This window comes from Comamonas sp., from assembly GCF_009360615.1.
In the GTDB taxonomy this organism is placed as follows: domain Bacteria; phylum Pseudomonadota; class Gammaproteobacteria; order Burkholderiales; family Burkholderiaceae_C; genus Comamonas.
Window position 1 is genome coordinate 1 of record NZ_SPEY01000011.1, and the last position, 115343, is coordinate 115343.

88 protein-coding genes, 1 tRNA gene and 1 pseudogene (1 of these 90 running past the window's edge) are annotated in these 115343 nt (G+C 61.3%); 50 read left to right on the forward strand and 40 right to left on the reverse strand.

Annotated features, from left to right (window positions below):
* From guaA to E2583_RS02185, 5 genes are all read left to right on the forward strand, one after another.
* A partial coding sequence (gene guaA, locus E2583_RS02165) for a glutamine-hydrolyzing GMP synthase (protein ID WP_291592812.1) occupies positions 1 to 848 on the forward strand: 848 nt, incomplete at its 5' end.
* Positions 849 to 1941: 1093 nt separating this feature from the next.
* Positions 1942 to 2529 (forward strand): adenylyl-sulfate kinase, encoded by a 588-nt coding sequence (gene cysC, locus E2583_RS02170; protein WP_291592814.1) that lies wholly within the window; start codon positions 1942 to 1944, stop codon positions 2527 to 2529.
* A 76-nt stretch (positions 2530 to 2605) separates the two neighbouring features.
* Positions 2606 to 4267: a ShlB/FhaC/HecB family hemolysin secretion/activation protein gene (locus E2583_RS02175; RefSeq protein ID WP_291592816.1), complete on the forward strand. Its 1662-nt coding sequence runs from the start codon at positions 2606 to 2608 to the stop codon at positions 4265 to 4267.
* A gap of 56 nt (positions 4268 to 4323) precedes the next feature.
* Positions 4324 to 9402, forward strand: a complete 5079-nt coding sequence (locus E2583_RS02180; protein WP_291592818.1) for a YDG domain-containing protein — start codon at positions 4324 to 4326, stop codon at positions 9400 to 9402.
* Positions 9403 to 9409: 7 nt separating this feature from the next.
* Positions 9410 to 10240 (forward strand): sulfotransferase, encoded by an 831-nt coding sequence (locus E2583_RS02185; RefSeq protein WP_291592820.1) that lies wholly within the window; start codon positions 9410 to 9412, stop codon positions 10238 to 10240.
* 692 nt (positions 10241 to 10932) lie between these two features.
* Here E2583_RS02185 and E2583_RS02190 read toward each other — a convergent pair.
* From E2583_RS02190 to E2583_RS02205, 4 genes are all read right to left on the reverse strand, one after another.
* Entirely contained in the window at positions 10933 to 11862 is a 930-nt protein-coding gene (locus E2583_RS02190; protein WP_291592822.1) for a fasciclin domain-containing protein, read from the reverse strand.
* 122 nt (positions 11863 to 11984) lie between these two features.
* Positions 11985 to 13535 carry an FAD-binding domain-containing protein gene (locus E2583_RS02195; protein WP_291592824.1) on the reverse strand — a complete coding sequence of 517 codons (1551 nt, stop codon included), beginning with the start codon at positions 13533 to 13535 and terminating at the stop codon, positions 11985 to 11987.
* An 883-nt stretch (positions 13536 to 14418) separates the two neighbouring features.
* Positions 14419 to 15207 (reverse strand): EAL domain-containing protein, encoded by a 789-nt coding sequence (locus E2583_RS02200; RefSeq protein ID WP_291592826.1) that lies wholly within the window; start codon positions 15205 to 15207, stop codon positions 14419 to 14421.
* A gap of 161 nt (positions 15208 to 15368) precedes the next feature.
* Positions 15369 to 17060 (reverse strand): methyl-accepting chemotaxis protein, encoded by a 1692-nt coding sequence (locus tag E2583_RS02205; protein WP_291593013.1) that lies wholly within the window; start codon positions 17058 to 17060, stop codon positions 15369 to 15371.
* Between the two features lie 516 nt (positions 17061 to 17576).
* Between E2583_RS02205 and E2583_RS02210 the strand changes: the two genes are divergently transcribed.
* Positions 17577 to 18521 (forward strand): MerR family transcriptional regulator, encoded by a 945-nt coding sequence (locus tag E2583_RS02210; RefSeq protein WP_291593015.1) that lies wholly within the window; start codon positions 17577 to 17579, stop codon positions 18519 to 18521.
* Positions 18522 to 19305: 784 nt separating this feature from the next.
* On the opposite strand, the gene E2583_RS02215 is transcribed toward E2583_RS02210, so the two are convergent.
* Positions 19306 to 20688, reverse strand: a complete 1383-nt coding sequence (locus tag E2583_RS02215; protein ID WP_291592828.1) for a heavy metal sensor histidine kinase — start codon at positions 20686 to 20688, stop codon at positions 19306 to 19308.
* On the reverse strand, positions 20685 to 21359 hold the full coding sequence (locus tag E2583_RS02220) for a heavy metal response regulator transcription factor (protein WP_291592829.1): 675 nt from the start codon (positions 21357 to 21359) through the stop codon (positions 20685 to 20687). Before E2583_RS02220 ends, E2583_RS02215 begins: the two co-directional genes overlap by 4 nt.
* An 87-nt stretch (positions 21360 to 21446) precedes the next feature.
* On the opposite strand from E2583_RS02220, the gene E2583_RS02225 reads away from it, so the two are divergent.
* The 3 genes from E2583_RS02225 (at position 21447) to E2583_RS02235 (ending at position 23986) form a co-directional block, all read left to right on the forward strand.
* Positions 21447 to 22013 carry a heme-binding protein gene (locus E2583_RS02225; RefSeq protein ID WP_291592831.1) on the forward strand — a complete coding sequence of 189 codons (567 nt, stop codon included), beginning with the start codon at positions 21447 to 21449 and terminating at the stop codon, positions 22011 to 22013.
* A 47-nt stretch (positions 22014 to 22060) separates the two neighbouring features.
* Positions 22061 to 22474, forward strand: a complete 414-nt coding sequence (uraH, locus tag E2583_RS02230; protein WP_291592833.1) for a hydroxyisourate hydrolase — start codon at positions 22061 to 22063, stop codon at positions 22472 to 22474.
* 1167 nt (positions 22475 to 23641) lie between these two features.
* The gene (locus E2583_RS02235) at positions 23642 to 23986 is read left to right on the forward strand and encodes an isoprenylcysteine carboxylmethyltransferase family protein (RefSeq protein ID WP_291592835.1); all 345 of its coding nucleotides are present in this window, start codon (positions 23642 to 23644) and stop codon (positions 23984 to 23986) included.
* 704 nt (positions 23987 to 24690) lie between these two features.
* Here the strand turns inward: E2583_RS02235 and E2583_RS02240 are convergent.
* On the reverse strand, positions 24691 to 24909 hold the full coding sequence (locus E2583_RS02240) for a hypothetical protein (protein ID WP_291592837.1): 219 nt from the start codon (positions 24907 to 24909) through the stop codon (positions 24691 to 24693).
* A gap of 580 nt (positions 24910 to 25489) precedes the next feature.
* Here E2583_RS02240 and E2583_RS02245 point away from each other — a divergent pair.
* Both E2583_RS02245 and E2583_RS02250 read left to right on the forward strand, forming a co-directional pair.
* Positions 25490 to 25672: a hypothetical protein gene (locus E2583_RS02245; RefSeq protein WP_291592839.1), complete on the forward strand. Its 183-nt coding sequence runs from the start codon at positions 25490 to 25492 to the stop codon at positions 25670 to 25672.
* A gap of 240 nt (positions 25673 to 25912) precedes the next feature.
* A pseudogene (locus tag E2583_RS02250) lies at positions 25913 to 26621 on the forward strand (SDR family NAD(P)-dependent oxidoreductase).
* A 248-nt stretch (positions 26622 to 26869) separates the two neighbouring features.
* On the opposite strand, the gene E2583_RS02255 reads toward E2583_RS02250, so the two are convergent.
* The 3 genes from E2583_RS02255 to E2583_RS02265 form a co-directional block, all read right to left on the reverse strand.
* A complete protein-coding gene (locus E2583_RS02255; protein ID WP_291592842.1) occupies positions 26870 to 27085 on the reverse strand; it encodes a hypothetical protein in 216 nt (71 codons plus the stop codon).
* 480 nt (positions 27086 to 27565) lie between these two features.
* On the reverse strand, positions 27566 to 28543 hold the full coding sequence (locus E2583_RS02260; protein WP_291592843.1) for a LysR family transcriptional regulator: 978 nt from the start codon (positions 28541 to 28543) through the stop codon (positions 27566 to 27568).
* 185 nt (positions 28544 to 28728) lie between these two features.
* Positions 28729 to 29124, reverse strand: coding sequence for a TIGR02444 family protein (locus tag E2583_RS02265; RefSeq protein WP_291592845.1), 396 nt, complete (start codon positions 29122 to 29124; stop codon positions 28729 to 28731).
* Between the two features lie 66 nt (positions 29125 to 29190).
* Here E2583_RS02265 and E2583_RS02270 point away from each other — a divergent pair, with 66 nt between their 5' ends.
* The 14 genes from E2583_RS02270 to E2583_RS02335 all read left to right on the forward strand — a co-directional run bounded on the left by E2583_RS02270 (position 29191) and on the right by E2583_RS02335 (position 45678).
* Complete coding sequence (locus E2583_RS02270) at positions 29191 to 29784, forward strand: UbiX family flavin prenyltransferase (RefSeq protein ID WP_291593017.1); 594 nt, start codon at positions 29191 to 29193, stop codon at positions 29782 to 29784.
* Positions 29785 to 29799: 15 nt separating this feature from the next.
* Positions 29800 to 30669 (forward strand): xanthine dehydrogenase family protein subunit M, encoded by an 870-nt coding sequence (locus E2583_RS02275; RefSeq protein ID WP_291592847.1) that lies wholly within the window; start codon positions 29800 to 29802, stop codon positions 30667 to 30669.
* Positions 30666 to 31154, forward strand: a complete 489-nt coding sequence (locus E2583_RS02280) for a (2Fe-2S)-binding protein (RefSeq protein WP_291592848.1) — start codon at positions 30666 to 30668, stop codon at positions 31152 to 31154. The genes E2583_RS02275 and E2583_RS02280 overlap by 4 nt, the downstream gene beginning before the upstream one ends.
* On the forward strand, positions 31151 to 33445 hold the full coding sequence (locus E2583_RS02285; RefSeq protein WP_291592850.1) for a xanthine dehydrogenase family protein molybdopterin-binding subunit: 2295 nt from the start codon (positions 31151 to 31153) through the stop codon (positions 33443 to 33445). The genes E2583_RS02280 and E2583_RS02285 overlap by 4 nt, the downstream gene beginning before the upstream one ends.
* Entirely contained in the window at positions 33442 to 34536 is a 1095-nt protein-coding gene (locus tag E2583_RS02290) for a GTP-binding protein (RefSeq protein WP_291592852.1), read from the forward strand. Before E2583_RS02285 ends, E2583_RS02290 begins: the two co-directional genes overlap by 4 nt.
* Before the next feature lie 36 nt (positions 34537 to 34572).
* Positions 34573 to 35508 (forward strand): amidohydrolase family protein, encoded by a 936-nt coding sequence (locus E2583_RS02295; protein WP_291592853.1) that lies wholly within the window; start codon positions 34573 to 34575, stop codon positions 35506 to 35508.
* Positions 35509 to 35528: 20 nt separating this feature from the next.
* Entirely contained in the window at positions 35529 to 36476 is a 948-nt protein-coding gene (locus E2583_RS02300) for an amidohydrolase family protein (protein WP_291592855.1), read from the forward strand.
* A gap of 140 nt (positions 36477 to 36616) precedes the next feature.
* Positions 36617 to 37990 (forward strand): UbiD family decarboxylase, encoded by a 1374-nt coding sequence (locus E2583_RS02305; RefSeq protein WP_291593018.1) that lies wholly within the window; start codon positions 36617 to 36619, stop codon positions 37988 to 37990.
* A gap of 88 nt (positions 37991 to 38078) precedes the next feature.
* A complete protein-coding gene (locus E2583_RS02310; protein ID WP_291592857.1) occupies positions 38079 to 39470 on the forward strand; it encodes a nucleobase:cation symporter-2 family protein in 1392 nt (463 codons plus the stop codon).
* Position 39471: 1 nt separating this feature from the next.
* Complete coding sequence (locus tag E2583_RS02315; protein ID WP_291592860.1) at positions 39472 to 41106, forward strand: ABC transporter ATP-binding protein; 1635 nt, start codon at positions 39472 to 39474, stop codon at positions 41104 to 41106.
* Positions 41107 to 41131: 25 nt separating this feature from the next.
* Positions 41132 to 42163, forward strand: a complete 1032-nt coding sequence (locus tag E2583_RS02320) for an ABC transporter permease (RefSeq protein WP_291592861.1) — start codon at positions 41132 to 41134, stop codon at positions 42161 to 42163.
* A gap of 2 nt (positions 42164 to 42165) precedes the next feature.
* Positions 42166 to 43098, forward strand: coding sequence for an ABC transporter permease (locus E2583_RS02325; protein ID WP_291592862.1), 933 nt, complete (start codon positions 42166 to 42168; stop codon positions 43096 to 43098).
* 50 nt (positions 43099 to 43148) lie between these two features.
* Entirely contained in the window at positions 43149 to 44255 is a 1107-nt protein-coding gene (locus tag E2583_RS02330) for a BMP family ABC transporter substrate-binding protein (protein ID WP_291592863.1), read from the forward strand.
* Between the two features lie 10 nt (positions 44256 to 44265).
* On the forward strand, positions 44266 to 45678 hold the full coding sequence (locus E2583_RS02335; RefSeq protein ID WP_367158576.1) for an amidohydrolase family protein: 1413 nt from the start codon (positions 44266 to 44268) through the stop codon (positions 45676 to 45678).
* A gap of 1916 nt (positions 45679 to 47594) precedes the next feature.
* Here the strand turns inward: E2583_RS02335 and E2583_RS02340 are convergent.
* Both E2583_RS02340 and E2583_RS02345 read right to left on the reverse strand, forming a co-directional pair.
* A complete protein-coding gene (locus E2583_RS02340; protein WP_291592867.1) occupies positions 47595 to 48029 on the reverse strand; it encodes a hypothetical protein in 435 nt (144 codons plus the stop codon).
* 139 nt (positions 48030 to 48168) lie between these two features.
* Positions 48169 to 48645: a GNAT family N-acetyltransferase gene (locus E2583_RS02345; protein WP_291593020.1), complete on the reverse strand. Its 477-nt coding sequence runs from the start codon at positions 48643 to 48645 to the stop codon at positions 48169 to 48171.
* A gap of 1648 nt (positions 48646 to 50293) precedes the next feature.
* On the opposite strand from E2583_RS02345, the gene E2583_RS02350 reads away from it, so the two are divergent.
* Complete coding sequence (locus tag E2583_RS02350) at positions 50294 to 50974, forward strand: hypothetical protein (RefSeq protein WP_291592869.1); 681 nt, start codon at positions 50294 to 50296, stop codon at positions 50972 to 50974.
* Positions 50975 to 51195: 221 nt separating this feature from the next.
* Here E2583_RS02350 and E2583_RS02355 read toward each other — a convergent pair whose 3' ends face one another.
* Positions 51196 to 51621, reverse strand: a complete 426-nt coding sequence (locus tag E2583_RS02355; protein WP_291592870.1) for a hypothetical protein — start codon at positions 51619 to 51621, stop codon at positions 51196 to 51198.
* Positions 51622 to 51947: 326 nt separating this feature from the next.
* Between E2583_RS02355 and E2583_RS02360 the strand changes: the two genes are divergently transcribed.
* A complete protein-coding gene (locus E2583_RS02360; protein WP_291592872.1) occupies positions 51948 to 52394 on the forward strand; it encodes a universal stress protein in 447 nt (148 codons plus the stop codon).
* A 725-nt stretch (positions 52395 to 53119) separates the two neighbouring features.
* On the opposite strand, the gene E2583_RS02365 is transcribed toward E2583_RS02360, so the two are convergent.
* Entirely contained in the window at positions 53120 to 53548 is a 429-nt protein-coding gene (locus E2583_RS02365) for an Hsp20/alpha crystallin family protein (protein ID WP_291592874.1), read from the reverse strand.
* A gap of 489 nt (positions 53549 to 54037) precedes the next feature.
* Between E2583_RS02365 and E2583_RS02370 the strand changes: the two genes are divergently transcribed.
* Entirely contained in the window at positions 54038 to 54598 is a 561-nt protein-coding gene (locus E2583_RS02370) for a site-specific integrase (protein WP_291592876.1), read from the forward strand.
* A gap of 25 nt (positions 54599 to 54623) precedes the next feature.
* On the opposite strand, the gene E2583_RS02375 is transcribed toward E2583_RS02370, so the two are convergent.
* Both E2583_RS02375 and E2583_RS02380 read right to left on the reverse strand, forming a co-directional pair.
* Positions 54624 to 54697: transfer RNA gene (locus tag E2583_RS02375), tRNA-Gly, on the reverse strand.
* A 673-nt stretch (positions 54698 to 55370) separates the two neighbouring features.
* Positions 55371 to 56264 carry a LysR family transcriptional regulator gene (locus E2583_RS02380; protein WP_291592878.1) on the reverse strand — a complete coding sequence of 298 codons (894 nt, stop codon included), beginning with the start codon at positions 56262 to 56264 and terminating at the stop codon, positions 55371 to 55373.
* A gap of 166 nt (positions 56265 to 56430) precedes the next feature.
* Between E2583_RS02380 and E2583_RS02385 the strand changes: the two genes are divergently transcribed.
* From E2583_RS02385 to E2583_RS02400, 4 genes are all read left to right on the forward strand, one after another.
* Positions 56431 to 57600 (forward strand): serine hydrolase, encoded by a 1170-nt coding sequence (locus tag E2583_RS02385; protein ID WP_291593022.1) that lies wholly within the window; start codon positions 56431 to 56433, stop codon positions 57598 to 57600.
* The gene (locus E2583_RS02390; protein ID WP_291592880.1) at positions 57597 to 58793 is read left to right on the forward strand and encodes an MFS transporter; all 1197 of its coding nucleotides are present in this window, start codon (positions 57597 to 57599) and stop codon (positions 58791 to 58793) included. Before E2583_RS02385 ends, E2583_RS02390 begins: the two co-directional genes overlap by 4 nt.
* 371 nt (positions 58794 to 59164) lie before the next feature.
* Positions 59165 to 59581: a VOC family protein gene (locus E2583_RS02395; protein WP_291593023.1), complete on the forward strand. Its 417-nt coding sequence runs from the start codon at positions 59165 to 59167 to the stop codon at positions 59579 to 59581.
* 291 nt (positions 59582 to 59872) lie between these two features.
* Entirely contained in the window at positions 59873 to 61414 is a 1542-nt protein-coding gene (locus E2583_RS02400) for a diguanylate cyclase (RefSeq protein ID WP_367158577.1), read from the forward strand.
* A gap of 286 nt (positions 61415 to 61700) precedes the next feature.
* Here E2583_RS02400 and E2583_RS02405 read toward each other — a convergent pair whose 3' ends face one another.
* Entirely contained in the window at positions 61701 to 62972 is a 1272-nt protein-coding gene (locus E2583_RS02405) for a beta-ketoacyl-ACP synthase (protein ID WP_291592881.1), read from the reverse strand.
* Positions 62973 to 63080: 108 nt separating this feature from the next.
* On the opposite strand from E2583_RS02405, the gene E2583_RS02410 reads away from it, so the two are divergent.
* The gene (locus tag E2583_RS02410; protein WP_291592883.1) at positions 63081 to 63659 is read left to right on the forward strand and encodes a TetR/AcrR family transcriptional regulator; all 579 of its coding nucleotides are present in this window, start codon (positions 63081 to 63083) and stop codon (positions 63657 to 63659) included.
* Positions 63660 to 64107: 448 nt separating this feature from the next.
* On the opposite strand, the gene E2583_RS02415 is transcribed toward E2583_RS02410, so the two are convergent.
* Entirely contained in the window at positions 64108 to 66111 is a 2004-nt protein-coding gene (locus tag E2583_RS02415; RefSeq protein ID WP_291592885.1) for an oleate hydratase, read from the reverse strand.
* 309 nt (positions 66112 to 66420) lie between these two features.
* Here E2583_RS02415 and E2583_RS02420 point away from each other — a divergent pair, with 309 nt between their 5' ends.
* The 4 genes from E2583_RS02420 to cyoE all read left to right on the forward strand — a co-directional run bounded on the left by E2583_RS02420 (position 66421) and on the right by cyoE (position 71017).
* Complete coding sequence (locus E2583_RS02420; protein ID WP_291592887.1) at positions 66421 to 67044, forward strand: glutathione S-transferase; 624 nt, start codon at positions 66421 to 66423, stop codon at positions 67042 to 67044.
* Positions 67045 to 67212: 168 nt separating this feature from the next.
* The gene (locus E2583_RS02425) at positions 67213 to 67713 is read left to right on the forward strand and encodes a RidA family protein (protein ID WP_291592888.1); all 501 of its coding nucleotides are present in this window, start codon (positions 67213 to 67215) and stop codon (positions 67711 to 67713) included.
* Positions 67714 to 68916: 1203 nt separating this feature from the next.
* Positions 68917 to 70107, forward strand: a complete 1191-nt coding sequence (locus E2583_RS02430) for a heme A synthase (RefSeq protein ID WP_291592889.1) — start codon at positions 68917 to 68919, stop codon at positions 70105 to 70107.
* Between the two features lie 4 nt (positions 70108 to 70111).
* The gene (gene cyoE / locus E2583_RS02435; RefSeq protein WP_291592891.1) at positions 70112 to 71017 is read left to right on the forward strand and encodes a heme o synthase; all 906 of its coding nucleotides are present in this window, start codon (positions 70112 to 70114) and stop codon (positions 71015 to 71017) included.
* A 283-nt stretch (positions 71018 to 71300) separates the two neighbouring features.
* Here cyoE and E2583_RS02440 read toward each other — a convergent pair whose 3' ends face one another.
* The 4 genes from E2583_RS02440 to E2583_RS02455 all read right to left on the reverse strand — a co-directional run bounded on the left by E2583_RS02440 (position 71301) and on the right by E2583_RS02455 (position 75642).
* Complete coding sequence (locus E2583_RS02440; protein ID WP_291592893.1) at positions 71301 to 72278, reverse strand: c-type cytochrome; 978 nt, start codon at positions 72276 to 72278, stop codon at positions 71301 to 71303.
* 17 nt (positions 72279 to 72295) lie between these two features.
* Positions 72296 to 73006 carry a c-type cytochrome gene (locus E2583_RS02445; RefSeq protein ID WP_291592894.1) on the reverse strand — a complete coding sequence of 237 codons (711 nt, stop codon included), beginning with the start codon at positions 73004 to 73006 and terminating at the stop codon, positions 72296 to 72298.
* Between the two features lie 183 nt (positions 73007 to 73189).
* Positions 73190 to 74968, reverse strand: coding sequence for an ATP-binding protein (locus tag E2583_RS02450; RefSeq protein ID WP_291592896.1), 1779 nt, complete (start codon positions 74966 to 74968; stop codon positions 73190 to 73192).
* Positions 74968 to 75642: a response regulator gene (locus tag E2583_RS02455; protein ID WP_291592898.1), complete on the reverse strand. Its 675-nt coding sequence runs from the start codon at positions 75640 to 75642 to the stop codon at positions 74968 to 74970. Before E2583_RS02455 ends, E2583_RS02450 begins: the two co-directional genes overlap by 1 nt.
* A 304-nt stretch (positions 75643 to 75946) precedes the next feature.
* Here E2583_RS02455 and E2583_RS02460 point away from each other — a divergent pair, with 304 nt between their 5' ends.
* The 3 genes from E2583_RS02460 to E2583_RS02470 are packed head-to-tail and all read left to right on the forward strand — an operon-like array spanning position 75947 to position 78585.
* Positions 75947 to 77242, forward strand: a complete 1296-nt coding sequence (locus E2583_RS02460) for a prolipoprotein diacylglyceryl transferase family protein (RefSeq protein ID WP_291592899.1) — start codon at positions 75947 to 75949, stop codon at positions 77240 to 77242.
* On the forward strand, positions 77239 to 78144 hold the full coding sequence (dsbG, locus tag E2583_RS02465; RefSeq protein WP_291592902.1) for a thiol:disulfide interchange protein DsbG: 906 nt from the start codon (positions 77239 to 77241) through the stop codon (positions 78142 to 78144). Before E2583_RS02460 ends, dsbG begins: the two co-directional genes overlap by 4 nt.
* 30 nt (positions 78145 to 78174) lie before the next feature.
* A complete protein-coding gene (locus E2583_RS02470; protein ID WP_291592903.1) occupies positions 78175 to 78585 on the forward strand; it encodes a hypothetical protein in 411 nt (136 codons plus the stop codon).
* A 23-nt stretch (positions 78586 to 78608) separates the two neighbouring features.
* Here the strand turns inward: E2583_RS02470 and E2583_RS02475 are convergent, their stop codons facing one another.
* The 6 genes from E2583_RS02475 to E2583_RS02500 all read right to left on the reverse strand — a co-directional run bounded on the left by E2583_RS02475 (position 78609) and on the right by E2583_RS02500 (position 90559).
* A complete protein-coding gene (locus E2583_RS02475; protein WP_291592904.1) occupies positions 78609 to 79655 on the reverse strand; it encodes a patatin-like phospholipase family protein in 1047 nt (348 codons plus the stop codon).
* A gap of 30 nt (positions 79656 to 79685) precedes the next feature.
* Positions 79686 to 81812, reverse strand: coding sequence for an NAD-dependent DNA ligase LigA (gene ligA / locus E2583_RS02480; protein WP_291592905.1), 2127 nt, complete (start codon positions 81810 to 81812; stop codon positions 79686 to 79688).
* A 64-nt stretch (positions 81813 to 81876) separates the two neighbouring features.
* Positions 81877 to 83232 (reverse strand): cell division protein FtsZ, encoded by a 1356-nt coding sequence (locus E2583_RS02485; RefSeq protein WP_291592906.1) that lies wholly within the window; start codon positions 83230 to 83232, stop codon positions 81877 to 81879.
* 36 nt (positions 83233 to 83268) lie between these two features.
* On the reverse strand, positions 83269 to 86796 hold the full coding sequence (gene smc, locus E2583_RS02490) for a chromosome segregation protein SMC (protein ID WP_291592908.1): 3528 nt from the start codon (positions 86794 to 86796) through the stop codon (positions 83269 to 83271).
* Between the two features lie 250 nt (positions 86797 to 87046).
* Positions 87047 to 87376 (reverse strand): YnfA family protein, encoded by a 330-nt coding sequence (locus E2583_RS02495; protein ID WP_291592909.1) that lies wholly within the window; start codon positions 87374 to 87376, stop codon positions 87047 to 87049.
* Between the two features lie 51 nt (positions 87377 to 87427).
* Positions 87428 to 90559 carry an EAL domain-containing protein gene (locus tag E2583_RS02500; RefSeq protein WP_291592910.1) on the reverse strand — a complete coding sequence of 1044 codons (3132 nt, stop codon included), beginning with the start codon at positions 90557 to 90559 and terminating at the stop codon, positions 87428 to 87430.
* 569 nt (positions 90560 to 91128) lie between these two features.
* On the opposite strand from E2583_RS02500, the gene E2583_RS02505 reads away from it, so the two are divergent.
* Entirely contained in the window at positions 91129 to 91629 is a 501-nt protein-coding gene (locus E2583_RS02505) for a flavodoxin family protein (protein ID WP_291592911.1), read from the forward strand.
* Positions 91630 to 91798: 169 nt separating this feature from the next.
* Entirely contained in the window at positions 91799 to 92437 is a 639-nt protein-coding gene (locus tag E2583_RS02510) for a TetR/AcrR family transcriptional regulator (RefSeq protein ID WP_291592913.1), read from the forward strand.
* Between the two features lie 81 nt (positions 92438 to 92518).
* On the opposite strand, the gene E2583_RS02515 is transcribed toward E2583_RS02510, so the two are convergent.
* The 5 genes from E2583_RS02515 to E2583_RS02535 form a co-directional block, all read right to left on the reverse strand.
* The gene (locus tag E2583_RS02515; RefSeq protein WP_291592915.1) at positions 92519 to 93958 is read right to left on the reverse strand and encodes an efflux transporter outer membrane subunit; all 1440 of its coding nucleotides are present in this window, start codon (positions 93956 to 93958) and stop codon (positions 92519 to 92521) included.
* Positions 93955 to 97122, reverse strand: coding sequence for an efflux RND transporter permease subunit (locus E2583_RS02520; protein ID WP_291592917.1), 3168 nt, complete (start codon positions 97120 to 97122; stop codon positions 93955 to 93957). The genes E2583_RS02515 and E2583_RS02520 overlap by 4 nt, the downstream gene beginning before the upstream one ends.
* 18 nt (positions 97123 to 97140) lie before the next feature.
* Complete coding sequence (locus E2583_RS02525; protein WP_291592919.1) at positions 97141 to 98439, reverse strand: efflux RND transporter periplasmic adaptor subunit; 1299 nt, start codon at positions 98437 to 98439, stop codon at positions 97141 to 97143.
* A 287-nt stretch (positions 98440 to 98726) separates the two neighbouring features.
* A complete protein-coding gene (locus E2583_RS02530; RefSeq protein WP_291592921.1) occupies positions 98727 to 100160 on the reverse strand; it encodes an MFS transporter in 1434 nt (477 codons plus the stop codon).
* Complete coding sequence (locus E2583_RS02535; protein ID WP_291592923.1) at positions 100153 to 101352, reverse strand: multidrug effflux MFS transporter; 1200 nt, start codon at positions 101350 to 101352, stop codon at positions 100153 to 100155. The genes E2583_RS02530 and E2583_RS02535 overlap by 8 nt, the downstream gene beginning before the upstream one ends.
* 338 nt (positions 101353 to 101690) lie before the next feature.
* Here E2583_RS02535 and E2583_RS02540 point away from each other — a divergent pair, with 338 nt between their 5' ends.
* Positions 101691 to 102176 (forward strand): DUF1566 domain-containing protein, encoded by a 486-nt coding sequence (locus E2583_RS02540; RefSeq protein ID WP_291592925.1) that lies wholly within the window; start codon positions 101691 to 101693, stop codon positions 102174 to 102176.
* A 46-nt stretch (positions 102177 to 102222) separates the two neighbouring features.
* Here E2583_RS02540 and E2583_RS02545 read toward each other — a convergent pair whose 3' ends face one another.
* From E2583_RS02545 to E2583_RS02565, 5 genes are all read right to left on the reverse strand, one after another.
* Complete coding sequence (locus E2583_RS02545) at positions 102223 to 103128, reverse strand: SDR family oxidoreductase (RefSeq protein WP_291592926.1); 906 nt, start codon at positions 103126 to 103128, stop codon at positions 102223 to 102225.
* Positions 103129 to 103313: 185 nt separating this feature from the next.
* Positions 103314 to 104330, reverse strand: coding sequence for an NADP-dependent oxidoreductase (locus tag E2583_RS02550; RefSeq protein ID WP_291592927.1), 1017 nt, complete (start codon positions 104328 to 104330; stop codon positions 103314 to 103316).
* Between the two features lie 135 nt (positions 104331 to 104465).
* Positions 104466 to 104888, reverse strand: coding sequence for a PaaI family thioesterase (locus E2583_RS02555; RefSeq protein ID WP_291592928.1), 423 nt, complete (start codon positions 104886 to 104888; stop codon positions 104466 to 104468).
* A 122-nt stretch (positions 104889 to 105010) separates the two neighbouring features.
* On the reverse strand, positions 105011 to 105802 hold the full coding sequence (locus E2583_RS02560; RefSeq protein ID WP_291592929.1) for an SDR family oxidoreductase: 792 nt from the start codon (positions 105800 to 105802) through the stop codon (positions 105011 to 105013).
* Positions 105803 to 106009: 207 nt separating this feature from the next.
* The gene (locus E2583_RS02565) at positions 106010 to 106726 is read right to left on the reverse strand and encodes a methylated-DNA--[protein]-cysteine S-methyltransferase (RefSeq protein WP_291592930.1); all 717 of its coding nucleotides are present in this window, start codon (positions 106724 to 106726) and stop codon (positions 106010 to 106012) included.
* A gap of 116 nt (positions 106727 to 106842) precedes the next feature.
* Here E2583_RS02565 and E2583_RS02570 point away from each other — a divergent pair, with 116 nt between their 5' ends.
* From E2583_RS02570 to E2583_RS02590, 5 genes are all read left to right on the forward strand, one after another.
* Entirely contained in the window at positions 106843 to 107148 is a 306-nt protein-coding gene (locus E2583_RS02570; protein ID WP_291592931.1) for a hypothetical protein, read from the forward strand.
* A 149-nt stretch (positions 107149 to 107297) separates the two neighbouring features.
* Positions 107298 to 108254: a class I SAM-dependent methyltransferase gene (locus E2583_RS02575; RefSeq protein ID WP_291592932.1), complete on the forward strand. Its 957-nt coding sequence runs from the start codon at positions 107298 to 107300 to the stop codon at positions 108252 to 108254.
* The gene (locus tag E2583_RS02580) at positions 108251 to 109252 is read left to right on the forward strand and encodes an alpha/beta hydrolase fold domain-containing protein (protein ID WP_291592934.1); all 1002 of its coding nucleotides are present in this window, start codon (positions 108251 to 108253) and stop codon (positions 109250 to 109252) included. Before E2583_RS02575 ends, E2583_RS02580 begins: the two co-directional genes overlap by 4 nt.
* 145 nt (positions 109253 to 109397) lie before the next feature.
* Positions 109398 to 109871 carry a nucleoside deaminase gene (locus tag E2583_RS02585; RefSeq protein WP_367158578.1) on the forward strand — a complete coding sequence of 158 codons (474 nt, stop codon included), beginning with the start codon at positions 109398 to 109400 and terminating at the stop codon, positions 109869 to 109871.
* Between the two features lie 89 nt (positions 109872 to 109960).
* Positions 109961 to 111193 carry a cyanate transporter gene (locus E2583_RS02590; RefSeq protein ID WP_291592935.1) on the forward strand — a complete coding sequence of 411 codons (1233 nt, stop codon included), beginning with the start codon at positions 109961 to 109963 and terminating at the stop codon, positions 111191 to 111193.
* A gap of 60 nt (positions 111194 to 111253) precedes the next feature.
* Here E2583_RS02590 and E2583_RS02595 read toward each other — a convergent pair whose 3' ends face one another.
* Both E2583_RS02595 and E2583_RS02600 read right to left on the reverse strand, forming a co-directional pair.
* Positions 111254 to 112399 (reverse strand): AAA family ATPase, encoded by a 1146-nt coding sequence (locus E2583_RS02595; protein WP_291592936.1) that lies wholly within the window; start codon positions 112397 to 112399, stop codon positions 111254 to 111256.
* A gap of 72 nt (positions 112400 to 112471) precedes the next feature.
* A complete protein-coding gene (locus E2583_RS02600; protein WP_291592938.1) occupies positions 112472 to 113308 on the reverse strand; it encodes an RNA ligase family protein in 837 nt (278 codons plus the stop codon).
* A 1050-nt stretch (positions 113309 to 114358) separates the two neighbouring features.
* Here E2583_RS02600 and E2583_RS02605 point away from each other — a divergent pair.
* Positions 114359 to 115240 (forward strand): putative selenate ABC transporter substrate-binding protein, encoded by an 882-nt coding sequence (locus tag E2583_RS02605; RefSeq protein WP_003054247.1) that lies wholly within the window; start codon positions 114359 to 114361, stop codon positions 115238 to 115240.
* Positions 115241 to 115315: 75 nt separating this feature from the next.
* Positions 115316 to 115343: the 5' portion of a phosphonate ABC transporter ATP-binding protein gene (locus E2583_RS02610; RefSeq protein ID WP_291592945.1), read on the forward strand. It continues 815 nt past the right edge of the window; the window shows 28 of its 843 coding nt (coding positions 1–28); it begins with the start codon at positions 115316 to 115318; its stop codon lies beyond the right edge, outside the window.

Here is a 115343-nt window from a genome sequence, read left to right on the forward strand (position 1 = left end):
TGTTCGTCGATCACGGCCTGCTGCGCCTGAACGAAGGCGATATGGTCATGGACATGTTCGAAGGCAAGCTGCACGCCAAGGTGGTGCGCGTCGATGCCTCCGAGCTGTTCCTGGGCGAGCTGGCCGGCGTGTCCGAGCCCGAGCAAAAGCGCAAGATCATCGGTCGCCTGTTCGTCGATGTCTTCAAGGCCGAAGCCGAGAAGCTCAAGGCGGCCAACGCAGGCTCCAAGGGTGCCACCTTCCTGGCCCAGGGCACCATCTATCCCGACGTGATCGAGTCGGGCGGCGCCAAGAGCAAGAAAGCCGTCACCATCAAGAGCCACCACAACGTCGGCGGTCTGCCCGAGCAACTGGGTCTGAAGCTGCTGGAACCCCTGCGCGACCTGTTCAAGGACGAGGTGCGCGAACTGGGCGTGGCCCTGGGTCTGCCTCGCGGCATGGTCTACCGCCACCCCTTCCCCGGCCCCGGCCTGGGCGTTCGCATTCTGGGAGAGGTGAAAAAGGAATATGCCGACCTCCTGCGCCGCGCCGACGCCATCTTCATCGAAGAGCTCAACAACTGGATCGACGAAAAGACCGGCAAGAGCTGGTACGACCTGACCAGCCAGGCCTTTACCGTGTTCCTGCCTGTCAAGAGCGTAGGCGTGATGGGCGATGGCCGCACCTATGACTACGTCGTGGCACTGCGCGCGGTGGTCACCAGCGACTTCATGACTGCCGACTGGGCCGAGCTGCCCTACGGCCTGCTCAAGAAGGCATCCGGCCGGATCATCAATGAAGTGCGCGGCATCAACCGCGTCACCTACGACGTGAGCACCAAGCCACCAGCAACCATCGAGTGGGAATAATCCACAGTGAATCCAAGACGCCGTGCTGCGTCTTGGATTTCCCATGATTCTTTGAAACTCAAGGATTTACGTGTTTTTCGCAAGCCTATAAGGTGCAACGGGAACCACATTTTTCGGCACATTTGACGGTCAATCCTTGATTTTCCGAGGCGCTGCATCCTTTACCGACATGCGTTGTGGCGGTAAAGCTCTTCAAGCAAGACGCCCATACTCACAGACACGGAACTGGGCAAACTACGCTCTGGAGACAAGGCATTCAAAATTGCCGCCAGAGACCGCCTGCACGCCCCGCCCCCCCTGCGGGAACCAGACCGTGCCGATACGACTACCGCCCCAATGGTGGACGTGAAACGCTGGCCATTGGCCGCCAAGACGAATCTCTCGGCGCCAAGTCCACTCCCGAGCCAAGCGAACTTGGGTTCGGTCTGTCCATTTCCCTTGCAGAAGCCAGAGCACTGCCGGCCATAGCGAGACGCAGTGTCGAAGTCAGAGAGCCGCCGCCCAGAAGAACGCTGAGAAGCAGCAGACGCACAGACTTTCTCAAGCCAGGCTGAGCACTATTGCGCCGACAGATCAGACCCAACAGCAGTACTGGAACGGGAGCATTGCAGTCGTCCGCACTGTGCGCCCTGCCCCCCCATTAGCCGCATTCCGGCTATGAGCCTCCTGAGAATCAACACCCAGATCGTGCTGGGTGCGTCGCGATCGCTCTCCGCAGGACAAACGCAATGCTGGCGATCAGAGCATCAATAACCGGAGGGCACTCCAAGCTCGAGTCGACCGCTTGGTGCCTCTGCATCCAGGTTGAGGATGCACTGGCAACTTGTACCAGCACGAACGGCAACTCCCGGCTTGGAGGAGCCCTCCGGACCGCTTGCAGATAACGTCTTCAGCCCGATAGTGATGCGACCAGGAATTGCGAATCACTGCCTATTCGATTCCTGCGGATTTCGATGCCAGACGCTCCCGTGAATCCGGATCGTCTGTACAACAGCATCATAAAAAAGTTTCTTTTTTTTTCATGAGTAGTAAAATTTAACAATTATTTGCAGAGCTATATGTGCGTCATACCTGCGCAAACATGGCTGATCTCATGTCTTCGTCATCCAGCCCTATCCAGATTTCGGCTCTGCCATACAGCATGTTCAAGCCGTCGACCATCTGGCTAACGGGGCTCAGCGGAGCAGGGAAATCTACGCTAGGCAAGGCCCTTGCCTCCTCACTAAAACACCAGGGCATTCCCTGCTGTTCGCTTGACGGCGATGAACTTCGCCATGGATTGAACAAAGACCTGGGGTTTTCAGAAGCTGACCGGCGAGAAAACATCCGACGAGTGGCCGAAGTGGCTCGGCTGATGAACCATGCAGGTTTGGTGGTAGTCGCGTCCTTTATATCGCCGTACCGGGCGGACCGCGAGAACGCCAGAAACATCATCGGTCCCTCAGCCTTCCATGAGGTCTACCTGAGCACCTCCCTGGAGGTATGTGAAGCCCGCGATCCCAAGAAACTGTATGCCCGTGCGCGTGCAGGCGAGATAGCCTATTTCACGGGACTTTCCGCACCCTACGAGCCGCCGCTTCAGGCGCAACTGACGCTAGACACTGCACATCTGGGTCTGTCGCAGTGCATTGACACGCTCTGCGAGTTCGCCAGCAGATGCATCGCGACGCCCGATCCCTAGCGCCAGCGACCTCCAATCGATTGCGTTAGTTTCGACCAGATGCCGCAAGCGGTAGGCTGGGCTGATAGGAAAAAAATTGAAAATACAACTCGCCCCGATAGCTGTTCTCGTTCTTTGCAGCAGCGCAATGGCAGCCGACTTTCCTGGTGCAGGCAGCCAACTACAGCAGGTTCCGCCTGCCCCGGCTCCCAAGCCCATCCCACCACAAATACGGATCGAGAAAGGCGCTCCCGTTGCGCAGCCTACAGAGGACAAGACCCGAATCACCGTCGAAAAGTTGCGAGTGATCGGCTCCACTGTGGTGCCTGAAGCCGAACTGATTGGGGCGAGCGGTTTTGTCTCAGGTAGTGATGTCACATTGACCGAGTTGCGGGGGATGGCGGCAAGGGTTGCAGCGCACCTTCAGCAACGTGGCTACTTTCTGGCCCAGGCCTATCTGCCAGCGCAAGAAAGCGAAGATGGAAGCATCACCATCGCGGTGCTGCTGGGTCAATATGGTCAGGTGACGCTGAATAACCAAAGCCCCGTCTCCGATACCCTGATCCATCAGATTGCGGATGGCCTCAGCGGCCAGCCTATCACGGCATCTACGCTGGAGCGCAAGCTGTTGCTGCTGTCCGACCTGCCGGGCAGCCAAGTCAGCTCTACCCTGGCGCCTGGTGCATCCGCCGGATACTCGGATCTGCTGATTGATGTAAAGCCTGGAGCACGCATCAGTGGCAGTGTCGATGCGGACAACACAGGCAATCGTTATACCGGGCGTAATCGTGTTGGTGCCACGGTCAACATTGCCGAACTTGCCGGTTGGGGAGATGTCGCCAGTGTGCGCGCCTTCACCTCGGCAGAAGGACTGAACTACGGGCGATTGGCCTATCAACTCCAGGTGGGTGAAGCGAAGATCGGTGCTGCCTACGCCAGTATGGACTATCGCCTTCGCAAGGATTTTGCGGCCCTGGATGCCAGCGGCAACGCCAAGATTGCGAGTCTGTACGGCAGTTATCCATTGATTCGTTCGCGTAGCGGCAACCTGTTTGTTCAACTGGGTTACGACAACAAGAAATTCAGCGACAGCGTCAACGCAACCGGCTCAGTTACCAAAAAGAACATCGATGCCTGGATGCTCAATTTCAATGGCGATCTGCGTGACCAGCTCGGGGGCGGCGGCATCAATGCATTCGCATTGGGGTGGACCTACGGCAAGGTGGATATTCGCTCTCCACTATCGCGCCAGATTGACGAGTTGGGTGTGCAGACCCAGGGCGGCTTCAACAAACTCAGCCTTTCGCTCAGCCGGTTGCAGAGTCTGAGCAGCAACACGATGTTGTATGCAGCATTGAATGCGCAATGGGCATCAAAGAACCTGGATATCTCCGAAAAGATGGGCTTGGGCGGCGTCGGCGGGGTGCGCGCCTATCCGGGTGGCGAGGCCTATGGTGACGCCGGCTACCAGTTCACGCTGGAGCTTCGCCATCAATTGAGAACGCCTGAATTCCTGCCTGCCGGACAGTTCCAACTGGTCGGTTTCGTCGATACAGGAACTGTCAAGCTCAACCGTCACCCATGGACTGGTGGCGATAACCACCGCACCTTGAGTGGCGCAGGCATTGGCGCCAACTGGAGCGGGAGCAATGGGCTGGTGCTCAAGCTGTCCTACGCACACAAGCTGGGCACTGAAAAAGCCACTTCCGTGCCTGACGCATCAAGCCGTGTCTGGTTGCAGGCTGTCAAATACTTCTGACCCGAGCGGGCGTGTAGTCGCCACCAAGAGCAATTATCTGAATACCGGAGACCGACATGAACCACATCTACCGCTCAGTATGGAACGCGCATACCAATACCTTCACTGCGGTGCCGGAGCACAGCAAGAGCGCGGGTAAGGCCTCCATGCCGGGGCGTAGCGGCGGCAGCCTTCAACCCCCCTGGTTTGCTATGACGTTGATCGCAGCGTCGCTGATGTTCATCGGTATGCCTGCGATTGCTGCACCTGCGGGAGGTGAGGTCGTCGCCGGACAGGCAACGGTTCAACAGACTCCAGGATCAACCGTTATCCAGCAAGGCAGTCAGAACGCTGTGATTAACTGGAACACGTTCAATATCGGTCGCGGCGAGTCGGTGGTTTTCCAGCAGCCCAATACCAGCTCCGTGGCCTTGAATCGGGTGCTGGGCACCGAGGGGTCGAGCATCCTCGGCAACCTGTCGGCCAATGGCAAGGTGTTCATCGTCAACCCCAACGGTATCTTGTTTGGCCAGGGCGCTTCCGTCAATACGGCCGGTTTGGTCGCCTCGACACTCGATATTTCCAACCGCGATTTCATGTCGGGCAAGTACCAGTTCAGCGGCAACGGTACGGGCAAGGTCTTGAACCAGGGCAGCATCAGCGCTCCGGGGGGATATGTGGCCTTGTTGGGCGCCCATGTGTCGAACGAGGGAACGATACAGGCACGCCTGGGCTCCGTTGCACTGGCGGCCGGCAATGCCATCACGCTAGACGTGGCGGGCGACGGCTTGCTCCATGTGGCGATCAACGAGGGTGCCGTCGGTGCGCTGGTCAAGAACGGTGGTCTGATCAAGGCCGACGGCGGCAGCGTACTGCTGAGTGCGCAGGCGGCGGGCGACCTGCTCAAGACGGTAGTCAACAACACGGGCATCATCGAGGCCCATAGCATTGATACACGCAGCGGCACGATCAAGCTGTTGGGTGACATGCAAAGTGGCACGGTCAACGCCGCCGGCACCCTGGACGCCAGTGCACCCACGGGTGGCCACGGCGGCTTTATCGATACTTCGGCCGCTCACGTGAAGATCGATGACGCGCTGAAAGTCACGACGGCGGCGGCCAAGGGCCTTGCTGGCACCTGGCTGATCGATCCAACCGACTACAACATTGCTGCGTCCGGTGGCGACCAGACGGGCGCCTTCTTTACGAATGCGCTCAAATCGAGCAATGTTCATATCCAGAGCGTGTCGGGCGGCAGCGGCACGCAAGGCAACATCAACGTCAACGATACGATCTCATGGTCGGCCAACAAGCTGACCCTGACCGCGCAAAACAATATCAACATCAACAAGTCGATGCGCGGTACTGGCTCGGCCAGCCTGGCGCTCGAATATGGGCAGAGCAACGTCGCAGCAGGCAATGCCAGTACCTATAACATCGCCTCTTCCGTCGCTGTGGATCTGCCGTCCGGGAACAATTTCAGTACCAAACTGGGCAGCGACGGTGTCACCAACACCTATCAGGTGATCAATAGCTTGGGCGCATTCAATAGCGCCACCGGAGCCGACCTGCAGGGTATGCAAGCTAACCTGTCCGGTAAGTACGTCTTGGGCAGCAATATTGATGCCCGTCCAACAGGTAGTTGGAACAGCGGCAAGGGTTTCATGCCGATCGGCAGTGCGGGATCGGCCTTCACCGGCACCCTGGACGGATTGGGCCATGAAATCGTCGGTTTGACGATCAATCGGCCGGATGTGGATGTCGGCCTGTTCGGGAACATCGGTGCCGGCGGCGTTGTACGCAACCTGGGCTTGAGCAGCCTCAGCGTTTCTGGTTCGCAAGCGAACTACGGCAGTACCTATGCCAGCATTGGCGCGCTGGCTGCCGTCAATAATGGCAAAGTCGCTAATGTTTATAGCAACGGCGCCGTGAGTGGCTCCGGCTACGTCAATCTGGGTGGCCTAGTCGGCACTAATGCAGGAACGATCATCAATAGCCGCGTTTCTGGTACGGTTGGAGCGGGCGGCTATGGCGCAGCAGGCGGCTTTGTGGGCCTCAATACTGAGGGCGGCTTGATCAAGAGCAGTTCCAGTTCCGCCACTACAAGCTCCACGCACTACGTCGCGGCCGGCCTGGTTGTCACCAATTCGGGCACGATCACCGATAGCTATGCAACGGGCACTGTTAACGCAGGCGGCAACTATGGCGGCGGCCTCGTCAGTATTAATAATGCCACGATTAGCAATAGCTATGCGACAGGCGCGATGAACGGCACAGGCAGTGCTGGCGGCTTGGTTGGTATCAATAACAGCCCCAGCGCGACCATCACCAATAGCTACGCGACAGGCAAGGTGACTTCCACCGGCGGCTATGTCGGCGGCCTGGTGGGGCTGTTGCGCGGCAGCTTGAGCAACAGCTATGCGACGGGTGATGTGCAGACCACCTCGCTGGCAGGTGGGATCGTCGGCTATAACGTGGGCGGCACCATCACTAATGTGTATACCACTGGCAAGGTCACGGGCGGCGGTGCCAGCGTCGGTGCCATCGTCGGTGAGCACAATTCCGGCTCCGTCAACCGCGCCTATTTTGACAGCACGATTAACTCTGGTCTGAATGGCGTCGGTCAAAGCTTCAATGGCGCTACCTCGAACGCCCAAGGACTGAGCACGGCTCAGATGCTGGTATCGAGTAATTATGTAGGGTTCAATTTCACGACCACGGGCGGCGCCACAGGCAACAACTGGGTGGCGGTGAGTGCCGACGGCACGCTCAATGGAGGTGCCGGCACGCGTCCGATGCTGGCATCCGAATGGTCGACGAACATCAACTCGGCGCACCAGTTGCAACTGATGACAATGAATCAATCGGCCAACTACACCCTGGGCAGCAGCTTCAGCGCTGCCACGACGGCGGCCAATGGTAAGGATATCTGGGGCACCACAGGCTTCATTCCCGTCGGCACGGTGGCTTCGGCCTTCACGGGCAGCCTCGATGGGGCCGGGCATATTATTTCCAGTCTGAATATTGCCAAGTCTGGTACTACGGGCGTGGGCCTGTTTGGCGTGCTCGGCGGCGGTGGTGTGATCGCGAATGTGGGTTTGTCTGGCGGCACGATCATCGGTGGTGACGCTACAGGCGCCCTGGTGGGCAGTAATGGTGGCAGCATCAGCGGCAGCTTTGCCACCAGCACTGTTACGGGCGTCAACAATGTTGGTGGCCTGGTCGGTACCAATATGAGCACGGGGACAGTCAAAGATAGCTATGCCAGTGGTTCCGTGACTGGCAGCAGCTCGGCGGGTGGCTTGGTAGGCAGCAATAGCGGTGGCGTCGCGACTAGCTATGCGAACGGGAGCGTGACGGGCGCCGGTGGTGGCTTGATCGGTACTGGCGTGGGTATCGTCACTGGCAGTTACTGGGATACCACGTCGAGCGGGAAAGCGGTCAGTGCAGGTGGCATTGGCTTGACTACGAGCCAACTCAAAAGCTTGTCCAATTACACCAGTAAGGGCTGGGACTTGGGCCAGATGTGGGTCGCTTATGATGGGCAGAGTTCGCCATTTCTGCGTTCGTTCATGAAGCAGATCGTTGTCAGTGTCTCGTACGATACCAAGGTATATGACGGCGTGGCCTATGCCGGAGGGGCCAGCAGTCTGAGCTATTCGAATGTCTATGACAACACGGTTTTGCTGGGTACACCCGTCCTTACCGGCAATGTCGTTGGCGCCGTCAATGCTGGCACATACACGGTATCTGCAAGCGGCCTCTACTCCACGGGTGGCCAGTCTGGCTACGCGATCAGCTATATCGACGGCGGCTTGGTAATCAAGCCGAAGACTGTGACCTTGAGTGGTGCGGCAGTAGCCGACAAAGTGTACGACGGCACGACCACGGCCACTATCAGTGGTACTTTAGATGGCGTGCTGGCCGCCGACCAAGCGAATGTGAGTCAGGCACTGAGCGGAACCTATGTCAGCAAGAATGCGGGCAATGGCATCTCGGTGATGGTCAACGCGAGCCTCGGCGGCAGCGCTGGAGGCAATTACGCATTGGCACCAGTGTCTGGTTTAACCGGCAATATCACCAAGGCCACCATTGCCAGCGTGGGCGGCATCACCGCCGTCAACAGGACGTACGACGGCACACTCACGGCGGGTCTGAACACCGCAGGCGCCTCGTTCAGCGGCATGGTCGCAGGCGACAGCCTGAGCGTGGCTACGGCCAGCGGCAGCTTCAGCGACAAGAACGCCGCCACCGGCAAGACCGTCTCGGTGAGCGGCATCAGCCTGGGCGGCGCCGATGCCGGCAACTACACCCTGGCCAGCAGCACGGCCACCACCACCGCCGATATCTCCAGGGCCACCATTGCCAGCGTGGGCGGCATCACCGCCATCAACAGGACGTACGACGGCACACTCACGGCAGGTCTGAACACCGCAGGCGCCTCGTTTACCGGCATGGTCGCAGGCGATAGCCTGAGCGTGGCTACGGCCAGAGGCAGCTTCAGCGACAAGAACGCCGCCACCGGCAAGACCGTCACGGTGAGCGGCATCAGCCTGGGCGGTGCCGATGCCGGCAACTACACCCTGGCCGATACCAATGCTATTGCCACGGGGACCATAACTCCCAAGGCTTTGACGGTCACTGTTGACAGCGTGTCCAAGAATGTTGGCCAGGTGAACCCCACTTTTAGCGCCACCTACGTGGGTCTTGCGGGAACAGATACTCCATCAGTTCTGGAAGGGGAACTGATCTTCGCGACCACCGCCAATACATCGTCACCAGCAGGCAGCTACCAAATTTCAGCAACAGGAAAAAAATCGCTCAACTACGATATTCATTTTGCTAACGGCCAGTTAGTAGTACGCGATGCGCCTAATAACGGGATCCAGAATGCTGTCGCGAACACTGCGGCACAGATCAATACAGTCCCCACACGAGGAGATGTATTCGTACAATCAGGCGAAAAGGTTGTAAGTCAAGAAAATGCTCAACCCTCCTCCACGGTAGGGGGAACAACACCGAGAGTTGGAAGCACAGAGATCACTTCCCTCGCAGGCTTAAACCTTTCGATACGGGAACTAGGCATTAACCTCCCTTCTGACTTTATTGAAAGTCCGGAATTTCCTGAGAAGAAACATCTGGATGCGAAAAGATAGCTTGAACATGGCCCCAAACTTCATCGGAGTCACTGGCCTGCCACGAGCGGGGTCAACATTGCTGTGCCAGCTGCTGGCGCAACATCCGGAGCTGGACTGCGAGAGTCATAGCTCACCTTTATGCAACACGCTGCTGGGGATACGTAGAACAATTAGCGATGATTCATTTTTTCTGTCTCAGCTCGATCACTCGTTCGCCAGTAGCTATGGGCATTTGCAAACAGCCATGCGAGGCTATTTGCGCGGCTGGTATCACGGTTCGTCCAAGAAGGGAGTCGTTGACAAGAATCGGGCATGGCTACATGCAATCGAACTTTTACTTGACTTAGCCCCAGAGGCGAAGCTCGTTATTTGCTTGCGAGAGCTGGGGCAGATATATGGATCGATCGAGGCTCAGCACCAGAAAACCGTGCTACTCGACTTTGCTGATCACTTGGCAGACTTCGATCGTTTGGGAAGAGCAGACATGCTTTTTGCAAAGGATCGGACGATCGGTGCGCCACTCCAGTCAATTAATGCTGTGCAGGATTTACCAGATGAGGTCAAGAAGCGTCTTTATTTTATGCGCTTTGAAGATCTGATATCTCAGCCAATTGCTTGCATGGCACATTTATATCAATGGCTTGGCGTTTCAGAGTTTAAGATCAATCCTGAAGAGATAGCGGTAGGCATTCAGGAAAGCGATAGCCACTACAGAATGAAATATTTGCACAAACAATCGAGCAAAATTTCAATGAGCTTACCTCATCACATTATTCCCGTGCGTATACAGTCGCACATCGAAAATGCCAACCGTTGGTATTACGAACTTTATTATCCTGGGAAAATTGGCGTCTGATTTCCAGTTTTCCTATTGATGAGCATGATGACTGCTAGAATCAAGATATCCCCGATTCAAATCGCAGAAAAAAATTGAATCTGACAATTAGAAATATTTTGTCATGCATACCATTCTGTAAATTCACGCGTAAGCTATCTTTCAGGTCGATTATTCAGCCCTGCTTTTCAACACACTCTTTGATAACAAAATTGCCGTTAGGGCAATGAAGCCGGTGATTCCGCGCTGCATCGCTCTTCACAGTGATGTGCGGCTTGAAGCCGAGATAGCCCCGCTACGTGGAGTTAGCGTTCATTTCCCGAACCTCCGGGGACCTGGAGCTGAGAAGCCAATCAATCTGGTCATATTCGCACGAATGCTCCAGCGTTGTCGGATGGAGACGGCCTGCACGTCTCGGCCTCCCTTGCCGGACCCATGTTGTTCCGATACGAATGCCTCAATGGCAGGCACGATTGACAGGTGTGACGAACCTCCCGGCTCCGGGGTATGCTGCAAGCCAAGCGAGCCAGAATTCGGTCCAACCGTTTCCCAGCTCCAAAGCAAGAGCACTGCATGCATTCGCGAGACACATGCTCGAAGCGGGCGAATCGCCCTCCAGAAGCGACATTGAAAAGCAACAGCCCGCACCGGAAACACCGACATTTTCAGCCTGGCCCGGGCAATGTTTCGCCGACCAGGCCAACCCAGAGCCCTCAAGGTAGCGGCAAAATGACCTTATCCAGCACATGAATGACACCGTTGGAAGCAAGCACGTCGGTGGCAACGATGTTTGCCCTGCGTGAGCGTTGATCGGTGATCGCCAGATCGGCACCTACTGTGAAAGATTCACCCTCGACAGTCTTGACCGGTGCATTCAATGGCACTTCAGCCTTGAGAATCAGCCCCGACACCACATGGTAGGTCAACACCTTGGACAACAACGGCTTGTCTTCCAGCAACTGTGCCTTGGTCAGACCCAGCTCGGCAAGCAATGATGAAAATGCCGCGTTTGTCGGAGCAAATACCGTGAATGGACCGGTCCCAGCCAGAGAATCGACCAACCCTGCGGCCGTGACAGCTTCCACAAGCACACTGAAATCCGGGTTTGCAATCGCTGTCTGCACAATGCTCTTGTCCGCCGGCAAAAGCACGCGGTCAACGGCATGGATGACACCGTTGGACGCTTGAATGTCTGCCTGCACAATTTTGCTGGTCCTGTTGCGCCCGTCCGTCACCACCAGGTTGCTCCCGGTTCTATCGATCTTGAAAAATCCGCCTCCCACCGGTTTGACCGCCTTGCCGAGTGGCAGTGCATTGACAGGCACTCTTCCGGACAAAACGTGATACTTGAGAACAGTCTGAAGAAGAGTCTTGTTGGAGATCAACTGATCTTTGCTGACACCAAGCTCGGCAAGCAGTGCAGCGAAGGCATCGTTGGTGGGGGCCAACACGGTCACCTGAGTGGAGCCGCTCAGCGTATCAGCCAGGCCCGCCGCCTGAACGGCCTCCACAAGGATGCTGAAACGACTGTCGCGCTGTGCCACTTCAACAACATTGCCTGACGGGCCGTCACCACCGCCACCACAGGCGACGGTCAAGGAAAGCAGAAGGACACTAAAAAATCCCGAGATCCAACGTAGCATGTTTGTTCTCCCGTGCAATGAAACCAGGCAATTTGCCAGTAGCGATGAGTCAATGTGGGCTGAGCGATGTCTAAAGTCGATGGCTTCTCCTTGGACTGAGGATGTAGAACAGTGGCATGGGCCTACCACTCCAGACTGCGCTGCAATGGCGCCGGAGATTGGTCCGGGCGATTTCTGCGTTGCGACAGGTGGTCGCGAGAGCCGTGCTTCTGAAGGATCGCGGCCTTGGCACTGCGCACGGAAGGCCGGGCTCGCACGGCGTAAACCCGCGACTTGGCAACCCTCGTGGCCTCGGCAAGGTCGACCAGCGGCGATGCAATATCCGTCCCCACGCGAACGCCACAGCGCGCCTGTAGCTGAAGTGGCATCTGCCAAGGTTCAAAAATCCAGGCATCGGGAACCTGCTGCAGGGCGGGAAGCCAGTGACGCACGAAGACGCCGCCTGGGTCGTGATCTTGCGCCTGCTTCAGGGGGTTGTAGACACGCAGGGCGTTGATGCCCGTTGTGCCAGCCTGCATTTGCATCTGGCTCCAGTGAATCCCTGGCTCATAGTCGAGGAACTGACGCGCCAGCCACAAGCCCACGGGACGCCAGTGCAGCCATAGGGGAAAGGAAGCCACGGACACGAGCATTGCGCGCATCCGGAAATTGAGCCACCCCGTTTCCCTAAGCATGGCTACACAGGCATCGACCAGTGGCCAACCGGTCCTGCCTGCCTGAAGGGCCTCAAAGTAGTCGGCGTTGTGAGCGCTCTCGCGCAGACCGTCATAGCCTTGGTGCAAGTTACGCCATTCAATTTCAGGCTCGGACTCCAGCTTCTGGATGAAGTGGCAATGCCAATGCAATCGGCTCATGAATGCAACCAGGCCCTGGTGGAGTCGCCGAGACTCCGGATCGCGCAAGCCTGTAAGCTGCCGTTGCTGCTGTCGGGTCGCCTGTACGACCTCACGCATGCTCAGACTTCCGCTTGAAAGATAGGGCGAAAGCCGCGAGCAGGCGTCTGCTGCAGAAAGCGGCGAGGAAATCCCACCGCGATAGTTCGCGCAGCGTACATTCAGGAAATCGTCCAGCACTTGCTGACCCGCGGTCCTGCCTCCGCGCTGACGAAGAGGAACCTGGTGATCGTCAAGCAGGCCGATGGCCGATGGCTCAGGCCAGGCGGTACGCCAGGGCAGGCACACAGAGCGGAGACTGGCAGGCAAAGGAGCCGCAACACGATCTGCCGCCATATGGCTTTGCCACATGCCCAGCCATCGGTCACGTGACGGCAGGCATCGCACCACGCCATGCTGGGGCCACTCCTGCCACGACACCCCTTGCGCACGACACCAGCGTGCCACCGCCAAATCGCGCGCATATGTCACGCTGTTGCCGGTCTCCTGGTGAGAGACCAGACGGGCGAACGGTTGCAGAGCGTGAAGACGCGACAGCACGTCGGTCAACTCGCCCACGGCAAGTTGCAGGCGAGCCCCCAAGACCCTCAGTTGCTGCGCCAAGTCGCGCAGAGACTCCCTGAGAAACTCGTAGTGCTGCAATGCGCAATCTGGCTGCCGCCAGATACCGGGCTCCAACACATACAGGCACAGCACGGGACCTCGCGCGGCAGCATGGGCCAGAGGCGCATGGTCAAAAATGCGCAGATCTCGCTTGAACCAGACAACGGTATAGGTCATGCCGAATCGTGCTCAGGAAGAAGGGCAGGCCGCCACAAACTGGCAAAGTCAGCGCAGATCCGGCGGTTGAGGTCTGAAAGAAACCAAGCGCATGTATCACCCCTTTCCGAAATGGCGAAGCACTGCACAACTGCCGTGGCAACCCCGCAGACGCAAGGCCTCTGTGCCAAGACCGCGTTTTTCAGCAGGAGCGACGCTCCAGGAGCCCAAAGATCGCGATCGAATCATCGCCAAGAGGCGCCTGGGTGGCCTGTCAGGGACGATGCGGTCTGGCAAAAATTACACTGGGGGTAAACAGTAATTTGTCTTAGACAAAATTGCAAGAAACATCAAAATTCACAGGTCAATGAAAGAGAAGATGCGACATCGGAAATCCGAATGCGCTGCAGGGGCCATCAACATGCACGCTCGCGATTGCAGCCCTCACCCAAAGGGCGTACCGACCAGGCAAGCCCCTCTAGAAAGCGGACTGCTTCGTCCGGACTCTCAGACCCCTCTTCCTGATCCAAGTTTCTCGGGACGCACCCAACAGCGCGGCGACCTCGACCCAAGAGGCATGAGAGGCACCAGCGAACCAGGATGGGAAGTTCGATTTGTACATCTATGTCTATGACAATATTGTGCAGACTACCGCCTGACTTGCAGAGCACGGCGATTGACACAGACCGCCAGACACCGGATTTCGGCTGAGCAGGATGAGAAATTGCCAAATCGATGGAGAACGGACATATGGAGATCAGAAGTCGATCGATGGAGCCAGGCATGGGTTGAAACGCCATGAACTCCCGCGATCCTCTTTCCCGCAGCCCGGGCACATCTGGAGAGCCGCTTGTCCTCAGCGACACATCCATCGCATCCGTATTGCGATGATGTGTAGGACGATCTATGGTGCCAAAGCGGAAGAAGAAAACCCGTTGATTGCGGGCAACTCTTCGAAAGCAGGCTTCGCAAAGAAATAGCCTTGAAACAAGTGCACTCCCATCGAGCGCAAAGCGAGAAATTCGGCCTCGCTCTCAACACCCTCTGCAATAATTTCAATACCCAGAACCTTGCAAACCCCGATAATTCCCTGAACGATTGCCTGACGTACGGGACTGCAATCAATATTACGCACCAACTCCATATCCAGCTTGATAATATCTGGCTGAAACTCCGCAAGCAAATTCAGGCCCGAGTATCCGGCTCCAAAATCATCGATTGCGGTCTTGAAACCACGTCTGCGATACTCATTCATAATCCGTTTCAAGTGTTCCTTGTCTACAATTCGTTCATTTTCTGTAATTTCGAAAATGATTTGACGAGCCGGAAAATGATGCTCACGAGCAGCCTCCAGGGTTTTTCTTATACACGCTGATGGTTCATATACTGCGTTAGGCAGAAAATTGATGCTGACATGACTGGAAATACCCAGACGCGCAGCCAGTTCTATGGCTTTGACGCGGCAGGCTTGGTCAAACTGGTAACGATTTCCATCATTGACCTGACCAAGAATCCTTGCTGCTCCGCATCCATCGGTGCCACGCACCAATGCCTCATAGGCAAACACAGCATTGCGGCTCACATCGACAATCGGCTGAAAAGCCATACTGAATTCAAAGCTCAATGGCCCACGATCATGGCATTTCGAACAAGGCACAAGTGCTGCTTTATCAATTACTGGAAATATCGACATTGGTTCTCGCTGACTGGAATGCCAAATGGATAAGCATCAGATTCAACAGAACATCGAGAACAGCCCCGGCTTGGCCGTTTGAAAGACCAAACCAGACGCTGATTGATTTGTATAGATCTGGTGAAGTACTGACCGCCACACATCAATGCCGATCTGAGCTGCTAGGCAGCCCCCATCAGCGCTGTTCGCTCAGCCGGGGCCGGCTGAAGTCGCGTCGAATCCGGTCCCGTTCGGATGGTATTGACGGAAACGGACGCGTTGTCATAGCCCTCGGGGGACGCGGTCGCTGTTCCAGCCAGACGGAACACTCCGACCGCAGCCGCCATCTCGGCGGCTTGCTGCCTCAGAGCCTGGGCTGCAGCAGCACTCTGCTCGACCATTGCTGCATTTTTCTGGGTCGCCTGATCCAGATGCGCGACGGCGTGACCCACTTGCGCAACCCCATGAGTCTGCTCCACTGTCGCATCACTGATCGCTGCAATCAGTTCTGCGACTCGCTGCGCTTGGCTGACGATGTCGGTCATGGTCGCCCCAGCCACATTGACCAACTGGGTGCCCTGCTCCACATTCATTACACTGGTCTCGATCAAGGCCTTGATCTGGTGCGCAGCCTCGGCACTCCGCTGCGCCAAAGCGCGCACCTCGGCGGCCACAACGGCAAATCCCCGGCCGTCTTCGCCCGCCCTGGCCGCTTCCACCGCAGCGTTCAATGCCAAGATATTGGTCTGAAAGGCAATGGAGTCAATGACGCCAATGATGTCGGCAATGCGATGGCTGCCGGCACTGATATCGTCCATCGTGTGCACCACCTGCAAGACGACCGCGCCACCTTTTTGTGCGGCCTCGCTGGCAGCGGCCGCAAGCAAGGCCGCTTGCCGCGCACTGTCGGCGTTGTGCTTGACCGATGCAGTCATCTGCTCCACGGAAGCCGCCGCCTGCTGGAGACTCCCGGCTTGCTCTTCGGTGCGACACAGGAGGCCATGATTGCCATCCGCAATTTCATCGGCACCCTGCGTCACGTTGTTCGACGCATCACGCACCTTGCGAACCACTTTTGCAAGGCTGGCCTGCATCGCCCCGAGCGAGAACAGGACGCTGTCAGGTCGCGCCTGCCCGCCCCGTGCCAGGGACTGCAGATCTCCCTGCGCCACCTGACGAGCAATCTCAGCAAGCGCAGCGGGCTCCGCCCCCAACTGACGGACGATGCTGCGCCCTGCACTCCATGCAATCGCGATACTGAGAAGAAGCGAGAGTATTAATGCCGTAAACATCACCCTCAGGAATCCACTGGCCTCATCGATGGCGCTTTGATTGGTCCTCTGAATATGGCGCTCCTTGAAATCAATCAGCCGATTGATTGTCGCAAGCCATTCCACATACTGCGGTTTGGCTTGACCCCACAGCATACTGACTGCCGATGTATCGCCTCCTCGAACCTTGTCGATGATGGCCTTTGTGGTTGCCACTGCAGGCACTTCAGCCTTTTTGATGTCATCAAACAATGGAAAAACCTCGGGACTCACCCCAGGCAATTGAAGCAGCGAATTCAAAGATTCTGTAGATTTTTCATAGAAATTGGCCAAGGCATCGATATTTCCAATCTCTATTTCACGCTCTGATTCCGTAGGGCTTAAAACCAGGTCTCTGACAGCGATGGCACGATCATGCGCTGACCCTCTGAAGTTGATTGCATTACGCTGTACCTGAGAATAAATTTCCGAGTTTGCTCGCAAAGCAGTTTCAATGTGATTGACTTTCACGACTGCGACGCCCGTGACAACTACAAGCATAAAAACTATCACACCGAAACCGAGATAAAGTCTGGCCGCAACCGGCATTCTTGAGAAAAACATGATTATCCCTGGGTAGTTATTTTCTACCACGAACATTTATACTGCCACCTATGGAAATACCACCGTATCATCGAATGAAAAAAAATTTCTTCATCTGAACCTCTTTCAAAGAGCAGGATTTTCATCAAATTGGAGAACTGCCTTCGATCCGGACCTTCAGCGAAGCGTCATGCACAGAGTGTCTGGAAACCGGCAGAACAAGAGAGTGGAATTCACAACCCCTGAGGCGGCTGAAGTCCACAAGGCGGATTGGGTGAGGGGAACCCCATGGGTATGCTGGAAACATTCTTGTGGGTGCCGGTTGGCCATGGGCTACAAGGGATGCACTGACTTGTGCAGAAGGTGTCGTCATTGGCTTGGCAAGAGGAATTGAGTGCACGGAAGCACTCTTTCCCTCAAAATCCAAGCTTCGCCCTCTAATGTACTAGACAAACCTCGATTTGTCTTAGACAATTTCTAACAAATTCAGGCAACGGCATGCGCTATCGCCCAACCGGACATCTGTCCACCCTGCCCATGAGTTCACCTGCGCCTCAAAGTCTTCAAGTAGCCATCCCCATCCTGGCCGTGGAGCGCGAAACGGGTCTTTCCAAAGACACACTCCGAGTGTGGGAGAAACGGTATGGCTTCCCACGCCCGCTGCGCAATGCAGCTGACGACCGCCTGTACCCCCCCGAACAGGTTCGCCGCCTGAAGCTCATCAAAAGGCTTATGGACGGAGGCTACAGACCGGGAAAGATTGCAGCCCTTGAAGAGGAGAAGCTCCAGGAATTGCTCGGACAAACAACAATTTTGTCCAAGACAAAAACAGAAAGTCCTCCGTATCTGGAGAATATTGAGCCGATGCTCAGTGCCATCACCGCTCACGATGGTGCAGCCTTGCGCGAAGCGCTTCTTCATGCACAGATGCGACTGGGCTTGGGCCGGTTTGTCCTTCAGGTGATCGCACCACTCACCCGCGCAGTGGGTGATCTTTGGGCAGCAGGACGGTTCGAGATCTTCGAGGAGCATCTGTACACTGAAGTGGTCAGCAACGTTCTGCGCACATGTCTGAGCACCTTGGGGAATTCCGGACTGAAGCAGAAGCCCAAGGTACTACTCACGACGATTCCTCAAGAGGCGCATGGATTGGGATTGCTGATGGTCGAGTCGCTGCTGATGCTGGAAGGATGTCAGTGTGTGTCGCTTGGGACTCAAACACCGATAAGCGACATCGTGCGTGCAGCGCAAGCACACAAGGCGGATGTCGTTGCACTGAGTTTTAGCAACCTCAACACACCGGCTTCTGTTCAGAGCAGCCTGCGAACTCTCCGAAGCGAACTACCCGTTGAAACCTCTTTGTGGGTTGGTGGCTCATGCGCCATCCTCTACCAGAAATCATGGGAAGGAGTCACCGCATTGAAAGAACTGAGTGGCATCGGTGCCTTGGTGGGTCACTGGCGTGAAGCGCACTTGCAATAGCCCGCCTCCTGCAGACCCTGCGCGGACGATAGACCCGGTCCGTCAGACGCGCACAGATCATCCCTGCCCACCTTCGGCAGCGCTTATGGATATCCAGTCCTCGTGCAGAGCGGATGTGCAGCGCGTGCCAATGCCTGCAAAGCATCCGAATCGCGCTCCCTGCACGGAGCCTTACCGCCTCCGTGCTTGACGGCAGACGCCGGCTTGGCGTTTGCACGCACACAGTTTCACGGGCCTTGTACAGCCCATCCTCGCAGGACTCGAATCGTGCCCGCCCCTGGGCCACCCCGCAGCCCCGACGGCTCGCACCACTGACACTCGTCAACGACCGAGTGATTCCGGCATCCACACGATGTGCCGCATGGAGCCGAGCCAGCCGACCTCTGTGAAACTGCCGTGTCGTGACGCCCCGGGGGCCTGGCGGCCAGGGCCCATGAATGCCGCCCGACGCCCATCGATCGCAACATGTCCACCCGAATGCATGACCTGGTACATCAATCAGCTGACAGACTTCAGCGACGTTCCTCTCGCATTTGCCCCGCCATCGCCCAACGCCACGACCCTAGCCGCAGGGTGGAGCGAAGTCCTGCGGTGGCATACCTGTCTGCCGCCCGGACAGGATGCGATGCAGAGGGCTTGCGCAGACGGCGCGCCTGCACGCACCGCCTCTGGAAAGAAGGATGATCACGCCAGCCACGGTCGATCCAGCAGATGCTGGCGGGCCATCGCGCCTGATGGCAGCGGTGGCCATGGCTGCTCTGCCGGAACCTCCCGACAAATGGGGCTAGCCATTCTGAACCCGCACCGGAAATCGCAGGGTGAATCGCGTCTCTTCGTTCTGGCTGCTGACCTTCACTTCGCCGCCATGCATTTGCATGATGGACTGGACAATCGCCAGACCCAGTCCGCCCGAATCATCGGGGTGGGAGCGCGAGGAGTCGCACCGGTAGAAGCGGTCAAATATCCGATCCAGATGCTGCGTTGGAATCTGTTTGCCTTGATTCATCACCTCGACATCCATCCACCGGCCTTCTGAAGCATTGCTACGCAACGCAATGACAGTGTGGGGATCACCATACCGAATGGCATTGACCAGAAGATTGGCCAAAGCGCGTCTCACCAAGCCACAGTCAGCAATCAGCTCACCACGGGCTGCGGCGTCGATCTGCATCCCGCGCTCCTGGGCCATGCCCTCGAAGTACTCCGAAAGCTGTTTTGACAATTGACCCAGATCGACGGACTCCAGCTGCAGCGCAGAATCATGCTTTTCTGCCCTCGCCAGGAACAGCATATTGTCAATCATTCGCGCCAACCGTTCGTATTCTTCTTGCTGAGAGTCAAGCAGCTGCTCATAGTCTTCGAACGTTCGTGACTGACCCAGCGCCAACTGACTCTGAAGCATGAGATTGTTCAACGGAGTACGCAGCTCATGCGCCAAGTCTTCCGAGAACTGCGAGAGCCTCGCATATCCCTCGTCAAGCCGTGTCAGCATCGCATTCAAAGCCGCCGTCAGACCTTGCAGCTCCTGCGGCTGCTTCTGCTCATCCAGGCGCACCCCCAGCGATTGCGGGCCAACGACGGACGCTTGTCGACTCAGCCGATGCAAGGGAAGCAGTCCGCGGCGCACCACCTCCCATCCCAACGCGAACGATAAAAGCACCCCGACCAGCCACGCAAAACCCAGGTTCAAGCGATAAGCGGCCATCATCTGCTCACGCTCGGCCAGGAGTTTGATCGCAACGATAAAAACAGTGGAATTTCCAGTGCTCACCCGCCTCCACGCCGTCCTGGTTGGCTGAGCCCCCTCGGAAGTGAACAAGGATGAAGACTTCAGTGCGGAAACACTGGGTGGCGGCAAGTTTTCAGGATTCACCTCGATTAATATATCACCTGATTCTCCGATAATCCACAAGGCATTATCTTTATTACCAAGCATGTTAGAGTACAATTTTGGCTGATTCTTCAAGTAATCTATATTCTTATTATCTTTTATAATATCCTCAATGCGTTCAATACGTCCCAGCAAGGCGATGTCGTCACGAAAGGCGACCTCTCTTTCGAGTGCTTGGAATACATAGCTGCCCATCAAGCCGAACAACAAGGCACTGGCCAATGAAAACAGCAATGCCAGCCGCATTCTAAGGCTGAGGTTCTTCTGATATTTCACGACAGCGGATCCTCGATGCGGTAACCCATGCCGCGCACTGTCTGGATCAGTTTCACGGAAAAGCCGTCATCAATCTTGGCTCTCAGACGTCGAATGGCGACGTCCACCACATTCGTATCACTGTCAAAGTTCATGTCCCATACCTGGGAGGCGATCTGGCTGCGTGACATGACCTCCCCTTGATGCTGGAGCAGCAACTGCAGCAACGCGAACTCCTTGTTCGTCAGTTCAATACGCCTTCCGCCACGCAGGGCGCGACGCTTGAGTATGTCGACCTCCAAGTCCCCGATTGCAAAGATATCGTGCTGCCGCATCGGTGTTCTGCGCAACAGGGTGCGCACGCGAGCCAGCAGTTCCGCGTATGAGAAAGGTTTGATCAGGTAGTCATCCGCTCCCAACTCCAGGCCCTTGACCCGATCTTCCACAGTATCCCTCGCCGTGAGGAAAAGCACTGGGGTCTGACTGCGCTCGCGAAACCGGCGAATGAAGCTCCAGCCATCGATGCCAGGCAACATCACATCCAGTATCAACAGATCAAAGTCGCCAGATTGAGCGATGAAAAGGCCATCTATTCCATCATGGGATACCTCAACCTGATAGCCGGAACTCGTGAGTCCCTTCTTGAGATATTCGGAAGACTTGACTTCATCTTCTATTATCAATATTCGCATAATTTCTTGACGGCAGTAGTCAAACAGTAAAAATCATATCGATGAACTACCAGTGCAACATTAAAAAAATGTAATGATCGTGCAATCTTGACGTTAAAAGAGCTGGGCAGAATTTCATCCGTCACCGAGAAAATCGAATACAGGATGATGAAAATGCGACTTTTATCTTTAAAGCCACTTTGCGGATGCCTTCTCATTACCTCAGCGCATGCATTTGCGATCCAACCTGCACCACTGCAGCAAAGCAATATGTCTCTGAACCTGGCAAATGCCTTGGTGCAAGCCACCATGACTGCGTGCCACTCGCAAGGCCGTGTCGCGGTTGCCGCAGCGATTGATCGTGGTGGCCATCTGCTCTCTTTGCAGCGAGACGACAGTGTGGGCCCCCACAACACAGACGCCGCAATCAAGAAGGCATTCACCGCTTTATCAACCAAGACACCCTCACGAATTTTTGCAGAAAACGCAAGGAAGAACCCCGAATCCGCCAATCTGAACACGATCGACAGCCTTTTGCTGATCGGTGGTGGAGTGCCCGTAAAAGTCGGTGACGAAGTCATCGGTGCAATCGGCGTTGGCGGAGCGGGCGGCTCCCTGATCGACGAAGGCTGCGCACTCGAGGCAGTCGACAAGGTTCTGGGTTCTGCCAAGTAACTCGATTGGATGCTGACCTTTTCACTGACCTCACTCTAGGAACTCTCATGCCAAAAACCAAACTGCTCATCGCCGGCCTGCTGTTGAACGCAGCCATCGCCACCTCCGCACTGGCGGCATCGAACCCTTTGAGCGTTCACGTCTTGAACCTGCAAGACGGCCTGCCTTCGGCCGGTGTGAACGTAAAACTGGAGAAAAAGATTGATAACGACTGGGTTCAAATCAGCGAGGGCGTGACTAACGCCCAGGGGCGAATCCCCGCGCTCTACCCTTCGGAAACCGTCATGGAAAAAGGAAGCTACCGCGTCACTTTTCAGACGGAAGAATGGTTCAAGAAGCACCAGACCACGACATTCTTCCCTGAGATACCGGTGATCTTCAAGGCAGACGGTTCCGTTCCGCACTACCACATCCCGTTGCTGCTCAGCCCTTACGGCTTCTCCAGCTATCGCGGGAACTGATCAGACCCAACGAACCGGCCCACCCACAGGAATATCGGAGTGGGGAACACCGGTGAGGCAAGGCGAGCCAGCGGTTGCGTCCGGGCGTGACCACGGCAGGGTGCAGCGCAAGCCATATCCCGCCGTCGCAATCACGGCCCTTGCGCCCCCGCTTCGGAATGCACGCGCCTGCCACGCATCACACCACACTGCCTGAGCCTGCACATCGGTCACTCGACCGTGCAGCGGGCCTCGACAGTGCCCAGGCGTAGCCGTTGGAGCAACGCCTGGTCGCGGTGCTGACCGGCCTGCCAGGCACTGTCATTCGCTCGCATCCGCCTCTCGTTGCGATGAGCCCTGACATGCCGCGTGGGGAGTTCGCGCAGTTGCACCGCATGTCCGTGACATGCCGACGAGAGGTCTCGCAAGACCCTGCACAGCGGCTCTACCCCGAAAGCGTCACGATGCCTGCCGACACAGTCCCTCAGGGCCAGGCCGCACGACTGGAGACCGCTGCTGCCCTCTTCACGGCATCCCCCGCTGGCAATCTCGGCAGACGGGGATCTCTTCCAGCAACGGACATCAGGGCTTGCCGCAGTGTGAGAAGCAAGGCCAGGCGGATCCGCCCAGCCAGCATCGACGGGCGGCCGCGCTTTGTCACGGTTGGGGCGAATGCAATCGTGCAGACTCCGGCGTTGCTGTCGAGGAGGCAAGAATCATTGCCATCGGCCTCCCGGAATCCCGACATGCCGAAATGACTGGATGCAGTTGGCAGGCCCCGGAGGGCAGACGGGAGACACGGCTTTTCACGGGGAAAGTCTTCAGCGCGCTTGGTCGCGCCCATCCGCAAACTGCCCCTGGTCCAACGATGCAATGCCATAGGGCAACAAGGCTACGCTTCACCATTTCCGGCCCAGCCGCACGGCTGCGCAAGAAAAGGCATGGGATGTATCAAAGACCGCCTGCCACTGCTCGCTATCACTGGGCAGGGCATGCAAGCGCTTGGTGCATGGAAGCCGGCTTGACCATGAAGTCACTTCATGCGTTAACCTGTTGCGCATGCGTTCTCCCTCCCGTCCATTGTCTGCCCTGAACCTGCGTGTACCACCATTGGCGTTGTTGGCCGTGTCTGCTGCGCTGACGTGGCTGATGCCCCGCATCCTCCCGATTTCGTTTACGGGATCACGGGTGACGGCCGCCCTACTGGCCATGTCGGGCGGGTTCTTTTGTGTCGCAGGTCTGCTGGCATTCCAGCGAGCCCAAACCACGGTCAACCCTTGCACGCCGGCAGCCTCGACATCACTGGTCGTCAGCGGGGTCTATCGCATGACGCGCAACCCCATGTATCTGGGCTTTGCACTGCTGCTTCTGGCCTTCGCCCTCTGGCTGGGCACGTTGTCCGGTTTGCTTCTGGTTCCCCTGTTCATGGCCTATCTGGACCATTTCCAGATTCGTCCAGAGGAAGAGGCGCTGCAGGCCCGATTTGGCGCAGCGTTCTCGACCTATCGTCAACAGGTAAGACGCTGGCTATAGATGGACCGCCATCTGCTCACGAACCAGGCGTGCCCTACAGCCGGTCCAAGGCTCCAACAAGGCAATACCGCCAGAGTCCGTCCGTTCTATGACCAGTCGTCCCTGACCTCGTAAATCACCCAGGCCACCAGCAACACGAGCAGTTGCAGGCCGATCAACTGGATCATGAGGGTAGACATCGCCGCTCTCCTTGAGTGCATCGATGCTTACATCATCCCACTTCGCCAGCCCTTGATCCAATGAAGTCAGCTCGCGCATCGCGGTTTTGCGAGTTAAACATTGGGCTGGTCTACGGGATTGCCAGGCAACTCCACCGGCGGCTGGTCATCGGGCGGATCAATCGGATCGGGCTTGGGCTCCGACTCCTTGAGCGGGTTCTTTTGCAAACTCATGACGGCCATCTCCTTTCTTTTCTTGACAAAGAGACCAACAGACAGGGGCTTCTAGAGGTCGGTCCTGATTGCCACAGGCGTGATTGGACATTGCAGCGGAGAAACCCTGCTCAATGGCAGCCCGTATAGGCGAAGCCGGACTGGTTCGGCACCGCGACGAGGCGGCAGCAGACCAAAGCGCCTTGAATGCCGGCCAGAACGGCTCCGGCAAAGTCAGGCCAGCGCCAGCCAATCGACGAAACGCGCACAAGCGACACCATGCCCGACGGAGGCCCACAGCAGACCACGGTTTGCCTCCAGAGTCGGAAAGACCTAAAGGATCTCGAAAATGTCGCCATCCGACAATGATGCCCCTTCGTGGAAGATGTCGTAGAGATACTGGGGCAACTCCTCATGCGAGACCTCGGAAGGAACCGCCAGATCCACGGGGCCGAGCTTTCCATCGGCACCCACGGCAAAGCAGCGCCAGGCCAGGTCCCTGCGCTCGATGAGCAGGATGTCGCCGAACACATTGAACCGATATTTCTCCATGTCTGTCCCTTGTTGCTGTCCTGCATCCTAGATGCTTTTGGCAGGCCGCTCTGGACCGTTTCCCTGAAAAGAGCGCTGCACCAGAGTAAACACCCTGCCCTCCGGCTGGCCCTGCAGGAGCCCGTGCCGCTCACAAGGACCTGCCCGGCCTGGCACCCGGCAGCGGCGGGCCAAAGCGGCGTGCGCCTTCACTGCCGCAGATTTCCTTCGCGGTGCACGGCGATCACATGGCTGCCCGCGGACTGAACCGCAGGGGACATACAGGCAATGGGACATCGGGGCATCGGAAAAAGGGCGCTGTCTTGATGCAGCAGCCCTTTGCCGGCAGGCCGTGTCTGGGCTGACCTACCCTCTCGGCTTTGCGCAGAGCACCACCTCCGCCGAGGATGAGGCTGCGGGAACCAGAAGCGGCACTCAAGAGTCGGTTCGGTGGCTGCACGCTTGCATGCACCCGATCGCGACCGCACGCTGTGCGCCAAAGCTGACGCCTTGCTGATCGGATACCGTGGAAGGTTATTAAAAGGAGTACCGTGGATTCCGATGATCGATCCTGATTCGCCATCCAGGAATGGAGGTCTGTATGCCAGATAGCCGTATTCCCCCGCCCCTCCGAAAGTTCTGGGAAACCACCAAGGAGCTGTTCTCCATGGACAGAGATTTCCCTGCCCCGACAGAGCCAGACCAGCACCAACCCACAGCGATGGAAGAGAAGCGGGAGCAGGAAAGGCTGCTGCGCATGCGCCACTACTACCGACATTGGTAGTCGGGTGCGTCACATGCGCGCCCGCCATGGCTCCTGTCCCTGGGCCCCTGGCTTGCGATCGCCCTGGAAAAAAGACAAGAGCACATGGAGCATATCTAGCCCGCGCCCCTGGGTGCAGGGCGGCGACAGGATGAATGCCAGGCCGTGAAGTCCATGGTCGGATGCGCGGCACATCCCTACAGACCGTCCACGAGCTCCATGAAAAACAAAGCCGTGCTCATTCCCTGAGACAACCGCAGCATCGGTGCAGCCACTGCACTGCAGACAGCGAGTGCTGGCGGGGAGGTACTCCTCAGCTGGCACACCAGGCCGGCGGCCGCCGACGCGGTGGCTTCGCAGATCACGGGATTGGGCCGGCATCCCATGGCGATTCAGGCGGATATGGCTGCTGAAGATCAGAGTCGGCGTCTTTTCGCGGTGGCCGATGTACAGTTCGGGCGCCTGGATGCCCTGGCCAACAACGCCGGCATCATGGACAAGGCCTAGGCGATGGCGAAGTTCAGCGTGGATCGCCTGGAGCGCATGATTCGCATCAATACCATCGAAGCTTTTCTCTGCACCCGAGAGGCGGTGCTGCGCATGAGCACTGCGCGTACCCCCCATGGAGGAGCGATCATGAATGCATCCAGCATCGCGGCCCGGTCCGGCGACCCACACCAGTATGTGGACTACGCGGCGTCCAAGGGGGCGATGGATGTGATGACTCTGGGACCGGCAAAGGAAGTGGCCGCTGAAGGTATACGCGTGAACGCTATGCGCCCCGTGTCATAGCGACGGAATTCATGCCAGCGGCAGACAAGCGGACCGGGTTCAGCGCCTGGCGCCGAGCGTTCCCATGCAAGGCGATGGAAGCCCCCTCGAAGTGGCCAATGCGATCACATGGTTGATGCCGTACGTATCTCCCTGCAACACCAGCAGTCTGATCGAGATTTCGGGCGTAAACCGGTGAAAGCATACCTCGGGCTCAAACGCCAGGCTCGCCGAACCGGGCTGCTCGGGCTGCACGGCGTCCGACAGCCCAGCAGGCAAGCTGCTTGGAAAGCATTGGACCGACGACGCTGGACCGAAGGGGTCCGGTATTGCGGCCCAGCCATCGGGCAAGCGCCGCTGCACCGCATGCGGCTGACGCTGCCCTTGCTTGCTCGTCTGCAAGACTGATTGCGTCCAGCAGGCGCAGGCAGGAGCTGCCCACCTCGGTCAGGGCAGCTGCAACTCAACGATGTCCGTGTCCATGACCGCTGCCCGGCCTGTGTCCGCCATGCGGCGGGCGATGATTCCCATGTCCTCCATGTCCGGGGTGTGGCCTGTGGGGGGGTGGACGATGGACATGATGGTGATGGTAGCCAGGCCCGTATGCAGGCCGCCCGTAGTAGTAGCTGCCGCCATACGGTTGATAGATGTAGGTATCGCCATACCCGTAGCTGTATCCTGGGCCAGTTGCATAGCAGCCCGACAAAAGCAAGACGAGTGCAGAGACTCCAAACAGTTTCTTCATGCACAAAGTCTAGCCGCCCGGAAATCATGCGGTTTTTCAATCTGTAAGCACATCGCTTCGCCAGCGTTTGCCGTCACCTCACCGGCCTTTCCTGCCATCGGCCGCACGGTCCGGCAACCCGCACAGACAGGGCGCAGCTCAGTCAAGCGGTGAAGGTGTCGTTCCCGCCACCACCGCCGCTTGCCTATCGCCCCGATTCTGAGGGCTGAGGGCGCCAGACAGACAGGTGCTCAATGCCGGACATCCGCAAACATGAGTGCAAAGGCTGGCGCCTGCATAGGTGGGCAATCACTGCCTGCGCAGCCGGAATGCCAATGGACCGCAGCCCGGGCAAACCTGGCTCGAGGACGGCGACGGACGCAGCCCTGGGAAGCCCTGCAAGCAGCGGAGCTGCGCATTTACAGCGCGTGGGTCAACGAACATCCGAACTGGTAGCAGACATTGCAGAAACGCTGTGCGTCATCCTCTTCGGAAAAACGTGATCTTTTGAGGCTCGTCCAGCCTATCAAAGCTTCGTTGAATTTCTTTGCCGCCGGAGACAGCGAACGGGCGGAATGCAGCACCAGCACGACCTCTCGCTCAAGCCTGGGTTGAGAAATCGGCTTGAGAAGCAACCCCAATGCTTCGGACAAACGGCGGGTGGAGCCCGTCAGAATGCCGACCCCCAGGCCTCCGGCCACCATCCCGATGATGGTCAAAGGCAGAGCGGCCTCATGCACGTATTTCAGCGCAATGCCCTCACTGGCCAGAGAGAACTCCAGGGCTGTCCGCACCGGATTTCCTTTGCGCGAGCCAATCAGCGAAAACTTCTGCAGCTCCTTCCAGGTCACGCTTTTCTTCTTTGCCAGGGCATGATCGGGCTGTAGCACTGCGAAAAAAGGCTCCGACCAGAGCGTTTTCATGGTCAGTTCGCCATGATCTCCAAAAGCCGTGCCCACGCCAAAATCCACAGCGCCGCCGATGACCATCTGAATCACTTCATCCTGTGTCACATCCATCAATTCAATGCGGATGCCGGGATGCATCTCGTTGAAGGCCTTGACCATCCGGGGCAGCACCAGGGCCGCCTGCATGGACGATGCCGCGATGGATACCCGACCCCGCTCCAACGTCTTGAGCTGGGCGGAGCCGTCCAGCATGGCACCCAGATCCGCCAGGGTCTTCTTGGCCAGCGGCAATATTTCCATGCCGCCCTCGGTCAGCCGCAGCATGCGTGTATGACGATCAAAGAGCTTGAGGCCCAACAGCTCTTCCAGCTCCTTCAGCTGTGTGCTGATGCTGGACTGCGGCAGGCCCAGCACCTCCCCGGCCCTGGTGAGACTGCCTTCCTCCGAGACCGCCACGAACACTTCCAGCTGACGTAGGCTTATCGACATATATTTATCGCAAAATCCTATGAATCAGCGATGAATATATAAGCTTGCGATAGTTTTTCAAAGCCGGAGGTTCTGCCAGCATTGACCCATCCCCGTGACGAAAAGGCTTCGTCGGGTTGGTGTTCCGAATGCAGGAGACCAAGATGCTGTGCTCCACCCTCATGTTCTCAAGGGGGGCTCCAGATCTAGCCGCCAAGGGCCTGGGCCGTGGCAGATCGGGCCTGGTACGCGTCAAGCCATTCGCAGAGCATCCGTATCTGCGCGCGCTCGGCCTGCAACTCGGCGGCTTGGATCTGCGCTCGAATGCCGGCGGCCTCGACCACCTTCGTCTGCAAAGGCTTCATGCGCCTGCGCAGCTGTCTCAATGGCTGCACCACTTCGGCACGCCAGTCGTCCACCAGGGCTGCTGCATCCTGCCTCGCCTGCTCGCTCAAGCGGATTCCACGGGCCAGCGCACATTCCCAGAAAAGCTCCAGCACCACATCCAGCCCCTGCTGATCCTGACGCTGCAAAAGCTCGGCCGCATAGGCGCGGTCGGCAAAGCGCTCTCCGATTTCCTTCCAGACCTGTTCAGGGTTCATGGTTTTGAGATGTGTTGTGTTGCAGGCAAGCGCCTGAAGCGGAGTGTCTGAATGCAGCTGCAGCCGATCCCTCACCCGCGCCTGATTGTGGCAATTTCCGGAGCTTCCGGCTTTGTCTACGGGCACAGGCTACTACAGCTGCTGCAAGGCAGCGACATCGAAGTGCATCTCATCCTGAGCCGCGCCGCACTGATCACCATGGGCGCGGAAACCGAGCTCAGGCTCAGCGATGTCACGGACCTGGCTGCCCGGGTCCATAAGAACGAGGACATTGGCGCCTGTGTGGCCAGCGGCTCATACAGGACGCTTGGCATGGTGATCGCGCCTTGCTCCATGAAGACACTGGCAGAGATCGCCAACGGCATCGGCTCCACCCTGATCTCCCGCGCCGCCGATGTGATGCTCAAGGAGCGTCGCCGCCTGGTGCTGATGGCGCGCGAGACCCCGCTGACGCTGACGCACATCAAGAACATGCTGGCCGTGACGGAGATGGGGGCCATCGTGGCACCACCCGTGCCCGCTTTCTACACACGACCCGCCGAACTCAACGAGATGGTGGACCACACGCTGGGCCGCGTACTCGACCTTTTCGATATTGAAGTGAATACGGTCAAACGCTGGCCCGGCCTCGCCGCCCAGCGCCGTGCAGAAGTCTCGTGACACAGGAGTCCCCGCATGAAGTTCTTTGAATATGCCGAACCCGCCAGCCTGGAGGAAGCCACGGAGCTGTTGCAGCAATGTGCAGGTGCGGCCAGCCTGATGGCCGGCGGCACCGACCTGATGGTCATGATGAAAGAGCATGTGCGCACGCCATCGCATGTGGTAAACATCAAAAAGATTCAGGGGCTCGATGACTTCCGCTTCAACGCAGAAGACGGCTTGCACATTGGCGCGCTGGTGACCACGCGCCAGATCGAGACCTCGGCCGTCACGCGCAGGCATTACGCCAGCCTGGCAAAAGCCTGTACCGACTTCGCCTCCATCCAGGTACGCAACCGTGCAACCCTCGTCGGCAATGTCTGCCACGCATCGCCGTCCGCGGACAGCCTGCCCGCACTGATCGCCGACCGGGCGCTGGTGCACATTCACGGCGCCCATGGCAAGCGACAGTGCAGGCTCGAAGAGTTCATCAAGGGCCCGGGCCGCACGACCCTGGGCACCGACGAGCTTGTCACCCACATAGAAATTCCCGCGCCTGCCGTGCGCACCGGCAAGGTCTATATCAAGCACGGCCGGCGCAGCCAGATGGAGCTGGCCACCGTGGGCGTGGCCGTCACTCTGACGCTGGATGCACAAGGCTGTATCAAGGCCGCCAGCATCATTCTGGCCGCTGTCGGCCCCACCCCCATTCGCGCGTCTGCAGCCGAGGCCTTGCTCCAGGGCCGGTCGCCCGACCAGGCCTTGATCGCAGCCGCCAGCCAGAGCGCCGCGACGGCTGCGACCCCCATCAGCGATGTACGTGCCAGCGCCGAGTACCGCAGCGACATGGTGGACGTGCTGACCGCCCGCGCACTGGCACTGGCCATCAAGGAGGCAAAGCAATGAAGAAGCTCCATGTTTCATGCAGGATCAATGGCGAAGAGCGGGACTTCGAGGTCGCGCCCAATCGCAGTCTGCTGGATGCATTGCGCAGCGAGATAGGGCTTACAGGCACCAAGAAAGGCTGCGATGTGGGCGAATGCGGCTCCTGCACCATCCTGCTCAACGGTCAGCCCACAAATGCCTGTCTGGTACTGGCAGCGGAAGCCCAGGGTGCCGAAATCACCACCGTCGAAGGCCTGCAGGGCCAGGATGGCCTGCTGCACCCGCTGCAGGAGTGCTTCATGCAGTGCGGCGCCGCGCAATGCGGCTTCTGCACCCCCGGCATCCTGATTGCGGCCAAGGCCTTGCTGGATGCCAACCCCAACCCGACGGAAGACGATATCCGCTTCGCAATCGCCGGCAACATCTGCCGTTGCACGGGCTACACCAAGATAGTGGACGCCATTGCCGCGGCCAGTCCGCTTGTACGGGAGGGCTCCGCATCATGAGCAAGAAATCCATCATCGGCACCAGCGTCAAGCGCAACGACCTGCTGGCCAAAGTGACGGGCAGGGCCAAATACGTGGCCGATATGCACCTGCCCGGTCTGCTCTACGCCAGAACCAAGCGCAGCAATATCGCCCACGCACGCATTGTGAAAATCGACACCCGCCGCGCTCTCGCCCTGCCGGGAGTGAAGGCGGTGCTGACGCATGAAAACGTGCCTCGCATTCTGCACGCCGGGTCGCCCCACCCACGCTCGGCCTCGGTCACTTGCGACCAGTACATCCTGGACAACAAGGTGCGCTTCTGGGGCGAGAGCGTAGCGGTGGTCGCGGCCACCAGCGAGGAAATTGCAGAGCAGGCACTGGATCTGATCGACGTCGAATATGAGCCACTGCCCGCCTTCTTCACCACCGAGGACGCGCTGACGGCGCCCGACACACAGCTGATTCACGAGCGCGAGCCGGGCCGCAACCTGGTGCTGCCACCCGTGAGAATCCAGCGCGGCGATATTGACAAAGGCTTTGCCGAGGCCGACTTCATCATCGAAGGCGAATACGAGGGCGGCCGCCCCACCCCAGCGTATATGGAGCCGAATGCCTGCATGTGCCAGTGGGATGGCAACGGCAATCTCACGGTATGGATCTCCACGCAGACTGCCTTCATGGTGCGCGGCATCATGGCCGAGGTGCTGGGCCTGCCGCTGCACAAGGTGCGGGTGCTGGTCGACCATATGGGCGGCGGCTTCGGAGCCAAGCAGGATTTGTTCCAAAGCGAATTCCTCTGCGCCCTGCTCGCCAAACAGACGCGCAGGCCGGTGCGCATGGAGTTTTCGCGCGAAGAGACCTTCCTCGGCGGCCGCACGCGCCACCCCGTCAAAATCTGGCTCAAGCAGGGCTTTCGCAAGGACGGCAGCATCACCGCACGCCAGGCCCGCGTTGTCTTCAACTCGGGGGCCTATGGTTCACATGGCCCCGGCGTGACCCATGTGGGAACCGCAGCAATGACTTCGCTGTACCGCTGCGAGAACGTGGATCTGGAAGGACTTTGTGTCTACACGAACAGCCCCGTTGCCGGCGCTTTCCGCGGCTATGGCGTGGTGCAGACCTACTTTGCCCTGGATTTGCAGCTGGACGAGGCGGCCCAGGCCCTGGGCATGAACCCCGCCGAGCTCAAGCTCAAAAATGCCGTGTGCGAAGGGGATCAGGCGCCTTCGGGGCATCCCATTGTCGGTCACGGACTGCCGGACTGCATACGTCGCGGCATGCAGGAGGTGCATTGGCCCCGCACTCGGGTTCAGGCCGAAGGTCCTCTGCGTCTGGGCTGGGGCATGGGCTGCGAGATGCACGGCAGCAGCGCCTACCCCGGGATCCAGGAGCAAGGCAATGCCATCGTCAAGATGAACGAGGACGGCACTGCCGTGCTGCTGACCGGGACGGCAGGACTGGGCACGGGCGCCCATACCGCTTTGGCGCAGATCGTGGCCGAAGAGCTGGGCCTGTGCTTCGAGGCCGTCAGCGTCACCCACGGCGACACCGATGTCGTGCCCTGGGACATAGGCGCTTTTGCGAGCCACACCACGTATCTGGGCGGTCGCGCCGCGCAGATGGCGGCGGCCAGCGTCAAGGAGCAGTTGCTGGAGAGAGCGGCCGGCTATCTGGATACAGAAGCCCGCACGCTCGAAATCTCGCAAGGGGTGATCCTCGCCCCGAATGGCAAAAGCATGAGGGTGCGCGATGCGGTCGCCGCCCGCAAAGGCATTCCCGCAGCGCAACTGGTGGGCACGGCCAGCTATCACCCCACCAAGTCCTACTCCTTTGCCGCCCACTTTGCCCAGGTCAGCGTGGACACCGAAACCGGCCAGATCAGCGTGCTGCAGGTGGTGCCCGTACATGAAATCGGCAAGGTCATCCATCCCATCGCGGCAGCCGGCCAGATCGAGGGCGGCATACAGCAGGGCCTGGGACACACGCTTTACGAGGACTACCAGATCGACATGCAGACAGGGCGATCCCTGAACGCCAACTTCGTCGACTACAAGATGCCTCTGTCCATGGACATGCCGCAGATCCGCACCGTTCTGCTGGAAACAGCACCCGACCCCGGCGGCCCGTTCGGTGCCAAAGGCGTGGGAGAGGATCCCATCATCGCCATCGGCCCGGCCATCGTGAATGCCGTCCACGACGCCATAGGCGTGCGCTTTCGTCACTATCCCATCCGCGCCGAGCAAGTGCTGCAAGCCCTCAAGGCCCGGGACGGCCAAAGCCAATCTGTCACCGAAGGAGCCCATGCATGACCTCGACCCGCCAGCGCCCCATACCCGTCACCATACTCACCGGCTTTCTCGGGGCCGGCAAGACCACCCTGCTCAACTATATCCTCACGCAAAAGCATGGCCACCGCATTGCCGTGATCGAAAACGAGTTCGGTGAAGTCGATGTGGATTCCGATCTGGTGATGGCCTCCGAGGAGGAGATTTTCCAGGTCGCCAATGGCTGCATCTGCTGCGTGGTCGATGTACGCAATGACCTGGTGCAGATTCTGCAGAAACTGCTCGATCGCAAGGACCAGTTCGACCACATTCTTGTGGAGACCAGCGGCCTTGCTGACCCCTCGCCTGTGGCTGCCACCTTCTTCATGGACAACGAAGTGGCCAGGAAAGTGGTGCTGGACAGCATTGTGACCCTGGTCGATGCCGTCCACGTGCAGCCTCACCTGGACGATCCGGCGCTTGCCGAATACGACAACCAGGCGGTGACGCAGATCGTGGTGGCCGACCGCATCCTGCTGAACAAGGCCGATCTGGTCAGCGAAAGCGAGCTGCAGGAAGTGGAGCGCCGCATCCGCACGCTCAACAGCAATGCACCACTCATTCGCAGCGTACAGGCGCAGGTGGACCTTTCCCAGATTCTGGGGCTGCAGACTTTCGAATCCGTGGCACTGTCCATGACCGATCCCGATTTTCTGCGGCAGGCGGCCATGGGCAGCCATGTCTGCGATGCGCATTGCTTGCACGACCACAAGCCGTTGCCGGAAATCGGGCAGTCCGGGGAGGCCCACACGCATGACCCCTCTGTAGCTTCGGTGTCGTTCGTCTTTGATCGCCCCTTCGAGATCGACGCACTGATGCACACCCTCAATGCCTTGCTGGCCGAGCAAGGTGCCGACATCTTCCGCCTCAAAGGCATCTTGCATGTGCAGGGCGACGACCGCCGCCATGTGCTGCAGGGCGTGCACCAGCTGCTGGAGCTCAAGCCCTCCATGCCCTGGTGGGACGAAACGCCCGTCAGCAAGCTGGTTTTCATTGGCCGCCATCTCGATGCCGCGCAGTTGCGAAGCGCGCTCAGCCGCCACCTGGTTTCCATCCAGGCTCAGGAAGCCGCCTGAAGCGCTTCAACCGTCAACCCCCAAGGAGACTCCCCAATGATCATCGACATCAGCTGCTACCCCACCGACCAGGTCGACCTGGCGTGGTGGCATGACGGTCAGCCCTACACGGTGGACAGGCTGCTCAAGACCATGGACGGCCCCTACTACGTCAACGGCAAGCCCCGCCGCATCGACAAGGCCTTCATCCAGCCGCCCCAGGGCAACACCATCTACACCTGGACCGACGGAGAGAAGTCGGGCCGCGAGTCCATAGACGACTACATGGCCTACACGCTCCAGTGCGTGCAGCAGCATCCGGACCGCTTCATGGGCTGCTTTGTCTACAACCCGCGCTGCGGCGTCAAGAACGGCGTCGAGGCGATCGAGCGCTATGTCAAGGAGCATGGCTTCCGGATGGTCCAGATGCAGGCCAACATGCATGCCTACCGGCCCGACCGGGCGCTCGACTGGGTGCGTCCCGCCTTCGAGAAATGTGCGGAGCTGGGCGTTCCCGTCAAGCTGCACACGGGCGACGGCCCCTACAGCATTCCATCGGAATGGATTCCCATGATCCAGGAGTTCCCGAATGTGAACTTCATCATGGCGCACTTCGGGGTGCAGACCGGCGGCGTCTACTGCTTCGAACCTTTCCAGGCAGCCATGGACCTGCCCAACGTGTACTGCGAGTCCGGCTGGTGCCTGCAGTCGCGCATCGTCGAGTTTGCCAAGGTCCTGCCCAAACACAAGATCCTCTTCGGCACGGACACCCCACCCAACGAGCCCGGCATGTGGCTGCGCCTGCTGGAAGTGCTGTGCACCAACCCGCCGCAGGGCATGAACCTCGACGAAGCAACGCTTGAGGACTACCTGGGCAACAACATCGCACGAATGATCGGTCTTGAGCCCACGCCTGCGCCCCGGACATTCGAGGAAGCCGAGCGGATGCTGGGTCGCAAGGCCGAGCGCCAGCCCGTGATTGAACTGTACTGATCCCAGCGAGGAGACAACACATGATCATCGATACCCACCTGCATCCCACCAATCTGGTGGACGAGGCATGGCGCCACACAGGCACCCCCTTCAACGGCGAGCGCATGCTCAAGCTCATGGACGGCCCCTACATGATCAACGGCAAGCCGCGCCGCATCGACATGGGCTTCATCCAGCCGCCGCCCGGCAACACGGGCTACCGCGATGGCAACCGTCGCGGACGCGATGGCATCCGCGACTACATGTCGTATATCGCCGAGCTCACGCAAAAATACCCGGACCGCTTCATCGGCAACTTTACCTACAACCCCCGCTGGGGACCGGAAAACGGCGCAGCCGAAATCGAATACCACCATCTGGCCTATGGCTTCAAGATGATCAAGCTGCACGCCAACATGCATGGCTACCGTCCCGATCGCGCCCTGGAATGGCTTCGGCCAGCGATGAAGGTCTGCGCCAAGTACAACATCGTGGTGCTCATCCACACGGGTGATGGTCCTTTCACCATCCCGACGATGTTCTACCCCATCATCCGCGAGTTCCCCATGGTGAACTTCGTGATTGCGCACTTCGGTATACAGACGGGCGGCAACTACTCGTTCGAAACCTTCTGGATGGCCATGGACACGCCCAATGTCTACGTGGAATCCGGCTGGTGCTTCCAGGCACGCATTGCGGAATTCGCCAAGGAGTTGCCGCGCAGCAAGCTGGTGTTCGGCACCGACAGCCCTCCCAACGAGCCCGGGATGTGGCTGCGAGAGCTGGAAATGCTGTGCCGCCCTGCACCCCACGGCATCGACCTGGACGAGGACACGCTGGAAGACTACCTGGGCAACAACATCGCACGACTGGTCGGCATTGAAACCACACCGCCGCCCAGGACCCTGGACGAGGCTCAGGCCCGTCTGAAGGACACCTATGCAGGTGTTCGCGAAAAAGAGGCCGTGACCTTCGCAGCCGCGAAGTAGTCCCCCTGGCTCACGGTCCAGCCCGCCGCCGCCCGAACGGCGGTGGGTTGCCGATCACCGAATACGCCGCATCCGTGCCGCAGACCGTCGGCACATCGCCCTTGCTTTGCCGGAGCCACTCGATGAACGCCAGAACCGCAATGACAGACACCGCTCAGGACCTGCACGACTTCTACGCGGCCTATGCCGACAGCTGGCCCGACGATGTCCTGACCATCGACCAGCCTGCAAGCCGCGACGAGGATGTCACGGCGACCGTCTGGTCTCTCGCCGCTCAGGGGCGCCACCCCCTGCTGCGTTTCAACCGGGTGCAGAACGTGCAACGCCCTCTGCTGACCAATCTGTTTGCCTCGCGCGAACGTGTGGGGCGCTTGCTGGGCGGCGTCGGCGCTGCGGGCATTCATGCCGAATACCAGGCGCGCAGCAGAAATTTGCTCAAGCCCGAGCTGGTAGGGGACGGCAAAGTGCTGCAGCAGGTCAGGAGCAGCGGAATCAATCTGTACCGGGACATCCCCAGCATCCGGCATTTCGCCAGCGACCGCTGCCCCTATATCACCAACTCGATTCTGATTTCGGAGTTCGACGGCATCAGCAATGTGAGCTATCACCGCTCCATGGTGCACTCCGACAGCGAGATCGCCACCAGCTTGCATTCGCGCGGCCACCTCTGGCGCATGCTGCGGACCGCCGAGGCGCAAGGCAAGCCACTGCCCGTGGCCATGGTGATCGGGGCCCATCCCCTGTTCATGCTGGCCGCCGCAGCACGCCTGCCCTATGGCGTCGATGAGCGCCATGTGGCGGGCGGTCTCATGGGGGCCGCGCTGCAAGTCGTCAGGACGCCCCAATACGGCATCTCGGTTCCTGCCAACGCCGAGTTTGTGCTTGAAGGAGTGATCGACCCCGCGCTGCGCGCCGAAGAAGGGCCGTTCGGTGAATTCACAGGCTATTCCTCGGACCGGTCGACCAACAATGTCTTCAGGGTCGAAACCCTGATGCAGCGCAGCGATGCCTGGCTGCTGGATGTGGTCGGCGGCAACTCGGCAGAGCATCTGAACCTGGGCCGCATCCCGCGAGAGTCCGAGATGGTGGAAAAGCTCAAGGAGCGCTTTCCGGGGGTCACCGCCGTGCACTACCCGAACTCCGGCACCCATTTTCATGCGTACATCGCACTCAGACAGTCGAGACCCGGCGAGGCAAGACAGGTCATGCTGGGGCTCCTGGGCTGGGACCCCTATCTGAAGACCGTGTTTGCCGTGGACGAGGACGTGGACATCACCCGGGACGAGGAAGTGCTCTGGGCCATGGCTACGCATTTCCAGCCTCATCAGGACCTGTTCGTGGTCGATGGACTGCCCGGCAGTCCGCTGGATCCCTCTTCCTCCGCAGACGGCACCACTTCGCGCCTGGGTATCGACGCGACGCGAGGCCCCCGGTTCGACGGCCTCCGGGCACGCATCAGCCCCGAGGCCATGCAACGCGCTCACACCCTGATCCATACCCCCCAACGCCAGTGACATGAGAGATCCCTAATACGCCAGCGAAGCACAGAGCCGCAAAGGCCGCGCATTCCTGGTCGCTCGAAACCCTGTTCAGGAGACAACCATGACGACGAGCACCGCGATCCACAGCCCTCCAGCCGTCCACCCCGTGGATGAAAAACTGCCACTGCCCCAGCTAGCAGCGCTCGGGCTGCAGCATGTGCTGGTCATGTATGCGGGGGCCATTGCAGTGCCGCTCATCATCGGCAGCGCGCTCAAGCTCACCAAGGAAGATACCGCCTTTCTGATTGCCGCAGACCTGTTCTGCTGCGGTCTGGTCACCATCATCCAGAGCATGGGTATTGGCAGGATTGGCATACGCCTGCCGATGATGATGGGAGTGACCTTCACGGCAGTGGCCCCCATCATCGCCGCCGGCAGCACGCCGGGGCTTGGGCTCAGGGCCGTCTTCGGCGGGGTGATCGTGGCCGGCATCTTCACCTTGCTCGTGGCGCCCTACGTGAGTCGCCTTCTGCGCTGGTTTCCTCCCGTGGTGACGGGCTCCGTCGTGCTCATCATCGGCATCTCGCTGATGCGCGTAGGCATCCACTGGGCCGCCGGTGGCAACCCCACCATTGCCGGCCCCAACGGCCCCATGAACAATCCCGACTACGGAATTCCGTCGCACATCGCCATCTCCGGCATCGTGCTGATGACGATTCTGTTCATCATTGCCTGGTGCAGGGGCTTTCTGTCGAATATCGCCGTGCTGCTGGGCATTGCCGTGGGCTTTCTGATCACGCTGCTTGCCGGCCAGGTCAACTTTGTGGGCCTGCAGTCCACACAATGGGTTCGCATCATCACCCCGTTTCACTTCGGTATCCCGACCATCGATGCGATGACCACCGTGACTCTGTGCGTGGTGATGGTCGTCATCATGATCGAAGGCGTGGGCCAGTTCCTGGCCCTGGCCGAAGTTGTGGAAAGGCCGCTGGAGAAGGACGATATCGCCCGGGGTCTGCGCGCTGACGGCGTGGGCGCCATCGTGGGCGGCATCTTCAACACCTTCACCTATACCTCATACGCCCAGAACATCGGGCTGGTCCAGGTCACGGGCGTGCGCAGCCGTTGGGTGTGCGTGACCGCAGGCGCGATGCTGATCATGATCAGCTGCTTTCCCAAACTGTCTTTCATCGCGGCGTCCATTCCGCAATACGTGCTGGGCGGCGCGGCCATGGTCATGTTCGGCATGGTGGCCGCGACGGGCGTACGCATTCTCAGTCACGTGGACTTCGTCGAGAACCGCAAGAATGCCTATATCGTGGCCATCAGCCTGGCCATGGGCATGATTCCCCTGGTGGCGGACCGCTTCTTCATGCGCCTGCCTGATTTGATGGCCAAGTTCTGCCAGAACGGCATCTTGCTCGGCACCTTCGCTGCCGTGCTGCTCAATGTGCTGTTCAACGCCAAGACCAGCGAGCTGCCTCATCTGCGCACTGTCGGAAAGGCGGCCTGACATGCCCAGCCTCATCCGAACCGGCGACAACCCTCTGCTGGAGCTTCGCGGCATCCGCAAGGTCTATGCATCCGTGGTCGCCAACGACGGCATCGACCTGATCCTCGCTCCCGGCGAGATTCGAGCCATTCTGGGAGAGAACGGCGCCGGCAAGTCCACCCTGATGAAAATCATCTACGGCGTGGCCGCACCCTGCGAGGGGGAAATCCTCTGGCAGGGCCAAAGCGTGCAGATGGGCAGCCCCAAACAGGCCAGGGCCCTCGGCATCGGCATGGTGTTCCAGCACTTCCAGCTGTTCGAAACCCTGACGGTGGTGCAAAACGTCGCGCTGGCGCTTCCGGGCCGTCCGGACCTGAATGACCTGAGCCAGCGCATCCATGCCGTGGGACAGCGCTACGGCCTGCCAGTGGACGCCCATCGCCTCGTCCACACGCTTTCGGTCGGAGAGCGCCAGCGTGTGGAGATCATTCGTTGCCTGCTTCAGAACCCTCGCCTGCTCATCATGGACGAGCCGACCTCGGTCCTCACGCCGCAGGCCGTGCGCAAGCTGTTTGAGACACTGCGCCAGCTGGCTGACGAGGGCTGCAGCATTCTCTATATCAGTCACAAACTCGACGAAGTTCAGCAACTGTGTCACAGCGCCACCATCCTGCGTGGCGGCAAGGTTGCCGGGCATTGCATCCCGTCCCGGGAAACGCCGGCCTCCATGGCGCGCATGATGATCGGCAAAGAGCTGGTGCCCTGCCGACGTTCCGAGGCTCCTGCCCCGGCCCCTGGAGTGCAGACTCCGCGACTGCAGGTACGGGCACTGTCCAGAGCGGCCAGCCACCCCTTTGGCACCGCCTTGAAAGACATAGGCTTTGATCTTCAGCCCGGGGAGATCCTCGGCATTGCGGGTGTCTCCGGCAACGGCCAGCAGGAGCTGATGCTTGCACTGTCGGGAGAGGCCCCCTTGGCGGCCTGCCATGCCCCCATGATCCGGCTCAATGGCCAGGCCGTGGCCCATCTGGACAGCGCAAGCCGTCACGCTCTGGGGCTGGGCTTTGTGCCTGAAGAGCGTCTGGGCCGTGGCACCGTGCCGGCCATGACTCTGGCCGACAACAGCCTGCTCACCGCCTATGACCATGGCCTTCTCAAGCTTGGCCTGATTCGCCGCGATGCGGTCAGCCAGTTCGCCCGCAGCTGCATCGAAGGCTTTCGCGTCAGATGCTCGGGGCCGCAGGCTCCCGCCAACTCCTTGTCCGGCGGGAATCTGCAGAAATTCATCGTCGGGCGCGAGCTGATGCAAAGGCCTCTGGTGCTGATTGCCGCCCAGCCGACCTGGGGCGTCGATGTGGGGGCTGCGGCCTTCATCCGGCAGTCTCTGATTGGACTGCGCGACAGCGGCGCCGGCCTGCTGGTGGTCTCCGAGGAGCTGGACGAGCTGTTCGAGATCTGCGACCGTATCGCCGTGATCGCCGATGGCAGGCTTTCCCCCGCAGTGCCCATCGAAGAAACCGATGTCGAGACCATAGGCCTGTGGATGAGCGGCATGTGGCCTCATGAGGGAACAGGCGCCGGCGAAGAGTCCGTCGCACGAGCCCGCCTTGCCGGGCATGAACTGCAAAGCGAGGTCCGCCGTGTTTCTCAAGCTTGAAAAACGCCCTGAGGCCTCGCGCCCAATGCGCTGGCTGTCTCCACTGATGGCGATTGCACTGACCATTCTTTGCGGCGCCATGCTGTTTGCCTCTCTGGGCCACAATCCCTGGCGAGGCATGCACGCCTTCTTCGTCCTGCCCGTCAGCGACCTTTACGGACTCAGCGAGTTGCTGCTCAAGGCCACGCCGCTGATGCTCGTCAGCATGGGTCTGGCTGTCGGCTTTCGTGCCGGCGTGTGGAATATAGGCGCCGAAGGGCAGTTCATACTCGGTGCGGTATCTGCCAGCGGCATTGCCCTGACGGCGGGCGACCACGATGCGTTCTGGGCCTTGCCCGCCATGGTGCTGGCCGGCGCTCTGGGAGGAGCCCTGTGGGCAGGCATTCCAGCGTGGCTGCGCACGCGTTTCGGCACCAGCGAGATCCTGGTGTCGCTGATGCTGGTCTATGTAGCCCAGTTGCTCGCATCCTGGCTCATCTACGGCCCCTGGAAAGACCCCGACGGCTACAACTTCCCCCAGACCCGCAACTTCGGCGACAGCGCATTGCTGCCGATGCTCATCGAAGGCACGCGTCTGCACGCGGGGTTCATGCTGGCCTTGCTGATGCTGATCGCAGGCTATGTGTTCCTGCAGCAGAGCATGCTGGGCTTTCGCATGCAGGTCGGCGGCCAGGCCCCCGATGCCGCGCGCTATGCCGGTTTTTCAAGCAAGCAAGCCATATGGCTGGGCATGCTGGCGGGCGGCGCACTGGCGGGGCTCGCAGGCATGACCGAGGTGGCCGGCCCGATGGGACAGCTGACCGGACAGATATCGGCGGGATATGGCTTTGCAGCCATCATCGTGGCCTTTGTGGGGCGGCTGCATCCGCTCGGCATTCTGGGCAGCAGCCTGGTCATGGCGCTGTTCTTTCTGGGCGGCGAGCAGGCCCAGCAGCAGCTGAACCTGCCCTCTTCCATCTCCAAGGTCTTCCAGGGAATGCTGCTGTTCTTCCTGCTGGCCTCGGACCTCTTCATTGCCTACCGCCTGCGCTGGCAAGCAGGCCTGAGAAGGGCTTGAGCATGGATGCCTCATTGATCTCCTCCGTTGTGGCGGCCACCCTGGTCGCAGGGACCCCGCTGATCATCGTGGCGCTGGGCGAGCTGATTGTCGAGCGCTCGGGCGTCCTGAATCTGGGCGCGGAAGGCATGATGTCGGTAGGCGCGGTTGCAGCATTTGCAGCGGCCTTCACCGGCGCGGGGCCGTGGACGGCGGCGGCCGTCGGAGTGCTCGCAGGCGCAGCACTGGCGCTGGTCTTTGCCTATCTGTGCCTGAGCATGCAGGCCAATCAAGTCGCCAGCGGGCTGGCCCTGGCCATCTTTGGCGTGGGACTGTCGGCCTTTCTGGGCAAGTCCTATGAATCGGCCTCGCTCCCTGCCGTGCCGGTGCCGGTGATCCCCTGGCTCGGCGAGCTCCCCTTCATAGGGCCCGCACTGTTTCATCAGCACTGGCTGGTCTACGGCTCCTGGCTGCTGGTGACGGGTACCGCCTGGTTTCTGGATCGCAGCCGAGGAGGACTGGTGCTGCGCGCTTTGGGCGAGTCGCCTGCAGCTGCCCATGCCATCGGTTACCCGGTGATCGCTATCCGCTACATGGCCGTGATCTATGGCGGAGCCATGGCCGGCCTGGGCGGTGCGTTTCTGTCCGTTTTCTACACCCCGCTGTGGGCAGACGGCATGGTGGCGGGCCGCGGCTGGATCGCCCTGGCGCTGGTGGTGTTCTCCACCTGGCGACCTCTGCGCATTCTGGTCGGTGCCTATTTGTTCGGCGGTGTCCTGATCTCCCAGCTCTTCGTGCAGGGCTCGGGTCTGGCCGTGGACATTCCCTCTCAATGGCTGTCCGCGCTGCCCTATATCGCCACCATCGTGGTCCTGGTTCTGATCTCGCGCAACAAGGCCACGATCAGGCTGAACTCGCCCGCCTCTCTGGGCCAGAGCTACCGGCCAGAGAGCTGAGTCCTGACGCTCACCCCGCCCCCCATCGACACAGCCACGGAGACATGAGTATGACCCCCCCTATTGCCCATCGTGCCGGCACCCTCTCTCGCCTCACCCTGTGCAGTGCGTCGTCGCTACTGCTGCTGGGCCTTGGCACTCCCGTGGCCGCCGAACCGCTCAAGGTCTGCTTTCTGTACTCCAATCCGATCGGCGAAAGCGGCTGGACCTATCAGCACGAGCTGGCGCGCAAGGAGCTGGTTGCAGCCATGGGCGACAGGATCAGTACCAAGTTTGTGGAGAACATCGCGGAAGGCCCGGATGCAGAGCGCGTCATACGCAATTTCGTGCAAGATGGCTGCAGGCTGATCTTCACGCCGTCCTTCGGCTTCATGGAGCCTACGCTCAAGGTTGCACGCACAGCCCCCAAGATCACCTTCATGAACGGCACCGGCTACAAGACGGCAGCCAATGTCGGCACATACAACGCACGCTGGTACGAGGGACGCTATCTGGAGGGCGTGATTGCAGGACATATGACCAGGAGCAATGTGGTCGGGTATGTGGGAGCGTTTCCCATTCCCGAAGTGCTGCAGGGCGTGAATGCCTTCGCCCTGGGCATGAGAAGCGCCAACCCCAAGGCGCAGTTGCGTCTGATCTGGGTGAACTCGTGGCATGACCCGGGCAGGGAGCGCGATGCCGCCAACGCCCTCATCAAGCTCGGGGCCGACACCATGGCCTATGCGACCTCGGGCGTGTCCATCGTCACCACCGGCGAGGAAAAAAAAGTCTACACCCTGGGCTACTACTCCGATATGACCAAGTTCGGCCCCGGCACCAATCTGACCTCCATCACGCAAAACTGGGGCCGTTTCTACATCAGGGTCGTCAACGAAGTGCTGGCAGGCCAATGGAAGCCCGAAAACACCATGGGCGGCCTCCATGACGGCATCGTCAAGCTGGCACCGCTGAACCCGGCGATACCCGCACCGGTGCGCGCGCAAGTCGAGACCATGGGCAGGGAAATCGCTTCAGGCCAGCGCCTGATCTTTGTCGGCCCCATCGTGGACCAGCAGGGCACGACACGGGTTCCTGCCGGTCAGAACATCTCTGCCAATGATCTGGCCAATATGAACTATCTGGTCCAGGGGGTGGATGGCCTGATGCCCAGAAACTGAGGACGCAATGATGAACCGCTATCTGATCCGCAATGCCACCGCCATCATGACCGGGCAGTCAGGAGACAAGGCCCGAAGCCCGGTCAGCGATATACGCATTGAAAATGGCGTCATCACCGAAATGGGCACAGGCCTGAGGCCTGCGCCTGCCGAGCAGCAACTCGACGCCGATGGCTGCGTCATCTATCCCGGCTTCGTCAATACCCACCATCATCTGTTCCAGTCCCTGCTCAAAGGCATTCCTTCGGGCATCCACCTGACGCTCAGCCCCTGGCTGCAGGCCGTTCCGTTCAGCTACCGACGCGGATTCGATGAAAAGCGGCTGCGCATTGCCGCGCGTATCGGCCTCGTGGAGTTGATGCGTTCTGGCTGCACCACGGTGGCCGACCATCACTATCTATTCCAGCCCGGCCAGGACTTTGATGCGGCAGCCATCCTGTTCGAGGAGGCCCGCACCTTGGGCATGCGCTTCATGCTGCTGCGCGGCGGAGCCACCGTCACACGCAAGCTGGAAGAGCATGAGAGATTGCAACAGGCCACGGAGACACTGGACCAGATGCTGGCCTCGGTACAAGCCACCGCCTCGCACTTTCACCAGAACGGGCCCTTGGCCATGAGCAAGGTCGCCGTAGCACCCACCTCGGTGCATGTGTCTCTGCCCACGCAGGAGCTCAAGGAGGTCGCCAGGGCCGCGCGCTCCATGGGCTTGCGACTGCACAGCCATATGTCCGAATCCGTGGCCTATATCGAGCATTGCCGTGAAAGATTCGACTGCCTGCCCATCGAATATCTGGCCCGGAACGAATGGCTGGGCCCTGACGTCTGGCTCGCGCACCTGGTCCATCTGAGCCCTGCGGAAATCAGGATGCTGAGCGAAACCCGCACCGGCCTTGCCCACTGCCCGCAAAGCAACGCCCGGCTGGCAGACGGCATTGCCCCCGCTACGATGCTGGCAAGGATGGGAGCACCGGTGGGCATGGGCGTGGACGGTGCTGCATCCAACGAAGCGGCCGACATGATCAGCGAGCTGCATTTCGCCTGGCTGCTGCATCGCGCCCAAGCCGGCACACTCGCACGAGCCCGACCTGAGGGCCATGGCGAGGAAGGCGGTGATGCCACCACCGTGGAACAGATCATTCACTGGGCCAGCCAGAGCGGTGCACAGATGCTGGGCTTTGACGGCGTAGGCCATCTGGCGCCCGGCATGGCAGCCGATCTGGCAGTCTACGCCCTGGATGATCCCAGATACTTTGGTCTGCATGACCTGGCCATCGGCCCCATCGTCAGCGGCGGCAGGCCCCCTATCAAGTGGCTGCTGTGCAATGGGAAAATCATTCTCGAAAACGACAAGCCCATGGGCCTCGATCTCAGGCTGCTGGGATTGCAAGCAAAGAACGAAGTCCAGGCGCTGCTGACCCTGTGACATTCATCCTCGGCCATGAACAGGCAGGTTCCGGGAGCGGTTCACCGCAGAAGCACAGGGGCAAGCCTTCCCCATCGCGGCTTGGCTCTGTCCGATCTGCAAGTGCCGTCGCAATCAGGCTGAAAGGCATGCTGGCAAGAAACAAGCCAACCAGTGGGGGGCGATTCTCTGCCGCGCGGCAGGTAGGAGCCTCCAACCTATTTCTTTCCAGAGAGCCATGCTGTCAGGCGATTGATAGGCCCCAGGCAACACATTGGGGCGATCGGAATCGAACCGATCAAGCCGGGGTTTAAGGGGGATGAACGGGGTCATCGCCCGCTGAGCGCCATCATTTCAATTCCCGTCGCGCCCCCTGAAAGTCCCAAAAAATCCCTAGGCAACTCAGTGCTTGCGGCCTCTGGTCTGCGTGGCCAGTGACACGGGAAGCAGCAACACCGAAGTCTGTAAACGACCCAATACGTCAACTGAGGCATCCATTTTACGAGGACGATTGGGAGCTGGGGATTACGGCATCTCAGTCTTGCCAATAGCATTTCGATGGCGTAAATGCTAAAAAATGCCAGCCGCGATTCCCATAGCTAGAATAACGGGACCAAAAGCTACAGAATATGGCATGTTTGCAGGAACAACATATTGCCAGATCGCAAGTGCGATAGCAGTGGGCAGCATGAATCTCCAAGCCCAGACCAAAGTGCGTAAAAGGCAAGGATGAACTGAATTGCAGTCGCATGACTCTTAAATGGCCCAACTGCGATAAATACTCCTTCCAGCAATACCGCCATGAGGACAGCTATCGCAATTTTCCGTCTACCAGCCTTTTGCTCATTTCAATTTCTTTGTCCGCTTCTGTCAGGATGCACAGGCAAGCGCAAACCGCAATACTTTGAGAGATTGACCTTCCTTAGGATCTAAGCGTAAGCCATCCGACTACTGCTGCGGTAAGGACTACCACGGCAAGATAGCCAAGCGCACGAGATAGCGCCTCCTGCCGTTTCACGCAATCAACGCAGTACATAAAGGTGTTGCCTTTGTAGTGAACTATCGGAATCAACGGGGTACGACTGCTTGCGCACGCATAGCAGCTGCCGCGTAGATTACGCCGCTTTCCGCGGACATCCCTGAACACTTGAACAACAAGCGCCACCAGGGGAAACACCCCAAGAGCTGCAATCACTAGCCCGCCAACCATCCAAAAAAATATCTCTTCCATTGGATCTATTCCTTGATGCAGAGGCTGAACGTGATGTCAGTGTTGATTGCCAACCCAATTTCAAACTATTGCCGCACCCGATGATGCCCTACTCTGCCTAAACGTCAATCTGGAGCTTGGCAAAAACCAAGTGCGTGATCGACTCTGGAGGTTCATTGACCATGTCAATGAAATGAAGTATAGCCGACAGTATTTTCCCTGATACTTCGTAGCTTTCTAATAAGCCGTTGCTGTAAAAACTTTGAAATATATACAACTCAACACAATAGGGAAACAATCCCAAAAATCAGAAGAGGAGGGTTTGATATCTCCGCATTTATCTTCAAAAATAAAAGAGCTGCCGCAATCGCGAAAATTCCAGCACAATGAGCCATTGGGGGCTGAGAGCAGTATGCCTCGTCCCCCGTATCATGGCATATCCAGCCCAGAACTCTGTTCGAGCGATTTGGCCTCATTGGGTCCGACAGCAAAGCAGTGACCGTCATCCCCTCAAAAATATGTGGCCACCCATCTATACACCACCATTGTAATTTTCCATCATCAGTCTTAAACGTCAAGTAAGCGAATTTTTGATATCTCGCCATCTCTTGAGTGGTTCTTTCCAAATTATTAATTGTGAGTGTGACTTGATGCATAGCTTGGTTTATGTCTGGTCTGCAACTCTTGGCCGATCTTCAACTGTCGCGGTCTCCTCCGCCGCAGTCGCTCAGAGCGGCTCTATCACCGATGTCTTCCATTTTCTGATCGACTCGAAGAATAGAGCGATAAGAAATGCCGATACAGCACCAGCCGCCGTCATGCTTAAGGCAACTTCGTCAAGCAGTCCTGAGCTTATAGGCAATAAGCCAGCTGCCATAAGACCAACAAGGCAAGTAACGCCAATAGCCATATAAAAAGGCCAATTTTTACGTATTCCGATCAGATAGCAGACACTCGCTGCTGCCGCTGGTAGGAGTCCTAAAAAATAACTATTTATCAAATAAATACTCAACAATTCTTTAGTGCTTAACCATGCTCGAGTGTCGATTGCTTCCGCCATGAAAAAAGGACCACCCACTGTCAATAGCCAAAAAACCATTGCACCTAGTGGAGGACCTACAACCAAAAAAGCTGGTACTACGATGTAGCCAGAGATACGCATATAAAAATCCCAAACGTTAGAGTTATTTCGTCCGCATCCTATATGAACTGCACTGCCAGCGCGCTACTGTCTGCTCCTGGCTATGCATTCACAACTCAACCCAAATTGCCACCTCATCGCGCCTGGATGACGCGGCAGACTACAGCTCATGGCTGTAAACGATAAACCCGGCATGTCTGGCCAACTTGTCATAGAGCGCGCGGCCGGCTTCATTGGCGGCCTGCGTTTGCCAGTACACCCGACTCGCGCCAGCCAGCGTGGCTTGCTCGTAGACCTTGTGAATGAGGGCCTTGCCAATTCCGAGCTTGCGCCGTGTGGGGGCCGTGAACAGATCCTGCAGGTAGCAGACCGGGCCAAGCCGGGTGGTGCTGCGATGAAACAGGTAATGGGCCAGGCCGACCACTTCTCCATCGTGCTCCGCAACCAACGCAAATACCGGCTCAATGGGATTGAAGAAGCGTTCCCAAGTGGTCTCGGTAATTTCTTTGGCCGGTGCACTAGCCCCCTTCCGTCCATAGAAAGTGTTGTAGCCGTCCCAAAGCGATAGCCACTGATCAAAGTCTTTGGGTTGAATGGCTCTTACCACGAAACCGGTTACCACGTTGTTTTCATCCATAGGACAGACCTTTTTGATTTTCATCGCGGTTGATATTCTTCTTCCAAAGAAAGAAGACTAAACATCATTTCACAATAATGAGAATATTGATTATTACATCCAATATTAATCCACAGATCAGTATCGGCCGCATAAATCCATCTTGAAATCGGATGGGGGTCGCCAAGATTGCAAAAAATGCAGCAATCAATGCAAGCAAGCCAATCTACATAGCACCTGCATAGTCTTGAAGCGTTACAAACGAACGCAGCAGGCTAAACATCAAGACCGCAAAGACTGCACTCAGTGCCACAAAAATGATGCGCGTCCACCATTGATACTCTTCCGGGACGACGGAATCCCCATCGAGCACATCAGATCGCGCTAGTTTTATGGGTGCAGAAGGAGTTCTGGGCATGGCTCGGGTCTTTACATCTCGGAACTGCGTGAGCTCTGGCGCTCCCACCAAAGACCCACACCCCCCGATAGAAGCACGACCAGCATCGCCGGCCATAACGGCAGCTCACTTGGCAACGCGAATAGGTAGATCAACGCGACGCTACAAAACCCGCCGATTACGCATGACATGCATGCGCCCATAGCTCCAATCATTGAAAAAACGAAGGCAGCGGCCAGCATGATTTGCAAGGATTTCCACATTTAGTCATGCTAACAGCGAAGGCATCGTCTTGGCCGGTAGAGCCGCCTCCGCTTGACCCACTGCGGCCTTTCAAGGCCGTACCCTTTGCCTGCCTCTCAGCACCAGGTAACCCACCAAAGCCAAGCACGAGCCCAATAGCAAGCAGATCGCTCCCGCCGAGGCGGCTCCAATCGCTGGTGTAAAAAGCTCGGCAAACAAGCGCGAGATCCCACAGATTGTCTTGCAGCTGGTTCCTTCGGCATGGATAGCACCGCGTATCAAAATGGCGCTTCCATTCGCAATACCGAACACACCAAGAGCCAAGATAAGCCCACCAAAGACCGTAGCCTCACGACGCATGTCTGACCTTCAAAAAGTGTGCTGTAAGACCTATCGCGTCCAAGTGTAACCACTCAGCCTGCGTGAGAAAATCCTGACCGACGACTGCGGCGCAATTTAAGGACACCGCCCTGCTTGCCCGGACATTTAGATTGGTCGATTCAAATATGCGTACAGCGCAAAAGTCGCTAACGATAAAAACAACAGCATCACTGCCTCCAACGCAATCAGCCCTACCCAAAAGCGGACGGGCTCATCTGCTCTGTAGGCCGTAGACGTTCGCGTCCATATAACGCCGTTCCTAATCGAAAACATCGGATAAATGATTGCAATGGCCAAAAAACATATCCAACCAAACACAGCGACACAAGTCGCAAGGGTTCCTCGGCCAAGGAAGCTAACGAGGATAGGTGAAAACAGTCCAAACGTAAGACAAGCTGCGAGTGGAGTAGTTTTTTTTTGAACGTCAGTGCGCATACACCTCACCAGATTTGGACGACAAATCAACCGCACTTGTCACCCGGATCGAAAGACTCTTGCAGGGCAATGATAGCGAGCGAACATGCAAAAGCTGCACTGTTGATCCAAGCAACGGCCATGGCGGTGGATTCAACTCACAGCCCCACCCATATTGCCGCTGACACCCCATTGCGCTAGCCTGCGGGCTCCACTATTGCTCAGGAGCCTGCCATGTCCCGTCGTTTGGTTCTTTCCGCCAGCACCGCCCTTGCGGCTGCCGCACTGATTGTGGGTTGCGGTGCCATGGGGTCGTCGGGCGGCAACCGCATGAGCTTCTTCATCACCAGCACCAACCCCGGCAAGGGCGGCGACCTGGGCGGGCTGGCCGGGGCAGACCGCTACTGCCAGTCGCTGGCCGCCAGCGTGGGCGCGGGCAACAAGACCTGGCGCGCTTACCTGAGCAATGCGGCGCTGAACGGACAGCCTGCCGTCAATGCGCGCGACCGCATCGGCAACGGCCCGTGGCGCAACGCCAAGGGCGTTGTCATTGCCACCAGCGTGGCCGACCTGCACAGCGCGAATGCCAAGGTCGGAAAAGACACCTCGCTGACCGAAAAGGGCGAAGTCGTCTCGGGCTTTGGTGACGAGGTCAACCGCCACGACATCCTCACCGGCTCGCGCCCTGACGGCACCGTAGCCGTGCCCGAGCCCGGCAAGGACACCACCTGCGGCAACTGGACCAGGAGCGACGGTGGCTCTGCCATCGTGGGCCACCACGACCACCAGGGCACCAACCCCGACCCTGTGGCCAATGCCTCATGGAACTCATCGCACGGCACGCGCGGCTGCAGCATCGAGCAGCTCCAGCAAAGCGGCAGCGCCGGGTTGATGTACTGCTTTGCGACCAATTGACCGGGGGACAGAGCCCTCCTCACGAACCTACGCCACGCGCACCCATCGGCTTTCGATGGTCGATGACACAGATGCCAATCGAGTGATGCAGAGGTCTTCCTTGCCCCGCTTGGCCGCAGACCAGCGCCAGCGCCGGGCATGCTGCGCATGACGCCCAGATCGTCTGCTTTGATCGCCTCGAGCGCCTGCCTCTACCAAAGCACTTTTGGGGGAGCTTTGGTTCAGGCCTCTTCCTTCGGGGGCCAGAACATCTCTCGCACTTCGGGTGCATAGTACGGCAATGCAAGCACTGCGCCAAACAGCGCAAAGCCCAAGCCCGATGTCGCGTTCCCCAAGCCGGACAGCACAATCGGCGGGCTGAAACATGCGACGACGGCAGTCGCAACAGAAGACCATAGGGTCAACCGAGGCGCCCATGCTCTGAACCGCAGCAGCCCGTAAAAGGAAATGAGGCCGAGCACCACGAGCACCGAGAGCGCCAGCAAGAAGATCCAGTCCGTGGGGCCGACCTCCGACTGCATCAAAAGGCTCTGGGATAGATCGGTCAGCTCTCGGGGCACCAGATCGAAGCCATATTCCGCCAGCATTCCGAGCAAGGGGATGCCCAGCGAAGCAATCACCAATGCGCGATACGTCGATTTGCCCATACCCACTCCAAGTTGCTACAGGCGAATCGTACTACCGCGCCGATCTGCACCACCGATGCGGAAGGCTGTGCGCCACCGGCAAGCGACGTCCGGCATCCCTCAGGCTGCACATACCGCCAGGTGTACTTTCGATAGCAGCCTGAGCTTGAAAGGTAATCGCCGAGGCCGGATTTCCCTGAATTTCAGGCCTTCGCTTGCCCATCAAACACCGCTTGAATACCCACTTAAGGGTGTTGCATCGGCGACCCCGGAGTGTGAGTATGGCTTGTGCAAGCGTTCGGCTGGATTGACAACCACCAAAGCGCACGCGCACAAGGAGGCTGAAAATGTTCAAGCACATTCTGATTCCGACAGACGGCTCGAAACTCTCCGAAGCCGCGCTACGCGCCGGCCTGCAGCTGGCAAAAGAGCAAGGCTCCGAAGTGACGGTGCTGTATGTGATGCCGGATTATTCGGCGCTGATGTACAGTGGCGAAGGAATGGTGGCCTACAACCCCAGCGAGCTGCGCAAAGATGCCGAACACACCGCCGACAGGGTGCTGCAGGCCGTGCTGGACATTGCCAGGACCGAGGGAGTGGGCTGCAAGACGGCAAGGACGATGAACTTCTCGGTGCACCAGGCCATCATCCAGCAGGCCGAGGACAGCCACTGTGACCTGATCTGCATGGCATCGCACGGCCGCAAGGGCATCGCCGGCATTCTGCTGGGCAGCGAAACCCAGCGCGTGCTGGTCAACAGCAGCATTCCGGTGCTGGTGCACAGACCGAAATAAAGACGTCGTCGTCCCTCCTCACCATGGCCTATCCGGGGCGCATGTGACGCGAGGGCAGTTGTCCGGGTCATGAAGCAGGTCGGCGGGCGCGGGCCGTTACCCGTCCCAGGTTCCTGCCACGTTCCGGAGCGCATGCCGGGATCGTTCATGTGCGAACCCAGTTGGAGAATCGTCGGCTGCGTCAGGACGCGGTAAACGCTGGACGCGGCCGAAGACCTGATCACCAAGTCGACAGCCGCGCAGAGCATCAGAGGTCCTCTGCACGGTACAAGGCCTTGCGCGAGGACATCGGGCACAAGCAGTCGTGGCAACCGCCGAAGGCGTGCCCTGCCCGGCCCTCCGTTCAGACAAAGCGGCCATCAAGGCCACGCGGCAGAGACGGGCCTACGCGTTCAGCGCGGCCGGGTTGCCTCAGTCGCAGGATCGTTTCTCGGCACCGTCGCCTGCCTTGCAGGATCTGGCGGTGGTTTCTGCCCCCCCTCGACAGCCGAGGGCATGGCCTCCAGCTGGGGCTTCGGGGTTTCGTACTTGCAGGCACTCAAGGCACTGACAACCACCAGCAATCCGATACCAAACAGAGATTTCATGATCGCACACGCCTGAACTGCGCCGATGAGCCATGCCAGGTTCACCGTGGCAAAAAGCGGGAAAGAAGCCCGCACCTGGCGGGCTTCTGCGCTTGCCAACCGCTCAGAAAGTTGACGACCTCCTGGCGGCCGACCCAGTTACTCGATGAGCAACCTCTGTGACGTAGTTTGCGCCTTCTTGGGAAGCGTCAGCCTCAATACGCCGTCGGTGTATTTGGCCTTGGCCTGGGCGGAATCCACCTCAGAAGGCAGCGTGAATCCGCGCGAGACCGCGCCGTAGTAGCGCTCGCTACGAATCAGGCGACCGTTGTCGCGCTGCTCGTCTTTTTGCTCAACTTCAGCACGGATCTGCACCGTAGACCCCTCCACGGACACGCTGATCTTGTCCTTGGACACTCCGGGCATCTCCGCATGCACCACGAAATCGGCATCATTTTCCTGGACGTCGATCTTGATGTCGGAGGCCGCTGGCAGGGACTCACCATGCAGCGGGCGCACAAAGAAGCCAGACGCCACATCTTTGAAAAGATCATCGAACAAACTTCCACGGGTGATCAGAGAGTTCATTTTTTGCTCCTTCGAAAAAAGTACATCCGGTCAAGTTCTTGCGATGTCGACCTTGCCGTACCGAGTACATAGGAGCTGCATGGAGCGTTTCAAGAGCGGAGATTGGGCCAACTTCGAAGTTGAAAAAGTTTGTCGATGCCTGGTTGATTCATCTCAAATATTCGATGCTTGAGCGCCACGGCAAGTCGCCATCATGCGCCGGTGCTTACAGCCGTGTGCACTCATCGAACCCACCCGGGCTTCACCATGCAGCCCATTCGCCGAGAGCTCGAGAGCGGTGTCCGGATCGAGCAACGCGAGTCTGTCAGTCCCTCGGAGTCACACCGCCCTGGCCAGAGCCCGGTTGCGGCGGCCCCCGTACCAGGGGGCAGCGGGATCCACCCGACCGTGCCGACGTCGACATCATTGCCGGCTGCGCGCGCCCACACCGCGCCCACGGTCACCCACCGGATCGCCGTCTGATTCCTCTCCGGCCTGTGAGCCAACGACATGGCGGCCCTGCGCTGGCACAACATCGACTGGCACAAGAAGCAGGTGCCGATCCACGAGGCGGTCGTCAAGGGCCTGCGTAAACAGACCAAGACCAATAAGGCACGCCTCGTCAGCCTGAACTGCCGGGCCCTGGATACATTGCAAAGGCAGAAGGAACAGACCCCGAGGTCGCATATCGGCAGCCTGGGCGGCGGCATCCTGAGCCCGGCTGCGCCCGGGGATGCACAAACGGTCTTTGCCAATCCGACGCATGGGGATTCCTGCGCAGACGAGAGGCGCTTTCACAATCCGATCTGCGTGCCCAAGGGCAAGGCGCGGGGAATTCGCTACCGCCCGCCCAATCCCATGCGCCCACACCCATGCGACGATGCTGCTCATGGCAGTAGCCTCGCCGGCCTATGCGGCCAATCAGATGGAGCATTTTTTGGAGATGTTTTTGAACGTCTATTCCAGGTGGCCGGACGACGGTCAGGGAATATCGAGCAGGCGAAGCTGAAGTCCTTGATCGGACAAAACTCGCCAGGAACTCCCCCCCAAAAAAAACAAAGATCGCGATAAGTCTTTGTTTTAAAAAAAGAAAATCTGGAGCGGGCGATGGGAATCGAACCCACGTTATTTGCTTGGGAAGCAAGAGTCCTGCCATTGAACGACGCCCGCACAATGCAAGCCGCATGATTTCGTGCAAGAAACCGCCGCAAGCCGAAGTCTTTGCAAAGAAAGACATTGTTGTGCTTCGAAAATTCTAGCACAACGAAACCCCGTGAAACCCACGTGCACTGAACGGTCCCATACAGGTTTTCGACAATACGAAGGTCCAGGGGAACGCTGCCCAAGCTCCATCGAGGACGCAAACAGGCCAGCTGTCTGCACGCCCGCGCCACAGCGGGGCCCGCCAGCTCGCTACGCCATCTCGAAATGTCCCGGCCGCTGCAGCGCTACTCGCTCTTCTCTCCAGCAGCAAACCATCAGGCACAAGTCCGCAGCACGACGCCCGGTCCGGGCTGCGAGCGCTTCTTCAGCCTTGAGGCCTGCACGCCAGTGATGCGTTGCAGACTGCTTCCTGTTCGACGGCATGGGTGTTGGCAGGGATGCTTCAGACCCTGCATCGCACCGGTTTGGACATCGCAACTCGCACCATCGCAGCACTGACGAAATTGACCAGACTGCGAGTCGCAGCCATTTGGCCATGATGGCTCAGGGTCCTGGTTTCCGTACACCTCCCCCCCGGAAAATGTGCCCTCGCCGGCATGCATTTCATCGTCGCCGATGAGCGCCTTGCCCACGAGAATTGTCCAACCTGGGCACGGCGGAGCCTTGCTGGACTGCCCGCCTATCGGTCGGAGGCAAACACCCGCAAACACAGAAAGTCCACCAAGGCTCTGACTTTGGGTGAGGCCTGTCGGCCAGCCGGCCACAAAATGTGAAAGACCCCCTCTCGTTGCACCTGTTCGGACATGACGCGCACCAGCCTGCCGTCAGCCAGTGCCTGCCGAACGGCGAAGTCCGGCAGGCAGGCGATGCCGCAGCCTTGCAGAGCGAAGCACGCACGCGTCTCGATGTTGTTGCAGACCATGGACACCGGTAGTCTAGGGGACTCTCCATCCACCTCTGGAGGAAGCGGCCAGGCCTCCAGCTTGCCACTGTGGGGCCAACGAAAATGCAGGCAGCGATGGGACTGCAGATCCTGCACGCTGCACGGCGTGCCATAGGTGGCGAGGTATTCGGGGGACGCGACCAACACCATTTGGAAGTGACCCAGCGTGCGAGCCACCAGCCGGGAATCGGCAGGCACACCCGTGCGGACCACGGCATCGAAGCCCTCCTCCACCACATCAACCAGACGGTCCGAAAAATCGAGGTCCAACTGGATATCGGGGTACTCGCGCATGAAATCGGCCAGCACCGGCAATACGAGGGTGCTGACCAGCGGCAGGCTGACACGCAAGCGTCCTTTCGGGGCCGCTGAGGCCTGAGACAGCTCCGCCTGCGCGGCCTCGACCTCCGCGAGAATCCTCCTGCTGCGCTCTAGCAGCAGCAGGCCTTCGGCAGTAGGCGTGATGCTTCGGGTGCTGCGATGAAACAGCCGCACTCCCAGTCTCTCCTCGAAGCGCGCCACGCTCTTTCCCACAGCAGAAGCCGAGACACCCAGCAGGCGGCCGGCCGCGACAAAGCTACGCGTTTCTGCGACCTGAACAAACACCGTCATTGCATTGAGGCTATCCATGCGTCGTTCGCCGAATTTCGGAGTGTGCCTCCTTTATTGCGGACATATTTGTCTTTAAACACCGGAACTCTATCCTACTTTTTCTTGGATCGCATGCCACATAAGGTCTGGGTCTCTCAGCAAAGAGGACCACAATCCCATGACTTCTCCCCCTTCTTGCCCTCCGATGAAAGAGGTGCAGCCTTCCATTTACGGGCTTCAGGTGCATGTCGAGCCGGTCGTGCACCGTGCCCTGGCCGAGCAGCGCCTGGTTGGCGCCGTGGTGCTGGCCTATCGGCACGGTCAGGCGCTGTGCCGATACGCCGCAGGCTGGGCCGACCGCGAGGGCGGCACCGCCATGGCCGAAGACACATTGTTCCGGTGGGCTTCGGCCAGCAAGCCTGTGATCACCGCTGCCGTGCTGCGGCTGGTGGCACAAGGCCGCATCTGCCTGGACCAGTCCGTCACGGCCTGGCTGCCGGCATTTCGACCCCGAATGCCCGATGGCTGCGAGGCCTGTGTCACGGTGCGCCAGTTGCTCAGCCATACCGCCGGTCTGGGCTACCGTTTTCTGGAACCCGACATGCACGGACCATATGCGCGGGCCGGTGTATCGGACGGCATGGATGCGAGCGGCATCAACCTGCAGGAAAATCTGCGCCGCATCGCCAGCGTGCCACTGCTATATGCGCCAGGCACTGGCTGGGGCTATTCCCTGGCGACGGATGTGCTCGGCGCGGTGGTGGAAGCAGCGAGCGGCATGGATCTGCCCCTGGCCATCGAGACGCTGGTGACGCGCGACCTGGGCATGGCCGATGCCGGCTTCGCCTGCCGGGATGCAGCGCGCATGGCGACCGCCTACGTCAATGGAGGTCCGCTGCCCCACCGCTTGCAGGAAGGCGAGGTCGTGGCGCCATTCGAAGGCACGGTGGGTATCACCTACAGCCCTTCACGCGCTTTTGATGAACACGCGTTTCCTTCCGGCGGTGCCGGCATGGTGGGCACGGCAGATGATTTGCTGCGCCTGCTGGAGGCGCTACGCACGGGTCGGGACGGCTGGATGCCGGACCATCTGATCGCCGAAATGGCGCGGGACCAGACTCAGGGGCAGGCGCTGGCAGCCGGCCCCGGCCTGGGCTTCGGCCTGGGCTTTTCCGTGCTGCGCGACCCGGCACTGGCCCAGTCGCCCGAGTCCATCGGCACCTGGCGCTGGGGCGGTGCCTACGGCCATGCCTGGTGGGTGGACCGCACTCTGGGTCTGACAGTGGTTGCCATGACCAACACCATGTACGAGGGGATGTCGGGTCAATTTGTGCCCGCATTGCGGGATGCAGTTTACCGGGGGCTGCAAGCATGACATCGTCTATCCCCCGACAAGGTCTGCCCTGGGCAAACTTGCTGGCCTTGTGCATGGCAGCGTTCATCACCATTCTCACCGAAGCCTTGCCCGCAGCGCTGCTACCGCAGATGGCCCTCGACCTGGGGGTCTCGCAAGCCTGGATCGGCCAGACCGTGACCACCTATGCTCTGGGTTCGCTGGCAGCCGCCATTCCCCTTGTGACATGGACAGGCAGCATGCGCCGCCGGCCGCTGCTGATGACCGCCGTGTCGATCTTTGCACTGGCCAACAGCGTGACCGCTTTCTCGGACCATTTCCCCATCATCTTGGCGGCACGCCTCGTGGCAGGGATGGCTGCCGGATTGCTGTGGGCGCTGCTGGCGGGCTATGCCGCCCGCTTGGTTGCGGCCCAGCACCGGGGACGTGCCATTACAGTGGCCATGGCTGGCACGCCGCTGGCATTGTCCCTGGGCATTCCCGCAGGAAGCTGGCTGGGACTGGCATGGGGCTGGCGCTGGTGCTTTGGCTTGACCAGCAGCCTGGCACTGCTGCTGTGGGCATGGATGTGGCTGCGGCTTCCCGACTTTCCGGGACAGGACCAGCGCCAACGCAGGTCCCTGGCCGCCGTGATTCGCACCCCCGGCGTGCGGACGGTATTGATGGTGGTGCTGTTCTACGTGCTTGCCCACAACATCCTCTACACCTACATCGCGCCTTTTTGGGCTGCCAGGGGAGTGCCTGTGCGCATTGACCTGGCGTTGCTGATCTTCGGTATTGCGGCCTTGCCGGGCATCGGGCTGACGGGACTGTTCGTGGACCAGCATTTGCACCGCCTGTCGATGGCGAGCATTTTGCTTTTCTGTGGCGCTGTTCTTATGCTGGGGTCAGGCTGGGGAGGTTCGCCGCTCGCCCTGGCCGCAATGGCCGCCTGGGGATTCGCCTTCGGTGGCTCTGCCACGCTGTTCCAAGCCTCCCTTGCACAGGTCGCCGCCGAGCAGGTCGACATGGCCCAGTCCCTGTTGGTGACGACGTGGAATTGCGCCATCGCAGGCGGAGGAGTGGCAGGGGGACTGCTGATTGCCGCATGGGGGACTCAAGCCTTCCAGCCAACACTCCTGGTACTGCTTGGCTTTTCCATCGGCTGCCAGCGGCTGCTTTCGGACACCCGCTTCAAATGCGCTGAAGCGATGCTGGCTGATGACAGAACGTGAGTCTGCTGCGGGCCCGGTCTGTTGACTCGCTGCGATGACCGACTCCGGCATCCCATTGGCAATCGCTGCCAAGCAATCCCGCGGCCTGTCTGAGAGCCTCGTTGCACGGCGATCAGCACGGGAACCAGGCCGGGCATGTACAAGATCCTGTCGACCAGCCATCAGGCGATCACGATAAGCGCCAGTGTCTGCCGACATGTCAGTCTCGACGGCCGCAGCGCGCTTCAAACAATCCTCTTCCAACGACCCCGGCAGAATTGCCGACGTCGAGGCCGGAGCCCCAGGGGGCCCGGCATTCTCCCCGGGAGCTTGCCTTGCCCTTTCTCATCGCGCCTATGATGACCCCTGCTATGTCTGTACGGGAGATCGCCATGAGCACTTTCCACATTCAACGCATCGATCACATCGTGTTGCGCGTCAGCGACCTGGAGCGAAGCATCCGCTTCTACCGGGACGTGCTCGGCTGCGAACTTGCAAAGCGTCGTGAAGATCTGGGCATGGTTCACCTTCGAGCCGGGGCCTCCATGATTGATCTGGTGGATGTCCAAGGCCCTCTTGGGCGCAAAGGCGGCCCTGCTGCCTCGGAAGAGCGCAGGAACGTGGATCTTTTCTGCCTGCGCATCGAACCCTTTGATGAAACAGCCATCCTCGCCCATTTGCACGGCCATGGCCTCAAGGCCGGCAAAGCCGAACGACGCTATGGAGCGGATGGCACCGGCCCCTCCATCTATTGCGACGATCCGGACGGCAATCAGCTGGAGCTGAAAGGACCTGCAGACACGCATTGATCATTCGGAGCGGAGAGGTCCTACCATTTTGCGATGGCAGCCAGCTCCACCCTGAGCCACAAAAACCCAGCCCGCTCCGAAGCGAGCCACCGCATTGCCATGGGAAGCACTATCCTGTGATGCTGGCAGAAGCGGTCGAAGTCAAGGGCCTATTGGTACAGATGGTCTGCGCCACGGATGCAGGCTGTACAGAACGGAGATACCGGGGATACCCTCAGACCGCCTTCACGTAGGTCATCCACACAGTCAAGCAGAGTTGATGAGATCGATTCGCTTCATCGAAGCAACAACATGAATGTATTTCGCAGGTCTGCATTTTTCGGTCACTCCAACTCCATCTTTGGTGCCCCATATGCAATGCCGCTGGTCGCAGGGATTGTTGCGCTATCGATGACGGCGATCTGTACCTTCATCCTCTATCAGAGCCGCCTGGATGCAATGGAACATGCGGTGGACACATCGCGAGATGTTGCCCTGCTCGCCGAACATGATCTGGTTCGGAACTTCGAGCTCTACGCGCTGTCGCTGCAAGCCGTGGTCGAGGGACTCGGCGATCCTGAATTGATGGCCGCGTCGCCACGCGTGCGCAAAGCAGCCTTGTTCGACAAGGCTGCAAGCGCGACGTATCTGGGTTCGATCCTGGTACTCGATGCGCACGGAAAAATCACCCTCACTGCCGGCGCAGAGAATCCGGTGGACGATAGCTATTCTGATCGTGATTTTTTCAAAGCCCACCAGGAAAGCGCCAACCTGGGTCTCTATGTCGGCGATCCCTATGTATCGCCACGGCATGGCGATTCCATGAGCATTCCTCTCAGCCGACGGATTTCCGGGGCCGACGGCTCATTCGCCGGCATCGTGCTGATTGACATCCAGCTGGAGTACTTCCAGAAATTATTTTCTGAACTGTCGCTGGGCACAGATGGATCGCTGGCACTGATCAGGAAGGACGGAACCATGGTGATGCGGCAGCCCTATGATGCCCAAGTCATAGGACGCAATATCCGCAGCGCCAGCACCTTCAAGCAGTTCATGACAGCGCCAGAAGGCAGCTTTTCGGACACCTCGTATATCGACGGTACGAGACGGCTCTATTTCTTCAAGAGTCTTCCGAACCTGCCTTTCATCATCATGGTGGCCAAGGCGCATTCCGATATTTATGCGGTCTGGCGACAAAGAACATTGCTCATTGCCTCTGTCATGGGGGCACTCACATTGGCATTCATTGGTCTGTCCTGCGCTTTTGGAGTGCAACTCAAGCGCAAAATGCGCGCAGAGTCGGAGCTGGCAATGTTGGCGCGCACCGACGGGCTGACCGGCTTGAGCAACCGACGCAAGCTCGACGAAATCCTTGACCAGGAATGGCGAAGAGCCAGGCGTCATCAGCGCGCCCTGTCGTTCTTATTCGTGGATATTGATTGTTTCAAGGCCTACAACGACAGCTACGGACACCAAGCTGGCGACACCGTTTTGGCGACAGTGGCGAAATGCATCGGCAACCACATTCGCCGCCCGGGAGATAGTGCGGCTCGCTATGGAGGCGAAGAGTTCCTCGTCGTTTTACCCGACACCCCCTTGGATGGAGCGCAGCTCATTGCGGAGACTATTCGTGATGCAGTGTGCAGGCTGGCCATTGAGCACAGAGAAAGCGCTTTCGGCCACATCACGGTCAGTATCGGATGCGCAACGTGGGAACCTCAGCAGGCGGATGCGGATATGGCAACGGTGATCCGTGCTGCCGACGAAGCGCTCTACAACGCCAAGATGACTGGCCGCAACAAGGTAGTCCTGTCGGCGCGACACCGTTGCGGTGACCGGCAGGCCCACGGCTGACCAGGACGGCTGTATCCGGCCAGCGCCGCAAGCACCAGCGCAACAGTTTCCAGCGCCAAATTCAGTGTGCTTGCGAGCTCAGGGGTTCTGTGCCACCGTCGCGGCGGGCCGCATTTGCAGCGCCATCCGCTCGCCGCCCTCGCTGGGCCCGGGCGCGAATCCGCAATCCGGGCACCTTGCTCTGCCTGTGCTGTGCACGCCGACAGTCGTTGCACTCAAAAGTCGAACGACTGCTCGGGAGCCGCATGTCTGGTGCAGACCGGCAAAGCATCTGCAGCGCTATGGCTCAAGGCACAAATCGCTTCAGGACCAGGGACGCATTCACACCGCCGAATCCAAATCCATTGAGCATGGCGTGCTCAATTGCATGGGCTCGCGCATTGCCGGCGATCAGGTCCAGACCGCCTGCCATGGGATCCGGGTGCTCCAGATTCAACACGGGTGGTGCAATCTGGTCACGCAAAGCCAGTACGGTGAAGATCGCGGCGGCTCCACCGGCTGCTCCCAGCATGTGACCCAAAGCGGATTTGGTAGCCGTGATGGAAGGGCCCGCGTCTGCGCCAAACACCCGGCGAATGGCCGCCAGCTCGCCCCGGTCACCGACGGGTGTGGAGGTCGCATGGGCGTTCAGATGTTGAATGTCGCCGGCCAGCAACCGCGCCTGACGCAGAGCGGCGCGCATGGAGCGCACAGCACCAGCACCGTCTTCGGGCCCGGAAGTGACATGGTGGGCATCGGCGGACGTTCCATAGCCCACGACCTCCGCCAGCGGCTTCGCACCGCGCCCCAGGGCATGATCCAGTGCCTCCAGCACCAGCAACCCCGCACCTTCGGCCATGACAAAGCCGTCCCGAGCCTGGTCGAAAGGACGGGAAGCCTTCGCCGGCTCCTCGCCGCAGAAGGTCGTCACTGCTTTTGCCGCCGCAAAGCTGCCGAGCGCAACACGGTCAATCGTGGCTTCGCTGCCACCGCAGAGCGCCATGTCCGCTTCGTCATTGCGAATCAGCCGCGCCGCATCGCCTATGGCTTGAATACTGGCTGCACAGGCCGTCACGGGAGCGCCCAACGGCCCCTTGAGCTGATGCCTGATCGACACCTGCCCAGCCGCCAGATTGGCCAGGAAAGCAGGCACCGTGAAGGGAGACAGGCGCTGGGGGCCCTTCCCGTCCGTGGTTCGCACGGCTTCTGCGATGGTGCTGAATCCGCCCACGCCGGAGCCGATGACGGTCGCAGCACGCTCCTGCTGTTCGGCAGTCGGGCAAGCCCACCGGGCGTGGGCCAAGGCCTGATCGGCAGCGCCCAAAGCAAACGCAATGAAGCGGTCCATGCGGCGCAGCTCTTTCGCTGCAATGACGGCTTCAGCGCTCCAGCCGGCTTCCGGATCCTCCAGGAGGCCAGGCACGCGTCCCGCGACACAGACGCCTGTTCCCTCGGCGGTGCCAGCGCTCAGGGTGCGTACCCCGGACTGACCGGCCAGCAGCCGTTGCCAGGCCAGCTCCACATTGCACCCTAGAGGCGATACCAGTCCCAAGCCGGTGATGACGACCCGACGATCCATGCTGCACCTTTCGCTGGTCCGTCTCAGTCTCTGTCAGGAACCGAGCCGAACGTTATTGATGATGATCGCAATCATAAATGAGTTTTGATGACGAGTATCATCTAACGCATGAAAGTGAGCAAAGCACAGGCTGCCGAGAACCGCGAAGCAATCGTGGATGCCGCTGCACGCCTCTATCGAGAAAAGGGCCTGGATGGCGTGGGCGTGGCGGAGATCACTCGCGATGCAGGATTGACCCATGGCGGCCTGTACCGGCACTTCGAGTCCAAGGATGCCCTCGCGCGCGAGGCATGCCTGCGCGCCTTCGATTGGACAATCACTCCACTGGACGGATTGGAACCTCCAGAGCCATGCACCACTGCACACCGCCTCCGTGCACTGGTGCACGGCTATCTTTCAGAGAGCCACCGCGATCACCCTGGAGAGGGCTGCCCTGCGGCAGCAATGGCCAACGATGCCGCAAGAGCAGGACCCGAAATGTCAGAGGTTTTCGCGCAGGGTGTGGAGCGCAACATTCAACGCTTCATGAGCGTGCTGGCAGGTGATGACGAGACCAGGCGCACCCAGACTTTGGTCACCCTCAGCAGCATGGTGGGGGCATTGGTTCTCGCTCGTGCCACGGCGGCGGGAAACGCGGCGCTTTCCGAAGAGATACTGACCACCGTGCGAGAGCAATTGGCACCCTAGTCGCCTGTTGGGGGCACTCTTTCCTGTCCTGCACGCGCATGGCCGGAGGTGTCTGGCTGCGGAAGCAGACATCGGACGGCGTCCCCTTCAGGGGTTGAAACCTCCGGCTCAGATGGCATGACAGCTGAGGGGCTCCCCGCACCGACCACAGAGACCTGCGCCCCTAGCCAATGACCGCTACAGCGACCTGCATGGCACGCCGTCGGTAACCGCATGCAGCAGGGAGCAGGATCGCGTTTGAAACTCTGGCGATCGGCAACGGGAATGCCAAGGACGGCTTGGCCCGCCTATCTCATGCCGCAGAACGCACCATCAGGCCTTCTCCAAAGCACAGCGACGCGGTGCTTTGGAGAAGGCCCAGGGACACGCCTGGGACATGGCTGGAATGTGCCCATGGCCCAGGGTGTTCAGCCGACGAGCGCCTGGACGGCCCTCACCCGCAATCCCGTCATCTGGATCTATCGCGCAGACCTTCGCTCCAGCGCGCCAGCCAGCCCGAGACGGTCACCAGCGCCCGGCTGCCTTTGCCCAGCAGCGAGGACAGCTCTGACTCGGCACGCCCGCGCAGCGTCTCCTCGCCTTCCGGAAGCGGCGGCAGCACATGGGCGTAATAGCTGTTGCCGAGAAGCCGATGCAGCAGGCGTTCTCCCGGAAATGGCTCGTTGTTGTTCAACGCCCGCGCGCCTTTGAGAATGTTGCGGATGTCGTACTGCGTTGGGCTGATATCGGCCACCTGCTTGGGCAGGCCCAGCAGCGTATAGACGCCGATACGCGCGGTCCGCACCGAACTCTCCATCGTGAAGATCACATCGTTGCTGGTCTCGACGAACTGACCCAGCAAGGCCAGGTTGGTGCACCCTGGCGGCACCACGCGGGGCCGGTCACCTGCGGCGCGCGGCATGAACTGCGCCGTGATGTAGGGCATCAGCGCCAGGCGCACCTTGGTGTTGGCGGCCACGGCATCGAGCTGATCGACGATGCCCAGGTGGTAGCACAGCTCGGCCAGGATCTCGCGCCCGGTGCACGCTGGCATGGGCTTCTTGATATGGTTGCCTTCCTTGTCCATCAGCAGCGCATAAACCCAGAGCACCAGCACGTCGTCAGGCTGATCGGGGAAATGCGGTTGACGGTTGCAGGTAAAGCTCATCACCCAGCTGGAATCCGTGAAGGTGATGATGCCGCCGGTGACCGTCCTGCCCGAATAGGGATCATTGACCGCCAGTTCCTTGAGCTTGTCGATCAGGGGAGAAGGCTTGCAGGTCAGCGTGGCCGACTCCCACATCGAACGAACAACATCACCGCAGAACTTCTCGGGCTTGCCGAAGACCGGAGATTTCTTCGCCAGGTTCTGCCACAGGGTCCAGTCGCTGTCCGCACCCAGCTCCTTGTTGCCGCGCGTCAGCACCGGCACGGTGTCCATGTCGCCATAGGCCGTGCCCTCGGTCATAGAGCCGGTGAGCGCAAACACCACATCGTCGGCCCCCATGACGAGGGTCTCCTCGCGTCCCGAGACCTTGCAGCGGATCGCGGTCACGCTGCGGCAGCCCCCCTCTTCACGCATATCCAGATCATGGGCCCGGGTGTCGAACTGCATCCGCACGCCCTGCTGCCGCAGCATGCGGGTCAGAGGCACGACAAAGCTGTCGTATTGGTTGTACTTGGGGAACACCAGGGCCGACATGTCGGCAAGACCGTCGATGGCATCGAGGAAGCGGTGCATGTACAGCTTCATCTCGAGCAGGCTTTGCCAGTTCTCGAAGGCGAACATCGAGCGCCACAGATACCAGAAGTTGGTCTCGAGGAAGCTCTTGCTGAAATACTCCTCGATCGTGATGTCGTCCAGCTCCTCCTTGCGCTTGAGCAGCAGCTTGACGATCTCCCACTGGTGGGACTTGCTCAAACCCAGCGTCGCGAAATCCCGGATCTGACCTTGCTTGTGCATCAGCCGGGCCTTGGACCAGTTGGGATCGTTGTCGTTGACCCAGCGGTACTCGTCCAGCACGCTGTAGCCTGCAGGCAGCTCCAGCGCCGGCACATCCTGGAACAGATCCCAGAAGTTGTCGTAGTTCCAGTTCATCTCTCGGCCACCGCGCACGAGGTAGCCTTCCTCGGGATTGCCAGAACCATCGAGGGAACCACCGGCAATGCGCAGACTGTCGAGGATGGTGATGTCCTCGCCCTTCATTCCCCCGTCGCGGATGAGATAGAAAGCGGCCGCCAGTCCGGCAATGCCGCTGCCGATGATCCATGCCTTTCGGCCCGGCACCGGTGGACCCTGTGGCGGGCGATTGCGCATGTAGGGGCCAACCATGTCCGGCGGCGGCAAGGCATCTTTTGCAGTCTTGCGCCAAAAGCTCTCGCCGGCATTCGCCTCCACGCGAACTGGAGCCTGGGACTGGCTACGGGTACTGGACTCTGCACGATTCATGGTCTTGCCTTTCATGGATGTCATGGATGGTGACGCTCGACGTTTAGCAGCAATGCACCGACTGCGATTTGATCTGTCATAAGCGCATGTCAACGCATCTGCGCAAGCCCCTGGGGCGATGACGATCATCCTTAGCGGCAAACGGCCCTGTGCAGGTACCGCGAGTGCTTTCATCCTTGCATTCTCTGACCGCCCATCCGCCGCAAGGGTACAAGCGAGATCACTGCTCCATTTTCTGGGTCAACGGCTCGGCGGGGCCCATAATGATGTGCATCTGAATAGCGGCTGGCTGTCGCTTCCTGAATCCGTTCCGTTTAATGACCCGGAGATGTAATGTTGCGCATTTTGGGCAAGGCTTCGTCGATCAATGTTCGCAAGGTACTCTGGGCCTGCGTCGAGCTGGACATTCCCTTCGAGAGGGAAGATTGGGGTAGCGGTTTCCAATCGACGCTCACCCCCGAATTCCTCGCGTTGAATCCCAATGCCATGGTTCCTGTCATCCGGGATGGCGATTTCACGCTGTGGGAGTCCAATACGATCATTCGCTATCTGGCCAACCGCTACAACGGGACCTGGCTCTACCCCAGCGATGCAAAAGCGAAGGCGCGTATCGATCAGTGGATTGACTGGCAGGCGTCGGACCTCAACAAGTCATGGAGCTATGCCTTCATGGGCCTCGTGAGGCAATCGCCCGAGCACCAGGACCGCCGTGCACTGGACCGGTCGTGCGACGACTGGACACGCCATATGAAAATCCTCGACCGGCAATTGGCCTCTGGCGGAGCCTACGTGGCCGGGACCGAGTTTTCCCTGGCAGACATACCGATAGGACTTTCGGTGAACCGTTGGTTTGAAACTCCGCTTGACCATCCGGACCTTCCGGCGTTGCGCGAATACTACGAACGCCTGAGCCTTCGGCCGGGATTCCGTCAGCATGGAAGAAACGGCACGCCATGAGCGCGCCCGCCACCGCTCAGGCATGGGCGCAGGCCATGCTGAGGCTGCATCTCGCCCAAGATGCGGTTGCCGCGCCCGGCCGGGTATGGCGGCCGATCAAGTCCGCTTCGCGGATTGGCGCCTGGGCCGCAGGTCCAGTTTCACTGTCCACCATGAAAGCAGAACAACATGTCGATGTCACGGGATGACCGCTTCGCCGCAATGGAAGCGGCACTTTCCCTGAGCTTTGGCGGCGAGATAAAGATCGGCGGAAACTATGTCTCCGTGATCCGCCACGACAATCAAGTCTATGTCAGCGGGCAGATTCCCCGTGTCGGCGACACCGTGATCGCCACTGGCAGAGTCGGCACTGAAGTGTCGCTGGAGCAAGCGCGCTATGCGGCCAAGGTTTGCGCCATGCGCGCACTGGCACTGCTGCGACACGAGCTGGGATCGCTGGACAGAGTTTCACGAATCTTGCGCATCACCGTCTTCGTCAAATGCTCGGAGGACTTCAGCCAGCACAGCGAAGTGGCAGACGGCGCTTCCGAACTGCTGCATTCCGTGCTGGGCGACGCGGGCATTCCTACGCGAACATCCGTCGGGGTCTACCAACTGCCCAAGAATGTCCCGGTCGAAATCGACCTGATCGCGGCAGTGGATGGATGCACTGACGCGAGCCCCCCATGAGTGGCTCGGCGTTGCATGGGCAACCTCCGGCAGACCTCGGCCCCAGGCGCACCGGCCATACTGCAGCACCTGGAAGCTGATTGCGTCTTGCAGGCAGAGACCATCCGACGAGCAGTACCGCCGATCGCGGCGTCCCGTCGGGCCAAGTCGCCACGACGATTCCGGTGAGGGACATGGCCAGAGCCCGCGACTTCGCTGCGAGGGCTCTCGGTGCCGCAGACTCAGACAACCGAGAACCTGTCGGGTTCATCTTCCTGGAACCCCATCATGGCGAACTGCACCGAAACCCACGGCCCGGCCACAATGCCGTGAGCCTCGACATCGCACATCTCCTGATCGCCAACAAGGACGCGTTGCACGCAACGCCTGCATCACTACGGCTTGAGATTCACCGGGGGCCTGGAGCAAGGACCATGCAATCACCTGCAGGCACTCGTGCGTGAAGCCCCTGATGATCGGGGACGGATCATCTGGCGCCTGCGTCAGGGGCGGGTCGAGGCGGTCTTGACGTGCTCACCGCCCCCTCGGTGGCAACCTGGGAGCAACTGGCCACGGGGTGCGACCATGCCTGAACAGCGCCTTGGCACGCCGCAGTCCGCGCCTGGCTGGCACCAGGGTCCGACCAGGGTTCACGACAAGCCGCATCTGACGGCCCATTGCCTCCGTGCGTCGTCACCTCAATGGCCAGGGATGACTGCCGCAGGTGCTGCGATGACCGTCCCAGCCCATACCCGAGGTCATCACGGTGACCTCAGAGGGACCGTCCGGCTGCGGACAGCCCCTGAGGTCCTGGTACCACGTCGATGGATTTGGCCCGTTCCAGGCTCCAGGCCGTCAAGGAAACAGGTCGGATGACAAACCTTTCTGCCACTTTGTTAGGGGCACTCCGGTCACGACTGCCTAGCCTCAAATCACATGGGTAAAATTGTGCGGGATCAAAAAGCCTGCATTCAACGCCTGCCCCTGGCGTCGCGCTGAGTCCTGGCCCTGGCGTGGACCGGTTTCGCCTGGGACTGCCTGGTCGCATCCCGTTCTGCGCTTGACCAAGATCTTCAATAATTTCTGTAAATACTGGCCATGCATTGGTCACTCCTGCCGAACCATGCCGCTCTGCTTTTGCGATTTTGCCCTGACTGCTGACCGCCCTGCCCTGTCCGGAGTGCAGGCTGGCGGGCGTTGGAAGACGGCGTCCGGAGCCATCGCATGACGGGCGAGCAACTGTATGACCTCGCTCCTGCACTGGAGCTGATGGCGCTGGGCCTGGTGCTGGCTTTGGGACCTTTATGCTGGGTCTGGTGGCGCAATCGCGGCACTGGCACCAGCAGGCGCCTTCAGGCGCTCTGCGTACTGACCCTGTTTCTCACCTTCGATCTGGTTCTTTTCGGTGCCTTCACCCGCCTGACGGACTCAGGGCTGGGTTGCCCGGACTGGCCCGGCTGCTATGGAACCGCCAGCCCCATTGCAGCACATGCCCAGATCGCCGAGGCACAAGCGGCCATGCCGACCGGCCCGGTCACCCATGGCAAGGCCTGGGTGGAGATGATTCACCGCTACCTGGCGACCACGGTCGGCGTACTCATCATTGCGATGACAGTCATGAGCTGGAAGCAGGCAGGTGCCGCCAGACGGGCAGGTCAACTCGCAGCTTTCCGTGGCGCTGCCAATCCCTGGTGGCCGACTCTGGCCCTGGCATGGGTCTGCATCCAGGGTGCATTCGGGGCGCTGACGGTCACCATGAAGCTGTTTCCGGCCATCGTCACATTGCATCTGCTCGGCGGCACCGGCTTGTTGGCGTTGCTGGCCATCCCCGCATCGGGTCTGAGCCTGCAGCAAGCCGGCAGTTCTCCGGCCCTGATCGACAGACACTTGCGCAGCACGCTGTGGCTCTGCCTGGTGCTGCTCGTCGCCCAGGTCAGCCTGGGAGGCTGGGTGAGCACCAATTACGCCGTCCTGGCCTGCACGACTTTCCCGGCCTGCCAGGGCAGCTGGTGGCCTGCCATGAACTTTGCCGAAGCGCTGCAGCTATGGCGCCCTTTGGGCATGCTCAAAGACGGCAGCCACATCAGCTTCGAAGCACTGACCGCCATTCACTATACCCACCGTATGGCGGCCTGTGTGGTGGTTCTGGCGCTGGCCGGCCTGTGGCGGGCATTGCGCCGTGCTCCTGCGCTCGCCAGACAGCGCCGGCTGCTGGCATTTTTTGCTGTGCTGCAAGTTTTGACGGGTCTGTCCAACGTCGTGCTGGACTGGCCCCTGGTTGCGGCCGTGCTTCACACCGGTGGAGCGGCGGCCCTGGTAACGATTGTGGTCTGGAGTCTGGCCGTGACGCGCACACATGCCGTCCCCGCCTCTGAAAAGGCGCCCCCCGGCCTGAGGCAAAGCGTAATAGAGTGATTGCATGAGTCAAAGTGAAGCCCTGTCGAACAACACCTCGCGAATCAGCCAGTTCTACGCGCTGACCAAGCCGCGTGTGGTGCAGCTCATCGTGTTCTGCGCCCTGATTGGCATGGTGCTGGCCATTCCCGGATGGCCCACGGCAAATCAGTGGATCCATATGGGCGTTGCCTGCGTCGGCATCTGGCTGGTCGCCGCTGCCGCTGCGGCCTTCAACTGCCTGGTCGAGCGTCACATCGATGCCAGAATGAAGCGCACATCCTGGCGCCCCACGGCGCGCGGCGAACTCTCCAGCCAACAGGCACTGGCCTTCTCGGCCATTCTCTGCATGATCGGTGCCACGATTTTGCTGGTCTGGACCAATGCGCTGACCATGTGGCTGACGCTGGCCACCTTTGTCGGTTATGCGGTGATCTACACCGTGGTGCTCAAGCCCGCCACGCCACAGAACATCGTGATCGGCGGAGCTTCGGGCGCCATGCCGCCCGTGCTGGGCTGGGCCGCCATGACCGGCAATGTCGGCCCCGAGGCTCTGATTCTGTTCCTCATCATCTTCCTGTGGACTCCGCCCCACTTCTGGGCGCTGGCCCTCTATCGTGTGGAAGACTACCGCCAGTCCGGCCTGCCCATGCTGCCCGTGACCCATGGCAGCGAATACACGCGCCTGCAGATTCTGCTCTACACCCTCGTGCTCTTCGCGGCCGGTCTGCTGCCTTTCATGTACGGCATGAGCAGCTGGCTGTATCTGTTGGCGGCCGTCGTGCTGGGTGCGGGCTTTATCGCCTATGCGGTGGCCCTGTATCGCAATTATTCCGACGAGCTGTCGCGCCGAACCTTCCGTTTCTCGCTGCTTCACCTGAGCCTGCTGTTTCTCGCCCTGCTCGTGGATCACTACCTGTTCATGGCCTGATCTTTGAGGTTTCGCTCATGCCAAAGCCCGGTTCGCCGGGCTTTTTTTCGACTCTTGAAAGTGAGCTATCAACGCTTTGTGATCCTGCGTTTGAGTGCAGATTCACGGACATTTTTCACCCCTGCGCCGCTTCGCAGCCCGCAGGCCGAGACCGCACGCAGTGCCGTTGCCCCGGCGAAGACCTGACCCAGCGTGCATTCCCATCAACGGGATCGAAAAAAGGCCAGTCCCTGCTGCAGGACTGGCCTTGCGCTTGCACACGGCAAGCCGATCCGTCAGCTGCCTACAGCCCCTTGAGCAGCTTGCCGTTCACTTCCTTGCCGTACATGGAGTATTGGCCATGGTGTTTTTCGGCCGTTGCCTGCAGATTGCCGTTGAAGCGCGGGTCCTGGCCGCGCTCCTGGCTGTTGATGAAGGTGGCCACATCCCAGGCCTCCTGATCGCTCAGCGTTGCATTGCCGTAAGGCATATTGTTCTTGATGAAGTTGGCGGCCTTGTCGATGTCGTGCATGCCGGCACCCCAGTTGTAGGAGTCCCTGCCCCATAGCGGCGGGAACACGGCCACCTCGCCGACAAACTGGCCCTTGCCGTCCGCCCCATGGCATAGCGCACACTTGGCTTCGTAGACCTTGGCACCGGCTTCGTATGTGGGGGTCGCTTCGGGCTGGCCCGCCTTCTTGAAGCCGGCTCCGGGCAGCTTCTCGCCCGTGGGTGCCTTCTGCGCCATCCAGTAGGCATAAGACTCCAGCGCCACCAGGATGTCATGACCGTCGTCCGGTGCCTTGCCATTCATGGAGTACATGAAGCAGCCGCGCACGCGCTCGGCAAATGTATCCACATGGTCGGTCTTCTTGCGATAAGCCGGGTACATGGGATAAGCCCCCCACATGGGGGCCGCGCCCTTCAGGCGACCTGCGTCCAGATGGCAGTTGGTGCAGCTGAGCGGGTTTCCCGAGAAGCCCACTGCATTGGTCGGCGTGCGCGTGAAGATGGCCTCGCCGCGTCGCACCCACTCACCCATGGGGCCTTCCGGGTAATCGCTCACGCCGGGTGGCGTGAATTCGCCGGGCTTGGCAGCCACGGCCACGCTCTTGGCCTCTGCGGCAGGTGCAGCCGTCGTGACCGGCTCCTCGGCTTTCGTGGGGCGGCTGATGCTCACGCCATACCAGAGCGCGCCGCCCAGACCTGCAAACAGGCAGGCCACCACGGCATATTCCGCGACATTGGAGCTTCTGGAGGCTGTTTGTGTTTTGTCCGACATAGTCAACTCCGAATCACTTAGGGCTTGGCCGCAGAAGCGGGGGCATGCAGGCGCTGGTAATACGCGGCCACTGCCTGGATGTCGTCCGCCGTGAGCTTCTTGGCCACTGCGCCCATCAGACCCAATGGGCCGGCTTCTCGCAGCCCCTTGTTCCAGGCGTCGATCTGGCTTTGCATGTAGTCGGCCGTCAGATGCCCGATGGCCGGAAAATCCTGCCCGACGCCCACGCCACCGGGGCCATGGCACTGCGCACAGGCGGGTATACCGTCGGCCCAGCGGCCGCGCTCGACCAGCCAGGCGCCGCTATCGTCGCTCTTGCCGGGCAGGGCTCCGCGTACGCCCTTGATGGGCAATTGCAGGCTGGCGTAATAGGCAGCCACATCGGCTCGCTCCTGCTCGCTCATGGCCTTGGCCATGGGAGCCATGACGACGGACTTGCGGGCCCCGGCCGCAAGCTGGGTCAGCTGGCGCTCCAGGTAGCCTGCATGCTGGCCCGCCAGGGCGGGGAAGCCGGCCTGGCCCTCGCCCTTGGCACCATGACAGCCGGCACAGGCAGCGGCACCGCCCGCCGAGCCGGACTGTGCGATTCTGGCCCCGGCAGCGACGTTGCCATTCAGCGGGGCCCTGGTGGCGGCAGGTTCTTGTGCCCAGGCGCTGGTCGCCATCAGCATGGAAATGCCGACAGCCACCCACGACCGGGGCAGAGTCTTTGTATTCAAGCGATTCATCTTGGGAATGAGGTTTAGGCGGCGCAGGTCGGCCGCACATGAGGCCTGTGCCGGACGCTGACGTCTGACCCGGGCACTCACGGCTGAAGCCGCCCGGGGCGGCAAGCACATGGCCCGAAGATACCGAAGGAAGATTAAGAGCCAATTAATGCCGCTGTCCGTTGGCTCTCCCTCCTCGCCCGTCTAGACGGACGATACGGGACAGGGCTTCACCGGCAGGCACAGGCGCACCACCAGCCCCGTGGCCCCCGGATCCGCTCTTCCATGCTCCTGCAGCCATTGCGCCCGGGGCAGCAACTCGAGTTCACCGCCGCTGCACTGCGCAATGCGCTGCACGATCGCCAGCCCCAGACCACTCCCGTGGGCCTGATGTTGCCTGCGCCAGAAGCGCTGGGTCGCCACGTGGCAATCCTCGCGGCTCAACCCGGGCCCGTGGTCGAGCACCGTGAATTCCACATAGCCTGCGGGATGGGCTGGCGTCGCCTCTGCCAGCTGCGAAACATGACGCAGGCCCAGCAGCACCGAAGAGTCGCCGGACAGTCCGTTTACCGGCTGCCCATGGCGCAGGGCGTTCTCGGTCAGGTTGCGCAAAGCCGATACCAGCAGGGGCTGAGGCAAGGCCACACGCAAATCCTGCAGCGAGGCATCTCCCAAGTCCTGCCCGGACAACCAGCCCATGTGCTGCGAGCCCGAGGGAATGGCTGTGGCAGCCAGCTCCCAGGCTTTTTCCAGAGACTCCCAGGCACAGGCCGGCTCGCTGCCGCAGGCCATGGCGAGGGATTTGCCATCTTCTTCGCCTGCCGGCTGGCAATCCAGCCTGGCCAGCAGCAGCAATTGCTCCAGCGTGTGCTGCAAATGCTCCACCCCCTGCCCTGCCTGCTCCAAGGCCTGCCGGGTCATCTGCCACTGCGTGGTCTCGGAAACCGGCGTGGGAGCCACATCCGGGTTGCCGGCCTGCGATGGTTCCGGCATGGTCACCATCTGTGAACCCGCGTGGGCCACCGCCATCTGCGCCACCTGCACATGGGTCTTGACGGCGGTCAGAGGGGTGCGAAGTTCATGGGCGGCATCGTCGCTCCAGCGCCGTTCGCGCTCAATGGCTCGGTGCACGCGTTGCAGCAGGTGATTGATGGTCAGCACCAGCGGCGCCAGCTCCCGGACCTGACGGCCTTGGACCACTGGAGAGTCGTCGCCGGGCGGACGCTGACTCAACTCCTGTCGCAGCGACTCCAGAGGCCGCAGGCCGCGCGTCACACCCCACCCCATCAACACCATGCTGGCCAACAGCGCAAGCACAAAGGGCAGGATGATGGTGTAGGCAAAGCCATGAATCAGGCCCTCGCGCACATCGATGCGATCGGCCGTGGCAATGCGCACCCCGTGCTCCTCCAGCACATAGGTACGCCAGGGCTTGCCGCCTTTGGTGATGCTGGAGAAGCCCAGCGGCAGCGCCCCCTGGAAGCTGGGGGCACCGGCGGTGCGGGCCAGCACCTGTGGGTCGTCAGGCTCGATCTCCTGACCGGGTGCCGCAGTCGCGCCAGGACCGGCATCGCCTGTCCTGGCGGCCCTGAAACGCGGCAACTCCAGAGGAGACGCAGGAATCAGGGCCTGGCGCACCGCCCCCTTGCCCGTCGCTTTGTCGCCCGCTGCCTGGGCAACGGCCGCGTCGACTCCAGGCGCAGGAGCCGTCTGCACCTCGCTGCGAATCATGCTCACCTCGCAGGCCACACCATCGCGCGCCACCACATTGAGCATGGGCCCCCAGTCCTCGGGACTGGCGTTCTGCGGCTTGAACTGGTGGACAATGCCCGCCACCATGCGGGCCGAGGCGATCAACCGGTCGTCAAGCACCGAGCGCAGCTCATGCCGCATGTCGGCAAACATCCAGGCCGCCACAGCGCCCCACAGCGTGCACAGCGCCAGACTCGGCCAGACCAGCAGACGCACCCGCAGGCTGCGCATCAGCGCACGCCCTCTTGCACGCGCCCCAATCGGAAGCCCACGCCGCGCACGGTCTCCACCATGTCCGGGCCCAGCTTGCGACGCAGATGGTGCACGTGCACGTTCACGGCATTGCTCTCCACGTCCAGGCTGTAGCCGTAGAGACTATCGCGCAGTTGCTCCAGACTCAGCACCCGCCCTGGAGACTGCAGCAGCGCACGCAGCAGCGCCCACTCCCGGCGCGACAAATCCACGGCACGGCCCTCGCGCATAGCCTGGCCGGCTGCCAGATCCACCGTGACATCGCCCAGCACGATCCAGTCCACGGTGCGACCTGCCGCACGTCGCAGCAGCGCATGCAGTCGCGCCGCCAGCTCGTGGAGGTCGAAGGGCTTGACCAGGTAGTCGTCGGCCCCGGTCTGCAAGCCTTCGATACGCTGGCCCACTGCATCACGGGCTGTCAGCACCAGCACGGGCAGCGCCAGTCCCTGGCTGCGCCAGCGCGCCAGAAGATGCAGACCATCCTCATCGGGCAGACCCAGATCCAGCACACACACGTCAAAGTGGGAGGATTTGAGCGCCGCATCGGCCTGTCTGGCGCAACCCACCACATCCACGCCAAACCCCTGCAACTGCAGGCCCGCCTTCACCCCGCTGGCGACCAACGCATTGTCTTCCACTAACAGCACATGCATTTTTTCTTTGCGCAACCGCCACGCGGACCATCGACCCCATGGAGCGAGCCCGTGTTGCGCACCTTTTCATCCGAACCGCCAGAGCATCGCAGATTTGTCTTTTCGCAGTGTTAACCCCTGCTTAATCCCTTGCATCCAAGATCGAGGCCAGCCCGTCCGGCACAGTCCGTCCCGCCCGCTCATGTCTCTTCGCCCCATCGCAGTCCTCGCTCTGCTTTCAGCCCCGCTGCTGGCGGGGACGGTTGCGTGGTCGCAGCCTCCGAGCGCGCCTGGCCTGAACACTGACAAGCCCGCAGCGCATTCCTTGATTCTGGAAGCGGAACAGGCCTTTGCACTGACCCCGCCGGAGCACACCGCCCGCGGGACGGAGGCTGATGGCCGTCGCCTGCTGGAGCTGCACTGGACGATTGCCCCCGGCCATTACCTCTACCGGGAACCGTTGCGCCTGCGCGATGCGCTGGGCCAGACGCTGCCGCTGCAGCTTCCTCATAGCCAGACACTGAGCAACGCTTTCTTCGGCAAGGTGCAGGTCTTTCGCGAGGAGTTGCGCGTCCAGGCCGTTCTGCCCGAGAGACCTGAGCAATGGCCGCTGGAGCTGCAATGGCAGGGCTGCGCCGATGCCGGCATCTGCTACCCGGTGCAGCAGCGAAGCATCCACGCCGCTCCAGTTGACATGGACCGGAAGGCGCAGGCAACGACCTCCGCCTCCGGCAACACCGAAGCCGCTTCGACCGGCCTGCTGCGGGCACTCGCCCTGCCGGCCAGCGTGCTGATCGGCCCTCTCGTGCTGCCCACCATGGCCGTGGCCGTTTTGCTCTCCATGCTTGCCAGCCAGTGGTGGGCACGGCGCAAGCAGCGCCAAGACGGTCAGCCCATGGAGGCCCTGCTGCTGCATGCCACGCTGGCAGGACTGCTGGCGGCTCGTGCGGCCTATGTGGCTCAATGGTGGTCCGAGTACCGGGCACCCATGAGCGCATCGCCCGCCTCCGCGTGGAAGATCCTGGATGTTCGCGATGGCGGCTGGAACCTCTGGGCCGGACTGGTGGCGGCAGCGATCTGGACGATCTGGGGCTCTCGCGCTCATGCGCCGCTCAGGCGGGGCGTGCTGCAGTCCCTCGGACTTGGAGCCTTCGTCCTCGTGGCGGCCTACGCACTGCGCAACTGGGTACCCGCACCCCGGCCCGCGCTCCCCGCACTGACGCTGGTCAGCGCCGCCGCTCAGCCCACGAACCTGCGCAGTTATCGGGGCCAGGCGCTGGTCGTCAACCTTTGGGCCAGCTGGTGTCCGCCCTGCAAGCGCGAAATGCCGGTACTGGCCCAGGCACAAAAAGAGCATCCCGAGGTACGTTTCGTCTGGATCAACCAGGCAGAGGATGCGGCCACCGTGCTGCGATATCTGCGATCCATGCCCTTGCCCGCCTCCCAGGTGTTGCTGGACCCGGAGCAGCTTGCAAGCCAGCACTGGCGCCAGCGTGGCTTGCCATCCACCTATTTCTATGACGCGCACGGTCAGCTGCAATCCCAGCGCATGGGAGAACTCTCGCGTGCCAGCCTGGCCGAACAGTTGCGCACTCTTGCCCCGGGAGTGCCTGTTTCATGATTCAAGACTGTCAAGGGTTGATCGTGCCCCGTTCTGTCCCGCTGTCGAGCCCTCTGCATGCACTGGTTCTGCCCCTGATTGCCGTCACCGCCGCCTCCGCAGTGGCCATGGCCCATGCCCGCGACACGCTCACCGCCAGCAAAGCCGCTGCAAGCCATGTCGGCGCCGGTGAACTGCCTTCGACCCAGTTTCTGGCCGAGCAGGGCCTACAGATCGTGGGCCCCATGCAGAGCACTGGCGGCCTCAAGGCCTGGGCGGCCTACCGCGACCAGCAACCAATTCCCATCTACCGCATGCCTGACGGCAAGCACTGGGTCATCGGCACCGTCATCGATGCCCAGGGCAAGGATGTGAACGCCAAGGCCCTGCACAGCGCGGTGCAAAAGCCCATGGGCCTGGAACTCTGGGACGACCTGGAAAGCGCCCGATGGATTGCCGATGGCAAGCCCGAAGCCCCCCGCATCGCCTATGTGTTCACCGACCCCAACTGCCCCTACTGCAACCAGCTCTGGCGCGAAACAAGGCCCCTGGTGCAGGCGGGCCAACTGCAGCTGCGCCATATTCTGGTGGGCATGCTGCGCCCCAGCAGTGAGGGCAAGGCCGCTGCCATTCTGGGTTCCAGGGTCCCGGAGCAGGCTCTGGCCAGTCACGCCGCGGCCTATGCCGATGCCCATGGCAAAAATCCCGATGCCCTTGGCATTGCCCCGCTGCAGCGCATCCCCGTGTCGACCCGGGATGCCCTGACCCGCAACGCCGCACTGATGAACCATGCAGGACTGCGCGCCACGCCCGTGACGATCTGGAAGAACGCCCAGGGTCTGCTGCGGATCCGAACCGGCATGCCGCCGGGACTGCTGGACGAGCTGATGGACAAGGCCCCTGGCAAGCCAGGGCCTCGATAAGAAGTGCACCGTCTCGTCAACAACGCACACATGACTGCGCAGCTATCATCCAGCTCGCAACACCAACCCTACACCGTGAGCCTGCCCGCCATGAGCCTGCCCGACTGGAACGCCCTGCTGCCTGCCCTGCGCCCTGCCACTCGCATCGTCCTGCATGCCCCCAGCCCGCAGGCGCTGATACGCGCTCGCGGCAATTTCAAGAACCTGAAGGCCACCCACCCCGGACTGGAGGTCTGGATCGTTGTCAACGCCCAGGCTGTGCAGGCCGTGCTGGACGAGCCGCACGAGATGGGGCCTGCGCTGACGCAAGTGCTGCTGTGTCCGAATACCCTCAGAAACAACGGCCTGCACGCACCGGCACACATTCAGGTGCTGCCCATGGGCGCCGTCGAAGCCATTGCCCGCATGCAGCAGGACGGCTGGATCTATATCCGCAGCTGAGCCGGCGGGCACTGCCTTGAGGACTACAGGCCCCAGTCCTTGAGCGCAGGCAGCGCAAGCTGGGTTGCGGCATAGCCTTCGTCGATGGATTCGCGCCCGCGGTAGAAGTCCATCAGTCCGACATGCGAGAGGCGCGGCGCTATCAGCACCTCGGCCGGGTCTCCCGCCATGCGGCTGCGCGTGATGCGCATCTGCATGATATTGACGCTGGCCATGAGCACATTGACCAGCGAGGGCACAGGCGTGGTGTCCTCCTCTCCGTCAAACCCCTCTCCCTTGCGCGCCCTGCGCATGACGGTTGAGGACAGCATCCTGACGCCGGTCATGCTGCGCTTAAAGGCCCCTGTCCAGCCGGCCGCCGATCCGTTCGCTGCCAGAACCTCGGGAATCTGTCCCAGCGGCAGAGGTGGCTCCTCGACATCCGCATGCAAGGGCGAAATCCTGGGGTCGCTCCCATGTACCCTGAGCTCGTTCTCGCTCATGTCTGCGGATCTCATATGCCTGCGCATGATGTCGGCATTCAGATCGACGGCAATGACGATGTCTGCGCCCATGGCACGCGCCAGCGATACGGGGACCGGATTGACCAGGCCGCCATCGACCAGCAGCCGCCCTTCGCGCATCACGGGGGTGAACAGACCGGGCAAGGCGATGGAGGCACGCACGGCTTCGGCGATCGAGCCCTTGCGCAGCCAGACTTCGGCGCCCGTCTGCAGGTCGGTAGCCACGCAGCCGAACGGCGTCCCCAGCTCCTCCACGGTTTCCTGCACAAAATTCTGGCGCCAGAACTCGATGATCTTCTCGCCCTTGAGCAGGCCACCTCCCAGATTGAAGTCCATGAAGCCGAAGACCTTGCGCTTGCCCAGGCCCAGCACCCAGCTCTCGAAGGCATCCATCTCGCCGGCCGCATAGGTGGCACCGACCAGTGAACCGATGGAAGTGCCGCAGATGATGTCGGGGCTGATGCCCGCCTCGCGCAGCGCGCGCAGCACGCCAAAGTGCGCCCAGCCTCTCGCAGAGCCGCTGCCCAGAGCCAGCCCCACCACGGGCTTGCGTCGCAATTTGTTCATTAGGCCTTCCCTGCCGCATTCACAGATGGTTCAACCGGGCTGCTCTCCGCGCAGCAAAGCCAGCATCCCGGCCTCGTCCAGTACGGGCACGCCCAGTTCCTCGGCCTTGGCCAGCTTGCTGCCCGCCTCGGCCCCCGCCACCACGTAGCTCGTCTTTTTGCTGACCGACCCCGAGACCTTGGCACCCGCAGCCTCCAGCATATCCTTGGCGGCGTCTCGACCCAGTGTCGGCAGGGTGCCGGTCAGCACCACGGTCATCCCGGCCAGGATCTGGGGCGCTTTCTCGGCGGGCTCGCCCTCCTCCCAGTGCACACCGCAGGCACGCAACTGCTCTACCACCTCGCGGTTGTGGGGCTGGGCAAAAAAGGTGTGGATGCTGTCGGCCACGACCGGCCCCACGTCCTTGACCTCCAGTAGCGCTTCCACGCTGGCATCCATGATGGCATCGAGCTTGCCGAAATGCTTGGCCAGATCCCGGGCGGTGGATTCGCCCACATTGCGGATGCCCAGGCCGAACAGAAAGCGCTGCAGGGTGGTGTTCTTGGATTTTTCCAGGGCAGCCAGCACGTTCTGGGCCGATTTCTCGGCCATTCGGTCCAGCGCTGCCAGCGAGCTCAGGCCCAGCCTGTAGAGGTCCGGCAGCACGCGCACCACCTGGGCATCCACGAGCTGATCGACCAGCTTGTCGCCCAGCCCTTCGATATCCATGGCCCGGCGATGCGCAAAGTGCAGGATGGCTTCCTTGCGCTGCGCGCCGCAGAACAGACCGCCCGTACAGCGGTGATTGGCCTCGCCTTTTTCACGCACCACCGCGCTGCCGCAGATGGGACAGTTCCTGGGCATGCGGAAGTTGGGCACGTAAACCGGCCGCTCGCCCGGCACGCGTCCGACCACTTCGGGAATCACATCGCCCGCACGGCGCACGATGACCTGGTCGCCCACGCGCACGCCCTTCTTGCGAATGTCGAACAGATTGGACAAGGTGGCATTGGTCACCACCACGCCGCCCACCTGCACGGGAGCCAGGCGCGCCACCGGCGTGAGCTTGCCCGTGCGTCCCACCTGTACGTCGATGGCCTCCATCAGCGTGGGCATCTCCTGCGCGGGATATTTGTGCGCCACCGCCCAGCGCGGCTCGCGCGACTTGAAACCCAACCGGCGCTGCAGGGCCAGACTGTTGACCTTGTAGACCACGCCGTCGATTTCATAGGGGAGATGGGCGCGCTCGGCACCGATGCGCTGGTGAAACGCAACCAGCTCGGAAGCCCCGTGTGCCAGGCTGACCTGCGGTGCCACCGGAAACCCCCAGGATTTCAGCGTCTGCAGCATGGCGTAGTGCGTGCCGAAGTCCGGCCCGCCAAGCTCGGGTGGCGTGATCTCGCCCAGGCCGTAGGCGAAGAACGACAGCGGACGCTGGGCCGCGATGTTCGAGTCAAGCTGACGCACCGACCCGGCCGCCGCATTGCGGGGATTGGCAAAAGTCTTGGCACCGGCAGCCTGCTGCCGGGCATTGAGCTTTTCCAGATCCGCCTTGGCCATGTGCACCTCTCCACGCACCTCCACCACGGGCGGCACATTGAGACCTGCAGGCAGGGACAGCGGAATCTGGCGAATGGTGCGGATATTGTGCGTGACATCTTCACCCACCTCGCCATCGCCGCGCGTGGTGGCCTGCACCAGGCGGCCGTTTTCATAACGCAGGTTCATGGCAAGGCCGTCGAACTTGGGTTCGGCCACATACTCGATGGCGGCAGCGGATTCATCCAGCCCCAGCTCCTTGCGCACGCGCTGGTCGAAAGCCATGGCGCCCGTGGCCTCGTTATCGGTCTCGGTCTGGATGCTGAGCATGGGCACGGCATGGCGCACCGGGGTCAAGCCTTCCAGCACCGCACCGATCACGCGTTGCGTGGGAGAGTCCGGGGTGACGAGGGCCGGATAAGCGCCCTCGAGCGCTTCCAGTTGCTGGTAGACGCGGTCGTATTCGCCGTCTGGCACCGTGGGCGCATCGAGCACATAGTACGCGTGCGCCCATTGCCGAAGCTGGGAGCGCAAGGCCGCCACTTTGCTCATCACGCTTTCCGGCACCCCCGCATTGATAGCAGCTGGCGCTTTCTGGCCCTGGGGTTCAGCGGAAAAAAGGTCTAAATTCTCGGTCATGCTCTGCCCGCAGGAGATTCACGGTCTGGGATAAAAAAGGCCAACATCGTTGGCCCTGTTTGTTTTAGCTGAAAAGCCTTCTGGCGAGAAGTGAGCCGGCCGACAGCTCTGCGCTGTCGAGCTTGTCGTAGAGCAGTTCCAGGTCATGCTGAATCGGGTCCAGCGCCGAGACCGGCAGCAGATAGCCATTCTGATCGCAGAGCACGCCGTCCATGGTCTGGCACAGTTGCTCGGCCACTTGACGCAGGCGCGCAAAAGGCTGCTGTCCGCGAGGCACCTGGGCCACGTCCAGACTGAGCAGGAATTCGCGCACGACCGACTGATCCAGATCGTCGCCCATGGCGGCCTGGGGGTCGTAGTTCAGCACCAGCACGGGTGGCAGTCCCTGGATGGGCGAAGCAAGCACCATGCGACCCGGCATGGGCGTGATGACAAAGCCCAGGCGCTGTGCATTCTGCTGCACATAACCGGCACTCCAGGATGCCTGACGCGCCCGCAGCATAAAGCTCAGCTGCGCATCGTGCTCGCTGGCGAACTGGTCGAGCTCGCGTGCCCGAGAGACCTCATTGAGCATATTGGGCACATCGGCCATGGCGCCCAGGGCATCGGCAAAGCGCTGCACCTTGGTGACGAACTCAGAGAACTCGATCTCGTTGAGTGCGCCGGTACGGTTGGCCAGTTGCACCCCGGCCTGAAAACCCAGATAGCGCTGGCCGGTCTGCAGCGGCTCCCACTGCTTGCTCTCCTGGTTCATGCCCTCGATGGCGAAAGGCTTGTTGCCGGCACGGCGGGTGCTCGGCTGGGCCTGCAGCGCCACTTCGCCGGGAACAATCTGCGCCACCGTGACGGGGGCGATCGCATCGATCAGCGCATCCAGATGACCACGCCGCTCCACGGACGAGGCAGGAGGAATCGAAACGGCCAGCGGCGCGTCCGTCAGCACGGGCTCCACGGCCTGCGCGGCCGGCTCGGTCACGGCTGCAACGGCGGCATCCGTGCGCTGAACGGTCGCCTCTTGCTTGGCACCGGGGTACGCGGCTTCGGCGAGCTCGGGTTTCTGCTGGGCGGCAGCCAGTGCCTCCTGGCGCTGCGCTTCTTCATGGGCTTCACGCGCCACGAGCCGGGCCAGCTCGGCATCGGCTTCGGCAAAGCGACCGGCGGACTCCGGCATCTGCAGGGGCTCGGTACCGGGAATCGCCTTGCCGAAATCGCCCAGAACGGGCTCGTGCTGATACTTGGTCAGATCCGCGCCATGGCCGACCGTGTTCATGCCGGGCTCGAGACGCTGAGGATCTGTGCTCTCTTCCTCAGGCTCTGCGCGCTTGGGCGCGTTGCGACGTGCCGTCCAGGAGTTGTAGGCAACGATCAGCGCCAACAGCACCACACCCAGGACGGCCAGACTGATTTGCAAGTTACTCATGTGAGAAAACGGTTCTTCAAAAGGGGAATGACCGGCTCAGGATAGCTCAGCCATGGAGAGGGCGGACTCCATGTCCACCGCAACAATTCGTGAAACGCCCTGCTCCTGCATGGTCACACCGATCAGCTGCTCCGCCATTTCCATGGCGATCTTGTTGTGACTGATGAACAGGAACTGGGTTCCCTTGCTCATGCTGTGTACCAGCTTGGCATAACGCTCGGTATTCGCGTCGTCCAATGGCGCATCCACTTCGTCGAGCAGACAGAAGGGCGCGGGGTTGAGCTGGAAGATGGCGAACACGAGCGCAATCGCGGTCAACGCCTTTTCACCGCCCGATAGCAGGTGAATCGTCTGGTTCTTCTTGCCGGGAGGCTGGGCAATCACCTGCACGCCGGCGTCAAGGATTTCGTCGCCAGTGATCACCAGCTTGGCCTGGCCGCCGCCGAACAGCTCGGGGAACATGCGGCCGAAGTGGCGATTGACGATATCGAAGGTGCCGGTCAACAGATCCCGCGTTTCCGCATCGATCTTGCGAATCGCCTCTTCCAGGGTGTTCATGGCCTTGGTGAGGTCGTCCATCTGCGCATCAAGGAAGGTCTTGCGCTCGCGCGCCAGGGTCAACTCGTCGAGCGCCGCCAGATTCACCGCCCCCAGGGCCTGAATTTCGCGGTGCAGACGATCGATTTCACCCTGAAGACCATGAAGACGCACATTGCCCTCGGCAATGGATTGCGACACTGCAGCCAGGTCGGCATGGGCCTCGCTCAGCAGATTGCTGTATTGCTCCAGGCCCAGGCGCGCGGCCTGCTCCTTGAGCTGGAACTCGGTGATGCGCTGACGCAGCGGATCCAGCGCCTTTTCCAGACTCTGGCGGCGCTCGTCACTGGCACGCAGCTTGTTCGTCAGATCCTCATAGGCGCTGCGGCGCTCGGCGACTTCCTTTTCACGCTGCATCTTCAGATCCAGCGCATCTTGCAGACCGCCCTGCGCCGCCGCGTCCGACAGCCTGGCAAGTTCATCCTGGGCCCGCTGCTGCTCATCGGCCAGGGATCGGGTTTGCTGGCTTGCGGTTTCGATGGTGCGGGACAGTTCTGCACGGCGCGCGTGCAGAGTGCGCTGCGAAAAGGTCGCTTCCTGGGCCTGACGCTCCAGGCTGCGCAACTGCTCGCGCGACTCGTTCAAGCGACGCTCGGCATCCAGCACCCGGTCGCCCAGCTGGGCATGGCGCTCCTGGCTGTCGGCCAGCTGCATGTCCAGCTCCTCGAAGCGCGCTTCGGCAGCCACCTTGCGCTCTTCAATATCGGAGAGCTGGGCTTCGACTTCGGACAGATCCGCCGTGATCTGTGCATTGCGGGCACGCGCCTGCTCGGCCAGCTGCGACAGACGCAGGGTTTCGACCTGCAGCTCATGGGCACGGCTTTGCGACTCACTCGCTTCGCGGCGCGCGGACACCAGACGCTGAGACGCATCGGCATAAGCGCTTTCGGCGCGCACCAGAGCCGAGCGCGACTCATCGGCAATCAGTGACTGGGCGCGGACTTCCTTCTCGAGATGCTCGATCTCCTGCGCCCGTGCCAGCAGACCCGATTGCTCGGAATCCTGGGCATAGAAAGTAACGCTGTGCACGGTCACCGCATGGCCTGTGGGCACATAGATGGTCTCGCCGGCCTGCAGATCGGCGCGCTTGGCCAGGGCCTCGTCAAGCGTGGGCGAGGTATAGCAGCCCGTCAGCCAGTCCACGAGGACGGAGCGCAGGCCGGCGTCACTGATCTTGAGGAGATCGCTGAGACGCGCAAAGCGCGCAGCTGCCGTGACACCGGGAGCCTGAGCCTGGCTGAAGAAGGCCAGCCTCGCTGGCGGAGCATCCTGCCCGCCCGAGCCCAGAAAACCGCGCACCATGTCGAGGCGACCGACTTCCAGCGCCCCCAGACGTTCGCGCAGCGCGGCTTCCAGCGCGTTTTCCCAGCCCGATTCGATGGCAATGCGGCTCCACAGCCCCTGCAAGCCGTCCAGCCCATGCTTGGCCAGCCAGGGCTGGAGCTTGCCATCGGTCTTGACCTTTTCCTGCAAGGCCTTCAGAGCCTCCAGCCGCGCCGACAGATCGGCATGCCGGCTGTTCTCCGCATTCAATGCCTGCTGGCGCGCGCGCCGATCCTCGTCGAGCTGCGGCACGCTGTCCTGCAGTTCGTTGAGCACGGCATCCGCCATCTCGGCCAGCTCCTGGGCCTCGGCCAGCTGTGCCTGCAAATTGTTCAGACGTGCCTCGTCCGGCGTCTCCAGCGCATTGCGGTCGGTCCGCAAACGCTCGTAACGGGTTTCGAACTGGCGACGCTGCTCGTCCAGGCTGCGCTGCTCGGCGGCCAGCACCTGAATCTGCTGCTGCACCTGCACCACGGAGTTGCGCTGCTCGGCGTCGGCCTTCTGCGCCTTGTGCAAAGCCTCTTCCAGATCGGGCAGACGACTGCTTTGCTCCTCGAGCTGCGCGGCCAGCATCTCGGCCTGCTCCTCGGCATCCATGCCCGCGCCTTCGATGTTCTCGATTTCGCCCTGGGCCTCTTCGCTGCGGCTGCTCCACAGCAGCAGTTGCTCCGCCAGCTGCTGCAGGCGCTGCTGCACACGCTGGCGTCCTTCGACCACGTAGCGTATCTCGGCTTCCAGCTTGCCGACCTCGGCCGTGGCTTCGTAGAGCTTGCTCTGCGCCTGATTGACCTGATCGCTGGCTTCGTAGTGCGACTGACGCAGGGTCTCGAGTCCGCTCTCGTTGTTGCGGATATCGGCCATGCGCTCCTCGAGCTCGTTGACGACCTTCAGGCCTTCGACACGCACGCGATCCTGCTCGGCCTCGGCCTCGGCGCGCTTCATGAACCACAGCTGATGCTGCTTGAGCGTGACCTGGGCGTTCAGGCCGTTGTACCTGGCCGCAACTTCGGCCTGCTTTTCCAGCTTGTCCAGATTGGCGTTGAGCTCGCGCAGAATGTCTTCCACACGGGTGAGGTTCTCGGTCGTGGCCGAGAGGCGGTTTTCCGTCTCACGACGACGCTCCTTGTACTTGGAAACTCCGGCCGCTTCTTCGAGAAACAGGCGCAACTCCTCGGGGCGCGACTCGATGATGCGGCTGATCGTGCCCTGGCCGATGATGGCGTAGGCACGCGGCCCCAGGCCCGTGCCCAGGAACACGTCCTGCACGTCGCGGCGACGCACAGGCTGGTTGTTGATGAAGTAGCTGCTATTGCCCTCGCGCGTGAGCACGCGCTTGACGGCAATTTCACCGAACTGTCCCCACTGCCCGCCTGCGCGATGGTCACTGTTGTCGAACGTCAGCTCCACACTGGCGCGGCTGGAAGGCTTGCGGTGCGTGGTGCCATTGAAGATCACGTCCTGCATGGACTCGCCACGCAGTTCGCTGGCCTTGCTCTCGCCAAGCACCCAGCGCACCGCATCCATGATGTTGGATTTGCCGCAACCGTTGGGTCCCACCACCCCCACCATCTGCCCCGGCAGAATGAAGTTGGTGGGCTCGGCAAAGGATTTGAAGCCCGAGAGCTTGATGGAATTCAGGCGCACAGTGTCAGTGTCGGTCTAGAAGCTGGCCTGCAAAGGCTTGTGATAGGGAAGACAAACGGCAACAGCAACGGCATCGACGCTGGCCCCTAAAGCCCCGCGCATGCTCGCAGCCATTCACACAAGGGAATCATAACGCGGCCTGCCCCTTCGTCAGCCGAGATTGCGGCATACACACAAACCATCGCTGCCTGTGCTTGTGCTCCAAGGGCTGACGACGGATTTCGATCGCGTGAAACAGTCGTTGGCGGCCTCAGACGCGGGGCTGAAAGGCGATCAGGCCGGCCCCCAGCAGGCAGACGGCAACTCCAGCCATATCCCAGGCGCTGGGCTGGATGCCATCGACCAGCCACAGCCATACAAGTGCCGTACTGATGTAGATACCGCCATAGGCTGCGTAGATGCGGCCGGAAGCCGATGGATGCAAAGTCAGCAGCCAGACGAACAATGCCAGACTGGCTGCTGCAGGCAACAGCAACCAGACACTGCCACCCTGCTTGAGCCAGAGCCAGGGCAGATAGCAGCCCACGATCTCCGCCACGGCGGTCAGGGCAAACAGCATCATGGTCTTGACTTCAGGCAATTCGAACTCTCATACAGCGAAGGTCAGGCATTGTAGAGTCCCGCCACCGCCTCAGCGCATGGACACCGGGCTCAGCGCCGGGGTCGAGGATCCCGGCACATTGCCATTCGTGACCAGGCTTTCGAATTCGCCGACCGGCACGGGCGGGCTCATCAGATAACCCTGCCATGCATAGCAGCGTATGCCTTCAAGAAAACGGGACTGCGCCTGCGTCTCCACGCCTTCGGCAATCACATGCAGACCCAGGCTCTTGGCCAGGGCCACGATGGTGCGGGCAATCGCTGCATCATTGGGATCGGTCAGCACATCACGCACGAAGCTGCGGTCGATCTTGAGCTGATCGAGCGGCAGCCGCTTCAGATAGGACAGCGACGAGTAACCGGTGCCAAAGTCGTCCAGCGAGAATCCGATGCCGTAGGACTTGAGACGCATCATCTTGGCGATGGTGTCATCCACATCGGCCACCAGCATGCCTTCCGTCAGCTCGAGCTTGAGCCGGCGCGCATCGGCCCCATGCTCGGCCAGCGCCTTGAGCACCTGCTCGACAAAGCCGCTCTGGTGAAACTGCTTGGGGCTGACGTTGACCGAGAGCACGAGTTGCGCATACCGGGGATGCTTGGCCCATTTCGCCAGCTGCTGACAGGCCGCCCGGAGCACCCAGTCCCCCAGAGGCAGGATGACGCCGGTTTCCTCGGCCAGCGGGATGAAGTGCGCAGGCGGAACAAAACCCTTTTCGGGGTGTTTCCAGCGCAGCAGGCCTTCGGCCCCGATCACCTTGCCCATTTCCACCTGGGGTTGATAGAACAGCTCGAACTCGCCGGCCTGCAGGCCGGCACGCATGTCCTGCTCCAGCGTGCGGCGCTCCTGCAGCGCCGATTGCAGCTGCGGATCAAAGAAGCAGCTGACATTGCGCCCCTGGCTCTTGGCCTGGTACATGGCCATTTCAGCGCGGCGCTGCACTTCCTCGCCCGTCAGCTCGGGCTCGCCAAACAGGCTCAGCCCCATGCTGACGGTAATGGAGCGCGGGACACCGCCGATCTCTATGGGTTCGCGCAAGCGGTTCAGCCATTGGTCGGCCTGCTGCTCCAGACGCGCGGCCGCCGCCACGGAATCGCTGCCGAGATCTTCGATCAACAACACGAAATCATCACCGCCCTGGCGGGCAATCGTGGCCCCCGAGGGCAGCAGGCCACGGATGCGCTGACTCAGCGACTGCAGCAGCAGGTCGCCCTGATCCAGACCGTAGGTCTCGTTGAAGGACTTGAAGTTGTCGATGTCCAGCAGCACCACGCCGCCAAAATGGGCCTTGCGCTGGGCCACCGCGAGGGCCTGCTGCAGCCGGTCGGCCAGCAGGCGCCGGTTGGGCAGTCCTGTCAGTGCGTCGTAGAAGGCCAGACGACGAACCTCCTGCTCGGCCGCCATGCGCTGGCTCTGATCCTGCAGCACCATCAGACATCCATCGGCCTGCAGCACGGCGCTGACCGCCACCGGGCGGCGCAGGCCGTCAAGACCCCTGAGCATCAATGTCTGCGCAGACACGGTGCAGGCCGAGGCTTCGGTCGAGAGCTCGTCCCACGGCGCATCCGTGCCATCGACGCGCTCGGAACGGCGCAGCTGCAAGATCCGGGCGGCCTGGGTTTTGGCCACTTGCCAGCGCTGGATCACCCGCTCGCGCTCTGCGGAATCGGGGAACATGCGCTCCCACCACTGCTGGGTGGACACGCTGGGCTTGCCACCATGGCCTGCCAGACGCAGAAACTCCTCGTTCCAGTACACCAGACGCCCGTCCAAATCCTCCATGACCAGGCCTACCGGCAGTCGTTGCATGAGGCTGCGCAACTGCTGATGCCCCAGCCTCTCCATCTGCTGAAGGCGCTTGCGCCCGCTGATGTCCTGCACCAGCACCTGCAATCGCCGGGACTCGTGACGTCCGGTCAGAAACGCATTGAGCTCCACCCAGATCGGCTCGCCGATCTTGGAGCGCAGACAGAACTCGCCCGCGTTGTGCTGAAACTGCTGCCGGTCCAGCCCTTCGAGCAGCTGCGCGCACTGCGCCTGGTCTTCAGGCATGATCAGCGCCAGCACGCTGCCCCCCTGGATTTCCTCCGCCTGATAGCCCAGCAGCCGGCAGAAATGCTGATTAACCTTGAGCACGCTGCGCGTGGCGATATCCAGCTCAAGCACTCCCATGGCGGCCTGCTCGCACATCGCATGAAAACGCGCATCGCTCTCCTGGCGGGCCTGGGCGCTGAATTTGAGGCGCCGGCTCCAGCTCCAGCGGCTTTGCCACCAACCCGAAACCCAGGCGGCCAGCGCCAGTCCCGCCAGCAAGCCGGCTCCCAGCACCATCCAGGGCAGGTAGCGCTCAAGCCTTCTCTGACTGCTGAGTGCAGGCTTGAACTGCAGCGACCAGATGCGGTCGTACACCTGTATCTGCCGCTCCAGAGGCTTGATCGAGGCAAATTCCGCCTGGGTTTCCGCTTCCGCCCACAGGGAGCCCGTGAACAGAATCTCCGTACCGCTGGCCGACAGCGACAGCGGCAAGGCCTGCTTCTTGTGGTCCTGCCCGACCTTGGGCAATGGGTCGGCAGGACTGAGGTCCACCAGCTTGAAAGCAACCTGCGGATAAAGGTTGGCCGGGACCAGCCCTCTGGCAAATTCACCGAGGCGGATCCGGGCATCGACCGTTCCGAGCAGCTTCTCGGAAACGCTGTTGAGTCCCTCCTGCGCTGCGGCGGGCCACAGCGGCGCACGCAACACAACGCCCTTGGGGCTATCGGGCAGCTGCAAGAAGCGAAATGGCGCCGACATCGACATCTGACGAGAGGTCCAGGCCTGCATCAAGCCGTGAAATGCCGCCGCAGGCTGACGGGCATTGCTGGCCGCCAGGGCCTCGTTGCCGATCATCGGCCAGACATAGGAAACCTCGAAGGCCTGGAAATCCCGCGCGAGATCGGTGTTCAGCTCTTCGGCCACCGCGCGCGTCAGACTCAGCGCCTGCAGCCCGACCAGGCTTTCCCGGCTGAGCAAGGCGTGGGCATGCTGCGAAAAAACCTGCTGACCCGCATCCGCATCATTGCCCATTTGCTCGGCCAGCTTGGCGAGCAGTCGGTCATAGCTTGCCAGGCGCTGCTCCAGCGACCGCGTGGCCATATCGGCACTGAGCTGCAAACGCTGTTGCATGCGCGACTCCAGCGTTTGATGGAGCAGCCAGCTCCCCAGACAGCCACAGGAGATGCCGAAACCCAATGCCAGCAGCGTCAACCAAGGTTTGCGCACTTTCATCAGTGGCTGAGTTGCGAATTGCGGCATGCAAAAAACACAAGATTCCTGAGTTGCGAAGTGACTCCGATCCGCAGCAGCGCCGTGAAGCGGAGGCTGCCATACCCAGAGCCAACATGAGGAGCGACATAGTTTGTAGGAACAAACCTACAACCAAAGAACATTCACGCCAAGTAGTTACCCTGAATGACTTGCCATGATTGCCTCTAGATTTAGATCAAATCATAGGCACAAGCTTGTATATCCAATACAAAGTGCTGCAAAATCAAGAGCACGCAGCGATCTCAAAATTGACAAATGTCAATATTTGTCGGAGCTTAGTCCTATTCCGACTTCCTCACAAACCGGGACAACGCGTATCTTTTTTGCAACAATCAGACAGAACCACAGTACAGCATCCGGTTATTTCTGCCAGAAAGAGACTGGATAACGATGGATAACGAGACTCTTCCACCGGCAACAGCGCAACCATGTCCCACGGACCGACCCTGCTGATCGTCTACCATTCCCTGACGGGCGGCACCCTGCAGATGGCCGAAGCAGCCCGCAGCGGCGCCCGGCAGGAAGCATCCGTCCAGGTCCGCCTGCTGCACGCGACCGCCGCAGGCCCTCAGGACCTGCTGCAGGCTCAGGGCTATCTGTTTGCCACGCCGGAGAATCTGGCGGCGATCAGCGGCCTGATGAAGGATTTCTTCGATCGAAGCTATTACGCCGTGCTCGACCGGATCCAGGGCCGCCCCTACGCCAGCCTGGTCTGTGCCGGCAGCGACGGCCGCAACGCAGCCCGGCAGATGGAACGCATTGCCACCGGCTGGCGCCTGAAGGCGGTGGCAGAGCCGATCATCATTTGCACCCACGCTCAGACACCTCAGGCCATACTGGCGCCCAAGCAGATCCCGACCGCCGATCTCCGGCGCTGCGAAGAATTGGGCCAGTCGCTGGCCGTCGGTCTGGCCTTGGGCATTTTTTAGGAAAACAAGGGATTACCCGCATCATTCCTCGCAGGACAGGCTCCAGACAGAGGCAAGAATGGGGCCTTCGGATCGGGTTGAATAAATGTGCCATGATTGCGCGCGCATGCCCTCACCCGATGCGCGCTCCCAAGCAGGCATAGTCTGCGACTCCACCAGCTCTTGCGTCATGATTGAACCAGACACCGCACGTCCCAAGCGCACGCCACGCGGCCCCAGTCCGCAGAAGACCCAGGCCACGCGCCGCTCCATTGTGGCGGCTGCGTTTGCAGAATTTCTGGAACACGGCTACGCACGTGGCACCACGGCGTCGGTGGCACAGCGCGCAGGACTGTCAAAGGTCACGCTGTTTCGCTATTTCGACAGCAAGGAAGCCCTGTTCGAGGCTGTGATCCAGACACATATCGCCTCCGCCGCCGTGGCCTTGCAATCCAGTCCGATGCAAGAGCATGAATCGGTGGGCGAGTATCTGCTGCGCACCGTGGGAGCCGCAGCGGAGGTCATTGACAGCAGCGGCCGCTCGGCCACGGCCAGACTGGTCGTCGCCGAAGGCCTGGAGTTTCCGCTGCTTGCGCAGATGTATCGCCGCTACGTGCACGATGCATTGCTCGAGCATTTCACACGGCTTGCACAGCTGGCTGCCACACGCGGCGAACTCAAGGCCCCTGAGCTGGTGCAGCACCCGGAATTGCTGCTTGCACCGCTGTGGCTGGCCATGATGAACAATACCGTCATCCACCCCGAGGTACCCATGAATGCTGAAAAGCTGTTCCGCCTTCAGGTGGCGCTGCTGTTCAAGATGCCTTGAGCGGCCACGCGTGCTGCTTTGGTCACCCCGCCTGCTCCACCACCTGCTGGATAGGCGCTACTTGCAGAACGCGTTCGCCCATCACCCCTGCTGGGCGACCTCTTCCCCACCCAGTGCCTTCCACAAGGTCACACGGTTGAGCTGCTCCGACAGGCGCAGACCTATCAAGGTCTGCTGCGCGGCATAGAGGCTGCGCTGCGCATCCAGCACCGTCAGATAATTGTCCACGCCAGCCTTGAAACGGGCGTTGGACAGATCGAAGGCTTTCTGCGTATTCGCCACCATGCTCGTCTGGGCGGCCAGCCGCTCCCCCCACTGGGCACGATCGGCCAGGACATCCGCCACCTCCTTGAAAGCTGTCTGCACGGCCTTCTCGTACTGACTCAGCGCAACACGCTGATTGCTCTCGGCCACCCGCACATTGGCGCGATTGCGGCCGCCATCGAAGATCGGCAGCTTGACCAGAGGAATGAAACTCCAGGTGCTGTTGTTGTTGCCAAACAGCCGATCAAGCTCGTTGCTGCCGGTACCGACACTGCCGGTGAGCGTGATGCTGGGAAACAGCGCTGCTCTTGCCGCGCCGATATTGGCATTCATGGCCTGCAGATTGCGTTCCGCAGACTGCACATCCGGGCGCTTGAGCAGTACCGATGAGGGCAGCGGTACGGGCACGACCTTGAGAGCCGCCGCGTCCGGCCCATCCGTCAGGGTACCGGCCGTCGGCAGCAGTCGTGCGGGAACCGCACCTGCGACCAGCAGTTGCAGGGCATTGCGATCCCTGTCGACCTGAGAGGTATAGCTGGCCACATCGCCGCGCGCGGTGTCGACGGTGGTCTGGTTCTGGGCCAGCACCAGGCCAGAGGTCGAACCCAGCTCGTACATGCGCCGTGTCAGCTCGAACGCCTTGATGCGGCTGTCCAGCGTGTCCTTGGCCAGTTGCAGGCGCGCCTGGTCGGCCGCCAGCGTCAGCCAGGCATTGGCGACATCGGCCACCAGACCGATCTGCACATTGCGCTGGTTGTCCTGGCTTTGCAGAAACTGCTGCAACGAGGCTTCGCTCAGATTGCGGATGCGTCCCCACAGGTCCAGTTCGTAACTGGCGAAACCCAGCTGGGCCGTGTATTGCTCGGTGATGCTGGAGCGCCCCGCCGTCGTCAGGTCCCCTGCGGTGCGGGTGCGATTGCCTTGCGCCTGAGCCGTGATGCCCGGAAGGAGATCGGCTCGGGTGATGCCGTACTGCGCCCGGGCCTTCTCGATGTTTTCCAGCGCAACGCGCAGATCGCGATTGTTGCTCAGCGCCAGCGCCACCACCTCACGCAGCTGCGGCGACTGTAGCCATTGCATCGCCTGGGCCTGCTGCAGCGCAGACTCGCTGGCCTGAACCGGCAAGGCACTGCCGGAGACAGTCTCGGGCACCGGCAGATCAGGCGTTTTATAGGCCGGAGCCAGGTTGCAGCCCGCCAGCAAGGCCGTCACTGCGGCGGCCGCCATGGCCGAAAATTTCATGCTCGGGCGCCTCATGCCGCGCTCTCCTTGTTGACGTCAGCCGCCTCATCGCTGCGCGAGCGGCTCTTGAACCAGCTGCGCACCAGCAGGAAGAACACCGGCACGAGGAAGATTCCCAATACCGTCGATGCCACCATGCCGCCCAGCACGGCCGTTCCGATGGCATTGCGCCCCCCTGCTCCAGCACCGGTGCCGACGGCCAGTGGAATCACGCCGAAGCCAAAGGCCAGGGAAGTCATCAGGATCGGACGCAGACGCAGACGCACGGCTTCCACCGTCGCGTCGAACAGCTTCTTGCCCTGCTCCTGCAACTGCACGGCAAACTCCACGATCAAGATCGCATTCTTTGCAGCAAGACCCACCGTGGTGAGCAGACCGACCTGAAAATAGACATCGTTGGTCAGACCACGGGCGTAGGTTGCCAGCAGCGCCCCCACCACACCCAGCGGCACGGCCAGCATCACCGACAGCGGCACGGTCCAGCTTTCATAGAGCGCTGCCAGACACAGGAAGACAAACAGAATCGAGATGGCATAGAGCATGGGCGCCTGCGCGCCCGACTGGCGCTCCTGCAATGACGCGCCCGTCCATTCGTAGGAAATGCCGTTGGGCAGCTTCTTCAAGATGCCCTCGACCGTCTCCATCGCCGTTCCCGAGCTGATGCCGGCTGCGGCTCGGCCCTCGAACTCATAGGCAGGGCTGCCGTTGTAGCGCAGCAGCTGAGGCGATCCATAGGCCCAGTAGGTTCTGGAGAACGCACCGAAAGGCACCATCTCGCCCTTGTTGTTGCGCACCGTCCATTTGGCGATATCGCCGGGCAGCATGCGGTACTGGGCATCGCCCATGATGTAGACACGCTTGACGCGACCATTGTTCAGAAAGTCGTTCACATAGGTGCCGCCCATGGCGCTGGAGAGAACGCTGTTGATGTCGCTGTACGCCAGCCCCAGCGCGGCAGCCTTGCGGTCGTCCACATCCACGCGCAGCTCGCTGGCGTCTTCCAGATTGGTGGTGCGCACCGCCGTCAGCAGGTTGTTGGCCCGCATCTCGCCCAGCACCTGATCGCGCGCGGCGAGCAGCGCTTCATGGCCCACGCCATTGATGTCCTTGATCATGAAGTTGTAGCCCGAGCTCGAGCCCAGGCCGCGCACCGCCGGTGGCAGAACCACCTGCACGCGCGCGTCACGGATGCCGGCCAGATCCTTGGTCGCCTTGTTCGCAATGGCTGCGGCCGACTGCGAAGGCAGCGGACGCATGCTCCAGGGTTTCAGGCGAATGAAGCCGCGCGCCGAACTCTGGTCGCCGTTGAGACCGGAAACCTGGTTGAAGCTGATCACGTCCGGCTGCTTGGCCAGATACTCGCGCACCTGGTCCAGCACTTCCTGCAGACGTGCATCCGACGCGCCGGACGGCAAATTGACGTTGACGTAGACAAAGCCCTGGTCCTCGTCAGGCAGGAACGAGGTCGGCAGCTTGGCCATCAGCAGCCAGACGGCGGCCAGCACGGCCAGAAAGATCAGCATCATGCGCTTGGCCCGCCCCAGGCTGAAGGCCACGGTGCTTTGATAGCGGTTGGCTGCACTATCGAAATTGCGGTTGAACCAGCGGAAGAAGCGGTCGTTGATGCCCAGTACCCCCGAGCGTATGGGCCGCTCATGCCCGTGACCATGGCTGAGATCCGGAGCCTTGAGCAGCGTGGCGCACAGCGCCGGGGTCAACGTCAGGGCGACGAACACGGACAGCGCCATGGCCGCCACAATGGTGATGGAAAACTGGCGGTAGATCACACCCGTCGAGCCACCAAAGAAAGCCATGGGCACAAACACCGCCGACAGCGTGACCCCGATGCCGACCAGCGCGGGCGTGATTTCCTTCATGGACTGCCGTGTCGCCTCCTTCGGAGACTTGCCTGTCTCGTGCATCACCCGTTCCACGTTCTCGACTACCACGATGGCATCGTCCACCAGCAGGCCGATGGCCAGCACCATGGCGAACATCGTCAGGGTGTTGATGGAGAAACCCGCGACGGACAACACGCCGAAGGTGCCCAGCAGTACCACCGGCACGGCAATGGCGGGGATCAGCGTGGCACGGAAGTTCTGCAGGAACACGAACATCACGATCACCACCAGCACCATGGCCTCGCCCAGCGCATGCACCACTTCGCTGATCGATGCCCGCACAAAGGGCGTGGAGTCCGAGCTCACGAAGTAGTCGATCTGGTTGGGAAAGAAGGGCTTGAGCTCGGCCAGCTTGGCGGCCACCGCATCCGACACGGCCATGGCATTGGCACCATCGGCCAGGATGATGCCCATGCCCGCTCCTGGCATGCCGTTGAGCTTGGCCTGAATGGACAGATTGTCGGCCCCCAGCTCCACACGAGCCACGTCCTTGATGGTGACGACAGAACCGTCATTCGCGGACTTGAGAACGACGTTCTCGAACTGCTCCACGGTCTTGAGCTTGGTACGTGCCGTGATGGTCGCGTTCAGTTGCTGGTTCTGCACCGCCGGCAAAGCCCCGAGCTGGCCCGCGGAGACCTGGGCATTTTGCGCGTTGAGCGCATTGGTCAGATCGGAGGGGATCAGCCCGTACTTCTCCATCCTGGCCGGGTCCATCCAGATGCGCATCGCATAGGGCGTGCCGAAGACGTTGATGTCGCCGACACCCTCGATGCGTCCGATGATGTCCACCAGATTGCTGTTGATGTAATCGCCAACATCCACGGCGGTCACATCTTCATCGGGCGAATAGAAGCTGTAGGTGACCAGAAAATCCTGGCCGCCCTTGTTGATGAACACGCCACGCGTCTTCACGGCATCCGGCAAGCGGTTGACCGCACCCTGGATCTTGTTTTGCACCTGCACCTGCGCCACGTCGACATTCGTGCCCGGGGCGAAGGTCAGGGTAATGCGAGCCTGACCGGACGCATTGCTGGTCGAGCTCATGTAGAGCATGTTGTCGATGCCCTTGATCTGCTGCTCGATGATCTGCGTCACCGAGTTTTCGACAGTCTCCGCCGAAGCACCCGTGTACTGAGCGCCGATGGTCACCCGCGGCGGAGCGATCTCGGGGTATTGCTCCAGGGGCAGCAGCTTGATCGACAATGCCCCGGCCAGCATGATGATGATGGCGATGACCCACGCGAAGATGGGCCGATTGATAAAGAACTGAGCCATGTGTGCCGCCTGCCTTGCTTACTTCTTGGCAGGTGCGTCGGCGGCGGCCTGCACAGGCGGCTCGCCACGCTGACTCTTGCGCTCGGCCTTGGCCTTCAGATCCACTTCCACGGTCTGGACCTTGTCGCCGGGCTTGATGCGCTGAAAGCCATCCACCATCACACGTTCGCCGGCTTTCAATCCTGTCTTGAGCAACCAGGAGGCGCCCACCGCACGATCGAGTTCCACATCCCGCTTTTCAACCACATCGCCGTCCATGACGACCATGACATTGGCACGCCCTGTCAGATCGCGGGTCACCGACTGCTGCGGCACCAGCAATGCATCGGGTGCCAGAGCCGTGGGCAGCAAGGCCTTCACATACATGCCGGGCATGAGCATGCCGTCGGGGTTGGGCACCTCGGCACGCAGGGTCAGCGTGCCGGTCGTGTCGTTGACGATCACGCCCGCAAAGGCCAGCTTGCCCTGGTGCGGATAGTCGCTGCCATCGTCAAGCTGGATGCGCACGGGAATCTTGTTGCCTTCCACCTTCTGGTAGCGGCCGGAGTCCAGATCCCGCTTGAGTTGCATCAGATCGGAGCTGGACTGGGTGAAGTCCACATACATCGGGTCCAGCTGCACGATGGTGGTGAGCGCCGTGGCCTGGTTGGCCGTGACCAGCGCACCGGGCGTGACGGCAGACAGCGCGATGCGGCCGCCGATCGGCGCCTCGATGCGGCTGTACCTGAGATTGATGCGTGCGGTTTCCAGGTTCGCCTTGGCCACGGCCACATCCGAGGCGGACTGTGCGGCCGCCGCCTGGCTTTCCTCGAAGGCCTGCTTGCTGATGGCATCGATCTTGACCAGCTCGGTATTGCGCCGCGCCGTTGCAGCCAGCGTACGCTGGCTGGCTTCGGCCTTGGCCAAGGCCGCTGCAGCACTGGCCTCGGCAGCCTTGAGCGACGCCGCATCGATCTGATAGAGCGGCTGGCCCTGTTTCACCAGCGCACCTTCGGTGAACAGCCGCTGCTGAATGATGCCCGAGACCTGGGGGCGCACTTCCGCCGTCATGAAAGCACGGGTTCGTCCGGGCAGACTGGCGTCCAGCTGCTGGCTTTGGGACTGCAAGGTGACCACTCCGACCTTGGGCACCGACTTGGGGGGGCCTTTCTGCTCTGCTTCGGGCTTGGAGCAGCCCGCCAGCGCTGCGGCAATCAGCATGGCGCCCACAGCCAGCATGAAGCCCTGCTGGCGATGCCCCTGCCGGCCTGCACCCGGCAGGCAAGAAAAATGCGCCTCTCGGCGCGGTTTCGGCGAAGCGGGCTGGTCAATCTTCATACGTGGAGCGGTCTGAACTAAAGAACTTGTCAACATTGTGCGCCGACAATATTAATAAAATGTAAAGCAGCCGAGGGCGCAGTGACGTGCCGGCAATCACCGCTTGCCATGCGCGCTTTGCGCGAGCCTGCAAGGCCTGCTGCACCATCGGCCTTGCGACATGAGTGTAGAAAGCCCCGGCGGCAAGGCTCCTCCCCACAACGGACTAGAGCCGGCTCCGCCTCGCGGTGCAGTCGCCGGGCGGCACTTCCATCAAGGTCATTCCCCAAGCCGATTTCGCGGCCGGATCAGCGCTGCGACTTGCCCGGACGCACCCGCAACATGCTGAACACGCCGGCCAGCGCCGCAAAACCGCCGGCGACCGTCAGCGCCAGCAGTTCGGCATTGCCGCCATGCCCACCCGAGATGGCAAAGATGGTGGCCAGCACAACGGCACCCAGTGTCTGCCCCGTCATGCGGGCCGAACTCAGCATGCCGCCTGCCGCGCCGCTGCGCGACATCGGGGCCGAGGTCACGATGGTGTGATTGTTGGGAGACTGGTAGAGCGCGAAGCCGCTGCCCGCCAGCAGCATGCGCCAGACCATGTCCCAGTGCGCCACGTCGACCGGCATGGCCGCCAGCAACCACAGTCCGCAGGCGAACATGGCCATGCCGATGCCGCCCAGCAGTCCGTCGGGGTACTTGCCGATCAGACGCCCTGCCACCGGGGCGGTCAGCATGGTGGCCAGCGGCCAGGCCGTGATCAGCATGCCTGCCTCCATGGGCGACAGGCCACGGCCTTCCAGCAGCAAAAATGGCAGGGCCAGGTAGGACAGCATCTGCGCGCAGAAGGCGGAGACCGAACCGCACATCGACAAGCGGAAAACGGGAATGCGCATCAGATCCACCGGAAACAGCGGTGCTGTCTTGTGCCACTGACGGCGAAGATACACATAGCCGACCAACAGGCCGGCACCCAGCAGCCACCAGCCCGAAGGCATCAGGGTGCTGCCCGACGCGCCCTGGTCCTGCCCCATGCGCACGCCCAGTTGCTCACCGCCCAGAAACAGCAGGCTGAACATCAGAACGTTGAGCACGACGTCAAGCGCCGCGATCGGCTCGCCCTCCTTGCCCGCCACGGGGTTGGGCGGCAACGCCCGGCGTCCCATCCAGAGGGTGACCAGGCCCAGCGGTACATTGATGGCAAACAGCCAGGGCCAACTGGCGACCGACAGAATGGCTGCGGCCACCGAGGGCCCGGCCATGGACGAGGTCGCCACCACCAGCGAGTTGATGGCCATGCCGCGTCCTAGCATGGCCCGTGGATAGGTCAGTCGCACCAGAGCCGCATTCACGCTCATGATGCCCGCCGCACCCATGCCTTGAAACACCCGTGCGGCAATCAGGGTGGCCAGCGAGCTGGCCAGCGTGGCCGCCACCGAGGCCATGACAAACACCGTCATGCCCAGCAGGTAGATGCGCCGGTAACCCAGGCGCTCGCCCAGGGCCGCCAGCGGCAGCAGCAGCACCAGACCGGCCAGCTGATAGGCGTTGACCACCCACAGCGTCAAGGCCGAACCGGACTGCAGCTCGCGCGCAATGGCCGGCAAGGCCAGGTTGACGATGCTGCTGTCCAGCACCGACAGCGTCAGCCCCAGAATGATGACCAGCATGGCGCGGCCACGCGCCCCCTCGGGCAGGCCGTCGTAGGCGGCGGGAGTTTGCGCAGTGCTCTCAGCCATGGGCAACCCGGTGCATACGGCCCAGCGTGATCCACGTCAGTGCCACGCCCACCAGGGCTCCGGTCGCCATGCCCACCACCATGGGCAGAGGTTTGCCGTTGGAAAAATGTCCCACGATCTGCATGGCGGCCGCGCCGCTCAGCATCTGCAGCGTACCGAGCAGGGCCGAGGCCGTGCCGGCAATCTCGCCATGCTCTTCCAGCGCCAGCACCGAGGTCGTGGGTATCACCAGACCCATGAAGGCGCTGGCGATGAAGTACAGCACGATCAGCACCGTCAGCTGCTCGCCGCCCAGCAGGTAATAGAGCAGCAATGCGGCCATGGTCAGGCCCGACGCAGAAGCTGCAGCCTTGACCACATTGACCAGGCCAAAGCGCTGCCCCAGCCGCCCCGTCAGCTGCGCCGCACCGATAAAGGCGATGGAATTGAGCGCGAACGCCATGCTGTACTGGGTGGACGAGAGACCGTAGTAGTTGATGAGCACAAAGGGCGAGCCCGCGAGGTAGACGAAAAAGCCCGCCATGGCGCAGCCTCCGATGAACACCAGGCCCAGGTAATGCCAGTCGCGCAGCAGAAAAAGGTAGGCCTTGAGTGCACCGCCCAGGCTGCTGTCCAGCCGCGCTTCGGCCGTGCGCGTTTCCTCGATGCCACGCCAGACGGCAATCAGGCCGAGCACCGCTGCGGCAGCCACGACCCAGAACACCGCACGCCAGCCTGCCAGGGCAATCACGCCGCTGCCAGCCAAAGGCGCCAGGATGGGCGAGACGCTGAACACCAGCATCAGCAGCGACATCATGCGTGCTGCCGCGTGGCCGGTATGCAGGTCGCGCACCACGGCTCGCGGCACGGCCATGCAGGCCGCAGCGCCCAGGCCCTGGACAAAGCGCAACGCCACCAAGGTCTGGATATTCGGTGCCAGCGCACATCCCACGCTGGCAAGGGCAAACACCGCCAGGCCAAAGTACAGCGGCGGCTTGCGACCCAGCATGTCGGAAACCGGTCCATACAGCAGCTGACCGACGCCGATGGAGAGAAAGAACGCGGTCAGGCTGGCCTGCACGGCTCCGACCTGGGCCTCCAGGCTGGCGCCGATCTGCGGAAGGGCCGGCAGATACATATCGATGGCGAAAGGCCCGATGGCCGACAACAGACCGAGAATCAGGACCAGACGCAGTGAAACAGAAGCTTGCATAGGGGTGTGATTGTCGTGGTAACTTGATTTGTATGCTGGACCGGCACCGGTTCCCTGCCTTTCGGTGCAGGCTCGCGCCGGTCAGCCTCGCACCGCCTGTGCCTAAGCCGTCAATTACGAGGCTTTAGGCCCGGTCATCCAGGCCATGACTGCATGGACAACCAGCACAATGGGCTCAACTACCCTTCCCTGCTATTGCCGTGATTGCTGCAAGTTTCTCCCCACGCCTGCCCTTTTTACTGCTGACTGCGCTCGTTGCGCTATGCCTGACGTCTCAGCCGGCCAGCGCGCAGCCTGCCGCAGCGGCCCCGGCTTTTCTGCCCTCACCGGATGGGAGCATGGTGATAGACACGCGCGCCAAGCTGGCCTGGCCCCGCTGTGCCGAGGGCATGAGCTGGAATGGCAAGGCCTGCGGCGGCCAGGCCGAGGTCTTCAGCTACAAGCAGGCCATGGCCCACGCCGCCGAACGAAGCAAGGCCGAAAACCTGCGCTGGCGACTGCCGCGCGTCAATGAACTCAAGCGCCTGCTGGACCGCAACAGCAAGCCCCAGGGCCTGAACCCCGAACTCTTCCCCAACGCGCCGCGCGACTGGCACTGGACGGGGACCGCCGCCGTGAATACCCAGCGCCTGAACACCTACAACTACGCCCAGGTGGACCGATCCAGCAGCCTCTCTGCACTCTCGGCCCAGCAGGCATGGGCAATCAACACCGAGACACTGCAGGCCGTTCCCGACATGGGCAAGGGCAATGCCTTGCTGCTGCGCCTCGTGCGCCCCGCCACCGAGGCAGAGCTGGCCCCCCCGAGTCCTGCGGCACCATGAAAAAAGCCTTGCCGCTTCTGGCAAGGCTTTTTCCACGCCTTCACGCTCAGCCTGCGCGCAGCGCCGCCTTGAGGCTCTCGCCCAGTTCGGGCTTGTGCGCGAACGGATCCGTCGGGTTGCGGCCCTGCACCACATCCTCCAGACGCACCTGCACCGAGCCCAGGGCCTGCGGGTGGCTGTAGATATAGAACTGGCCCGATGCAATCGCATCGAACACCTTCTGCGCCACCTCGGTCGCCGTGACCTTGCCCGAGCCAACGGCCTTGTCGGTCATGGCCTGACCTATCTTCTGGCTGGCCGTCAAAGGCTGCGACTCCAGGCCCTGGGGACGGTTGCGCTCGCTGTGACCTATGCCTGTGGGCACGAAGAAGGGGCAGAGCAGACTGGCGCTGACCTGGTCCGAGACCAGGGCCAGGTCCTGGTACAGCGTCTCGGTCAGCGACACCACCGCATGCTTGCTGACGTTGTAGATACCCATGTTCGGCGGCGCCAGCAGACCGGCCATGCTGGCGGTGTTGACGATATGGCCTTCAAAGGCGGGATCGGCCTTGGCGGCCTCCAGCATCATGGGCGTGAACAGGCGCACGCCATGGATCACGCCCCAGACATTGACGCCCAGCACCCATTGCCAGTCGGCAACGGTGTTTTCCCAGACGAGACCACCGGCACCGACACCCGCGTTGTTGAAGACGAAGTGCGGCGCGCCAAAGGTCTCCTTGACCTCGGCAGCCAGTCGTTCCATCTGCACCGCATCCGACACATCGACCCTGCGCGCCAGCACCCTGACCCCCGTGGCCTGCAGCTCGGCCTCGGCCTTGTCCAGCGCCTCCTGCTGCACGTCGACCAGCACCAGATTCATGCCTCTGGCAGCGCCGATGCGCGCGCACTCCAGCCCGAAGCCCGAGCCGGCACCGGTCAAAACCGCCGTCTTTCCCGCGAAATTCGTGATCATTCTTGTCTCCGAATATTTTTACAGGGGGGATGGCGCCTGAAAATGGCGCGGTCCCGATCAGAGATGCCCGGCAAGCACCGCCATGCGGCGGGGCCGCTGCGGGCGCAGGCATCGTGCCCCTCCCGCATGGCAAAGCGGGAAAAGGCGCAAGGCGCGGGGCCGGCAGGGCACGGCGCCTCGGCGAGTTAAATCAGTTTCACCAGTTGCTTGCCGAAATTCTTGCCCTTGAGCAGGCCCAGAAAGGCGCCGGGAGCCGAAGCCAGCCCCTGGGAAATCGTCTCGCGCGGCCTGAGCTTGCCGGCTGCCACCAGACCGCCCAGCTCGGTCAGGGCCTCGCCCCAGACTTCCATGTGCTCGCTGACGATAAAGCCTTCGAGCTTGATGCGATTGACCAGCAGCAGCGCAGGATTGGCCAGCGGCAGGGGCTGGCCGTCATAGCCGGCAATCATCCCGCACAGGGCCACACGCGCGAAGGCATTGGTTCGCAGCAGCACGGCGTCGAAGATATAGCCGCCCACGTTCTCGAAATAGCCGTCGATGCCGTGGGGGCAGGCATCCTTCAAGGCTTTGGCCATGGTCTTGACATCGGGGTGCTCGCGGTAATCGATGCAGGCATCGAAGCCTAGCTCATGCACGGCATAACGGCATTTTTCGGCACCGCCCGCAATCCCCACGACGCGGCAGCCGCGCGCCTTGGCCAGCGCCGCAAAGGCGCTGCCCACGGCGCCGGTGGCGGCGCTGACGACCACGGTTTCACCGGCCTTGGGGTTGATGATCTTGACCAGGCCATACCAGGCCGTCACGCCCGGCATGCCCACGGCACCCAGATAGTAGGACAGCGGCACATGCGTGGTGTCGACCTTGCGCAACGCACCGGGCACGCTGGGGTCGAGCAGCGAGTACTCCTGCCAGCCCCCCATGCCGACCACCTTGTCGCCGACCTTGAACTTGGGATGACGGCTCTCGACGATCTCGCCCACCGTGCCCCCCTGCATGACCTCGCCCAGCGGCTGGGGCTGGGCATAGCTCTTGGCGTCGTTCATGCGGCCGCGCATATAGGGGTCCAGGCTCAGATAGTGGTGGCGTACCAGCACCTGGCCCTCGCCCACGGCGGGCAGCGGGGACTGCACCAGCTTGAAATTGCTCTCCACCGCCTCGCCCTGGGGGCGGTTGTCCAGAAGGATCTGCTGATTGACCGTCATGTTTCGTCTCCTGTTTGAAACTCAATTTTCATAGCTGAAAGCGCTTGATATACCTCGCACTTACAGCCAATAACATACAAAACAACCATATGAAAGGCGGTAGCCGCTCATAAAAACAGAGCAGCCTATCTGTACTCAATCCGTGGGCAGGGCTTTCAGTCCACCTTCGGCTGCAGGCCTGCGCTGCATGTACTTGAAAGTGCCTGTGGCCTGCACGCACAGGCGTCCTTGCGCGTCATAGATACGGCCTTCGGTGAAAGCCATGCTTCCGGTGCGATGCAGCAGCTTGCCCTGACCCACCAGCGGCCCCTTGGCGGCCTGCATGAAGGAACTCTTCATCTCGATGGTGACAACACCCTGCTCGAAATCCACGCTGCGTGCGGCCACGGCCATGGTCACATCGAGCAAGGTCATCGATGCCCCGCCATGCGTGACGCCGAAGGAATTCAGGTGCTCGGGCCGCGGTGTGTAGCGCAGCTCGGATTCGCCGTTTTCCGCCTTGATCAGGTCGAAGCCGAGTTCATGCACAAAGGGAATTTCAGGACCAAATGACAACACCGCCAAACCTTTCAGGAGAATGAAGCGCCGCGCACCACGCGCTGCGCCAGCCAAACCGTGAATATAAACACGCGGCAGCGGCCAAAAGACCGGCACGCACAAAAACACGGTCAGCCCGGCCCTCAGCCTCCGACCAGAGCGCTCACGCCTCCATCCACGGCCATCCACTGGCCCGTGATGTGCTTGCCGGCATCGCTGGCGTAGAGCAGCGTCAGCCCCTTGAGATCCTCATCGTCACCCAGGCGGCGCAGCGGGGCATGGGAGCGCATTTCGTCCTCGCCCAGGGTCTCGATCAGCACGGCCGCCATCTTGGTCTTGAAAAAGCCGGGACAAATGGCGTTGACGGTGATGCCATGCTCGCCCCACTCCCCAGCCAGCGCACGCGTGAAATTGATGACCGCGCCCTTGGACGTGTTGTAGGCAATGGTCTTCATGCCCGTGGGATTGCCGCCCAGGCCGGCGATCGAGGCCAGATTGATGATGCGGCCGCTCTTGCGCTCCAGCATGGACAGGCGGGCGATCTGCTGGCTCAGCAGAAAATACCCGCGCACATTCAGGTTCATCACCTTGTCCCAGGCCGCCGTCGGGTGGTCTTCGGCCGGAGCACCCCAGCTGGCACCCGCATTGTTGATCAGGATGTCCACATGGCCGAGGCGCTGCACGGCCTCCCGGGCCAGGCGGGCAATGTCGGCCTCGTCCGAGCAGTCGGCAGCAATCCAGTCGGCCTCTATGCCTGCGGCCTTGAGTTCGGCTGCGGCCTCCTGCAGGTCCTTGGCCTTGCGCGAACTCAGCAAAATCCTCGCTCCGGCCTCGCCCAGTGCATGCGCCATCTGCAGACCCAGGCCACGCGAGCCGCCGGTCACCAGGGCCGTCTTGCCCGAGAGATCGAAAAGTTGCTGCACCGTACGTGTCATTCTCATGTCTCCTGTTCGTGATCAAGGTTCAATCCGGGCCCGCAGCACCTTGCAAGGCCTGCCCGTCAAAGCTGCACGAATTGTGCGGGTGCCTCTGGCCCGGTGTTGTCACCTGCGTGTCGGGACTGTCCCGCAGGTGGCAGAGCCCGCGCTGGTGCAGCTTGCAAGGTCTGCCGGCTGCGGCCTGGCGAATCTCATCCAGCGCCTTCAATCGGCAAACAGCGACCGAGTTCCCCCCCAGGCCCCGCCTTCGATCTCCAGCATGCGCAGCTTGGTCAACGCGCCCTGACCGCCCGAAAAGCCGCCCGGTGCCCGCCCCGCCGCCAGCACGCGATGACAGGGAACAATCGGCGCAAACGGATTGGCACCCAGGGCCTGGCCCACAACGCGCGCGGCACCGGCCTCGCCCAGTGCCGCCGCCACCTCGCCATAGGTGCTGGTCCGTCCCGGCTCCAGAGCGCGCGTGAAGGCATAGACCCGGCTGTGAAATGCAGGCACGGCGAACTCGTCGAGTGCAATCTGCTGCAAGTCGGGCAGGACGCCGCCCTTGCCTTGCGCAAAGGCCTGGCGCATGTCGCCCAGCACGCCGGCAGCGACAGCCTCTGCGCCTGGCTGCACCCAGTCGTGCTCGCTCTGCGAGTTCAGGCCCGCCAGCAGAACCTGCACCCCGGCCATGGCCTGCAGGGCAAAGTCCGGAATTGCGGCGATGGACGTCAAGGCGCCATAGACCGCCGGGCCGCGCTGGGGCTGCAGCGCATGGCGCCTGGACAGGCCCAGCAGCATGCGATCACGGGTTTCGCCCCCGCTGGCCTCTGGCAGCTGCACGGCGCAGACTGCGGCAGCATTCCAGGCCAGTCCGCAGGTACCGATGCGCGTGACAAACAAGGCATGACCGGGAAAAGGCAGCGAAGCAGCGTGATTCATGCACACAGTCTACAGAGCGCAGTCTTCGGGGTCGCGTAAAAATTTTCCAAGAACTGGATGCAAAAACAGTTAATTACTGTATATTTAAACAGTCAAAACACTGTGGATATACGGACATGCAAGAAGCCCATTTCACCGTCTCTCTGTGCGACTACCCCGAGCTGCCCGAGGACAAGCGCCAGCAAGCCGAGGCGCGCTATGCGCGCGTGCTGGCCCGCCAGCTCGGCGGCGAGGAACAGGTCGGCGCGGCCCTGTCTCTGGTGCAAGGCCTGGAAGACACTCCGCCCGAAGAAATTACCGAAGACGCCAAGCTCACCTTCCAGCGCTGGATGAAAGCGGCCCGCGCCGCAGCGGAGGCCGGCCTGCAGGGCATCGGCGGTACCGAAAGCTGCTTCTTCGATGTTCGGCGGGTCTACCACTGAGGGATCCCGGCTGCCACGCGCCGGCTTTGCAATGGGCCGCAGCCAGGGTGGCAGACCATTGCAAGGGACATGCGGCGCTCCGCCCACCTGCGGTCGCGGCAATGCCTACACTGGCGGCTTGTTTCATCGCGTGACTGTTCTCCTCCCCCATGCAAGCCCTGCTAGACGCCATTGCCCAGATGCCTTTTCCCACCGATGCCCAGCGCATCTTCCATGGCCGAGGCGGGCGCTATCCGGGCTGCGAACAGTTTTCGCTGGATGCCTTTGCGCCTGCCATCGTACTGACCAGCTTTGCGCCCGTGGAAGAGGCGCAGCTGGGACAGATCGGTCAGGCACTGGAGCAGCGCTGGCAGCAGATTGCCCCGTCAGGCCAACCTCTGACCTGGGTCTTCCAGAGCCGTGAGAGCGGCGGCAAGGTCGAAACCCGCGTCATGGCCGGCGAGCTGCCCGAGCCTCATGTGGTGACCGAAAACGGCGCCCGTTATCTGGTCCATATCTCGCGCGGGCAGAACCACGGCCTGTTCCTCGACATGGCCGCCGGCCGCGAGTGGGTGCGCCAGCAGGTGCTGGCCCATGAGCGGCCCGCGCGCATGAAGGTGCTCAACCTCTTCGCCTATACCTGCGCGTTCTCGGTCGTGGCCAAGATGGCCGGCGCAGGCCAGGTGCTCAATATGGACATGAGCAAGGGCGCGCTGGCCACAGGCCAGCACAACCATCAGCTCAACGGCGTCAAGGCCGGCGCCAGCTTTGCCGCCCACGATATTTTCAGCAGCTGGGGCAAGATCAACCGCAGCGGGCCGTATGAGCTGATCATCGTGGACCCGCCCAGCTTCCAGAAAGGCAGCTTTGTCGCCACCAAGGACTATGCGCGCCTGATGCGCCGCCTGCCCGATCTGCTGGTGCCGGGCGGCCAGGTCCTGCTGTGCCTGAACGCGCCCGAGCTGGGGACGCACTTCCTGCGCGGACAAATGGCGGAAATCGCGCCCGAGCTGCAGTTCGTCGAGCGCCTGGCCAACCCTCCCGCATTTGCCGATGTGGACGAAGAACGCAGCCTCAAGGTCATGGTCTATCGCGCCCCGTCGCTGGCAGAGGATCAGCAGCCATGAACAGTGCCACAGACAATCGCCAGAAGCAGCCTCTGCCCCCCATCGACCCGGCTCTGGCACACACCTTGCAGCGCTTTGCCCGGCTCGATGCGGACACGCCGACCCCGCAGCTCGATTATGCAGAGCGCCGGCGCCTGCTCAGCGAGCTGCAGGCCGGACTGATTCGCTCGGCCCTGCCCGGCATCTCCAGGGCGGAACACTTCCTGGCGGCCGGAGGCCGCGAGATCTGCATGCGCAGCTATCGCCGACCGGGCTCCGGCAGCGGCCGCACGCTGGTCTGGCTGCATGGTGGAGGCTGGATGGTGGGTGATCTCAACACCCATGACGACCTGTGCGAGCATCTGGCGCAGTTCACCGGCCATGTGGTGCTGTCCGTGCACTACCGCCGCGCGCCGGAGAGCCCCTTTCCCGCAGCGCTGGACGATGTGATGGCCGTTCTGCAGTGGCTGGGCGACATGCGCGGATTGCGGCCTTTTGCGGCTGAACAGATCCTGCTCGGAGGCGATAGCGCCGGCGCCCATCTGGCACTGGCAGCGGCGGTTCGCCGGATTCAGCACCCTGCCGATGCGGCTAGCATTGCAGGCCTGCTGCTGCTCTACCCGCCGCTGCGGCCCGGTCAGGACAATGACAGCATGCGCCGCTTTGCCACCGGCTTCGGGCTCACGCCGGACGCCATGCAGCGCTACTGGCAGGCACTGGGTCAGCCCGAGGGAGAGGCTGCGCAATGGCTCACGCCTGGCGGCAACCGCGCGGCCATCGCCCATTTGCCGCCCACGCTACTGATGACCGCCAGCCACGACATCCTGCGCGACGAGGCCGAAGACTTTGCCCATGAAGCCCAGGCACTGGGCGCACCGCTGCAGCTGCTGCAGGCCCCGGCCATGGTTCACGGCTTTGCTCGCATGCTGGCAGCCAGCCCGGCGGCACGCCAGCAGGTCGAGCTCGCCTGCTCGTCCTGGGCGGAACTGATGGCCCGCCAGCGCCCTCAAAGCAAATGAGCTTTGCTTTCCAGAAGGGTAGCGGCATGGCCCTGCCGGTGTACGCTGAACGGCGCCGGGTGCCGCCTCGCCCCCTTCGAACACCACAGCGGCGACGCTGATGCATCACGCATCCGGCGCGCTCGCCGCCCTCGCTTTCATCGCCATGAGCCCAACTTCCGCCAACCCACAACAACTGATGCGCCTGGCCGTGGACCTGGCCCATGCCAACCGCCTTCAGGGCGGCCGCCCTTTCGGTGCCGTGCTCGCCCGGGGAGATGAAGTCATTGCCACCGGCGTCAACGAAATCATTGCCAGCCACGACCCCAGCACCCACGCCGAAATGCAGGCCCTTCGGGCGGGCACGCGCAAGCGTGCCAACCCCAGCCTGGCGGGCCTGTCCATCTATGCCAGCGGCCACCCCTGCCCCATGTGCCTGGCGGCCCTGGTCATGAATGGCGCCGAGCAGGTGTTCTTCGCCTTCGACAATCGCGACGCCGCACCCTATGGCCTCTCCAGCGAGGGCTCCTACCAGCGTCTGCGCCTGCCGCTGACGCCACCGCCGCTGCCCATCACCCGAATCGACACCGGCATCCGCGCCGCACAGCTTTATGGGGACGAGGCCTGGCCCGCCGCCTGATCGTCGTCACCGCACAGAACCACCACCTCAAACCAGGCCGCCTCCGGCGACCGCATCGTGCACCGCATTGCCGGCAGCCGCAGAGCTTCATGACATCGACATCTTCCACAACGCATCGCGTGCCGCCGCTGCTATGGCTGCTGGTGGTGGCGCTGGTCACCCTCAATCTGCGCCCCTTTCTGACAGCCCCCGGTCCCTTGGCTCCGGCCATACAGCAGGCCACTGGCATGGATTTGCGCAGTTTCTCCTGGCTCACGCTGCTACCCATGGCACTGATGGGCATCGGCGGCTGGCTGGCACCGGCCGCCCTGCAGCGCTGGGGAGCACGCGCCAGCATTGGCGCCTCGCTGCTGATGATTGCCCTGGGCTGCGCCCTGCGTCTGACGCCCGCCGGTGACGCCACCGTCTCGCTGCTGATCGCCACGGCCGGGCTGTGCGGTGCAGGTGTGGCGCTGGCACAGAGCATTCTGCCGGGGCTCATCAAGCGCCAGTCACCACACCATGTGGCGCCCATGATGGGCCTGTATTCGGCCACGCTCATGGGTGGCGGCGCGCTCGGCGCACAGCTGTCCCCCATGCTCATGCAACAGGGTTCGAGCTGGCAGGCTTCACTGGCCATCTGGGCCATTCCCGCGCTGCTGGCATTGCCGCTGGCCTGGCATGCGCTGACCCTGATGCGCGAGCCTGCGGCCTCCGTCGCCTCCGGGCGCATGGCACCATCCCACGCAGACACCGGCTGGCTGCTGCGTCGGGGCCGCACCTGGCTGCTGCTGATCAGCTTCGGCCTGATGAACGGAGGATATGGCTCCACCGTCGCCTGGCTCGCTCCGTTCTATCAGGCCCATGGCTGGACGGCCACGCAAAGCGGCTCGCTGCTGGCCGTTCTGTCGATTGCCCAGGCGGCATCGGCGCTGGTCATGCCTGCCCTGGCGCGCCGCAGTCTGGATCGTCGCTCCTGGGTCATGCTGGCCTTGCTGCTGCAAATCATCGGCTTTGCCGGTCTCGGTCTCTGGCCCGACGCCATGCCCTCGTTCAATGCCATTGTGCTGGGACTGGGTCTGGGCGGCTGCTTTTCGCTCTTCATGCTGGTGGCTCTGGACCACCTGCCCTCGTCCACACAGGCTGGCGCCCTCAATTCGCTGATGCAGGGCGGCGGCTTCATCCTCGCCGCTCTGGCCCCTCTGGTCATGGCACAGCTGCACCAGAGCAGCGGCCACTGGACGACCGGCTGGCTCTATCAGGCCGGTGTGGCAGCGCTGGTGTGCCTGCTGGCGACGCGCTTCAATCCCCAGAGGTACCCGCAAGCCATGCAGCGGCCTTGAGCACGGCATGGGATCCCCCCGAAAGCGCCTGGAAGCCTCCAGGCCCTTTTTTTGCTCGGGCTACTCGTTGACCAGCAATTGCAGCCCATGCGCCTCGGTCGGCAGGGGCACCTCCCAACGGTGCAACATGCCCAGCAACGCCGCATTGCCGAGCGTGGTGTCGCGCTTGCTGTTGCGTGCAAGCAAGTTCGATCGGGCGGCTTCCAGATGCACCAGTTCCACCTGCGCGCCATAGGCCAGGCACAGGTCCACCGTCTTGCCACGCATCTGCCTGGACAGATGCGTGGCATTCCAGACAAAAGCGTCCTTGGCGCGCAGCAGGCTCTTGGCCTTGTCCACGGCATGATGGGCTGCAGCGCCCTCGTTCTCGCCATGGCGCAGGCCCAGTTCCATGCGCGCATCGTCAAACGACACCACGGGCAATCTCGGATGATGCTGTGCCACCCAGTGGTTCTTGCCCGATGCCGGCAGGCCGCACATGACGATGACGCGCGAGCCCGGCTCTTCATGCAAGGCGTAGTCCGGGTGCAGCTCGGCACCGCGGAAATAGCGCACGGCCGTCTCTGCCGAAGCAAAGCTGCGTGGCGTGCGCAGACAGCCCTCTTCCAGCGCCAGCTCTTTGAACAGCTCGATATTCACGAGCACATTGCCCACATCGGGGCAGATGCGGCCACGAATGTCGGCACGGGCCAGCAGCACCAGCAAATGCAGGTCGACCTGCCAGGACAGCTCTCTGACCGTGAACTCGGGCGAGACGCCTCGGCGCGAATCGGCAAAGGCAAAAAACGGCACCTGATGCACGGCAATCAGCCGACAGACCGCCTCCCTCAGGGTCACGGGTGCGCCCGCCTCCCAGAGCATGAGCCGCGCATCGAGCGCACCCCGGCGTGAATGGCCGGGTTGCGAGATGCGCCCGTCGTCGGCTATCTGCGTGGTCGAGCACTTGGCGACATCGTGCAGCAGCGCAGCCAGAAAGACGATCTCACGCTCCTCAGCCATGAGCCCTGCGTAGTCGCTGTCCTGGAGCAGCTCGGTCACCACCATCTGCGTATGCGTCCAGACATCGCCTTCGGCATGGTAGAGCGGGTCCTGCGGCGTGGTCTTGGCACGCTCCAGTTGCGGGAAGGCGTCCAGGCAGGCCGCCCAGTCCACCGCATGGCGAGCGGAATGCGGCACCAGGGCCGCGATCTGTTTCCAGCTCCACATACATTCTCCTTTCACCGCAGCTATACCAAGAAACTACGGTTTTGATAGCTATCAGCACTTTATGGAAAGGGCTTACCAGCTTTTTTGAATCACATTGGCAAAGATGTCGACACCCGTGCGCAGACCGTTGGCAACGATGGGCCGCTCACTGTGGTGCGAGCCGGACTCCAGGATCACCTGCACGAAGTCGGAGCGCACGAACTTGTAGCGCTCCACGGTCTGACCGTTCTCCTCGACCTTGATATACAGGCCTTCGGCCAGCTCGGAGCTGTCGGTCTGGCGCCAGGCCAGCGGCAGATCCAGCTTCTGTCTTTGCACCTGATCCTCGAACACCGTCTTCCAGCGCGCGCTGCGCCCCAGGGACGGAGCCAGCCATGCCAGCAAGTCCTGCAGGCGTCTGGGCGCGACGCCTGCGTAGAGCACGGGCACGGAGACCACGGGCACACCGGCCAGCAGCGCATGGCGCTGAGGCGTGTCCAGAAACCGATGCGCGGCACGGTCCCAGATGTCGAACTCGCAGAACCAGTGCGGCAAGGCGTCGTAGTACAGGGAATGCTTGGCGTACAGCCACTCGCCGTACATGACATAGCGCTCGTCCAGCAGCGCCATCAGCGCGCCTTCATGGGCTCTGGCCCATTGCTTGTAGGCATTGAACTGGCGCTCGCGCCCGCCCATCTGGTCGGCTTGCAGATAGTGTCCGCGCGACTGCAGCAGCAAGCTGCCGTCGGCGCCAAAGCTCAGCGCCGCATTGGCGCCATCGAGCTTTTCCTCGACCACGATATGGCGGCCGGCCAGCGCTTCATAAGGCACGGCATCGGCCTGATCGCCAACCTGCAGCCTCGACCCCCGCAGATGTGGCGTGCGCGGATATTTGAGTATTTCGAGATTGAATAGATGGGAAGTAGTCATGTTGTGCTTTCCGAAGAGGGAATAAGCCACGCGCCTGAAGGCGTGGCAGACAAACCAGGGACAACGACAGCGGCATTCGCCGCCACCAACGGGCGAAGAGGAAACACCTGGCCGCCGAGCAAAGGGCAGGCCGGGATTCAGAGAGTGAAAGAGCGCAGGACCGGGGCACGAGCCAGGTCGGAAACGCCGGGCAAGGGCTTGCCCATCGTGAAGAAAGCCCCTTCGAGGCGGCAGCCCCCGGGCAAGACGCCTCTGGGGGCCGATATGTCCATACCGCAGCGCACACGCTGACAGATCAGCGTGTGGCGAAGTCGTTTAGCGCAAACGAATCTGGCAGGACATGGTGCACCTCGGAAATGAGAGCGGATAACGCAAGTGGGGTAAAGGCTGGCGAGTTTATTGGCTGGGTCTAGCAACTGCCAAGCGGTTTGCAGTGACTGTGGTGCAAAGGCCACGGATCGGCTTCACAGAGATGAAACGCAGGCGGGGGAGACATCGGAGTTTTCCTCCTGCATCCGCCACGCTTGTCAATGGCGTCTGCACAGGGCTTGCGCCAAGCTCTTTCTGATTTCCATGATGGCAGCCGCCGCCCGGGCCGCCGGCTGTGGTGAGGACAACCGTACGAGCAACAGCACTCCAGCGCCGACTCCGGCACCCGCGGTCCCGGCACCCGCTCCCGATCCCGATCCCGAGCCAACGCGCCTGTCTCAACCTTGCCTGAGAAGATCGGTGGCGATCAATCGTGCGTCATGGCAAGCCCTTGCTGATGGCAGGCAACAAGGTCAGCCCAGCCACCGCCGTCCACCTGCTGCATCTGCAATACCGGAAGCTGGATACAAGCAGTCGCTTTCATGCCAGGCCGCATCCCCACGGGGCTTTTTGCTATTCAAATCAAGCAAAGACTGCGCAGAGGGTTTCTCAATTACGTAACAATAAGCGCCAGCGGTCGGTGTACCGCCCATGGGTTTCCATTCGCCGCAAGCCAAACGCTTGCGACCTACTAAACCGCCGTGTATCCGGACGGCGGTGGCTTTTTGAACGGAGCACTTAATGAAGCACTCTTTCGCTCGCCGTCAGGCCCTGCGCGGCTTGGCCGTGGCAGCTCTCGCCTCCTCCTCCTTGCTGTCCGCAGCGCATGCGGACACCCCTGCGGTGCTGCGCGTCTCGGCCATTCCCGACGAGGCACCGACCGAGTTGCAGCGCAAGTTCAAGCCCCTGGGCGAATATCTCTCGCAGGCCACCGGCATGAAAGTGGTGTTCACCCCCGTGTCCGACTATGCGGCCGTGGTCGAGTCCCTGGCCACCCGCAAGCTGGACCTGGCCTGGCTGGGCGGCTTCACCTATGTGCAGGCCAAGATCCGTACCAACGGCACGGCCATCCCCATCGTGCAGCGGGCCGAGGATGCGGTCTTCACCAGCAAGTTCATCACGGCCGACCCCGCCATCAAGACGCTGGCCGACCTCAAGGGAAAGACCTTTGCCTTCGGCGCTCCTTCGTCCACCTCGGGCAGCCTGATGCCGCGCTTCTTCCTGCAGCAGGACGGCTTGAATCCCGAAAAGGACTTCAAGACCGTGGCCTACTCGGGCGCACATGACGCCACCGTGGCCTTTGTGGCCGCAGGCAAGGCCGAGGCCGGCGTGCTCAACACTTCGGTGTGGGACAAGCTGGTCGAGTCCAAGAAGGTGGACACCAGCAAGGTGCGCGTGTTCGCCACGACGCCCACCTACTTTGACTACAACTGGACGGTGCGCGGCGACCTGGACCCGGCCATTGTCAAGAAGCTGACCGCCGCCTTCCTGGCACTGGACCCCAGCAAGCCAGAGCACAAGGCCATCATGGACCTGCAGCGCGCCTCCAAGTTCATCGCCACCGACACCAAGAACTACGACGGCATTGAAGCCGCCGCCAAGTCCGCCGGTCTGCTGAAGTAAGAAATTCAGCTTTTTTTGACTGCCAACGCTTATTTATAAAGCGTTGGCAGCTATTGTTTTCAGAGTATTCGTCTCATGAGCTTCATGCTGGACGATGTGGGCC

Excerpts from the sequence above, each read along its gene's own strand:
- E2583_RS02310 (WP_291592857.1), top strand. The coding sequence starts at position 38,079 with ATGACGACGAGCACCGCGATCCACAGCCCTCCAGCCGTCCACCCCGTG.
- E2583_RS02600 (WP_291592938.1), bottom strand. The coding sequence starts at position 113,308 with ATGACTACTTCCCATCTATTCAATCTCGAAATACTCAAATATCCGCGC.
- E2583_RS02365 (WP_291592874.1), bottom strand. The coding sequence starts at position 53,548 with ATGAACTCTCTGATCACCCGTGGAAGTTTGTTCGATGATCTTTTCAAA.
- E2583_RS02605 (WP_003054247.1), top strand. The coding sequence starts at position 114,359 with ATGAAGCACTCTTTCGCTCGCCGTCAGGCCCTGCGCGGCTTGGCCGTG.
- E2583_RS02275 (WP_291592847.1), top strand. The coding sequence starts at position 29,800 with ATGAAGTTCTTTGAATATGCCGAACCCGCCAGCCTGGAGGAAGCCACG.
- E2583_RS02330 (WP_291592863.1), top strand. The coding sequence starts at position 43,149 with ATGACCCCCCCTATTGCCCATCGTGCCGGCACCCTCTCTCGCCTCACC.
- E2583_RS02425 (WP_291592888.1), top strand. The coding sequence starts at position 67,213 with ATGTCGATGTCACGGGATGACCGCTTCGCCGCAATGGAAGCGGCACTT.
- E2583_RS02360 (WP_291592872.1), top strand. The coding sequence starts at position 51,948 with ATGTTCAAGCACATTCTGATTCCGACAGACGGCTCGAAACTCTCCGAA.
- E2583_RS02575 (WP_291592932.1), top strand. The coding sequence starts at position 107,298 with ATGCAAGCCCTGCTAGACGCCATTGCCCAGATGCCTTTTCCCACCGAT.
- E2583_RS02200 (WP_291592826.1), bottom strand. The coding sequence starts at position 15,207 with ATGTCGATATTTCCAGTAATTGATAAAGCAGCACTTGTGCCTTGTTCG.
- E2583_RS02300 (WP_291592855.1), top strand. The coding sequence starts at position 35,529 with ATGATCATCGATACCCACCTGCATCCCACCAATCTGGTGGACGAGGCA.
- E2583_RS02485 (WP_291592906.1), bottom strand. The coding sequence starts at position 83,232 with ATGAGTAACTTGCAAATCAGTCTGGCCGTCCTGGGTGTGGTGCTGTTG.
- E2583_RS02505 (WP_291592911.1), top strand. The coding sequence starts at position 91,129 with ATGTCCCACGGACCGACCCTGCTGATCGTCTACCATTCCCTGACGGGC.
- E2583_RS02395 (WP_291593023.1), top strand. The coding sequence starts at position 59,165 with ATGAGCACTTTCCACATTCAACGCATCGATCACATCGTGTTGCGCGTC.
- E2583_RS02210 (WP_291593015.1), top strand. The coding sequence starts at position 17,577 with ATGAGTTCACCTGCGCCTCAAAGTCTTCAAGTAGCCATCCCCATCCTG.
- E2583_RS02530 (WP_291592921.1), bottom strand. The coding sequence starts at position 100,160 with ATGGCTGAGAGCACTGCGCAAACTCCCGCCGCCTACGACGGCCTGCCC.
- E2583_RS02370 (WP_291592876.1), top strand. The coding sequence starts at position 54,038 with ATGGCGGCCCTGCGCTGGCACAACATCGACTGGCACAAGAAGCAGGTG.
- E2583_RS02280 (WP_291592848.1), top strand. The coding sequence starts at position 30,666 with ATGAAGAAGCTCCATGTTTCATGCAGGATCAATGGCGAAGAGCGGGAC.
- E2583_RS02515 (WP_291592915.1), bottom strand. The coding sequence starts at position 93,958 with ATGAGGCGCCCGAGCATGAAATTTTCGGCCATGGCGGCCGCCGCAGTG.
- E2583_RS02520 (WP_291592917.1), bottom strand. The coding sequence starts at position 97,122 with ATGGCTCAGTTCTTTATCAATCGGCCCATCTTCGCGTGGGTCATCGCC.
- E2583_RS02305 (WP_291593018.1), top strand. The coding sequence starts at position 36,617 with ATGACAGACACCGCTCAGGACCTGCACGACTTCTACGCGGCCTATGCC.
- E2583_RS02355 (WP_291592870.1), bottom strand. The coding sequence starts at position 51,621 with ATGGGCAAATCGACGTATCGCGCATTGGTGATTGCTTCGCTGGGCATC.
- E2583_RS02345 (WP_291593020.1), bottom strand. The coding sequence starts at position 48,645 with ATGGATGAAAACAACGTGGTAACCGGTTTCGTGGTAAGAGCCATTCAA.
- E2583_RS02320 (WP_291592861.1), top strand. The coding sequence starts at position 41,132 with ATGCGCTGGCTGTCTCCACTGATGGCGATTGCACTGACCATTCTTTGC.
- E2583_RS02430 (WP_291592889.1), top strand. The coding sequence starts at position 68,917 with ATGACGGGCGAGCAACTGTATGACCTCGCTCCTGCACTGGAGCTGATG.
- E2583_RS02400 (WP_367158577.1), top strand. The coding sequence starts at position 59,873 with ATGAATGTATTTCGCAGGTCTGCATTTTTCGGTCACTCCAACTCCATC.
- E2583_RS02475 (WP_291592904.1), bottom strand. The coding sequence starts at position 79,655 with ATGAACAAATTGCGACGCAAGCCCGTGGTGGGGCTGGCTCTGGGCAGC.
- E2583_RS02445 (WP_291592894.1), bottom strand. The coding sequence starts at position 73,006 with ATGAATCGCTTGAATACAAAGACTCTGCCCCGGTCGTGGGTGGCTGTC.
- E2583_RS02380 (WP_291592878.1), bottom strand. The coding sequence starts at position 56,264 with ATGGATAGCCTCAATGCAATGACGGTGTTTGTTCAGGTCGCAGAAACG.
- E2583_RS02420 (WP_291592887.1), top strand. The coding sequence starts at position 66,421 with ATGTTGCGCATTTTGGGCAAGGCTTCGTCGATCAATGTTCGCAAGGTA.
- E2583_RS02595 (WP_291592936.1), bottom strand. The coding sequence starts at position 112,399 with ATGTGGAGCTGGAAACAGATCGCGGCCCTGGTGCCGCATTCCGCTCGC.
- E2583_RS02180 (WP_291592818.1), top strand. The coding sequence starts at position 4,324 with ATGAACCACATCTACCGCTCAGTATGGAACGCGCATACCAATACCTTC.
- E2583_RS02265 (WP_291592845.1), bottom strand. The coding sequence starts at position 29,124 with ATGAACCCTGAACAGGTCTGGAAGGAAATCGGAGAGCGCTTTGCCGAC.
- ligA (WP_291592905.1), bottom strand. The coding sequence starts at position 81,812 with ATGACCGAGAATTTAGACCTTTTTTCCGCTGAACCCCAGGGCCAGAAA.
- E2583_RS02570 (WP_291592931.1), top strand. The coding sequence starts at position 106,843 with ATGCAAGAAGCCCATTTCACCGTCTCTCTGTGCGACTACCCCGAGCTG.
- E2583_RS02255 (WP_291592842.1), bottom strand. The coding sequence starts at position 27,085 with ATGGCGATACCTACATCTATCAACCGTATGGCGGCAGCTACTACTACG.
- E2583_RS02190 (WP_291592822.1), bottom strand. The coding sequence starts at position 11,862 with ATGCTACGTTGGATCTCGGGATTTTTTAGTGTCCTTCTGCTTTCCTTG.
- E2583_RS02220 (WP_291592829.1), bottom strand. The coding sequence starts at position 21,359 with ATGCGAATATTGATAATAGAAGATGAAGTCAAGTCTTCCGAATATCTC.
- E2583_RS02525 (WP_291592919.1), bottom strand. The coding sequence starts at position 98,439 with ATGAAGATTGACCAGCCCGCTTCGCCGAAACCGCGCCGAGAGGCGCAT.
- E2583_RS02455 (WP_291592898.1), bottom strand. The coding sequence starts at position 75,642 with ATGCATGTGCTGTTAGTGGAAGACAATGCGTTGGTCGCCAGCGGGGTG.
- E2583_RS02195 (WP_291592824.1), bottom strand. The coding sequence starts at position 13,535 with ATGACCTATACCGTTGTCTGGTTCAAGCGAGATCTGCGCATTTTTGAC.
- E2583_RS02240 (WP_291592837.1), bottom strand. The coding sequence starts at position 24,909 with ATGGAGAAATATCGGTTCAATGTGTTCGGCGACATCCTGCTCATCGAG.
- E2583_RS02385 (WP_291593022.1), top strand. The coding sequence starts at position 56,431 with ATGAAAGAGGTGCAGCCTTCCATTTACGGGCTTCAGGTGCATGTCGAG.
- E2583_RS02510 (WP_291592913.1), top strand. The coding sequence starts at position 91,799 with ATGATTGAACCAGACACCGCACGTCCCAAGCGCACGCCACGCGGCCCC.
- E2583_RS02205 (WP_291593013.1), bottom strand. The coding sequence starts at position 17,060 with ATGTTTTTCTCAAGAATGCCGGTTGCGGCCAGACTTTATCTCGGTTTC.
- E2583_RS02185 (WP_291592820.1), top strand. The coding sequence starts at position 9,410 with ATGGCCCCAAACTTCATCGGAGTCACTGGCCTGCCACGAGCGGGGTCA.
- E2583_RS02340 (WP_291592867.1), bottom strand. The coding sequence starts at position 48,029 with ATGCGTATCTCTGGCTACATCGTAGTACCAGCTTTTTTGGTTGTAGGT.
- E2583_RS02560 (WP_291592929.1), bottom strand. The coding sequence starts at position 105,802 with ATGACACGTACGGTGCAGCAACTTTTCGATCTCTCGGGCAAGACGGCC.
- uraH (WP_291592833.1), top strand. The coding sequence starts at position 22,061 with ATGCCAAAAACCAAACTGCTCATCGCCGGCCTGCTGTTGAACGCAGCC.
- E2583_RS02390 (WP_291592880.1), top strand. The coding sequence starts at position 57,597 with ATGACATCGTCTATCCCCCGACAAGGTCTGCCCTGGGCAAACTTGCTG.
- E2583_RS02285 (WP_291592850.1), top strand. The coding sequence starts at position 31,151 with ATGAGCAAGAAATCCATCATCGGCACCAGCGTCAAGCGCAACGACCTG.
- E2583_RS02550 (WP_291592927.1), bottom strand. The coding sequence starts at position 104,330 with ATGACGGTCAATCAGCAGATCCTTCTGGACAACCGCCCCCAGGGCGAG.
- E2583_RS02350 (WP_291592869.1), top strand. The coding sequence starts at position 50,294 with ATGTCCCGTCGTTTGGTTCTTTCCGCCAGCACCGCCCTTGCGGCTGCC.
- E2583_RS02245 (WP_291592839.1), top strand. The coding sequence starts at position 25,490 with ATGCCAGATAGCCGTATTCCCCCGCCCCTCCGAAAGTTCTGGGAAACC.
- E2583_RS02450 (WP_291592896.1), bottom strand. The coding sequence starts at position 74,968 with ATGCGCAGCCTGCGGGTGCGTCTGCTGGTCTGGCCGAGTCTGGCGCTG.
- E2583_RS02315 (WP_291592860.1), top strand. The coding sequence starts at position 39,472 with ATGCCCAGCCTCATCCGAACCGGCGACAACCCTCTGCTGGAGCTTCGC.
- E2583_RS02440 (WP_291592893.1), bottom strand. The coding sequence starts at position 72,278 with ATGTCGGACAAAACACAAACAGCCTCCAGAAGCTCCAATGTCGCGGAA.
- E2583_RS02415 (WP_291592885.1), bottom strand. The coding sequence starts at position 66,111 with ATGACATCCATGAAAGGCAAGACCATGAATCGTGCAGAGTCCAGTACC.
- E2583_RS02335 (WP_367158576.1), top strand. The coding sequence starts at position 44,266 with ATGAACCGCTATCTGATCCGCAATGCCACCGCCATCATGACCGGGCAG.
- E2583_RS02470 (WP_291592903.1), top strand. The coding sequence starts at position 78,175 with ATGACTGCGCAGCTATCATCCAGCTCGCAACACCAACCCTACACCGTG.
- E2583_RS02295 (WP_291592853.1), top strand. The coding sequence starts at position 34,573 with ATGATCATCGACATCAGCTGCTACCCCACCGACCAGGTCGACCTGGCG.
- E2583_RS02500 (WP_291592910.1), bottom strand. The coding sequence starts at position 90,559 with ATGCAACAGCGTTTGCAGCTCAGTGCCGATATGGCCACGCGGTCGCTG.
- E2583_RS02260 (WP_291592843.1), bottom strand. The coding sequence starts at position 28,543 with ATGTCGATAAGCCTACGTCAGCTGGAAGTGTTCGTGGCGGTCTCGGAG.
- E2583_RS02545 (WP_291592926.1), bottom strand. The coding sequence starts at position 103,128 with ATGATCACGAATTTCGCGGGAAAGACGGCGGTTTTGACCGGTGCCGGC.
- cysC (WP_291592814.1), top strand. The coding sequence starts at position 1,942 with ATGTCTTCGTCATCCAGCCCTATCCAGATTTCGGCTCTGCCATACAGC.
- E2583_RS02410 (WP_291592883.1), top strand. The coding sequence starts at position 63,081 with ATGAAAGTGAGCAAAGCACAGGCTGCCGAGAACCGCGAAGCAATCGTG.
- dsbG (WP_291592902.1), top strand. The coding sequence starts at position 77,239 with ATGATTCAAGACTGTCAAGGGTTGATCGTGCCCCGTTCTGTCCCGCTG.
- cyoE (WP_291592891.1), top strand. The coding sequence starts at position 70,112 with ATGAGTCAAAGTGAAGCCCTGTCGAACAACACCTCGCGAATCAGCCAG.
- E2583_RS02580 (WP_291592934.1), top strand. The coding sequence starts at position 108,251 with ATGAACAGTGCCACAGACAATCGCCAGAAGCAGCCTCTGCCCCCCATC.
- E2583_RS02590 (WP_291592935.1), top strand. The coding sequence starts at position 109,961 with ATGACATCGACATCTTCCACAACGCATCGCGTGCCGCCGCTGCTATGG.
- E2583_RS02540 (WP_291592925.1), top strand. The coding sequence starts at position 101,691 with ATGGTGATAGACACGCGCGCCAAGCTGGCCTGGCCCCGCTGTGCCGAG.
- E2583_RS02325 (WP_291592862.1), top strand. The coding sequence starts at position 42,166 with ATGGATGCCTCATTGATCTCCTCCGTTGTGGCGGCCACCCTGGTCGCA.
- E2583_RS02290 (WP_291592852.1), top strand. The coding sequence starts at position 33,442 with ATGACCTCGACCCGCCAGCGCCCCATACCCGTCACCATACTCACCGGC.
- E2583_RS02535 (WP_291592923.1), bottom strand. The coding sequence starts at position 101,352 with ATGCAAGCTTCTGTTTCACTGCGTCTGGTCCTGATTCTCGGTCTGTTG.
- E2583_RS02565 (WP_291592930.1), bottom strand. The coding sequence starts at position 106,726 with ATGAATCACGCTGCTTCGCTGCCTTTTCCCGGTCATGCCTTGTTTGTC.
- E2583_RS02585 (WP_367158578.1), top strand. The coding sequence starts at position 109,398 with ATGAGCCCAACTTCCGCCAACCCACAACAACTGATGCGCCTGGCCGTG.
- E2583_RS02405 (WP_291592881.1), bottom strand. The coding sequence starts at position 62,972 with ATGGATCGTCGGGTCGTCATCACCGGCTTGGGACTGGTATCGCCTCTA.